The 115,343-nt window shown below is 58.5% G+C and carries 104 protein-coding genes and 1 pseudogene; 44 read left to right on the forward strand and 61 right to left on the reverse strand.

Annotated features, from left to right (window positions below):
- Nucleotides 1-13 precede the first annotated feature (13 nt).
- A complete protein-coding gene (locus tag UN63_RS02865; protein WP_104485277.1) occupies nucleotides 14-418 on the reverse strand; it encodes a hypothetical protein in 405 nt (134 codons plus the stop codon).
- A gap of 130 nt (nucleotides 419-548) precedes the next feature.
- On the opposite strand from UN63_RS02865, the gene tyrS reads away from it, so the two are divergent.
- Nucleotides 549-1,898, forward strand: a complete 1,350-nt coding sequence (gene tyrS, locus UN63_RS02870) for a tyrosine--tRNA ligase (RefSeq protein ID WP_104485278.1) — start codon at nucleotides 549-551, stop codon at nucleotides 1,896-1,898.
- A gap of 252 nt (nucleotides 1,899-2,150) precedes the next feature.
- On the opposite strand, the gene rluF is transcribed toward tyrS, so the two are convergent.
- From rluF to fabV, 5 genes and pseudogenes are all read right to left on the reverse strand, one after another.
- Nucleotides 2,151-3,080 (reverse strand): 23S rRNA pseudouridine(2604) synthase RluF, encoded by a 930-nt coding sequence (rluF, locus tag UN63_RS02875; protein ID WP_104485279.1) that lies wholly within the window; start codon nucleotides 3,078-3,080, stop codon nucleotides 2,151-2,153.
- 122 nt (nucleotides 3,081-3,202) lie between these two features.
- Entirely contained in the window at nucleotides 3,203-3,673 is a 471-nt protein-coding gene (locus tag UN63_RS02880) for a methyltransferase family protein (RefSeq protein WP_229793547.1), read from the reverse strand.
- 241 nt (nucleotides 3,674-3,914) lie between these two features.
- Nucleotides 3,915-5,589, reverse strand: a pseudogene (locus tag UN63_RS02885) (SulP family inorganic anion transporter); the annotation flags it as partial.
- A 180-nt stretch (nucleotides 5,590-5,769) separates the two neighbouring features.
- Nucleotides 5,770-6,297: an anti-virulence regulator CigR family protein gene (locus UN63_RS02890; protein WP_229793548.1), complete on the reverse strand. Its 528-nt coding sequence runs from the start codon at nucleotides 6,295-6,297 to the stop codon at nucleotides 5,770-5,772.
- 130 nt (nucleotides 6,298-6,427) lie between these two features.
- Nucleotides 6,428-7,627, reverse strand: coding sequence for an enoyl-ACP reductase FabV (gene fabV, locus UN63_RS02895; protein ID WP_104485280.1), 1,200 nt, complete (start codon nucleotides 7,625-7,627; stop codon nucleotides 6,428-6,430).
- 236 nt (nucleotides 7,628-7,863) lie between these two features.
- Here fabV and radD point away from each other — a divergent pair, with 236 nt between their 5' ends.
- The 4 genes from radD (at nucleotide 7,864) to UN63_RS02915 (ending at nucleotide 13,069) form a co-directional block, all read left to right on the forward strand.
- Nucleotides 7,864-9,609 (forward strand): DNA repair helicase RadD, encoded by a 1,746-nt coding sequence (gene radD, locus UN63_RS02900; protein ID WP_104485281.1) that lies wholly within the window; start codon nucleotides 7,864-7,866, stop codon nucleotides 9,607-9,609.
- 27 nt (nucleotides 9,610-9,636) lie between these two features.
- Entirely contained in the window at nucleotides 9,637-11,130 is a 1,494-nt protein-coding gene (gene dacB / locus UN63_RS02905; protein ID WP_104485282.1) for a D-alanyl-D-alanine carboxypeptidase/D-alanyl-D-alanine endopeptidase, read from the forward strand.
- 63 nt (nucleotides 11,131-11,193) lie between these two features.
- Complete coding sequence (locus UN63_RS02910; RefSeq protein WP_104485283.1) at nucleotides 11,194-11,457, forward strand: GrxA family glutaredoxin; 264 nt, start codon at nucleotides 11,194-11,196, stop codon at nucleotides 11,455-11,457.
- Between the two features lie 397 nt (nucleotides 11,458-11,854).
- Nucleotides 11,855-13,069, forward strand: coding sequence for a pyridoxal phosphate-dependent aminotransferase (locus UN63_RS02915; RefSeq protein ID WP_104485284.1), 1,215 nt, complete (start codon nucleotides 11,855-11,857; stop codon nucleotides 13,067-13,069).
- A gap of 73 nt (nucleotides 13,070-13,142) precedes the next feature.
- Here the strand turns inward: UN63_RS02915 and cls are convergent, their stop codons facing one another.
- Nucleotides 13,143-14,600 (reverse strand): cardiolipin synthase, encoded by a 1,458-nt coding sequence (gene cls, locus UN63_RS02920; RefSeq protein ID WP_104485285.1) that lies wholly within the window; start codon nucleotides 14,598-14,600, stop codon nucleotides 13,143-13,145.
- A 103-nt stretch (nucleotides 14,601-14,703) separates the two neighbouring features.
- Here cls and UN63_RS02925 point away from each other — a divergent pair, with 103 nt between their 5' ends.
- Nucleotides 14,704-15,249 carry a YceB family lipoprotein gene (locus UN63_RS02925; protein WP_104485286.1) on the forward strand — a complete coding sequence of 182 codons (546 nt, stop codon included), beginning with the start codon at nucleotides 14,704-14,706 and terminating at the stop codon, nucleotides 15,247-15,249.
- 16 nt (nucleotides 15,250-15,265) lie between these two features.
- Here UN63_RS02925 and UN63_RS02930 read toward each other — a convergent pair whose 3' ends face one another.
- Nucleotides 15,266-17,008, reverse strand: coding sequence for a putative bifunctional diguanylate cyclase/phosphodiesterase (locus UN63_RS02930; RefSeq protein ID WP_104485287.1), 1,743 nt, complete (start codon nucleotides 17,006-17,008; stop codon nucleotides 15,266-15,268).
- 171 nt (nucleotides 17,009-17,179) lie between these two features.
- Complete coding sequence (gene purL, locus UN63_RS02935) at nucleotides 17,180-21,070, reverse strand: phosphoribosylformylglycinamidine synthase (RefSeq protein ID WP_104485288.1); 3,891 nt, start codon at nucleotides 21,068-21,070, stop codon at nucleotides 17,180-17,182.
- 192 nt (nucleotides 21,071-21,262) lie between these two features.
- Between purL and mltF the strand changes: the two genes are divergently transcribed.
- Both mltF and UN63_RS17030 read left to right on the forward strand, forming a co-directional pair.
- Complete coding sequence (mltF, locus tag UN63_RS02940) at nucleotides 21,263-22,675, forward strand: membrane-bound lytic murein transglycosylase MltF (protein WP_229793549.1); 1,413 nt, start codon at nucleotides 21,263-21,265, stop codon at nucleotides 22,673-22,675.
- A gap of 120 nt (nucleotides 22,676-22,795) precedes the next feature.
- Nucleotides 22,796-22,948 (forward strand): hypothetical protein, encoded by a 153-nt coding sequence (locus UN63_RS17030; RefSeq protein WP_181068161.1) that lies wholly within the window; start codon nucleotides 22,796-22,798, stop codon nucleotides 22,946-22,948.
- A gap of 83 nt (nucleotides 22,949-23,031) precedes the next feature.
- Here UN63_RS17030 and UN63_RS02945 read toward each other — a convergent pair whose 3' ends face one another.
- From UN63_RS02945 to queA, 26 genes are all read right to left on the reverse strand, one after another.
- Nucleotides 23,032-23,472: a universal stress protein gene (locus UN63_RS02945; protein WP_104485289.1), complete on the reverse strand. Its 441-nt coding sequence runs from the start codon at nucleotides 23,470-23,472 to the stop codon at nucleotides 23,032-23,034.
- Between the two features lie 198 nt (nucleotides 23,473-23,670).
- A complete protein-coding gene (gene der, locus UN63_RS02950) occupies nucleotides 23,671-25,194 on the reverse strand; it encodes a ribosome biogenesis GTPase Der (RefSeq protein WP_104485290.1) in 1,524 nt (507 codons plus the stop codon).
- Between the two features lie 72 nt (nucleotides 25,195-25,266).
- A complete protein-coding gene (gene bamB, locus UN63_RS02955; protein WP_104485291.1) occupies nucleotides 25,267-26,439 on the reverse strand; it encodes an outer membrane protein assembly factor BamB in 1,173 nt (390 codons plus the stop codon).
- A 2-nt stretch (nucleotides 26,440-26,441) separates the two neighbouring features.
- Nucleotides 26,442-27,086 carry a YfgM family protein gene (locus UN63_RS02960; RefSeq protein WP_104485292.1) on the reverse strand — a complete coding sequence of 215 codons (645 nt, stop codon included), beginning with the start codon at nucleotides 27,084-27,086 and terminating at the stop codon, nucleotides 26,442-26,444.
- Nucleotides 27,087-28,361 carry a histidine--tRNA ligase gene (gene hisS / locus UN63_RS02965; RefSeq protein ID WP_104485293.1) on the reverse strand — a complete coding sequence of 425 codons (1,275 nt, stop codon included), beginning with the start codon at nucleotides 28,359-28,361 and terminating at the stop codon, nucleotides 27,087-27,089.
- Nucleotides 28,362-28,588: 227 nt separating this feature from the next.
- A complete protein-coding gene (ispG, locus tag UN63_RS02970; RefSeq protein WP_104485294.1) occupies nucleotides 28,589-29,707 on the reverse strand; it encodes a flavodoxin-dependent (E)-4-hydroxy-3-methylbut-2-enyl-diphosphate synthase in 1,119 nt (372 codons plus the stop codon).
- Nucleotides 29,708-29,725: 18 nt separating this feature from the next.
- Entirely contained in the window at nucleotides 29,726-30,664 is a 939-nt protein-coding gene (locus UN63_RS02975; RefSeq protein ID WP_104485295.1) for a RodZ domain-containing protein, read from the reverse strand.
- Entirely contained in the window at nucleotides 30,654-31,400 is a 747-nt protein-coding gene (gene pilW, locus UN63_RS02980; RefSeq protein WP_104485404.1) for a type IV pilus biogenesis/stability protein PilW, read from the reverse strand. Before pilW ends, UN63_RS02975 begins: the two co-directional genes overlap by 11 nt.
- 58 nt (nucleotides 31,401-31,458) lie before the next feature.
- Nucleotides 31,459-32,577 carry a dual-specificity RNA methyltransferase RlmN gene (gene rlmN / locus UN63_RS02985; RefSeq protein WP_104485296.1) on the reverse strand — a complete coding sequence of 373 codons (1,119 nt, stop codon included), beginning with the start codon at nucleotides 32,575-32,577 and terminating at the stop codon, nucleotides 31,459-31,461.
- A 180-nt stretch (nucleotides 32,578-32,757) separates the two neighbouring features.
- Complete coding sequence (gene ndk / locus UN63_RS02990; RefSeq protein WP_104485297.1) at nucleotides 32,758-33,189, reverse strand: nucleoside-diphosphate kinase; 432 nt, start codon at nucleotides 33,187-33,189, stop codon at nucleotides 32,758-32,760.
- Nucleotides 33,190-33,839: 650 nt separating this feature from the next.
- Entirely contained in the window at nucleotides 33,840-35,144 is a 1,305-nt protein-coding gene (gene pepB / locus UN63_RS02995; RefSeq protein WP_104485298.1) for an aminopeptidase PepB, read from the reverse strand.
- Between the two features lie 239 nt (nucleotides 35,145-35,383).
- Nucleotides 35,384-35,584: a Fe-S cluster assembly protein IscX gene (gene iscX / locus UN63_RS03000; protein ID WP_104485299.1), complete on the reverse strand. Its 201-nt coding sequence runs from the start codon at nucleotides 35,582-35,584 to the stop codon at nucleotides 35,384-35,386.
- A 12-nt stretch (nucleotides 35,585-35,596) separates the two neighbouring features.
- Entirely contained in the window at nucleotides 35,597-35,935 is a 339-nt protein-coding gene (fdx, locus tag UN63_RS03005) for an ISC system 2Fe-2S type ferredoxin (protein WP_104485300.1), read from the reverse strand.
- Nucleotides 35,936-35,937: 2 nt separating this feature from the next.
- Nucleotides 35,938-37,782 (reverse strand): Fe-S protein assembly chaperone HscA, encoded by a 1,845-nt coding sequence (gene hscA / locus UN63_RS03010; protein ID WP_104485301.1) that lies wholly within the window; start codon nucleotides 37,780-37,782, stop codon nucleotides 35,938-35,940.
- Between the two features lie 5 nt (nucleotides 37,783-37,787).
- A complete protein-coding gene (gene hscB, locus UN63_RS03015; protein WP_104485302.1) occupies nucleotides 37,788-38,306 on the reverse strand; it encodes a co-chaperone HscB in 519 nt (172 codons plus the stop codon).
- A 10-nt stretch (nucleotides 38,307-38,316) separates the two neighbouring features.
- Entirely contained in the window at nucleotides 38,317-38,640 is a 324-nt protein-coding gene (gene iscA, locus UN63_RS03020; RefSeq protein ID WP_104485303.1) for an iron-sulfur cluster assembly protein IscA, read from the reverse strand.
- A gap of 12 nt (nucleotides 38,641-38,652) precedes the next feature.
- On the reverse strand, nucleotides 38,653-39,039 hold the full coding sequence (gene iscU / locus UN63_RS03025; RefSeq protein ID WP_104485304.1) for a Fe-S cluster assembly scaffold IscU: 387 nt from the start codon (nucleotides 39,037-39,039) through the stop codon (nucleotides 38,653-38,655).
- 39 nt (nucleotides 39,040-39,078) lie between these two features.
- The gene (locus tag UN63_RS03030; protein WP_104485305.1) at nucleotides 39,079-40,293 is read right to left on the reverse strand and encodes an IscS subfamily cysteine desulfurase; all 1,215 of its coding nucleotides are present in this window, start codon (nucleotides 40,291-40,293) and stop codon (nucleotides 39,079-39,081) included.
- A gap of 89 nt (nucleotides 40,294-40,382) precedes the next feature.
- Nucleotides 40,383-40,841, reverse strand: a complete 459-nt coding sequence (gene iscR, locus UN63_RS03035) for a Fe-S cluster assembly transcriptional regulator IscR (RefSeq protein ID WP_104485306.1) — start codon at nucleotides 40,839-40,841, stop codon at nucleotides 40,383-40,385.
- Between the two features lie 97 nt (nucleotides 40,842-40,938).
- Nucleotides 40,939-41,664, reverse strand: a complete 726-nt coding sequence (trmJ, locus tag UN63_RS03040) for a tRNA (cytosine(32)/uridine(32)-2'-O)-methyltransferase TrmJ (RefSeq protein WP_104485307.1) — start codon at nucleotides 41,662-41,664, stop codon at nucleotides 40,939-40,941.
- Nucleotides 41,665-42,022: 358 nt separating this feature from the next.
- On the reverse strand, nucleotides 42,023-42,898 hold the full coding sequence (nlpI, locus tag UN63_RS03045; protein WP_308428096.1) for a lipoprotein NlpI: 876 nt from the start codon (nucleotides 42,896-42,898) through the stop codon (nucleotides 42,023-42,025).
- 118 nt (nucleotides 42,899-43,016) lie between these two features.
- On the reverse strand, nucleotides 43,017-43,961 hold the full coding sequence (gene secF, locus UN63_RS03050) for a protein translocase subunit SecF (protein ID WP_104485309.1): 945 nt from the start codon (nucleotides 43,959-43,961) through the stop codon (nucleotides 43,017-43,019).
- Nucleotides 43,962-43,972: 11 nt separating this feature from the next.
- A complete protein-coding gene (gene secD, locus UN63_RS03055) occupies nucleotides 43,973-45,826 on the reverse strand; it encodes a protein translocase subunit SecD (RefSeq protein WP_104485310.1) in 1,854 nt (617 codons plus the stop codon).
- Nucleotides 45,827-45,847: 21 nt separating this feature from the next.
- Nucleotides 45,848-46,174, reverse strand: coding sequence for a preprotein translocase subunit YajC (gene yajC, locus UN63_RS03060; RefSeq protein WP_104485311.1), 327 nt, complete (start codon nucleotides 46,172-46,174; stop codon nucleotides 45,848-45,850).
- 163 nt (nucleotides 46,175-46,337) lie between these two features.
- Nucleotides 46,338-47,483 (reverse strand): tRNA guanosine(34) transglycosylase Tgt, encoded by a 1,146-nt coding sequence (tgt, locus tag UN63_RS03065; protein ID WP_104485312.1) that lies wholly within the window; start codon nucleotides 47,481-47,483, stop codon nucleotides 46,338-46,340.
- Between the two features lie 173 nt (nucleotides 47,484-47,656).
- Nucleotides 47,657-48,718, reverse strand: a complete 1,062-nt coding sequence (gene queA, locus UN63_RS03070; RefSeq protein ID WP_104485313.1) for a tRNA preQ1(34) S-adenosylmethionine ribosyltransferase-isomerase QueA — start codon at nucleotides 48,716-48,718, stop codon at nucleotides 47,657-47,659.
- Between the two features lie 179 nt (nucleotides 48,719-48,897).
- Here queA and UN63_RS03075 point away from each other — a divergent pair, with 179 nt between their 5' ends.
- Together UN63_RS03075 and UN63_RS03080 are read left to right on the forward strand one after the other, a co-directional pair.
- A complete protein-coding gene (locus UN63_RS03075) occupies nucleotides 48,898-49,404 on the forward strand; it encodes a CBS domain-containing protein (RefSeq protein ID WP_104485314.1) in 507 nt (168 codons plus the stop codon).
- Complete coding sequence (locus tag UN63_RS03080; RefSeq protein ID WP_104485315.1) at nucleotides 49,401-49,994, forward strand: acyl carrier protein phosphodiesterase; 594 nt, start codon at nucleotides 49,401-49,403, stop codon at nucleotides 49,992-49,994. The genes UN63_RS03075 and UN63_RS03080 overlap by 4 nt, the downstream gene beginning before the upstream one ends.
- Here UN63_RS03080 and UN63_RS03085 read toward each other — a convergent pair.
- The 6 genes from UN63_RS03085 to yejK form a co-directional block, all read right to left on the reverse strand.
- Entirely contained in the window at nucleotides 49,964-51,787 is a 1,824-nt protein-coding gene (locus tag UN63_RS03085; protein WP_104485316.1) for a protein kinase domain-containing protein, read from the reverse strand. The genes UN63_RS03080 and UN63_RS03085 overlap by 31 nt on opposite strands.
- A gap of 36 nt (nucleotides 51,788-51,823) precedes the next feature.
- Nucleotides 51,824-53,173: a 2-oxo acid dehydrogenase subunit E2 gene (locus UN63_RS03090; protein WP_104485317.1), complete on the reverse strand. Its 1,350-nt coding sequence runs from the start codon at nucleotides 53,171-53,173 to the stop codon at nucleotides 51,824-51,826.
- A gap of 8 nt (nucleotides 53,174-53,181) precedes the next feature.
- On the reverse strand, nucleotides 53,182-54,159 hold the full coding sequence (locus UN63_RS03095; protein ID WP_104485318.1) for an alpha-ketoacid dehydrogenase subunit beta: 978 nt from the start codon (nucleotides 54,157-54,159) through the stop codon (nucleotides 53,182-53,184).
- Nucleotides 54,159-55,397 carry a thiamine pyrophosphate-dependent dehydrogenase E1 component subunit alpha gene (locus UN63_RS03100; protein WP_229793550.1) on the reverse strand — a complete coding sequence of 413 codons (1,239 nt, stop codon included), beginning with the start codon at nucleotides 55,395-55,397 and terminating at the stop codon, nucleotides 54,159-54,161. The genes UN63_RS03095 and UN63_RS03100 overlap by 1 nt, the downstream gene beginning before the upstream one ends.
- Nucleotides 55,398-55,588: 191 nt before the next feature.
- A complete protein-coding gene (locus tag UN63_RS03105; RefSeq protein ID WP_104485319.1) occupies nucleotides 55,589-57,187 on the reverse strand; it encodes an isocitrate lyase in 1,599 nt (532 codons plus the stop codon).
- Nucleotides 57,188-57,963: 776 nt separating this feature from the next.
- Complete coding sequence (gene yejK / locus UN63_RS03110; RefSeq protein WP_104485320.1) at nucleotides 57,964-58,959, reverse strand: nucleoid-associated protein YejK; 996 nt, start codon at nucleotides 58,957-58,959, stop codon at nucleotides 57,964-57,966.
- Nucleotides 58,960-59,036: 77 nt separating this feature from the next.
- On the opposite strand from yejK, the gene UN63_RS03115 reads away from it, so the two are divergent.
- Complete coding sequence (locus UN63_RS03115; protein ID WP_104485321.1) at nucleotides 59,037-59,264, forward strand: YejL family protein; 228 nt, start codon at nucleotides 59,037-59,039, stop codon at nucleotides 59,262-59,264.
- 31 nt (nucleotides 59,265-59,295) lie between these two features.
- Nucleotides 59,296-61,152: a DUF3413 domain-containing protein gene (locus tag UN63_RS03120; RefSeq protein ID WP_104485322.1), complete on the forward strand. Its 1,857-nt coding sequence runs from the start codon at nucleotides 59,296-59,298 to the stop codon at nucleotides 61,150-61,152.
- A gap of 55 nt (nucleotides 61,153-61,207) precedes the next feature.
- On the opposite strand, the gene UN63_RS03125 is transcribed toward UN63_RS03120, so the two are convergent.
- Complete coding sequence (locus tag UN63_RS03125; RefSeq protein WP_373294589.1) at nucleotides 61,208-61,600, reverse strand: NlpC/P60 family protein; 393 nt, start codon at nucleotides 61,598-61,600, stop codon at nucleotides 61,208-61,210.
- Between the two features lie 205 nt (nucleotides 61,601-61,805).
- Here UN63_RS03125 and UN63_RS03130 point away from each other — a divergent pair, with 205 nt between their 5' ends.
- Together UN63_RS03130 and UN63_RS03135 are read left to right on the forward strand one after the other, a co-directional pair.
- Nucleotides 61,806-62,561 (forward strand): 4'-phosphopantetheinyl transferase family protein, encoded by a 756-nt coding sequence (locus UN63_RS03130; RefSeq protein WP_104485324.1) that lies wholly within the window; start codon nucleotides 61,806-61,808, stop codon nucleotides 62,559-62,561.
- 14 nt (nucleotides 62,562-62,575) lie between these two features.
- A complete protein-coding gene (locus UN63_RS03135; RefSeq protein WP_104485325.1) occupies nucleotides 62,576-63,412 on the forward strand; it encodes a tetratricopeptide repeat protein in 837 nt (278 codons plus the stop codon).
- Nucleotides 63,413-63,572: 160 nt separating this feature from the next.
- Here the strand turns inward: UN63_RS03135 and UN63_RS03140 are convergent, their stop codons facing one another.
- The 3 genes from UN63_RS03140 to UN63_RS03150 are packed head-to-tail and all read right to left on the reverse strand — an operon-like array spanning nucleotide 63,573 to nucleotide 66,259.
- On the reverse strand, nucleotides 63,573-64,910 hold the full coding sequence (locus tag UN63_RS03140) for a sodium-dependent transporter (RefSeq protein ID WP_104485326.1): 1,338 nt from the start codon (nucleotides 64,908-64,910) through the stop codon (nucleotides 63,573-63,575).
- Between the two features lie 41 nt (nucleotides 64,911-64,951).
- Nucleotides 64,952-66,025 carry an AI-2E family transporter gene (locus tag UN63_RS03145; protein WP_104485327.1) on the reverse strand — a complete coding sequence of 358 codons (1,074 nt, stop codon included), beginning with the start codon at nucleotides 66,023-66,025 and terminating at the stop codon, nucleotides 64,952-64,954.
- A gap of 12 nt (nucleotides 66,026-66,037) precedes the next feature.
- Nucleotides 66,038-66,259, reverse strand: coding sequence for a sulfurtransferase TusA family protein (locus UN63_RS03150; protein ID WP_104485406.1), 222 nt, complete (start codon nucleotides 66,257-66,259; stop codon nucleotides 66,038-66,040).
- A 118-nt stretch (nucleotides 66,260-66,377) separates the two neighbouring features.
- Here UN63_RS03150 and bepA point away from each other — a divergent pair, with 118 nt between their 5' ends.
- Nucleotides 66,378-67,820 carry a beta-barrel assembly-enhancing protease gene (bepA, locus tag UN63_RS03155; RefSeq protein ID WP_104485328.1) on the forward strand — a complete coding sequence of 481 codons (1,443 nt, stop codon included), beginning with the start codon at nucleotides 66,378-66,380 and terminating at the stop codon, nucleotides 67,818-67,820.
- Nucleotides 67,821-67,985: 165 nt separating this feature from the next.
- Here the strand turns inward: bepA and UN63_RS03160 are convergent, their stop codons facing one another.
- On the reverse strand, nucleotides 67,986-68,453 hold the full coding sequence (locus UN63_RS03160) for a TlpA family protein disulfide reductase (RefSeq protein ID WP_104485329.1): 468 nt from the start codon (nucleotides 68,451-68,453) through the stop codon (nucleotides 67,986-67,988).
- A 96-nt stretch (nucleotides 68,454-68,549) separates the two neighbouring features.
- On the opposite strand from UN63_RS03160, the gene arsC reads away from it, so the two are divergent.
- Both arsC and UN63_RS03170 read left to right on the forward strand, forming a co-directional pair.
- Nucleotides 68,550-68,897, forward strand: coding sequence for an arsenate reductase (glutaredoxin) (gene arsC / locus UN63_RS03165; protein ID WP_104485330.1), 348 nt, complete (start codon nucleotides 68,550-68,552; stop codon nucleotides 68,895-68,897).
- Nucleotides 68,897-69,277 (forward strand): DUF2069 domain-containing protein, encoded by a 381-nt coding sequence (locus UN63_RS03170; protein WP_104485331.1) that lies wholly within the window; start codon nucleotides 68,897-68,899, stop codon nucleotides 69,275-69,277. The genes arsC and UN63_RS03170 overlap by 1 nt, the downstream gene beginning before the upstream one ends.
- Before the next feature lie 511 nt (nucleotides 69,278-69,788).
- Here UN63_RS03170 and UN63_RS03175 read toward each other — a convergent pair.
- Genes UN63_RS03175 through UN63_RS03190 form a run of 4 tightly spaced genes read right to left on the reverse strand, consistent with a single transcriptional unit; the run spans nucleotide 69,789 to nucleotide 72,873 of the window.
- Nucleotides 69,789-70,481 (reverse strand): ABC transporter permease, encoded by a 693-nt coding sequence (locus tag UN63_RS03175; RefSeq protein ID WP_104485332.1) that lies wholly within the window; start codon nucleotides 70,479-70,481, stop codon nucleotides 69,789-69,791.
- 3 nt (nucleotides 70,482-70,484) lie between these two features.
- Nucleotides 70,485-71,225, reverse strand: coding sequence for an ABC transporter permease (locus tag UN63_RS03180; protein WP_104485333.1), 741 nt, complete (start codon nucleotides 71,223-71,225; stop codon nucleotides 70,485-70,487).
- Between the two features lie 48 nt (nucleotides 71,226-71,273).
- On the reverse strand, nucleotides 71,274-72,050 hold the full coding sequence (locus UN63_RS03185) for an ABC transporter substrate-binding protein (RefSeq protein WP_104485334.1): 777 nt from the start codon (nucleotides 72,048-72,050) through the stop codon (nucleotides 71,274-71,276).
- Between the two features lie 55 nt (nucleotides 72,051-72,105).
- The gene (locus tag UN63_RS03190; RefSeq protein WP_104485335.1) at nucleotides 72,106-72,873 is read right to left on the reverse strand and encodes an ABC transporter ATP-binding protein; all 768 of its coding nucleotides are present in this window, start codon (nucleotides 72,871-72,873) and stop codon (nucleotides 72,106-72,108) included.
- A gap of 397 nt (nucleotides 72,874-73,270) precedes the next feature.
- Here UN63_RS03190 and UN63_RS03195 point away from each other — a divergent pair, with 397 nt between their 5' ends.
- The 3 genes from UN63_RS03195 (at nucleotide 73,271) to ycaO (ending at nucleotide 77,993) form a co-directional block, all read left to right on the forward strand.
- Nucleotides 73,271-74,179 (forward strand): LysO family transporter, encoded by a 909-nt coding sequence (locus tag UN63_RS03195; RefSeq protein ID WP_104485336.1) that lies wholly within the window; start codon nucleotides 73,271-73,273, stop codon nucleotides 74,177-74,179.
- A 370-nt stretch (nucleotides 74,180-74,549) separates the two neighbouring features.
- Entirely contained in the window at nucleotides 74,550-75,653 is a 1,104-nt protein-coding gene (asd, locus tag UN63_RS03200; RefSeq protein WP_104485407.1) for an aspartate-semialdehyde dehydrogenase, read from the forward strand.
- A gap of 582 nt (nucleotides 75,654-76,235) precedes the next feature.
- A complete protein-coding gene (gene ycaO / locus UN63_RS03205; protein ID WP_104485337.1) occupies nucleotides 76,236-77,993 on the forward strand; it encodes a 30S ribosomal protein S12 methylthiotransferase accessory factor YcaO in 1,758 nt (585 codons plus the stop codon).
- A gap of 80 nt (nucleotides 77,994-78,073) precedes the next feature.
- On the opposite strand, the gene UN63_RS03210 is transcribed toward ycaO, so the two are convergent.
- Both UN63_RS03210 and UN63_RS03215 read right to left on the reverse strand, forming a co-directional pair.
- The gene (locus UN63_RS03210; protein ID WP_104485338.1) at nucleotides 78,074-78,808 is read right to left on the reverse strand and encodes a DsbA family protein; all 735 of its coding nucleotides are present in this window, start codon (nucleotides 78,806-78,808) and stop codon (nucleotides 78,074-78,076) included.
- A gap of 67 nt (nucleotides 78,809-78,875) precedes the next feature.
- Nucleotides 78,876-79,499: an energy-coupling factor ABC transporter permease gene (locus tag UN63_RS03215; RefSeq protein WP_229793551.1), complete on the reverse strand. Its 624-nt coding sequence runs from the start codon at nucleotides 79,497-79,499 to the stop codon at nucleotides 78,876-78,878.
- A gap of 278 nt (nucleotides 79,500-79,777) precedes the next feature.
- Here UN63_RS03215 and UN63_RS03220 point away from each other — a divergent pair, with 278 nt between their 5' ends.
- The 6 genes from UN63_RS03220 (at nucleotide 79,778) to UN63_RS03245 (ending at nucleotide 88,011) form a co-directional block, all read left to right on the forward strand.
- Entirely contained in the window at nucleotides 79,778-80,725 is a 948-nt protein-coding gene (locus UN63_RS03220; protein WP_104485340.1) for a TAXI family TRAP transporter solute-binding subunit, read from the forward strand.
- Between the two features lie 140 nt (nucleotides 80,726-80,865).
- Entirely contained in the window at nucleotides 80,866-82,878 is a 2,013-nt protein-coding gene (locus tag UN63_RS03225) for a TRAP transporter permease (RefSeq protein WP_104485341.1), read from the forward strand.
- A 1-nt stretch (nucleotide 82,879) separates the two neighbouring features.
- Nucleotides 82,880-83,254, forward strand: a complete 375-nt coding sequence (locus tag UN63_RS03230) for a DUF1850 domain-containing protein (RefSeq protein WP_104485342.1) — start codon at nucleotides 82,880-82,882, stop codon at nucleotides 83,252-83,254.
- A gap of 8 nt (nucleotides 83,255-83,262) precedes the next feature.
- Complete coding sequence (locus tag UN63_RS03235; RefSeq protein ID WP_104485343.1) at nucleotides 83,263-85,011, forward strand: ATP-binding protein; 1,749 nt, start codon at nucleotides 83,263-83,265, stop codon at nucleotides 85,009-85,011.
- Nucleotides 85,004-86,326: a sigma-54-dependent transcriptional regulator gene (locus tag UN63_RS03240; RefSeq protein WP_104485344.1), complete on the forward strand. Its 1,323-nt coding sequence runs from the start codon at nucleotides 85,004-85,006 to the stop codon at nucleotides 86,324-86,326. The genes UN63_RS03235 and UN63_RS03240 overlap by 8 nt, the downstream gene beginning before the upstream one ends.
- Nucleotides 86,327-86,487: 161 nt before the next feature.
- Nucleotides 86,488-88,011 (forward strand): GGDEF domain-containing protein, encoded by a 1,524-nt coding sequence (locus UN63_RS03245; protein ID WP_104485345.1) that lies wholly within the window; start codon nucleotides 86,488-86,490, stop codon nucleotides 88,009-88,011.
- Between the two features lie 2 nt (nucleotides 88,012-88,013).
- Here UN63_RS03245 and UN63_RS03250 read toward each other — a convergent pair whose 3' ends face one another.
- A complete protein-coding gene (locus UN63_RS03250) occupies nucleotides 88,014-88,745 on the reverse strand; it encodes a DUF3108 domain-containing protein (RefSeq protein ID WP_104485346.1) in 732 nt (243 codons plus the stop codon).
- A gap of 272 nt (nucleotides 88,746-89,017) precedes the next feature.
- Here UN63_RS03250 and UN63_RS03255 point away from each other — a divergent pair, with 272 nt between their 5' ends.
- The gene (locus UN63_RS03255) at nucleotides 89,018-89,656 is read left to right on the forward strand and encodes a response regulator transcription factor (protein ID WP_104485347.1); all 639 of its coding nucleotides are present in this window, start codon (nucleotides 89,018-89,020) and stop codon (nucleotides 89,654-89,656) included.
- 50 nt (nucleotides 89,657-89,706) lie between these two features.
- Here UN63_RS03255 and UN63_RS03260 read toward each other — a convergent pair whose 3' ends face one another.
- Nucleotides 89,707-93,201, reverse strand: a complete 3,495-nt coding sequence (locus UN63_RS03260; RefSeq protein WP_104485408.1) for a hybrid sensor histidine kinase/response regulator — start codon at nucleotides 93,199-93,201, stop codon at nucleotides 89,707-89,709.
- On the reverse strand, nucleotides 93,198-94,343 hold the full coding sequence (locus UN63_RS03265) for a 3-phenylpropionate MFS transporter (RefSeq protein ID WP_104485348.1): 1,146 nt from the start codon (nucleotides 94,341-94,343) through the stop codon (nucleotides 93,198-93,200). Before UN63_RS03265 ends, UN63_RS03260 begins: the two co-directional genes overlap by 4 nt.
- A gap of 95 nt (nucleotides 94,344-94,438) precedes the next feature.
- On the opposite strand from UN63_RS03265, the gene UN63_RS03270 reads away from it, so the two are divergent.
- From UN63_RS03270 to UN63_RS03285, 4 genes are all read left to right on the forward strand, one after another.
- Nucleotides 94,439-95,338, forward strand: coding sequence for a ChaN family lipoprotein (locus tag UN63_RS03270; protein ID WP_104485349.1), 900 nt, complete (start codon nucleotides 94,439-94,441; stop codon nucleotides 95,336-95,338).
- Nucleotides 95,339-95,440: 102 nt separating this feature from the next.
- Nucleotides 95,441-95,773 (forward strand): SMR family transporter, encoded by a 333-nt coding sequence (locus tag UN63_RS03275; RefSeq protein ID WP_104485350.1) that lies wholly within the window; start codon nucleotides 95,441-95,443, stop codon nucleotides 95,771-95,773.
- 16 nt (nucleotides 95,774-95,789) lie between these two features.
- Nucleotides 95,790-96,521: a glycerophosphoryl diester phosphodiesterase gene (locus UN63_RS03280; RefSeq protein WP_104485351.1), complete on the forward strand. Its 732-nt coding sequence runs from the start codon at nucleotides 95,790-95,792 to the stop codon at nucleotides 96,519-96,521.
- Between the two features lie 141 nt (nucleotides 96,522-96,662).
- Nucleotides 96,663-97,982 carry a DEAD/DEAH box helicase gene (locus UN63_RS03285; protein ID WP_104485352.1) on the forward strand — a complete coding sequence of 440 codons (1,320 nt, stop codon included), beginning with the start codon at nucleotides 96,663-96,665 and terminating at the stop codon, nucleotides 97,980-97,982.
- Between the two features lie 33 nt (nucleotides 97,983-98,015).
- Here UN63_RS03285 and UN63_RS03290 read toward each other — a convergent pair whose 3' ends face one another.
- On the reverse strand, nucleotides 98,016-99,176 hold the full coding sequence (locus tag UN63_RS03290; RefSeq protein WP_104485353.1) for a benzoate/H(+) symporter BenE family transporter: 1,161 nt from the start codon (nucleotides 99,174-99,176) through the stop codon (nucleotides 98,016-98,018).
- A 125-nt stretch (nucleotides 99,177-99,301) separates the two neighbouring features.
- Between UN63_RS03290 and UN63_RS03295 the strand changes: the two genes are divergently transcribed.
- Complete coding sequence (locus UN63_RS03295; protein ID WP_104485354.1) at nucleotides 99,302-99,865, forward strand: helix-turn-helix domain-containing protein; 564 nt, start codon at nucleotides 99,302-99,304, stop codon at nucleotides 99,863-99,865.
- A 13-nt stretch (nucleotides 99,866-99,878) separates the two neighbouring features.
- Here UN63_RS03295 and UN63_RS03300 read toward each other — a convergent pair whose 3' ends face one another.
- Nucleotides 99,879-100,316 (reverse strand): CBS domain-containing protein, encoded by a 438-nt coding sequence (locus UN63_RS03300; RefSeq protein ID WP_104485355.1) that lies wholly within the window; start codon nucleotides 100,314-100,316, stop codon nucleotides 99,879-99,881.
- Between the two features lie 204 nt (nucleotides 100,317-100,520).
- On the opposite strand from UN63_RS03300, the gene UN63_RS17035 reads away from it, so the two are divergent.
- The 8 genes from UN63_RS17035 (at nucleotide 100,521) to UN63_RS03345 (ending at nucleotide 107,380) form a co-directional block, all read left to right on the forward strand.
- Nucleotides 100,521-101,192 carry an energy transducer TonB gene (locus UN63_RS17035; RefSeq protein WP_104485356.1) on the forward strand — a complete coding sequence of 224 codons (672 nt, stop codon included), beginning with the start codon at nucleotides 100,521-100,523 and terminating at the stop codon, nucleotides 101,190-101,192.
- A gap of 3 nt (nucleotides 101,193-101,195) precedes the next feature.
- Nucleotides 101,196-101,813, forward strand: a complete 618-nt coding sequence (locus UN63_RS03310) for a MotA/TolQ/ExbB proton channel family protein (protein WP_104485357.1) — start codon at nucleotides 101,196-101,198, stop codon at nucleotides 101,811-101,813.
- A complete protein-coding gene (locus tag UN63_RS03315; protein WP_104485358.1) occupies nucleotides 101,813-102,238 on the forward strand; it encodes an ExbD/TolR family protein in 426 nt (141 codons plus the stop codon). The genes UN63_RS03310 and UN63_RS03315 overlap by 1 nt, the downstream gene beginning before the upstream one ends.
- A gap of 207 nt (nucleotides 102,239-102,445) precedes the next feature.
- Nucleotides 102,446-102,652 carry a hypothetical protein gene (locus UN63_RS03320; protein WP_104485359.1) on the forward strand — a complete coding sequence of 69 codons (207 nt, stop codon included), beginning with the start codon at nucleotides 102,446-102,448 and terminating at the stop codon, nucleotides 102,650-102,652.
- Between the two features lie 252 nt (nucleotides 102,653-102,904).
- Nucleotides 102,905-103,960 (forward strand): BMP family protein, encoded by a 1,056-nt coding sequence (locus UN63_RS03325; protein ID WP_104485360.1) that lies wholly within the window; start codon nucleotides 102,905-102,907, stop codon nucleotides 103,958-103,960.
- 560 nt (nucleotides 103,961-104,520) lie between these two features.
- Entirely contained in the window at nucleotides 104,521-106,188 is a 1,668-nt protein-coding gene (gene ettA / locus UN63_RS03335; protein ID WP_104485362.1) for an energy-dependent translational throttle protein EttA, read from the forward strand.
- Between the two features lie 167 nt (nucleotides 106,189-106,355).
- Nucleotides 106,356-107,066: an AzlC family ABC transporter permease gene (locus tag UN63_RS03340; protein ID WP_104485409.1), complete on the forward strand. Its 711-nt coding sequence runs from the start codon at nucleotides 106,356-106,358 to the stop codon at nucleotides 107,064-107,066.
- Nucleotides 107,063-107,380: an AzlD family protein gene (locus UN63_RS03345; RefSeq protein ID WP_104485363.1), complete on the forward strand. Its 318-nt coding sequence runs from the start codon at nucleotides 107,063-107,065 to the stop codon at nucleotides 107,378-107,380. The genes UN63_RS03340 and UN63_RS03345 overlap by 4 nt, the downstream gene beginning before the upstream one ends.
- A 250-nt stretch (nucleotides 107,381-107,630) precedes the next feature.
- On the opposite strand, the gene UN63_RS03350 is transcribed toward UN63_RS03345, so the two are convergent.
- Complete coding sequence (locus tag UN63_RS03350) at nucleotides 107,631-108,461, reverse strand: phytanoyl-CoA dioxygenase family protein (protein WP_229793552.1); 831 nt, start codon at nucleotides 108,459-108,461, stop codon at nucleotides 107,631-107,633.
- Nucleotides 108,462-108,555: 94 nt separating this feature from the next.
- On the opposite strand from UN63_RS03350, the gene UN63_RS03355 reads away from it, so the two are divergent.
- Complete coding sequence (locus UN63_RS03355) at nucleotides 108,556-109,461, forward strand: LysR substrate-binding domain-containing protein (protein WP_104485364.1); 906 nt, start codon at nucleotides 108,556-108,558, stop codon at nucleotides 109,459-109,461.
- 499 nt (nucleotides 109,462-109,960) lie between these two features.
- On the opposite strand, the gene UN63_RS03360 is transcribed toward UN63_RS03355, so the two are convergent.
- On the reverse strand, nucleotides 109,961-111,319 hold the full coding sequence (locus UN63_RS03360) for a Na+/H+ antiporter family protein (protein ID WP_104485365.1): 1,359 nt from the start codon (nucleotides 111,317-111,319) through the stop codon (nucleotides 109,961-109,963).
- Between the two features lie 155 nt (nucleotides 111,320-111,474).
- Nucleotides 111,475-112,065 (reverse strand): DUF4202 domain-containing protein, encoded by a 591-nt coding sequence (locus tag UN63_RS03365; protein ID WP_104485366.1) that lies wholly within the window; start codon nucleotides 112,063-112,065, stop codon nucleotides 111,475-111,477.
- A 208-nt stretch (nucleotides 112,066-112,273) separates the two neighbouring features.
- Between UN63_RS03365 and hmpA the strand changes: the two genes are divergently transcribed.
- From hmpA to UN63_RS03380, 3 genes are all read left to right on the forward strand, one after another.
- Nucleotides 112,274-113,470, forward strand: coding sequence for an NO-inducible flavohemoprotein (hmpA, locus tag UN63_RS03370; RefSeq protein ID WP_104485367.1), 1,197 nt, complete (start codon nucleotides 112,274-112,276; stop codon nucleotides 113,468-113,470).
- Nucleotides 113,471-113,586: 116 nt separating this feature from the next.
- On the forward strand, nucleotides 113,587-114,429 hold the full coding sequence (locus tag UN63_RS03375; protein WP_104485368.1) for an HpcH/HpaI aldolase/citrate lyase family protein: 843 nt from the start codon (nucleotides 113,587-113,589) through the stop codon (nucleotides 114,427-114,429).
- A 93-nt stretch (nucleotides 114,430-114,522) separates the two neighbouring features.
- Nucleotides 114,523-114,888 carry a glutathione S-transferase N-terminal domain-containing protein gene (locus UN63_RS03380; RefSeq protein ID WP_104485369.1) on the forward strand — a complete coding sequence of 122 codons (366 nt, stop codon included), beginning with the start codon at nucleotides 114,523-114,525 and terminating at the stop codon, nucleotides 114,886-114,888.
- 87 nt (nucleotides 114,889-114,975) lie between these two features.
- Here UN63_RS03380 and UN63_RS03385 read toward each other — a convergent pair whose 3' ends face one another.
- Nucleotides 114,976-115,125, reverse strand: a complete 150-nt coding sequence (locus UN63_RS03385) for an entericidin A/B family lipoprotein (RefSeq protein ID WP_104485370.1) — start codon at nucleotides 115,123-115,125, stop codon at nucleotides 114,976-114,978.
- Nucleotides 115,126-115,343: the final 218 nt, after the last annotated feature.

Raw genomic sequence — 115,343 nt, forward strand, 5'->3', positions numbered from 1 at the left:
CCGAGAAACAGCGTCAGCCACTGCCTTCCCCCAGCGCCACCACCAGCCCCAACTCTTCCTGCCAGCCGGTGGCATCATAAAAACCGGCCATATAATGCGGGCCCATGCCCTGCTCCGCCACCAGGGAGCGCAGCGAATAGACGCCTTCATTCAGGCCACTGCTCAACGCCCGATAGAAGGGATCGTCGGCGTAGACTCCGCTCAAATACTGCTGAAACAGCAAGTCGCGTCGGTGGCGCAGGTTGTCGTAGAGATAAATGGCCGGCCCGCCGCGTCGATAGCCCAGCATCAGGGTGCAGTCGGCGGCCACCCGGGTGGCGACCAGTGCCGCCAGCCGGCGCGGAAAGGCAACCGTACCCAGGGCAGAAATCGCCTGCGCCAGCGCCTGTTCGTACTTTTGCTGATCCGATTCGGACATAAGTTCCAGCCTTTGTTCGACCTGATGGTTGCATGAACGGATTATTATCCCGAACTATCCCAAAAAGGACATAGGAAAGAATCCCCCGCCTGGGTCAGGATGAGGTTTTGTTTGCTAGCAAGAGCTCCCTATGCCTGATTTACACGAGTCCCCGTTACAAGAGCCCCATGCACACAACCCGCTGCTGCAAGAGCTGAAACAGCGCGGCCTGATCGCCCAGCAATCGGACGCCGGCACCCTCGCCGCTCACCTCAACGGCCAGCGCCGGGTGGTTTATTGCGGCTTCGACCCCACCGCCGGCAGTCTGCATATCGGTCATCTGGTACCGTTGCTGATGCTACGCCGGTTCAGAGATGCCGGGCATAAGGTGGTGGCGCTGATTGGCGGTGCCACCGGCATGATTGGCGATCCCAGTTTCAAGGCCAGCGAACGCAGCCTCAACGACGCCGATACCGTCCAGAAATGGGTGAGCGATCTGAAACAACAGATAAGCCGATTGCTTGATGCCGACCATGACCGCGAGCGAGTGCGTCTGCTCGACAACGCCGACTGGATGAGTCAGCTGGACCTGTTTGCCTTCTTGCGGGATATAGGCAAGCACTTTTCCGTGAACGCCATGATTGCCAAAGAGTCGGTCAAACAGCGTCTGGCCCGGCCCGACCAGGGTCTGTCGTTCACCGAGTTTGCCTATTCTCTGCTGCAGTCCTACGACTTTGCGGTGCTAAACCGGGAACAGGACTGTACCCTGCAAATCGGCGGCAACGATCAGTGGGGTAATATCACCAGCGGCATCGATCTCACTCGTCGGCTCAATCAGCAGCAAGTATTCGGGCTGACCCTGCCGCTAATCACCAAGGCCAATGGCACCAAGTTCGGCAAGACCGAAACCGGCACCGTCTGGCTGGATCCGGCCAGAACCTCGCCCTATGCCTTCTACCAGTTCTGGCTCAATACCAGCGATGCGGATGTGTACCGTTTCTTGCGCTACTACAGCCTGCGGTCGGTGGAGGAAATCGACGCCATCGAGCATATCGACCAGGCCACTGGTGGTCGTCCCGAGGCCCAGCGATGGCTTGCCCGCGAGTTGACGATGCTGGTGCATGGCGAAGAAGCTCTGGCGGCGGCGGAACACATCAGTCAGGCGCTGTTCTCGGGGGATTTCAGTCACTTGAGTCTGGTCGAGTTCGAACAGCTGGAGCAGGACGGCATCCCCCAGACCCGCATTGAAGGCACCGAGCAACTATCCACACTGAGTCAATTAGCAGCCCCGAGCCGGTTACCAGCCTTGAGCCGGTTATTAGTAGACTGCGCTCTGGCCGGCTCGCAGCGTCAGGCCCGGGAGCTGATAGCCAACGGCGCCATCGCGGTGAATGGCGATGCGGTCACCACCGACACGCCTGAATTGTCGCTGCTGCACCAGCGCTATCTGGTACTGCGCCGAGGCAAGAAACATTTTCACCTGATCCGGTTTGGCGATTAACGGGCGACGAACACGGCCCCGGTCTGCTAGATGACACCCCCACCCCGCCTCCCCCTGGGGAAAACCCGCAGTCATATCTGCAGCCCCGCTGCCAAGGGGGAGGAGCAGTTCGGCGCCAGCTGCAGGCTTGGCACTATGTCAGTTCCCTCCCCTTTAATTTCACACCATCAGAATGCCTGCGGGGTGCAACGCGAAGGGGAGGGTTAGGGAGGGGCTACTGCAGCATGTTCGGCGCCAGCTGCAGGCTACGTATTAACGCCCGGGCTTTTTGCCGCCGGTGCGGGCTGTGGGCCGGGAGCTTGAACGAGAGCCGGGCCGGGCAGTGCCGGCCGGGCCGGACCGTCGATCGCGTCCGCTACCGGCATTGGCCGGTTTGCCACGGCTGGCCGTCGCCGGTTTGTCCTTGATCCGCGGACCCTGGCGGGCAGCCCTGGGCTGCTCGAGCCTGGATGCTTCTTCGGTTTTGCTTGAGTCGCCGACCATACTGTTGATCAGCGCCAGCTCCTGGGCCGTGACTTCGCGCCACTGGCCGGACTTCAGCCCGCCCAGGTCGATATTCATGATCCGTACCCGCTTGAGGCTGGTTACACTGAAACCCAGATATTCGGCCATGCGGCGGATCTGCCGGTTCAGACCCTGGGTCAGTATGATGTTGATGGTCTTGGGCCCGACTTTTCTGACCTTGCAGGGTTTGGTCACGGTATCGAGAATCGGTACCCCTGCGCTCATGCGGGCGACAAAATCGTCGGTGATCGGCTTGTCCATCGAGACGATGTATTCTTTCTCGTGGGCGTTGCCGGCCCGCAGGATCTTGTTGACGATATCGCCGTCGTTGGTCAGCAGGATCAGGCCGCAGGAGGGTTTGTCGAGCCGTCCTATGGGAAAGATCCGCGCCTTGTAGTTGACCGCATCGACGATGTTTTCCGGAATGGCCCTGTCGGTGGTGCAGGTAATACCAATCGGCTTGTTATAGACCAGATACACGGCCTTCGGCTTGGCCCGCAGCGGCTTGCCGTTGACGGTCACATGATCGGCGTCGGTAACCTTGACGCCCATGCCGGCCACGTCGCCATTGACGGTGACTCGTCCCTGCTCGATCAGCCGGTCGGCTTCGCGCCGGGAGCAGATGCCGGTTTCGCTGATGAATTTATTGAGGCGGGTAGCGCCGTTGTCTTCACTCATGGCGTCGGAGCTCTCTTGCTGTGCCCTGCTCAGGCAGGATCTATGATGAAAAGCGGCCAGTGTAAAGTTGCCGGCTGAGGGTCGCAAGTCCGACCGCCTCTCAGCCAGTGTCGGACCCCGCCCTAAAGCCAGCGCCGAACCCGACTGCAGTAGTCGAGATACTCGGCACCAAATCTGGCCGTCAGCGCCCTTTCTTCAGCCCCTATCTGCACCCGATTCATGTAACCGATAAACAGCGGCAGCCACAGCAGGCTGAGGGCATTGCCCAACCAGACAGCCCAGGCCAGCAGCAACAAGAGATCGCCCAGATAAATGGGGTTGCGCGAATAACGAAAGATGCCGCCGGTCACCAGACGGCAGGTCTTGCCGGGGTTGAACGGCAGCACTGTGGTGTTGGCCCGGTACAATGCGCCGGCCGCCAGCACCATCAGGCCCAGCCCCACCAACAGCAATAATACCGATATCAGCTGTTGTCCGTAAAAATGAAGTGTCCAGACCGCCGCCTGCTGCGCGGTCAGCCACATCAACAACACTGCCAGCGCCACCACTGCCGGAGGGGGCAGCCACAATAGTCGACTCTGCCCTATGGCCATCGGGGCAGATCCCGCGGGTTGAAGATCGTCGTTGTTGATACCACCGGCTCCTCGCCCCGGACTTCGAGTATGGACATTACGGGCTCAGGCTCCGCCATCTGCATTTTCAAACCGGTACCGGTAGACTTCGGCTTTTCCGACTGCATCTTTAATCTGGTGCCGGCCTCTGCTTCAGGTGCTTCGGACCGGTTATCAGCCTCGTTATCTGCGCTGACATCATTGGGCTCCGGCGCCCAATGATGGCGGGTAATACGCAGGGCCTGATACAGGTCGGGATACACCAGAATGCCTTCGTCTCCCACCCGGATGCCCGCCTGTTTCAGCCAGTGAGTCATCTGACCCCGTCGGCCCGCCATCACCATGTGTACCCCGCGCCGTTTCAGTTCTTTATAGAGCTCGCCCACCATGCTCATCACGCTGATGTCCTGATGGGTAAAGCAGGAAACCGCGTCGATGATCAGGCACTTGGGCGGATGAGCCTCTCCACCCAACAGCAGCAAGACCCGACGCTTGAAATAGGCGGCGTTGAAGTAGGTCAGCGGTGAGTTGAAGCGGTAAATCAGCACCCCGGTAATGGCCTTTACCTCTTCGTTATGACCCAGGGTGTGCACCACCCCTTCGTCGTTCATGCCCATCAGTTGATCGGTCGGGCGCATGACATTGCGCAGAAACTGGAACAAGCCCAGCAGCACCGCCAGGGTAATTCCGGGGATCACCCCCATGAACAGCACGCTGGCGAAGGTAACCCAGGCCAGCCAGAAGGCCGAGCTGTCCGAATGGCGCAGTGCCCACAGGCCCCTGAAATCGGTCAGCGACAATGACGCCATGATCAGCACCACGCCGAGGGCGGCGGTAGGAATATACTGCAGCGGCGCGGTCAGGAAAAAGGTCACCACAGCAATCACCAGGGCCGCCACAATAGACACCAGCTGACTCTTGCCGCCGTTGGCGTCGTTCACCGCGGTGCGTGAGTCGGCGCCGCTGATGGCAAAGCCCTGAGATACCGCCGAGGCCAGGTTGGCAAAACCCAGGGCCCGGAACTCCTTGTCGGCATCGATATCGTAGCCGTTCTTGGCGGCAAAGCTGCGCGCGGTCAGCATCATGGATACAAAGCTCACCATGGCCAGGTTAAGGGCCGGCAACACCAGCTCCCGTATCAGTCCGGGGGGGAATTCGGGGATCTGCAGCTGGGGAAATCCGCCACTCAAGGAGCCGACCACCGCCACATCGAGTCGTGAGGGTTCCAGCCCCCACAGCAGAGTGGCGGCGACGGCCAGACCCAGTAAGGAGCTGGGCCAATGGCGCCGAAAACGCCGGCTCAGCAGCATGACCACCAGCGTCAGCAGGCTGATGCTCAGGGTCGCAGTATGGATCTGAGACACATAACCGGGGGCCGCTAGCAATCGCTCTATCAAACCGGTCTGGGCGAAGGTAAAGCCGAACACGCTGGAAAGCTGACCGACAATAATGGTAATGGCTACCCCGTTCAGCAGCCCCATCAAAATGGGCCTGGATAAAAAGTCGGCCAGCACTCCCAGCTTTAAGCGGCTGGCAATCAGACACCAGACGCCGGTCATGGCGGTCATGGTCATGACCAGTTGCCAGTGGCGAGCGGGGTCTCCCGCCGCCAGCGGCGTGACCACGGCGGCAATCACCGCGCAGGTGGCGGCATCGGGCCCGATGATCAGCTGGCGGGATGAGCCGAACAGGGCATAGGCAATCATCGGCAGAATACAGGAATAGAGCCCTACCACAGCCCCGACGCCGGTCAGCTCCGCGTAGGCTATGGCCACCGGCAGCGCCACCGCCGCCACGGATACCCCGGCCCGCACATCCGGCAACAACCAGGCCCGCTGGTATCCCAGCAGGGCAACCAAGCCCGGCATCCATCGCCCCAGAGAGAAAAATTCGTTCATTTTTCAACCAATTATGATTATTTGTCATTGTTCATTATAGGGTGACTATTAACCCAAATGCTTGGCCTCCGTCGCCGATATACTTCCAGTATGCTCAATCATGGCCACCCAGCTCACCGACGGAGCCGGCAAAAATCGGGTGGCGCATGCCTGACGTCTCCGCCGACAAAGAGGGCTGACTCAGTCGAAGATGCTTTCCAGAATAAAACGAACATTGTCGGTGGCCAAATCCACCAGTATCGCCTTGTCGCCGGCTCGCCGCCATTCGTATCCTTCATAGTAGGGCAGCCGTTCGCGCAGGCGGGGATCGAAGCGTTTGGCAATACCCGGTGGCAGCGGCTTGCCCCGCTGCAGGTTCATTCTGATACCCGGCGGCAGTGCATCATACCGGTCATCCTGATGTAACCAGTCACTATGCTCACGAAAGATGTGGCGCAGCGCGACTTCATCGACATCCGGATAACGTCTGTCTCCCCTCCGGTCACGTTCACGCTCGTGTTCATGCCGATACACCCGGTCGTGATCATCATCCTGGCGGCGTTCCAGCTTTTGATCCCGATGCTCGTCGTTACTCCATTTCAGCTCTTTCTGCTTGCCGGGAGCTTTGTCCGGCCCCTTGCCTTCCGGTGGTTGTGCCTGAGCCGTGAGCGGCGCCATCACCAGCAAGCCCGTAAACAGCAAAGTGCTCAATGTCATACTGGTCTTCATGAAACCTCCCGATACGGTTGACGTTCTTATCACTTTACTCACGCTCCCTCTTACCGGCAAACGGACACAATAAAAAAGCCCCTGCCGGGAAAGTCCGGCAGGGGCTTTTATCGGATAAAGAGTCTCAGACTCAGGCCAGTTCAATCACCTCGAAGCTGACTTCGGGACTCACGTCGGCATCGTAATCCACGCCGGTCAGACCGAAGCCGAACAGACGCAGAAACTCGTCCTTGTAGCCCTGGTAATCGGTCAACTGATAGATGTTGTCGTCCTGTACCTGAGCCCAGATTTCACGACAGGCGTTTTGTACTTCATCACGCAGCTCCCAGTCGTCCAGACGCAGGCGGTTCTGCTCGTCTACCGGCGCTTGCTCGCCGCTGTACAGACGGGTGGTAAAAAGACGCTGGATCTGCTCGATACAGCCTTCGTGAATGCCCTGCTCTTTCATGATCTTGAAGGCCATGGAGATATACAACGGCATCACAGGAATGGCGGCGGAAGCCTGGGTGACCACAGACTTCAGCACAGCCACATGGGCGTTGCCGCCTTTGGTCTTGAGTTTGGCATCGATGGCGTGCGCGGCGCGGTCCAGGTCTTCCTTGGCCTTGCCCAGGGTGCCGTGCCAGTAAATCGGCCAGGTCAGGTCGGTACCGATATAGGAATAGGCCACGGACTTGGCGCCATCGGACAGCACACCGGCATCACTCAGGGCGTTCATCCACAGTTCCCAGTCCTGACCGCCCATCACCTTGATGGTGTCGGCAATTTCCTGCTCGTTGGCCGGTTCGACCACGGCTTCTACCAGAACGTCTTTGTTGGTATCGAGGGCGGTGGACTTGTAGGATTCGCCGATAGGCTTGAGGGCGGAACGCACCAGTTCACCGGAGTCGGGCATTTTGCGTACCGGTGACGCCAGGGAGTAGACGACCAGATCGATCTGGCCCAGATCCTGTTTGATCAGTTCGATGACCTGATCACGGCACTCGTTGGAGAAGGCGTCGCCGTTGATGCTCTTGGCGTACAGACCTTCTTCCTTGGCGACCTTGTCGAAGGCGGCGGCATTGTACCAGCCGGCGGAGCCGGTCTTTTTCTCGGTGGCCGGCTTTTCAAAGAAAACGCCGATGGTGGCGGCACCGCTGCCGAAGGCGGCATTGATGCGGGAAGCCAGACCATAACCGGTGGACGCGCCGATCACCAGTACCTTTTTGGGACCCTGCTCAAGCTGGCCCTTGGCTTTGACGTAGGCGATCTGCTCGCGTACATTCGCCTCACAACCGACCGGATGGGTGGTGGTACAGATAAAGCCACGGACCTTGGGTTTGATGATCATAAAGATGTTTGCCTCGGTTATTCTCGGATAGACGCTAAAGATACCTTATTCCGGGACAAATGTGAGGCCTGACGTGTGCAAGATGCTGCAGATGCACGATGCTGGCAGGCACAATACGCCGACACGCAGCAAGTACATCCATGTATGCTCAACGGCGGCATCCCTGCCGCCGATGGTCGGCTTTATTGCATCCTGCCAGCATCTGCCCAGCATCTGCCCAGCATTGGAGAAAGTAGGTGTTTACCCTTCGCCCCTATCAGCAGGATGCGGTGAATCGCACCCTTGAGTATTTTCGTCGTCATAACGAGCCGGCGGTGCTGGTGCTGCCTACCGGTGCCGGCAAGAGTCTGGTGATCGCCGAGCTGGCACGCATCGCCCGCGGCCGGGTACTGGTGCTGGCGCACGTCAAGGAGCTGGTGGAGCAGAACCACGGCAAGTACCAGAGTTACGGTCAGCAGGCGGCGATTTTCTCCGCCGGTCTCGGCCAGAAACAGGCCCATACCCAGGTGGTGTTCGGCTCTGTGCAGTCGGTGGCGCGTAACCTGAACCATTTCTCGAACTTCAGCCTGGTGGTAATCGACGAATGTCACCGGGTGTCGGATGACGACGACAGTCAGTACCTGCGGGTGATCAAGCACCTGCGTCACTCCAACCCTCGGCTCAAGGTGCTGGGGCTGACCGCTACCCCTTATCGGCTGGGGCTCGGCTGGATTTATCAGACTCATTATCACGGCATGGTGCGCAGCCGCTCGAAACGCTTCTTCAAGCACTGCATCTTCGAACTGCCGCTGCGGCTGATGATCAAGCAGGGCTATCTTTGTCGGCCCGAACTGATTGACGCCCCCGTGGTGCACTACGACTTTTCCCGGCTCTATGAACAGGGGCTATTTACCGAGCAACAGCTGGAGAAGGAGCTGGCGCGCCAGCCCAGGGTGACGCCGCACATAGTGCAGCAGATTCAGGACTACGCCGTCGACCGGGTCGGGGTCATGGTGTTTGCCAGCACGGTGCGCCATGCCATCGAGGTAGCCGGCCTGCTGCCGAAAGAAGAAACCGCTATGATCACCGGCGAGACGCCGGGGCCGGAGCGGGACGCCATTATTCGCCGCTTCAAGGCGCGGGAGCTGAAGTTTCTGGTCAACGTCTCGGTACTGACCACCGGCTTCGATGCCCCTCATGTGGATGTGATTGCCCTGCTGCGGCCTACCCAGTCGGTGGCGCTCTATCAGCAGATCATCGGCCGGGGCCTGCGCCTCAGTCCGGATAAAACCAACTGCCTGGTACTGGATTACGCCGGCAACAACATGGATATCTTCGCACCGGACGTGGGCGAGCCCCGCCCCCACCCGGATACCACCCAGATACAGGTGCTGTGCCCCGCCTGCGGCTTCGCCAATATTTTCTGGGGCAAGACCGACAATGAAGGCCGGGTGCTGGAGCACTTCGGTCGGCGCTGCCAGGGCCTGTTCGAAGATGACGAGGGGGGGCTTGGCGAGCCCTGCGGTTATCGCTTTCGCTTCAAGTCCTGCCCCCAGTGCCTGGCGGAAAACGACATTGCCGCCCGGGAGTGCAACGACTGCAGTCACCTGCTGGTCGATCCGGACAAGAAGCTGAAAGAGGCGCTGGCGCTCAAGGATGCGCTGGTACTGCGCTGCGCGGGTCTGAGCCTGGCACAAGCCAGCGGAAAGTTCGGGCCGGCACTGAAGGTCACCTATCACGACGAGGATGGAACCGAGCTGCAGCAATGGTATGCTTTCGACAACAAGGGTAAACGCGGTCGTTTTTTTCTGGAATTTGTTCGCCCGCACTGGCCGGCCCCCGGACTGGAGCCGGAGTTTACCTCGCTGGCCGAGGTGGTGGCCTCTGCCTCCTGCTTTCGCCACCCGGACTTCGTGATTGCCAGAAGCCACAAGCGCGGCTGGCGAATAAAGGAAACCCTGTTCGATTATCAGGGCCGGTTCAGAACCGCCCACTCACTTTAAGAAGCCCATGACGTTAAAAAGAGAATCATGAATCGTTATTTAACCGGCCTTGCCGCCATCATCTTCAGCATCTCCGCTCAGGCGATTGCGCCGCAGGAAACCCACTCGGTTGCTCCGCAGGAAATAAACAAGGCGGCCATTCCGCCGGAACACGGTCAGGCGGCCTGGATACTGGCCGACGCCACCACCGGACACATAGAATCGACCCACAATGCACAGCTGCTGCTGAAACCGGCCTCGACCCAGAAGCTGGTCACCACCCTGGCCGGCGCCCTGGCGCTGGGGCCGGACTGGCGCTACAAGACCCAGGTCCGCTACCGGGGCAAGCTGCAAAACAGCAAGCTGGTCGGCGATCTCTTGATCGACTTCGTCGGCGATCCCTCGTTAACCAGAGAGCAGCTGCGGGATCTGCTGAAGCGCGCCGGTGTGCGTCAGGTCAGCGGTAATGTGCTACTGAATCAGATACGTTTCGGCGGCTACGATCGCGGCAACGGCTGGTCGTGGAACGACTTGAGCGTCTGCTACACCTCGCCGGTATCGGCACTGATCCTGGACCGCAACTGCGTGCAGGGCGCGCTTTACGCCCGCCCGGATCAACCGGCCCGCGCGACCGTGCCGGCTCATCAGCCGGTCAAGGTCAGTGCCAAGGTCGAGGTGCTGAGTCGTGCAGAGCAGAAGCGCCGCTTCTGTGAGCTGGAAGTGGAAATGAGCCCGCCCAACCAGTATCGCCTTACCGGCTGTATCGGCCCGCGCCAGGATCCCTGGCCCCTGCGCTTTGCCATTCAGGATGTGGACGCCTGGGGTGAGCAGCTGACACGCTGGGCTCTGGGCCAAGCCGGAGTTCGGGTGTCTGGCGGCATCCTGGACAGCCGTATCGAAGCCAACGATTGGCCTGCGCTGGCTCATCACAGCTCTCCCCCGCTGCGGGAGCTGAGCCGACAGATACTGGAACATTCCGATAACCTCTATGCGGACAGCCTGCTGCGCACCCTGGGCGCCGAGCATTTTCAGCAGCCCGGCAGCTTTCGCAACGGCACTCAGGCAGTGCGAGACATTCTAAAGGAAGAGGCCGGTATCGATCTCGGCCCGTCCTGGCTGGCTGATGGCTCCGGGCTGTCTTCCCACAATCTGCTGCGCGCCGAGGATCTGCTGGCTGTGCTTTTGGTGATGGCACAGGATCCCCGCGCCAACTGGTTGATGGACGTCTTGCCGGTCAGCGGTGAAAGCGGCACCCTGCGCTATCGTCGCAGCGTGCTCGGCCCCGCCCTCAAGGGCAAAGTCATGGCCAAAACCGGCACCATAGCCCATGTGCAGAATCTGGTCGGCTTTATCGATACCGACGACGGCCAACGCAAGGCCTTCGTGCTGCTGCAGAACGGCCTGTCGATCAGCCCACAACATGAAAAGAACATTGCCGCCGGTCAGGGAGAATGGCCCGCCCGACGTTTCGAACGCCGATGGCTGGAGTCGGTGGTCGCACAAGAACCCATTGTTAAAACCAATCAATCAGCAACAAACTAACGATTTATATAACGAGAGCACCGTCTTTATACTGTGCTCTATCAATCAGTCAGGAGAGAACCCATGTTTGCAGTGATTTTTGGTCGTCCCGGTTGCCCCTTTTGTGTTCGTGCCAAAGAGCTGGCAGAAAAGCTGACCGAAGAGCGTGATGACTTTAACTTCCGTTACGTCGACATTCATGCCGAAGGCATTTCCAAAGAAGACCTGGAAAAAACCGTCGGCAAGCCGGTAGAAACCGTACCGCAGATTTTTCTGGATCAGCAGCACATCGGTGGTTACACCGAATTTGAAGCCCACGCCAAGGCGCATCTGGGACTGTTTCAGTAAATTTAAAAACAGTGAGGGGTGGAAGAAAAACACCAAACCCTGAAACCGACAGAAACCCCACCCTCACCCTCCCCTTGCGTTGCACGCCGGCATTATTCTGCCGACACTGTGTTAAAGGGGAGGGAACAAGACAGCGCCATCCGCAGAAAATTCGGCCTGAACCTGGTGTTTGTTTTCTCACTCCTCACGATCCCTTGTTTTTTTCGTCACAAGTCGCTGATTACTCTTTTCATCCTGGCTACAAAGTCTCATCATGGAACATATCACTAGTCTTAACCGGCCGGTGGCTCCCGGATAGCTTTTTTGCCCACGGCGCATGAACCCCATGCTGCCCGAGCGGTACTTTGCTTGCCGGTCACAGCCCAGGCTGGTGCGTAATCCGAGGCCGTCAGTACCCATGTATTCCGTAGAAAAATCGCACAAGCTGGACAACGTCTGTTACGACATTCGCGGACCAGTTCACAAAGAAGCCCGCCGCCTGGAAGACGAAGGCCATCGGATCCTCAAGCTCAATATCGGCAACCCGGCGCCCTTCGGCTTCGATGCGCCGGAAGAGCTGCTGAAAGACATCATCGTCAATCTGCCGACCAGTCAGGGCTATTGCGATTCCAAGGGGCTGTTCTCGGCGCGCAAGGCGGTGATGCAGTATTACCAGCAGAAGGGATTGCGCACCACGGATCTGGACGATATCTATATCGGCAACGGGGTATCGGAGCTGATCGTAATGGCGATGCAGGCGCTGCTGAACAACGGCGACGAAATTCTGGTGCCCTCACCCGACTACCCGCTGTGGACCGCCGCCGTGACCCTGTCCGGCGGCAAGGCGGTGCACTACCTCTGTGACGAGCAGGCCGACTGGTATCCGGATCTGGACGACATCAAGTCCAGGATCACCCCGCGCACCAGGGGCATAGTGCTGATCAACCCCAATAACCCCACCGGCGCCGTCTACGGCAGCGAGTTTCTGCTGGAAGTGATAGAAATCGCCCGCCAGAACAAGCTCATCATCTTCGCCGATGAAATCTACGACAAAATCCTCTATGACGATGTGGCCCACCACTCGGTGTGCACCCTCTGTGACGATGTGCTGGTCGCCACCTTCAACGGTTTGTCCAAGAGCTATCGTGCCGCCGGCTTCCGCCAGGGCTGGATGATGCTGAGCGGTCCCAAGCACCAGGCAAAGGGCTATATAGAAGGGCTGGAGATGTTGTCGTCCATGCGGCTGTGCGCCAACGTCCCCATGCAGCATTCCATTCAGGCGGCGCTGGGCGGCTATCAGAGCATCAACGAGCTGGTGCTGCCCGGCGGCCGACTGCGCCAGCAGAGAGACAGAGCCTGGGAACTGCTTAACGAGATCCCGGGCGTGAGTTGCGTCAAACCCAAGGGCGCCATCTACATGTTCCCCCGGCTGGACCCGAAGATGTACAACATCAAGGACGATCAGAAGATGGTCTATGACTTGTTGCTGCAAGAAAAGATGCTGCTGGTACAGGGCACCGGCTTCAACTGGCCAACACCAGATCATTTCCGCCTGGTAACGCTGCCGCGGGTAGAAGAGCTGGAAGATGCCATCGGCCGCCTCGCCCGCTTCCTCAAGCATTACAGACAGTAAAGCGGTGACTCGGGATCAGGGACTGGGGACTTCAAATCCCTAGTCCCCATTCCCTAGTCCCCATTCCCTGCTTTTAAAGCAGCGGACTCAACAGGTAGAACAGGTTTTCCGCTATGCGCTGGCGCAGCGGTCGCTTGCGCCATTCCAGCCAGGACACCGGCTGGGCATCGCTCAGGTAACTGTCGGCCAGGTTCAACAACTCACCCATGGCCTGGCCATCGTCCACCAGTAATGTCATTTCAAAATTCAGCCACAGGCTGCGCTTGTCCAGGTTCACCGTGCCCACCAATCCAAACTGATGATCCACCAGCACGCATTTGGTGTGCAGCAGGCCGGCGCCGTACAGGTGAATTTCTACTCCCGCGTGCAGTAGCTCGTCGAAGAAGGCGTTGCAGGCATAGTTGACCATGCGCGAGTCGTTTTTGGCCGGCAACACCAATTGTACCTCTACGCCCCGGTCCGCCGCCGAGCACAAGGCCGCCACCAGAGGATCGTCGGGCACGAAGTAAGGGGTGATCAACACCAGCCGTCGCCGGGCCTGATAGATAGCGGTCAGCAGACTCTGCTGAATGGCATCGCCGCCCATGAAGGGGCCCGAGGGCAGCAGTTGCAGCTTGAGCTGGTTATCCAGACAGCTGATGGGGTGATATTCCAGCTGCTCCAGCAGTCGCTCGCCGGTTTCCATTTCCCAGTCCCACACGAACAGCGACCAGAAGATGGGCACTATGGGCCCCCGGATGCGCAGCATGATGTCGACCCACTGCCCCACGCCCGCATCCTGCTTGAAACAGGCCGGATCAACCAGGTTCATGGAGCCGGTATAGGCCACATCGTCGTCGATGACCACCAGCTTGCGGTGCATGCGCAAGTCCTGACGCTCAAACAACAGCCGGAAGGCCCCCACCGGCAGCACTTCCACCACCTTGACGCCCGCTTTGCGCAGCCGGCGCGGCCAGTGGCTGCGAAAGAAGTCGGCGCTGCCGACCGAGTCCAGCAACAACCGGCAGTCGACGCCCCGGCGGGCCGCATTCATCAACTCGAAGGCGATGGCGTCGGCCCGGCCACCGGGATACCAGATATAGTATTCCAGATAACAGGAGCTGCGCGCCGCCCGAATGTCGGCCTGCAGCGCCGCCAGTATCTCGCCCGGCTGCTGCAACAGCGTCATGCCGTTGCCGCTCAGCATCGGCATATTGAGCCGGGCCTTGACCAGCTCATAGATAGGCCGGGCCGGATCGCTGACCTCGAACTCCTGGCCGGGAAAGCGCGCCACCAGCACGTTGATCCAGTCCGCATAGGGCCGGTACATGGCCTTGGCCCGATCTGCGCGCTTGCGCCCGAGACGCACCTCGCCAAACAGGATATAGGTTGCTACTCCCAGAATGGGAATGGCATAAATCAATGCCAGCCAGGCCAGAGATACCCCCACTGGGCGGCGTTTCATGATGACCCTGAGCGTAACCCCGACCACCAGGCTGGTATGGGCTGCAAACAGCAACCAACCGAGCAGCGTATAGATATAATCACTCAAAAATGCCTTGCTCCTTTAAAGCGGGACGGTGCAGACTAGTTAGGGTCTGTTGACTTGGTCAACGGCCCTAAGGTACAGAAAACCGAGACAGGGATACAGACTGATGAAAATTATACTTTTTTTAATTGCCTTTGGGGTAAGCGGTCTGGCTTCGGCACAGAGCCTGACCCTGACCGAGCAACAACTCAACCAGGAGCTTAACCATCAGCTTGGCAAAGAGTTTCCCTTTTCTCTCGGGTCCTGGTTGTCGGCAGGGATCGAGCTGAAAAAGCTCAGTGTCGAGCTGGGCCGCCAGGAAGCAGACAAGGCTCGGGTGCTGGGACAGGGGATACTATCGATGCAACAGGGACAGCAACGCAGTCAGTGGGATATCGAGGGCGACTTCAGTGCCCGCCCCCGCTATGACAGTGAGCAGGGCGCCTTGTTTCTGGACGAGTTCAAACTGATCAGCTATCGGCTGAATCAACAGACCAGTTCGCCTCAGGCCAGCATGATGCTCCCCTTGCTGCTGCAGGGACTCGCAAGTTATTTATCCCAGTATCCGGTCTATACCCTGGATGACACAGATCCCTTTCAGCGCCAGCTGAAAGACAAGGTGCTGAGCCTGGAGATAGCCCCGGGGCAGCTGTTGCTGCGCGGTATCGAATAATGGACCGTGGCGATCGCTAATTCGTTCGCGACGAATAGATGGTATTCAGTTCATTCGGGCTCATGGGAGACGCAAGAAATCGGCCCTGGGCCGCACCGCAGCCATATTGGTGCAGAAAGCGCATCTGCTCGTCGGTCTCTACCCCGCAGGCGATCACCGCTATGTCCAGCGACTTGCCCAGCAGCAGCAGTGAGCGAATCACCGACTGATCCAGCACATCGAAATGTGCGGACAGCAGGCTGCGATCCAGCTTGATGCCATCTATCGGCAGCTGCCGGAGCTTGCCGAAGTTGAATCGCCCCTCTCCGACATTATCCAGGTATACCCCCATGCCGGCGGTCCTGAAACGGTTCAGTACGCCCTGCAGAGACTCGCTGCGGCGCATCATGAAGTCACTACGCACTTCCAGAATGATATGCTCGGGGCTCACCCCTTGTCGTGAAAGCTGCGCCAGCCACTGCTCGGCCCGCTGCTGCTCCAGCTCCAGGCCGCTCAGGTTGATGCTGACCCGCCCTTGCCACTGATGAGCCTGCTGCCAGCAGTGGATCTGTCGCACCACCTCGTCAAACACCCAGTCGGCCAGCCGATTCCACAGACCCGCCGCCCCGACGGCCGGTAAAAACTGCGCCGGGTAGAGCACACCCAGCTCGGGGTGTCGCCAGCGCAGCAAGGCCTCCAGGCTGTTCCATCGATGACTGCCCAGTACCAGAGAGGGCTGGTACTCCAGATACAACTGTTGGCCCTCTATGGCCCGGGGCAAGTCTCCGGCCAGCCATTGCTGCAGTTCCAGCCGGGCAAATTGGGCCCTGTCGAACAGGCAGACTCGGGTCTTGCTATAGGTCTTGGCCTCATACATGGCGGTATCCGCATAGCGCAGCAGGGTCTCGAGCTCGACTCCGTGGTCGGGATAAAGGCTGACGCCTATGCTGGCCCCCACGCTCAGCTTGTGGTCTTCAACCTGCACCGGCGCCTCGATCCGTTCCAGCAGCTTGCCGGCCTTGTCCATCAGTGCCTGTTCCGTCATGGCGCCGCGCCATATCATCACGAATTCGTCACCACCGATGCGCGCCACCAGTTCATTGGGGCCAACCTGCTCCTGCAGTCGGACGGCCAGCGCCTTGAGCAGCTGATCGCCCACCCCGTGGCCGAAGCTGTCGTTGATCGGCTTGAAGCGGTCGAGGTCGATAAACAGCAGGGCCAGCTGCTCTTTTTGCTGCAAGGCCGCTTTGATCTTGCCGAACCAACTCAGCAGAAGAGCACGGTTGGCGGTACCGGTCAGAATATCGTGATGTGCCAGATAGCTAAGCTGATCTTCCGAACGCCGGAGCCGGCTGATGTCGTCCAGGATACCGATAATATGATTGACTCGTCCGCTCTTGTCCCGGATCAGGTGCAACATCAGTCGGTGGGTGGCTAATCGCCCCTCACGGGTATGATGTTGTACCTCTCCCTGCCAGTTCCCCTGTTGTTGCAGCCGCTGCCAGATTTCCCGATAGTAGCGACGATCGTGCAATTCCTCGTTGATATCGGTGATATGACAACCCTCGATATCGGCGGCATTCAGCTCGCTGAGTCGACAGAAGGCGGGATTGACTCCCACTACCCGGCCGCGGCCGTCCATCACCACTATTCCCTCTCGGGTATGCTGCATGATCTCCCGGGCCAGGGTCAGCGAGCGGTCGGCCAGCTCCCGCAGCCGGTCCGGACCGATCTGGTGCCAGTCAGCCGACGTTGTCCATAACACATTGCTGTGATCCATATCTGTGTTCTGCTGCTTGAATAAATGATATTGGCAGGCGCCGAGGTCTGTACCGCGAAGCCGATTCTGGGGGCGGTTATTTTTAATACTGTGACATCATATAGACTCAAACGAGAAATAAAAAGCCCGCAATATTATGCGGGCTTTTTAATATCAAAGGTTATTTACGATTTAACCGAGGTTTTTACGGGCGTTGCGGAAGATGCGCATCCAGCCGCCGTCTTCGCCCCAGCCATCCGGATGCCAGGAGTTGGCCACGGTGCGGAATACCCGCTCCGGGTGCGGCATCATGATGGTGACCCGACCGTCCTGGTTGCTGAGACCGGTAATACCGTTGGCCGAGCCGTTGGGGTTGAAGGGATAACGCTCAGTGGCCTGGCCGTGGTGGTCCACGAAACGCAGAGCCACGGTACCGCTGGCCTCGATGGCGTTAATGTCGGCATTGAGGGTCTGCACCCGGCCTTCACCATGAGACACGGCGATGGGCAGACGAGAGCCGGCCATGCCGGACAGGAACAGGCTGGGTGACTCCTGCACTTCCACCAGGCTGAAACGGGCCTCGAAGCGCTCGGAGGTGTTGCGGACGAAGTCCGGCCAGTGAGCGGCACCGGGGATCAGATCCCGCAGGCGAGACAGCATCTGACAACCGTTACAGACGCCCAGGGCAAAGCTGTCTTCACGGGCGAAGAAGGCTTCAAACTGAGCCCGCAGCGCCTCATTGAACAGCACCGACTTGGCCCAGCCGCCGCCGGCGCCCAGTACGTCACCGTAAGAGAAGCCGCCACAGGCAACCATGCCGGCAAACTCGTCCAGCCGGTAGCGCCCGCTTTGCAGATCGCTCATGTGCACGTCGACGGCGGCAAAACCGGCGCGGTCGAAGGCGGCCGCCATCTCCACATGGGAGTTGACGCCCTGCTCGCGCAGTATGGCCATGCGTGGGTGCACGCCTTTGGCGATAAAGGGTGCGGCTATGTCTTCCTTGGGATCGAAGCTGAGCGAGACCGACAGGCCGGGGTTACCCGCTTCAAGCTTGGCGTCGAACTCACTTTGAGCGCAGTCCGGGTTGTCGCGCAGGGCCTGCATCCGGTAGCTGGTCTCGGACCAGAGACGACGCAGCTCGGTGCGGGACTCGGCATAGACTTCCTCACCGGCAAAGAAAAAGCGCAGCTGGTCGTCCTGGTTCAGCTGACCGATGACATGGCTGCAGGCAGCCAGGCCATGACCGGCCAGACAGGTCAGCACCGCTTCCTTGTCTTCGCGGCGAACCTGCACGACCGCACCCAGTTCTTCGTTGAACAACACCGCCAGGCGATCGGCACCCAACAGGTCCAGCTCGATATCCAGCCCCGTGTTACCGGCGAAGGCCATTTCCGCCAGGGTAGCGAACAGGCCGCCGTCGCCCTTGTCGTGGTAGGCCAGCAACTTGTTGTCGGCGATCAGGGCCTGAATCGCGTAGAAAAAGCCTTTCAGCGCTTCGGGGCTGTCCAGATCGGCCGGCTTGTCACCCAGCTGACGATATACCTGCGCCAGAGCCGAGGCGCCCAGACGGTTCTTGCCGTTACCCAGATCGATAAGGATAAGGTCGGTATCGCCCAAATCGCTGCGCAGCCAGGGCGTGACGGTGGCACGCACGTCGTTTACCTTGGCAAAGGCGGTGATCACCAGAGACATCGGGGAGGTAACCGCCTTGTCTTCGCCGTTTTGCTGCCAGCGGGTCTTCATCGACATGGAGTCTTTGCCCACGGGTATGGTCAGTTCCAGTTCGGGACACAGCTCTTCGCCCACGGCCTTGACCGCTTCATACAAGCCGGCGTCTTCACCGGGGTGACCGGCGGCAGACATCCAGTTCGCGGACAGTTTGATGTGCTTGAGCTCACCGATGTCGGTGGCGGCGATGTTGGTGATGGCTTCCGCCACCGCCAACCGGGCCGAGGCCGCATAGTCGAGCAGGGCCACAGGGGCCCGCTCGCCCATCGACATCGCCTCACCGGCATAGGTGTCGAAGGCGGCAGCGGTCACGGCGCAATCAGCCACCGGCACCTGCCAGGGACCAACCATCTGATCCCGTGCCACCAGACCGGTGACGGTACGGTCGCCGATGGTGATAAGGAAGCCTTTGTCGGCCACGGTCGGCAGTGTCATGACCCGCTCGGCCGCTTCCTTGAGATCGATACCGCTTAACTCCAGCGCCGGGCTCTGGTGTTGGGCCGTAGTGACATCACGCTGCATCTTGGGCGCTTTGCCCAGCAACACTTCCAGCGGCATGTCGATGGGCTGATTGTCGAAATGTTCGTCGTGCAGGCTCAGATGCGGCTCGGCGGTGGCTTCGCCGACCACGGCAAAAGGCGCGCGCTCGCGGCGACAGATGGCTTCAAATTCGGCCATGCGATCGTCCGCCACCGACATCACGTAACGTTCCTGGGACTCGTTACACCAGATTTGCAGCGGGCTCATGCCCGGCTCGTCGTTGGGAATATTACGCAGCTCGAAGCGACCGCCACGGCCACCGTCGTTGACCAGCTCGGGCATGGCATTGGACAAACCGCCCGCGCCCACATCGTGGATAAACTGGATAGGGTTGTTCTCACCCATGGCCCAGCAACGGTCGATCACTTCCTGACAGCGACGCTCCATTTCCGGGTTGTCCCGCTGTACCGAGGCAAAATCCAGGTCTTCGCTCGACTGACCGGAGGCCATGGAGGAAGCGGCACCACCGCCCAGACCGATGTTCATCGCCGGGCCACCCAGCACCACCAGTTTGGCACCGACGGTGATCTCGCCCTTCTGTACGTGTTCGCCACGAATGTTGCCCAGACCACCAGCCAGCATGATGGGCTTGTGATAGCCGCGCACTTCTTCGCCGTTGAAGCTGGAGACCTTCTCTTCAAAGGTACGGAAGTAACCAAGCAGGGCCGGACGACCGAATTCGTTGTTGAAAGCCGCACCGCCCAGGGGACCCTCGATCATGATGTCGAGAGGGCTCACGATACGCTCTGGCTTGCCGAAGTCCTGTTCCCAGGGGCGGGCATAGCCCGGTATCTTCAGGTTGGAGACGCTGAAGCCCACCAGACCGGCCTTGGGCTTGGAACCGCGACCGGTGGCACCTTCGTCACGGATTTCACCGCCGGAGCCGGTGGCCGCGCCCGCGTAAGGTGAAATGGCTGTGGGGTGGTTGTGGGTTTCCACCTTCATCAGGATGTGAATATCTTCCTGATGGTAGCGATATTCGCCAGACTCGGCGTTGGCAAAGAAACGACCGGCGGTTGAACCGGTCATTACGGCCGCGTTGTCTTTATAGGCAGACAGCACATGCTCGGGCGTCTGCTCGAAGGTGTTCTTGATCATCTTGAACAGCGACTTGGGCTGATCGACACCGTCGATGGTCCAGTCGGCATTGAAAATCTTGTGGCGACAATGCTCGGAGTTGGCCTGAGCGAACATGTAGAGTTCGATATCGTTGGGGTTACGGCCCAGGGCGGTAAAACCGTCAAACAGATAATCGATTTCGTCCTCGGCCAGTGCCAGCCCCATGCGCACGTTGGCCTCGGCCAGAGCGTCTCGGCCACCGGCCAGAATATCTACCGCAGTCACCGGCGCCGGCTCTGCTTCAGCAAAGAGGCAACTGGCATCTTCCAGCGTATCCAGGGTCACTTCGGTCATACGATCGTGCAGCATGGCCGTGACCGCATCCACTTCGGCGGCACTGGGAGTACGCTCGAAGCTCAGATAATAGGAGATGCCGCGCTCAATGCGCTTGACCTGAGTCAGACCACAGTTACGCGCGATATCGGTGGCTTTACTGGACCAGGGAGAAAGAGTGCCGGGACGGGGGGTAACGACCACCAGCAGACTGCCGGCGGCGGGCGTAATGCCCTGAGCGGGGCTGTCGAGCAGCTGGCTCAGGGTTTGTCGACTGTCGGCCTCGAGGTTGGCGTTCAGCGCAACAAAGTGCACATATTCGGTTTCGATGGCGGCCAGCGGCAGATTTAGCTGCTGGGCGCGGCGAACCAGGGCCCGGGTTCTGAAACCGGATAAGGCCGGTGAGCCTCTCAGTATTTCCATAGTGGCAATTCTCAAAGCGTGAGTGAATGGGGGGTTGAGAAATTGGCGGTATTATAGGTTTACACCCCAGCCCTGTCGACGCCCATTTCCGGGACCTTATCCCGCAGAACGCGCCGAAAAGCACAGGCATTGCCTGACGAAGTGGTCAACTTCTGCTATAAAATGCCGATTGTATTGAGTGAGGACTCGCTTTTGCGCCTGATACTGATGCTTTTCAGAGCCCCCCTGTTGCTGAGTTTACTGGCCCTGGGCGGCTGCGACGTTCACGAAAAAAACCAGACCCAGCAAGAACAGATCCAGGCCCGTGGTGCCTTGCGGGTCGGCACCCTCTATCATCCGCTCTATTACTTTTTGCGCGACGATCAGGAAGAAGGGCTGGATTACGAGCTGGCGCGACTCTTTGCCGACTCGCTGGACGTAGAGCTGACCATGGTCCCGGCCTATAGCCTGGACGAGCTCTTTGCCCTGCTCGACACGGGCAAGGTCGACATGCTGGCCGCCGGCATGACCATCACCCCACAGCGGCGCCAGCAGTACCGTTTTGGCCCCAGCTATTACGACATCGCTCAGACTCTGGTGTATCGAAAGGGAAGCTCCCGCCCCCGGGACCCCAGCCAGGTCGAGGGCGAAATTCGGGTGCTGGCAGGCTCAAGTCAGGCCGAATCGCTGCACAGCCTGCAGCTGGAATTGCCGGAGCTGCACTGGGAAACCCGCCGAGACACTGACGCGGAAGACCTGCTGCGCCAGGTTGCCGAAGGACGGGCCGACTATACGCTGGTGTCCGATATTCTGCTGGCCCGCACCCAGCGCTATTACCCTAATATAGAGGCCGCCTTTACTCTGGGAGAGCCACAACCTGTAGCCTGGGTACTGGACCAGCGCACCGACGACAGCCTGCTCGGCCAGATGCTGACCTTTTTCGACCAGCAACAGGCCGCCGGCACCCTGGCGCGACTGAATGAAAAATACTTTGGTCATGTGCAGAGCTTCGATTACGTCGATACCCGCACCTTCTTGCGCCGGACGGAAACCATACTGCCCAGCTATCAGCCGTTGTTTGAACGTTATGCGGGGGAGCTGGACTGGCGCCTGTTGGCGGCCATCAGCTATCAGGAGTCGCATTGGGATCCAGAAGCCCGCTCCTATACCGGCGTGCGCGGCATGATGATGCTGACCGAAGATACCGCCAGACAGGTGGGTGTTTCCGACCGGCTGGATCCGGAGCAAAGCATTCGTGGCGGCGCCAGTTATCTGTCGTCACTGATGGACCGGTTGCCGGACGCGATTCCCGAAGATGAACGGGTCTGGTTTGCACTGGCCGCCTACAACATCGGCCTGGGGCATCTGCTGGATGCCCGCCGGCTGACCAGACTGCGCGAACAGGATCCCGACTCCTGGGCCGCAGTAAAGGAAAACCTGCCGCTGTTGCATCAGCCCAAGTGGTACAGCAAAACCCGCTACGGTTATGCCCGGGGCCGGGAGACACGGCAGTTTGTTAATAATATCCGGCAGTATTATCAAAGCCTGCTGTGGAAAGATAACCCAGGCACAGACCCGGGCCTGACCGCCCAGCATGAAAACTTACCGGCAGAACCGGAAACTTAACAATAATGTCACTTTACCCGGGCGGCACAACCTGATATCTAGTGCAGTAACACCGCACTATGTCGTCGACAGCCTAATATGCCGCCGACGGTGCGGTATCGGTTTAAAGAGGAATTCACCATGTTGAAACGAAGACGTACCTTACTGAAGCAGCGCAAGCCGGCAAGCTGGTCACCCCGCCGCAAGATACTACTGCAAGATGTTCGCCGCAAAATACTGCGCCGTAACAATACCTATTTTCTGACCCCAATCGACGTCGAGTCGGCGGCCTGACGCCGCCGTCATCTCTCGTTGATACGCCATGACCTGCCTGGCCATGAACTATCAACGAATCATTAACTACCAGGCATTAACCATTAACGTACCGTAATCACCCCACACTTGGCGCTGTGACTCACCTTGTGTGACACACTGCCCATCATCAAGCCAGCCAAATCTCCCAGTCCACGACAGCCCATGACGATCACATCGACCCCGAGGGACTTGGACTCTTGTATGATGGCGCGCGCCGGCTCACCTCGTGCTACATGAGTCTGAACATTGGTTGCGCCGAGTTTTCGGGCCTCGGCTTCGGCACCGGCGATAACTTTCTTGCCGGCCGCACTCATCTCCTTGAGTTCATCTCCGATGGCAACGGCACCGATACCCCATATCAGGGTCGCTTCGTGCGGCAATACTTCGGGAACATGCAGAATATGTATCACAGCATCATCCTGACGAGCCAGGTGGCAGGCCAGTGTCAGCGCCTTTTTGCTATGCTCCGAGCCGTCCACGGCCACCAATAGTGATTTATACATGTTTTCCTCCATGGTCCATAAAATCCCCCTCCAGTACAGGGCAAGGGATAGTCCTTATATCCATACTAGACCAAGAACTTTACGTGAGGGGTGAAGCGGGAGGGGTGAAGGGTGAAGGGTGAAGGCTTGTTTTCCACCTCACACCTATCCCCTCACCTTTCTAATAACAAAACGCCGGCTGAGCCGGCGTTTGAATGGTTATTTTTTCTTGTTGAAGCGCATCATGCGTTTACGTTTACGCATCTGGGTTTCGGTCAGCTTGTTCTTGATGCCCTCAAAGGGGTTAGCACCTTCATTAAACTCTACCCGGATCGGGGTGCCCATCACCTGCAACGAACGACGGAAGTAGTTGATCAGGTAACGCTTGTAAGACTCCGGCAAATCCTTGACCTGGTTGCCGTGCACTATGATGCGCGGCGGATTATAACCACCCGCATGGGCGTACTTGAGCTTGACCCGGCGGCCCCGCACCAGCGGCGGCTGGTGATCGTCCTGCGCCATCATCATGATACGGGTCAGCATGGAGGTATTGACCCGCTTGGTGGCCGATTGATACGCCTCCACCACGGAGCCGAACAGATTGCCCACACCACTGCCGTGCAGCGCCGAGATAAAGTGCAGACGAGCAAAGTCGATAAAGCCGAGGCGACGATCCAGCTCACGCTTGATGTCTTCCTTCACGTCCTGATTCAGGCCATCCCACTTGTTGACTGCCAGCACTATACTGCGACCGGCGTTGAGCACGAAGCCCAGCAGGTTGAGATCCTGATCGGAAATTCCCTCGTGGGCATCCAGTACCAGTAGCACCACGTTGGCGTCTTCAATCGCCTTCAGGGTCTTGATCACCGAAAACTTTTCGACGGTTTCGTGCACCTTGCCCCGACGTCGTACCCCGGCGGTATCGATCAGTATGTAGTCCTGCTCGTCCCGCTTCATCGGAATATAAATCGAGTCGCGCGTGGTGCCCGGCATGTCGTACACAACCACCCGGTCTTCACCGAGAATGCGGTTGGTCAGGGTAGACTTACCCACGTTGGGGCGACCGACGATGGCCAGCTTGATCGGCAGATCTTCGAACGGCACCGCCTGTGCTTCATCAATCTTGTCCATCGCCGCGATAACGCTATCGATGTCGTCGCCGTCGAAGTCCACTTGATCGAAATCGAATTCATCGGCTTCGGCAGCTCCCTCTTCAGCTTGCGCTTCGGCTTCTGCCACAGCCGCCAGCTCTTCCAGCTGGGGAGCCAGTGCGGTTTCCAACAGGCTCAGCACGCCCCGGCCATGGGTGGCGGCGATGGGATACAGGTCGCCAAGGCCCAGCTGATAAAATTCGCTGACGGCAGAATCGGCATCGATACCGTCTGTTTTATTCACCACCAGCAGGGTGTATTTCTGGCAGCGACGCAGGTGTGCGGCGATGGCTTCATCGGCCGAGGTCAGGCCGGCGCGGGCATCGACCATAAACAGCACCACGTCCGCTTCATCGATGGCCGCCAGCGACTGCTCGGCCATTTTCAGCTCTATGCCTTCTTCGGTACCGTCGATACCGCCGGTGTCAACCACGATAAATTCCAGCTCGCCAATCTTGGCCTGGCCATATTTACGGTCCCGGGTCAGGCCGGGAAAGTTCGCCACCAGCGCGTCCCGGGTACGGGTCAATCGGTTAAACAGGGTGGATTTGCCCACATTGGGGCGGCCCACCAGAGCCACTACTGGCATCATAAAATCAGTCTCCAAAAAACAATAACGGCTCCTGATCCGAGATCAGGAGCCGGTGTGTCACTTCCGCCGGGATCAAGGCTGGCCGATGGCCACCAAGTCTCCGCCGCGGCTTTGCACATAAAGGGTATCGCCGGCTACGACAGGCGCCACATACAACCCATCACTGTCGATACGCTGCAACGATTTGAGCACGCCGCTTTGACGATCAAACCAGTACAGATAGCCCTCACCATCGCCTGCCACCAGATAATCACCGAACACCGCCGAGGCGGTCAGCTGGCGATTTTCCAACTCGGTATTCGACCATAACTCCATGCCACTACGCGCATCCACCGCAAACAGATGACTGCGGCTGTCGCTGATATAGAGCTGGCGACCATCGGTACTCAGATCCTGAGAGCCCTGATACTGGCGCTTCCACAATTCTTGCCCCGAAATCAGCTGATGGGCGGTCAATTGGCCATTATAAGCGATAGTGAACAGGATATCGCCCAGAATCACCGGTTTCGCGGCCACATCGACCATGCGTTCCAGCTCGGTGGCGCCGCGAGGGCTGGCGATACGGGTATCTCGCACCGGCTGACCATTGGCCAGTAGCGCCACGCCCAGACGGCCATCGGCCCGGCCGTAGAGCACGGCGCCGCCGACCGTAACCGGCGTGGCCATGCTGCGCAGAGTCAGGCTGGGCTGTTCGTTACGCAACTGCCACTGCTGCTCGCCACTAACAGCATCCAACGCCACCAGATTACCGGCGCTGGTATGTACCACCACCTTGCCTTCGTCTACCGCCGGGGCGGCCAGCACCTCGCCGGGCACCTCGCGGGTCCAGAGCACTTTGCCATCAGACTGTGATACCGCATAGACGACGCCGTTCTCTGAGCCGAAATAGAGATTGCCGTAGGCGGCGGTCAGGCCACCTGAGATACGCGGGCTGCGCTGGTTCTCGTTGATGTCCAGCTTGTCCAGTCGCAGCTTCCACTGTCGATCACCACTGTCGCGCGCATAGGCGGCCAGTACCCCGTCCCGGGAAGCGGCGAATACCCGATCACCGTCGACCACGGGGCTCAGTTGGGAATAGAAGTCACCGACGCCATTGCCGACCGAGGTCGACCAGCGTGCTTTGGTATCCAGGGTATTCTTGATTTCAGGCAAGGGACTTGCCGGTGCCACCGGAGAGGAGCTGGAACAGGCGCTCAGGCCCAGTCCCAACACCAGCGGTAACATCAGGATCAACTGTTTACGCATGCTCATTCCTCGTCGCTCAGCTCGGCAGACACCGCCAGGTTGTCGAGTTTCAGCTGCAGACCCGGATTATTGGTCAGCCCGCCTGCATCCCGCGCCGCGCGATAGGCGTCCCGCGCGTCATCGACGTTGCCTTCGGCCATAAAGACATCGCCCTGAATTTCGCTGCGCTGGGCACCGAAGGCGTCGGCCTCGATGGCGTCAATATAGGACTGGGCCCCGGCCAGCTCGTTCTGCGCCAGCATCACCCGGGCCAGGCGCAGGCGAATGGTATCGCTCAGGGCCGCATCCTTGGTGCCGGCCAGAGCCAGCTCCAGCTGTTGTTGAGCGAGATCCAGCTTGTTGGCCTTGACCGCCTCGGCCGCCAGCAGCAAAGCCGCCAGTTCACCGTAGCTGTTACCCTGGTTCTGCTCGACAAAGGCCGCGGTATCGTCGAAGGCTGCGGGGCCTTTACTCGCCAGTTGCTCGCTTATCTGAGCGAAGGCGTCGGCACCGGCGGCACGTGTCTCAATCTGATGACTCTGGTAGTAACGCCAGCCAAACAAACCACCCAGGCCAATGACGGCGCCCAGGATGATGGACTTGCCATACTCCATCCACCAGCGCTTGAGGGTCTCGAGTTGCTGCTCTTCCGTCGCGTTGATATCCACTTAGATCCCCTTCTTGAGCTGTTCAATCATGTCGTTAACCGCCAGCGTTTGTTGCTCGCCCTGGCCGCGCAGATACTTGACCGTCACTTCACCACGGGCAATTTCATCTTCGCCCAGGATCAGTGCGATGCCCGCCCCGCTCTTGTCGGCCCGCTTCAGCTGCTTCTTGAAGTTGCCGCCGCCACAGTGGCTCATCACCCGCAGGCCCGGCAGCTGATCACGCAGCTGCTCGGCCAGGGCAAAACCCGCCACCTGACTGTTGTCGCCCATCATCGCCAGATACACATCGGCCAGCGCCGGCTGTGCTTCTACCAAATTGAGGGTGTCCAGCAGCAGCACCAGACGCTCCATGCCCATGGCAAAACCAACGGCGGGCGTGGCCTGGCCACCCAACTGCTCGACCAGACCATCGTAGCGGCCGCCGCCACAAACTGTACCCTGGGAGCCCAGGCTCTCAGTGACCCATTCGAACACGGTCAGGTTGTAATAGTCCAGACCACGCACCAGACGCGGGTTGATTTCAAAGCCGATACCGGCTGACGTCAGCAGCGCCTTCAATCCCTCGAAGTGGGCTCGGGTCTGCTCACCGAAGTAGTCGCCGAGTACCGGCGCATCTTGCAACAGGGCCTGAACTTGTGGGTTCTTGCTGTCCAGCACCCGCAGGGGGTTGGTATACAGTCGGCGCTGGCAGTCTTCGTCCAGCTTGTCTTTATGCTGCTCCAAATACGTCACCAGTGCCTGACGGTATTCAGCACGCTCTTCGGGCTGGCCCAGGCTGTTCAGCTGCAGCGTGAGATGCTCGCTGACGCCAAGCTGTTTCCACAGCCGGGCGGTGAGCATGATCAGCTCGGCGTCGATATCCGGCCCCTGCAGACCGAAGACCTCTACCCCAAACTGATGGAACTGACGATAACGGCCCTTCTGGGGACGTTCGTAGCGGAACATGGGGCCCATGTACCACATGCGTCGTTCCTGGTTGTAAAGCAGACCGTGCTCGATACCGGCGCGCACACAGCCGGCGGTGCCTTCGGGTCTCAGGGTCATGCTGTCGCCGTTGCGATCGTCGAAGGTATACATTTCCTTTTCGACCACGTCGGTGACTTCACCGATGGCCCGCTTGAACAGACCGGTGACTTCCATGATGGGCATGCGTACTTCGGCGTAACCATAGGCACGCATAAGGTCACGCAGTACCGCTTCTGCCTGTTGCCAGGCCGGCGTCTGTTCCGGCTGGCAGTCGTTCATTCCACGAATTGCTTGAATCTGTTTGGCCACGAAAATATCTCTATGGTTGACGGCTTAAAATAAATTGAATGCTAATCGGTCTGGAATCAAAAGAGTGTTAGCTGTTTGAAGAGGCGGAGCACGCCAGCAGCAGGAGGCACACCGACACGCCGTAAACCCATCCCTGGGGGCTCGGACATGCCATCCCTGGCATGTCACGGTCGGCTTGGCCACCCTGCTGCCGGCGTTCGGCCCGGCACCCAGTCTGACGCCCCGCCTCAGTCTTTGGCCTGCACCGGAATACGGACGGCCGGATCCATCATCGCTACCTTGGCCCTGATGCGGCTTTCCAGCTCGTCCACCAGATTGGCGTTATCGAGCCGACCCACGCGCTCGCCGCCGTCGTAGAGGGCGCTCTTGCGCTGGGCGCCGGCCAGACCAATATCGGAAATCAGGGCTTCACCGGGGCCGTTGACCACACAGCCGATAATGGACACGTCCATCGGCACCACTATGTCTTCGAGCCGGCTTTCCAGCTCGTTGACGGTGCTGATCACATCAAACTCCTGACGGGAGCAGGACGGACAGGCGATAAAGTTGATGCCCCGGGCACGGATACGCAGGGATTTGAGAATATCGAAACCGACCTTGATCTCTTCTACCGGATCGGCGGCCAGCGAAATACGCAGGGTGTCACCGATGCCCTCGGCCAGCAGCATGCCCAGACCGATGGCGGACTTGACCGCGCCACTGCGAAAACCACCGGCTTCGGTAATCCCCAGGTGCAACGGCTGCTCTATCTGACGGGCCAGCTCCCGGTAGGCGCCAACGGCCAGAAACACATCCGAGGCCTTGACGCTGACCTTGAACTGATCGAAGTTGAGCCGGTCCAGAATTTCGACATGACGCAGGGCCGATTCCACCAGCGCCGCCGGGGTTGGCTCGCCATATTTTTCCTGCAGATCCTTTTCCAGCGAGCCGCCGTTAACACCGATACGAATGGGGATGCCCTTGTCCCGGGCACAGTCCACCACGGCCCGAATTCGGTCTTCACGACCGATGTTGCCCGGATTGATACGCAGACAATCGGCACCATATTCGGCCACCTGCAGGGCGATGCGATAATCGAAGTGAATATCGGCCACCAGCGGCATAGTAGTGCCGGCCCGGATCAGCTTGAAGGCCTCCGCCGCCTCCATGGTCGGCACCGATATCCGTACTATGTCTGCACCGGCCTTTTCCACCGCCCGGATCTGGGCCAGAGTGGCCGCCACATCCGTGGTCAGGGTATTGGTCATGGTCTGGACGCTGATGGGGGCATCTCCCCCCACCAGCACGGAGCCAACGCGAATTTGTTTGGACAGGCGACGAACGATGGGGGTTTCATGTAGGGACATCATTTACTCTTGCTTTAATCAGGATTTCGGTACGGTCAGCCGGGCTACCCGGCCGGCGCTAAAGGAGGACAGATCCACCGCCTTGTTCATATACTCGACGCTGGCGGCATGGGGCGCGCCCAGGATCAGACGAAAGGGCGGCTCACCTTTCAGGCTAAGGGCCTGCCGGGCTTTTTGCACCCCTTCGGCCAGTACACGACCACGGCCGTCGGTCACCTTGATCCAGCAATCGTCGGTGAAATTCATGGCCAGTAGCCGGGGGTCGGCCGCCGGCGTTTCGGTTTCGACAATGGTAGCAACGGCCGGTGCGGCCGTGGGCTCGGTCACTTCGGCCGTTTTCTCATCTATTGCGGCAACGGGCGCCAGGGTGTCCGGAGTCGCCTCCACCGTGGTATCGGCGTCATCCGTTATCGGGGCGGCCGGAAGCGTCAACTGGGGCGCAACCACGGGAATGTCCGCCTCTGGGGCCGGCTCCTCCTGTTGCTGGACGTTAGGATCCAGGCCAGGTTCCATGTAGTTGACGCCGCTGTCCTGCCACCACCAGTAAACCAGTGATCCCAGCAGGCCAAGCAGCACCAGCCAGCTGATCCGCTTGAGCCAGTTGTCGCTGGCCTGTTGCCGGGTCTTTCTGGAAAAGCTCTGCATGGGGGCGGCGGCCTTGATTTGCTCGATGCCACTCATGCCGTCGAAGGCGGCCAGCACCTCCTGCTCCTTGACGCCCACCACCTTGGCATAAGCTTTTACGTAGCCACGCAGAAAGGTGAGAGCAACCCCGGCCTTGTATTGATCGCCGTCGATGGACTCAATCACCGCCAGCCTTAAATTAAGACGACGGGCCACTTCGGCCTGGGTCCAGCCTTTGGCTTCCCGGGCCTCACGCAACAGGGCCCCGGGGCCGGCCGTTGTTACTGGTTCTGGTTCAGCCTGAGGCTGTGGGTCTGCTTCGTTAATAGTCATTTGATAGGAATCGCCTGGCCTGTTCTGAATCCGGAAATAACCGTACCAGCTCGGCACCAGCCAGCCGGGCTTGCGCCACACTGCCTTGTGCCTCTGCGGTACGCACTGTTAACCATAAACTCTGTGCATTGGGCTGATGCTCGTCCCGGTAGCGGGCAAGATATTCGAGCGCACCACCGTCATCCCCCTGCTCTGCCAGTAGCTCAGCCGCCCCCAGCAGGGCTTTCGATCTGTTCGGACTGTATTCCAGTGCTCGCCTGAAATAGTCGAGTGCGACCTCTGATTTTCCATGTCGTATGGCGCACATGGCCGCATTTTCGTAGCTGTCTGCCACCTGCACATAGCCAGATGACACTATCGCCCTTCTGAACATCGCATCTGCTTCATCGAAACGTTCCCGACCACACAGAAAAACGCCGTAATTGTTCAGTCCATCGCCATGGTTGGGATCCAGCCTCATCACCTGGCGGTAACTGTTCTCTGCCTGTTCAAAATCGGACACCGACTGATAAAACCAGGCCCGAGCAAGATGAACATCTGCACTGCGAGGATCCTGAGCCAGGGCTCGGTCAAGATTAAACTTGGCCTGCTCCGCATCCCCCCGCCGTAAATATGCCAAACCAAGATTCATTCGAGTTAAAGCCGCTTCCGACGGCTTGAACATCACTTCCCGGGACTGACGTCCATCAGATAAATAAGTGGTTTCATGAACACAACCACTCAGGATGGCTCCCATCAGTAACGCCGGCAACAGAGTAAGCGTTTGCATTCCCTTTACACCAATGGTTTTATTCTTAAACCATTGTGACGGATATACTTTGTTCCTGCATCCGTTTTTTCATGGTGCGCTTGGTCCGGTCGATAACATCCCCTACCAGCTGACCACAGGCGGCATCGATATCATCGCCGCGGGTCTTGCGAATGGTAACGGTATTGCCATATTGCATCAGCACCTTGTTGAAGCGATCGATACGGCTGTTGCTCGGTTTTTCGTAATCGTTACCCGGGAAGGGGTTGAACGGGATCAGGTTGATCTTGCAGGGCAGATCCTTGAGCAGCTCGGCCAGCTCATGGGCATGCTGCATGTCGTCGTTGACATGATCGAGCAGCACGTACTCGATGGTGACCTTGCCGTGGTTGGCATTGGACTTGGAAATGTAGCGACGCACGCTGTCGAGCAGGGTGGCAATATTGTACTTGTCGTTGATCGGCATGATTTCGGAACGCAGCTTGTCGTTCGGTGCATGCAGCGAAACCGCCAGTGCCACGTCAATCATGTCGCCCATCTTGTCCAGCGCCGGCACCACACCGGAGGTAGACAGGGTCACCCGGCGCTTGGACAGACCAAAGCCAAAGTCTTCCAGCATCAGGCGCATCGCCGGCACCACGTTGTTCAGGTTGAGCAGCGGCTCGCCCATGCCCATCATTACCACATTGGTGATCGGCTTGCGGCCCGAGTCACGCACAAAACCCACCCGGCTGGCGGCACGCCACACCTGGCCGATGATCTCGGACACCTTGAGGTTACGGTTGAAGCCCTGCTGGGCGGTAGAACAGAATTTGCAGTCCAGGGCACAGCCGACCTGAGAAGACACGCACAGGGTGGCTCTGTCACCATCGGGAATATAGACGGTTTCCACTTCCTGACCGCCGACCTGCATGGCCCACTTGATGGTGCCGTCGGCGGATTTTTTCTCGACGCTGATTTCCGGCGCACGGATCTCGGCCCGCTGTTGCAGCTTGCCGCGCAGCACCTTGTTGATATTGGTCATCTGCTCGAAGTCGTCACAACCGAAGTGATAGATCCATTTCATCACTTGATCGGCACGGAAGGGCTTCTCGCCCAGTTCACTGAAGAACGCACGCATGCCGTCACGATCCAGATCCAGCAGGTTTACTTTTGTTTCACTCATCGGTTGCCTCTCGCTTTCTGACCAGAGCCCACAGGGCGCGAAATTGTACAGAATTTAGCATGCGGTTGCCAGTAATGGCACTCTGACCGCTGCGAAAGCCACCTAAATAAAAAGGTGTCGACAGATGGCAGGCACAAAAAAAGGAGCCGAAGCTCCTTTTTATTCACCTGACGTTATCCCTTAGCGGGTACGCGGGCACACTTCTTCGTCGCTGAAGAAATAAGCGATTTCGCGCGCGGCAGAAGCGGCGGCATCGGAGCCGTGTACGGCGTTTTCGTCGATGCTGTCGGCGTAGTCTGCACGCAGGGTACCGGCCAGAGCGTCGGCCGGGTTGGTGGCGCCCATGATTTCACGGTGACGCAGTACGGCGTTCTCGCCTTCCAGAACCTGAACCATTACCGGGCCGGAAGTCATGAAGCTAACCAGAGCCTTGAAGAAAGGACGCTCGCTGTGCTCGGCGTAGAAACCTTCAGCCTGTTCCTGGCTCAGGTGTACCATTTTGGCGGCAACGATTTTCAGGCCGGCAGTTTCAAAACGGTGATAGATGGCACCGATCAGGTTCTTTGCTACGGCATCAGGCTTGATGATGGAAAAAGTACGTTCGATAGCCATGTGTGTTCCTTAAATAATCAATAGGATAGAATAAACGCGCGGAATTATACGTAAAGCCGGCTCAAGTTAACACCATTGCCGGGTAATTTAATTGCACCTATCGTTGGCCAAAGGTTGGTGCATAGACTATCGGACAAAGGGCCCGAGCTCAGAGGCAACACAGCCGCCTTCCACGACACGCCATGGGCTAAGGCCATCTGCGCTTGGCGATGGCTGCAAACATTCACAGGATGTTTGGTCCATCACCAAACTTGATGCAGGCAGCAAGCTGCCCCCTGAGGGCTCGGGAAATGCCATCTGACCGCCAGGGAGGGCGGGAATGCCGGAACGGCAGGAGCATTTTCCGGCCATGGCATTTCACGGTCGTGGTAGTCGATCTCTGTTGCCTCTTCTCGAGCACCGAGTTATCTGTAGATGACGTCAACAGGCAACGCCTTGGCATCTGGGAGGATAAAGGGACCTGCTCAGCCGACCATCACATGACAGGGCCAACAAAAGCTCCTGCAATGTTGGCACTCCCGCCGTCCTTGGCGGTCGGATGTCATGTGTTGAGCGTCACATGGAAGTGCTTGAAGCGAGTCGGTGGAGCGGGCCCTTTGTCCGACCTTTACAGAGCAACCGAATAGATCAGTTATTTAAGCTGCTTGGTATTAGTCGATGCCTGCGCATACCTGGGCCAGCATGGCGGCGATGGTGCGCACTCCGTGGCCCTTGCCACCGGCTGCCCACAGATCGTTGGCCGACTTCTGGTAAGAACCGGCCAAGTCCATGTGTACCCACTGGCAGCCGCTTTCCGGTACGAAGCGCGATAGGAAGGCCGCCGCAGTGGAGGCCCCGGCCATGCCTTCGCCGCCATGAATATTGGCCATGTCGGCAAACGAAGAGGTCAGCTGGCCCACGTGGAATGGCTCCAGCGGCAGATGCCAGGCTTTTTCATACTCGGCTCTGGCCGCCTGTACCGTGCTCTGGGCCAATGCTTCGTCCATGCTGAACACGGCGTTGTAATCCCGGCCCAGCGCCATCTTGGCGGCGCCGGTCAGGGTAGCCGCATCCAGGATAAAGGGCGCACCGGTGGCGCTGGCCGCCAGCAGACCGTCGGCCAGTACCAGGCGGCCTTCCGCATCGGTGTTGAGGATCTCGACCGTGATGCCGTTCTTGTAGGTGAGGATGTCACCCAGCTTGAAGGCATGGCCGGAGACCAGGTTTTCGGCACAGCACAGGAACAGCTTGACCCGCTGCTTCAGGCCGCGCTGAATGGCCAGCGCCAGGGCGCCGGTCACGGTGGCGGCGCCGCCCATGTCGGACTTCATCACCGACATGCCGTCGGACGACTTGAGGCTGTAACCGCCGGAGTCGAAGGTAATGCCCTTGCCCACCAGCGCCGCGGCGACCGGCGCATTGGCTTCGCCAGTCGGGTTGAAGTCCAGCTCCAGCAGGGTGGGCGGACGTTCGCTGCCCCGGCCGACTTCATAGATACCCACATAACCCAGATCCCTGAGCTGCTCGCCGCTATAGGTGCGGTAGGTGACCGCACTGGGGGCCAGCGATTGAATGAACTTGCCCGCTTCGGCTGCCAGGAAGGCAGGATAAACCTCTTCCGGGGTGCCGTTGATCATTTTCCGTACCCAGCGAGACGAGGTGTTGCGTGCCTCAAGCTCGGTCAGCTCATCCGCCGCCATCTCGCCCCATTCCAGCTGCTGTCCGCCACGAGCGTTGTAGAAGCCCTGGGCAAAGGCCCAGCGACTTTCCAATTGCCAGCCATCTCCGCTCAGCCGTACCGCCTTGATGCCCATTGCATCGAGCTTGCGCCCCGCCTGTTGCGCCTTGCGCTCCTGTTCGGCGGCGTTGGGCACATGCACCCGGGCTTCATCATCCTTAAAACTCAACAATGCCTTGTCTCCCCACTGGGCTGGGGCGTTTTCGGCACAGAGCACGACATTCATCATTGCTGGCATGGTCATTCCTTGTTCTGTTGACAGAAAAACGGAAAAAGCCACAGAAGAACTGTGGCCTCAAAACAGCGGTAAGCGTTGAGCTAGAAGCTGTAAGTCACACAATCGCGGCTGAATGAGCTGCGATGTGTTTGTCAATTCCGCGAAACTTGAAGGTTTGCGCCGAAAGAATCGCCGCCTGAAAAACCAACAACCATAAGCCCAAATCCACCAACCACTCGGGCAGCTTACGGCTTCAAGCTTTATTCATATTCATCCATCCAGACCATGATGATGGCCTCGAGGATGCGTTCGCTGGAATGGGCTGGATCGTCGTCAAAGTCTTCCAGCTCGCAGATCCACTGATGCAAGTCGGTAAAGCGCACCGTTTTGGGATCCGTCTCCGGATAAGCCTCCATCAGCTCTAGTGCGATGTCACGACTGTCAGTCCATTTAAGACTCATACACCCTCCTGATCAATGGCCTTCGGATACCATGTTCACGGTATATTTGGGGATTTCGACCACCAGATCCTCTTCACTGACCCGGGCCTGGCATCCCAGGCGCGACTCGGGCTCGAGTCCCCAGGCCTTGTCCAGCATATCGTCTTCCAGCTCGCAGCTTTCTTCCAGCGAGTCGAAGCCCTCCCGCACTATGACATGACAGGTAGTACAGGCACAGGATTTTTCACAGGCGTGCTCAATGTCGATACCATTGCGCAGGGCCACGTCCAGTACGGTTTCACCCAGCTTGGCCTCGAGCGCGGCCCCTTCGGGGCACAGCTCGGCATGGGGCAGAAAAACTATCTTCGGCATCGTTACACCTTATCCACACGTTGACCGGCCAGCGCCCGGCGAATGGAGGCATCCATGCGGCGGGCGGCAAAATCGGCCGTTTGCTTATCGGTTTCTTCTATCGCCACCTTGATGGCGGCCAGATCCTGCCCTTCGGCGCTGCGCTGCAGCGACTCGACACAAGCCAGGATATCGGCACGTTCCTGCTCGTTGAGCAATTCGTCACCGTCGGTGGCCAGGGCACTGATGATATTTTCAATCACCCGCGCCGCTTCCACTTTCTGTTCGGCCAGCATGCGGGCATCGATATCTTCTTTGGCATGTTCAAAAGACGCGGTCAGCATGGTGGCGATATCTGCTTCGTTCAGCCCGTAAGAGGGTTTCACCTCGATGGCGGCCTGTACCCCGGAGGACTTTTCCATGGCGCTGACCGACAAAAGACCGTCTGCATCCACCTGAAAGGTCACGCGAATATGGGCGGCACCGGCGGCCATAGGCGGAATATCGGTCAGGTTGAAGCGAGCCAGGGAGCGACAGTCGGCCACAAGCTCGCGTTCACCCTGCACCACATGAATGGCCATGGCGGTCTGACCGTCCTTGAAGGTGGTGAATTCCTGGGCCCGAGCCACCGGTATCGTGGTGTTGCGGGGAATGATCTTCTCCACCAGGCCGCCCATGGTTTCCAGACCCAGCGATAGCGGGATAACGTCCAGCAGCAGCATGTCACTGTCAGGCTTGTTGCCGATCAGCACATCGGCCTGAATAGAGGCGCCGATGGCGACCACCTTGTCCGGATCCAGGCTGGTCAGGGGCTCGCGGTCGAAAAACTCGCCGACCCGCTCGCGCACCAGCGGTACTCGGGTAGAGCCGCCGACCATGACCACTTCTTTGACTTCAGCCGCGGTCACGCCCGCATCCTTCAAGGCCCGACGACAAGCCATCAGGGTCTTGTTGACCCAAGGCAGAATCAGCGCATCAAAGTCGGCCCGAGTCAGGGTGCCTTGCCAGCCTTCCCAGCTGACCGACACCGTCTCGCTGTCGGTCAGGGCCTGCTTGGCGGCGCAGGCGGCGTCCAGCAGATTACGCTGCTGGGTCGGGTTCAGCTCGGTAATATTGGCCTGTTGCTGGATCCAGTCGGCCAGCACATGATCGAAGTCATCGCCGCCCAGGGCCGAGTCGCCGCCGGTGGCCAGCACTTCGAACACGCCACGATGCAGGCGCAGAATGGAGATGTCGAAGGTACCGCCACCCAGGTCATAGACCGCAATCACCCCTTCCTGACCGGAGTCCAGGCCGTAGGCGATGGCGGCGGCGGTGGGCTCGTTGAGCAGCCGCAGCACCTCGAGACCGGCCAGTCGGGCCGCGTCCTTGGTACCCTGGCGCTGGGCATCATCGAAATAGGCTGGCACCGTAATCACAGCACCCTGTATCGGGTTGCCCAGGCTGTGTTCGGCACGCGCAGCCAGGGTCTTCAGAATTTCGGCCGAGACCTGCACCGGATTGACCGCGCCCTGAGGCGTGTTAAGCTCGATCACGCCGTTGCCGGTTTCCTTGAAAGAATAAGGCAGCCGCTGGCGGGGAATATCCGCCAGGGCCTTGCCCATCATCCGTTTCACCGAGACGATGGTGTGTTGCGGGTCCAGTTCGGCTTCGTGCTTGGCATCGAAGCCAACCCGCAGTGCGTCCCGGGTGTAATGCACCACAGAGGGCAGCAAATCGCGCCCCTGCTCATCAGTCAGGGTCTCGGGCAGGCCGCTGCGAACCACAGCCACCAATGAGTTGGTGGTACCGAGATCGATACCGACCGCCCACTTGTGTTCGTGAGGAGCCGCGCTCTGGCCCGGCTCGGAAATTTGTAATAATGCCATGAGGTTCAGAATTCCTGCTGCGCATCTTCCAAACGTTCGAGTTCGGCATGCAGCTTGGTCATGAATTTAAGTTTGCGCACCGTATCGGCGGCCTCCGGCCACTGGGTCGAGCCGAGCAGTTGCTCGAGCTCGGCATAGTATTCGGCAGACACCTGTTGCAGTTCCCGATCGAAGGCCATGATGGCACCAAACACATCCTGAGCGGCCGGGATTTCTTCCAGCTGTTCACGCCATTCCATCTGTTGCATCAGAAACAGCGGATCTTTCAGGGTTTGTTGTTCGGCACGAATGTCGACGCCCTGCAAAGACAGCAGGTACTCGGCACGATTCAGGGGGTGCTTGAGGGTGGTGAACGCATCATTGATATGGGCGGCACGCTGTACCGCCTGAAGACGCTCCCGCTCTGGGCGGGAGGCAAACTTGTCGGGATGGAACTGCATCTGCAGCTGGCGATAGGTGTCGGCCAGTGTCTGGCTGTCGAGGGCAAACTCTGCCGGTAAGCCAAACAGCTCGAAGTAGTTCATGCCGGGGTCCTTAAACGTTAAAGCTTTCGCCGCAACCACATTCCCCGTCGATATTGGGGTTGTTGAATTTAAAGCCCTCGTTCAGGCCTTCCTTCGCGAAGTCGAGCTCGGTGCCGTCCAGATACACCAGACTCTTGCTGTCGACGATCACCTTGACCTCGCCATGCTCGAACACCTGGTCGCCTTCGGACAATTCGTCGACGAATTCCAGCACATAGGCCAGGCCGGAGCAGCCAGAGGTCTTGACCCCCAGCCGTAGTCCCAGGCCCTTGCCTCTGTTGTTCAGAAAAGTCTGCACCCGTTGTGCAGCCGCATCGGTAATGGTGATCGCCATGGTGTCTCCGTCTTACGCCAGGTTTTTCTTCTTCTTGTAATCGTCAATCGCAGCCTTGATGGCATCCTCTGCCAGAATGGAGCAGTGGATTTTCACCGGCGGCAGGGCCAACTCTTCCGCAATCTGGGTATTCTTGATGCTGGCCGCTTCTTCCAGGTTCTTGCCTTTTACCCACTCGGTGATGAGCGAGCTGGAGGCGATGGCAGAGCCACAGCCGTAGGTCTTGAACTTGGCGTCTTCGATGATGCCATCGTCGCTGATCTTCAACTGCAGCTTCATCACGTCGCCACAGGCCGGCGCACCGACCATACCGGTCGCTACGTTAGGATCGTTTTTGTCGAAACCACCGACGTTACGGGGGTTTTCATAGTGGTCTATTACTTTTTCGCTGTAAGCCATGATTTAATTCCTCACCCATGCTTCAATGATTTAGACACCTTAATGGTGTGCCCATTCAACCTGATCCAGATCTATTCCGTCCTTGAACATTTCCCACAGCGGAGACATGTCACGCAGACGACCGATGGCCTCGTTGACCAGGCCCACGGCGTAGTCAATCTGTTCTTCGGTAGTGAAACGACCGATGCTGAAGCGGATGGAGCTGTGTGCCAGCTCGTCGTTCAGTCCCAGGGCACGCAATACATAGGAAGGCTCCAGGCTGGCCGAGGTACAGGCCGAACCGGAAGAGACCGCCAGATCCTTCAGTGCCATGATCAGCGACTCACCTTCTACATAGGCGAAACTGATGTTGAATATGCCCGGTACCCGTTGTTCCAGGTCGCCGTTGACATAGACTTCTTCGATATTCTTGACACCGTCATACAGACGGTTGCGCAGCGCCAGAATACGCTCGCCTTCGGCGTGCATTTCTTCTTTGGCAATACGGAAGGCTTCACCCATGCCGGCGATTTGGTGCGTTGCCAGGGTACCGGAGCGCATGCCGCGCTCGTGGCCGCCACCGTGCATCTGGGCTTCCAGACGAACGCGGGGCTTACGGCAGACATAGAGGGCGCCGATGCCTTTGGGGCCATAAATCTTGTGGGCGGACAGAGACAGCAGATCGATGTTCATGTCTTGCACGTCGATGTCGGTCTTGCCGGCGCTCTGGGCGGCGTCCACATGAAACATGATTTTGCGACTGCGGCACAGTTCGCCGATGGCCTTGACGTCCTGAATCACGCCGGTTTCGTTGTTCACGTGCATGATGCTCACCAGAATGGTGTCATCGCGCATGGCATTTTCGATTTGTGCCAGGGTGAACAGGCCGTTGGGCTGGGGCTCGAGGTAGGTGACCTCGAAGCCTTCGCGTTCCAGCTGGCGACAGGGATCCAGTACTGCCTTGTGCTCGGTCTTGGAGGTAATAATGTGCTTACCTTTTTTACCGTAAAAATTGGCAATACCCTTGATGGCCAGGTTATCGGATTCGGTTGCACCGGAAGTGAACACGATTTCGCGAGGGTCGGCATTGATCAGGTCAGCAATCTGATTACGGGCAATATCGACCAGCTCTTCCGCCTGCCAGCCGAAGCGGTGCGAGCGGGAAGCCGGGTTACCGAAAATACCGTCTTGAGTCAGGCATTGCATCATTTTTTCGGCGACGCGAGGGTCTACCGGGCAGGTAGCCGCATAGTCGAGATAAATGGGCAGTTTCATCATATTCTCCGTTCAACGCTGCCCTGTTCGGCAGTCTTGTCATCGACATTTAAAATTGAATGTTTCAGGCTCACTTGCTGCTGCTCGGGCTACTCCAGAGTCAACAGGCTCAGATTACTGTCTTGCTGCCCGGAAATCCGCCGGACGTCTTGCTGGTTAACCAGCTCGGCCAGGCTGATACCGTCGAGAAAGTTACTGATCCGGTCACTGAGCGCACACCAGAGCGAGTGTGTCAGGCACTGGTTACCACTCTGGCAGTCCCCTTTACCCTGACACTTGGTGGCATCCACCGACTCGTCGACGGCGGCGATGACCGCCCCCACCGAAATAGCGTCCGGCTTCATACCCAGCAGATAACCGCCACCGGGGCCACGTACACTGCTGACCAGACCATGCTTGCGCAAGCGGGCGAACAGCTGCTCGAGGTAAGACAGGGAAATACCCTGACGCTCGGATATATGAGCCAAGGACACGGGGCCGGTATCACCGTGCAATGCCACATCCAGCATGGCAGTTACCGCGTAACGTCCTTTTGATGTCAGTCTCATGTGATTAAACCGTTTCCAGACATGGGCTCAGGGTGTCATACCCGAGTGTTTCAGTCAAGTATAAGTCCGACCAAAACACTCGGCTATTCAACTCCCGTTAGCGACCCTTTTTCTGTACCGACGTCAGGATACCGCGCAGTATGTTCAGCTCAAAATCTTCCGGTCTGGCCCGGTTGAACAAACGTCGCAGTTTGGTCATCACCTGTCCCGGATGGGGTTGAATGATAAAGCCGGTTTCCAGCAGGGTTTGCTCCAGATGCTGATAGAAGCGTTCCAGATCTTCGGACAATGGGTAGTCCTGTTCGGTCTCGGTTACGGCACCCTCTCCCTGCTCCCGCGCCAGCCAGGCCATGCGCACTTCGTAACTCAGGGTCTGCACCGCCATCGCCAGGTTGAGCGAGCTGTATTCCGGGTTGGCCGGAATGGCCACGTGAAAATGGCACTGCTGCAACTCGTCGTTGGTGAGGCCGGTACGTTCCCGGCCAAACACCAATGCCACCTTGTGACGGGGGGCTTCGGCCATGACTTTTTCGCCCGCTTCCCGGGCATCCAGCATGGGCCAGGACCAGGTACGCGAACGCGCGCTGGTACCGATCACCAGGCCACAATCGGCCACGGCTTCGGCCAGGGTCGGCACTATGCGGGCTCTACCCAGAAGATCACTGGCGCTCGCGGCCAGAGAGATGGCCTGGCTGTCTGGAGGGCTGACCGGATCGACCAGCCACAATTCGCCCAGGCCCATGGTTTTCATGGCGCGGGCGGCAGAGCCGATATTGCCGGTGTGTGAGGTATTGACCAACACGATACGAACCTGATCAAGCATATTCACGGAATCCAACGGTGCTTAAGGCGCAGGATTCTAGCACAGTCGAAGGCAGCTGTAAGCTTTCAGCCCTAGGTGCTCAGCAGCCCGGGTCGCATGCGGGTATGAGGTGACGGTTTTGACTTTTGCCGACTTTGATGGCAGCAGGAAATCGGAGCTACGTATACGTCTGACGGTACAACTCCGGCTTATGGAAGAGGTTGCAGGGGTTGCCTCAGCCGACCGTCACATGCCAGGGACGGCATGTGACGAGCGTTACAAGGATGTGCTCGAAGCGCGTCGGAAGAGGCAACCCTGTTGCCTCTTCGTGCTACGAACCGTCTGACTTATGACCAAGAGACTGGCTTACCACTGTCTGTTAACGCTTGAGTCTGGCCTGCTCACCGATGAGATCCAGCTCCAGCAGTGAATAGCGATGTTCGACAAAGTCGTAGATATTGGTCGCCAGCGCCAGCTTGAAATACACCATTGCCTGCTCTGGCTGAGCGTTGCGCTGGGCCTGCTTGGCCAGATAGAAATAGGCTTCGCACAGACGTTCGGCCAGCTCCTGGTTATCCTCACTTTCTTCCGAGATGCGGTTGAGCAACTGTTCATCGCTCATTGTACCCAGATAGACATTGACGATATCCCAGGCCCACTCGTCGGAACCATGAGCCTGCTGATGGCTGCGTAACGCATCAAGCGCCGCTTCTTGATCCATCTGCTCCAACGCCAGATACCACCACAGCAGCCGATAAGGATCGGCAGGGTCTTCGTCCAGGAAGGTTTTCAGATCCCGTGCCGCCAGTGTGGGCCTGCCGCCGTAATACAGCGCAATGCCCCGGTTCAGGTTGGCGTAGGCGTAGTCCGGGGCCAGCTCCAGGGCCGAGTCGAAGGCTTCATAGGCTTCGTCGAACTCCTGATTCTGGGTCAGGTAGACGCCATTGAGGTTATAGGCATCGGCAAAATCGGGTCTATCCCGCAGGGCACGGTTAAAGTCCAGCCGGGCCATGGCCCGCAGGCCCACCCTATCGAATACCACGCCGCGCTGAAAAAACAGCTCGGCACGTTGCTCCGGCGTCAGCCCCGGTGAATTCAGCATTTGCCCCAGGCGGGCAATTCCCAGCTCACTTTCATAGGAAACCTGCATGGGTAGCGGCAGCACCAGAGTGGGAGTGACCACCCGAGGTGCGCTGCAACCGACTAGCATGAAACCAAGAAGAGCTAAAGGAGCGAGCAATAATCTGTCGTTCAAGACGGCTCCGAACTTGTCTTATTATGACCACATGTTATGCAGCTCCACGACATTTGTCATGTTGCAAATGCATTTCACAACAAAAAGGGGCCCGCCGGGCCCCTTTGGTATCATGCTGTCAGGGTAACGGCTCTTGGTCCGCCCCTTCCTTCTCTATCTGCGGTGGCAGCATATGCTCCCGCTGTACGCCGAGCAGCATGGCCCAGGCACTGGCGATATAGATGGACGAGTAGGTACCGAAGCCGATGCCCAGCAGCAGCGCGGTGGCAAAACCGTGGATCAGTGCACCGCCCTTGAGGAACAGCGCCACGACCACCACCAGCGTAGTGGCCGAGGTGATCAGGGTTCGGCTCAGGGTTTCGGTAATGGCCTCGTCAAACACCTCGGCGGTGCTGGTGTTGCGTACCCGGCGGAAGTTTTCCCGCACCCGGTCGAACACCACTATGGTGTCGTTGAGCGAATAGCCCACTACCGTCAACAGCGCCGCTACTATGGTCAGGTCTACCTCGATTTGCATCCAGGAGAACACACCCAGCGTAATAATCACATCGTGGGCCAGTGACAGAACGGCACCGGATGCCAGACGCCATTCGAAGCGCATGCCGACGTATAACAGGATACAGAGCAGCGCCACCAGAATGGCCAGTCCACCCTGCTCTGCCAGCTCGGCACCGATGGCAGGGCCGACAAACTCCAGCCGTTTCATCTCGACGGACGCAGACACCTCTGCCAAGGCAGCCATGACTGACTCGCCCTGCTGCTGCACATCCACGCCTTCCTGAGGCGCCAGGCGGATCAGCACATCCCGGCTGGTACCGAAGTTCTGTACGGTTGCACCGGACAGGCCGACCTGTTCGAGGTTATTACGCACCTCGTCCAGCTCGACCGCCTGTTCGAAGGCGGCTTCGACCACGGTACCACCGGTGAAGTCCAGGCCCCAATTCAGCCCCTTGGTAAAGAGGCTGAAAAAGCACAGCGCTATCAAGGCCAGCGACACGACCGTCGCCGCCTTCGAATAGTGCATGAAGCGAATGGGCGCCCGGGTTTTGAGGATCTCAAACATCGGTTATTTCCTCATATCGACAGTTTGCTGAGACGCTTTCCGCCCCAGAGCAGGTTAACCAGGGCCCGGGTACCGACGATGGCGGTAAACATGGAGGCGAGAATACCGATCATCAGGGTCACTGCGAAGCCCTTGATGGGGCCGGTACCGACCGCGAACAGTATGATGGCGGTGATCAGCGTAGTAATGTTGGCATCGGCAATGGTGCCGAGCGCCTTGTCGTAGCCGATATGAATCGCCTGCTGTACCCCGCGTCCGTCGCGTAGTTCCTCACGGATGCGCTCGAAAATCAGCACGTTGGCATCCACCGACATACCGATGGTCAGCACTATGCCGGCAATGCCCGGCAAGGTCATGGTTGCCCCCGGCACCATCGACATGACGCCGATGATGATCACCAGGTTGGCCAGCAGCGCCGCGTTGGCCACCAGGCCGAACTTGCGGTAATAGATAACCATGAACAACACCACCGCCAGCATGCCGTAGACCATGGCCATCAGGCCATTTTCCACGTTCTGCTTGCCGAGGCTCGGGCCTATGGTGCGCTCTTCCACTATCTGGATGGGCGCAATCAGGGCTCCGGCCCGCAGCAACAACGCCAGATTCTGGGCTTCTGCCATTGAATCGATGCCGGTGATGCGGAAACTGCGTCCCAGCCGGGACTGAATGGTGGCGACGTTGATCACTTCCTGCTGTTTGCGGAACTGGCGAGTGCCATCTTCATTCAGTTCATCGCCGGTTTTATACTCGGTAAACACCGTCGCCATGGGGCGGCCGACGTTATCCTTGGTAAAATCGGCCATGCGGCTGCCACCGGGGGCATCCAGGCTGATATTCACCTGAGGACGGCTGAACTCGTCCATGCCGGATGATGCATCGACGATATGCTCACCGGTCAGGATGACGCGCTTTTGCAACACCACTGGGCGACCGTCTCTGTCCCGCATCAGCTCGCTGTTGGGCGGTACCCGGCCCGAGTTGGCGGCGGCCACATCGGCATTTTCATCGACCAGACGGAATTCCAGAGTCGCGGTCGCGCCGAGGATTTCCTTGGCGCGGGCGGTGTCCTGAATACCCGGCAGCTGCACCACGATGCGCTCGGCACCCTGACGCTGTACCAGCGGCTCGGCCACGCCCAGCTCGTTAACCCGGTTGCGGATGATGGTGATATTCTGCTGCAGGGCGTACTCTTTCACTTCCTTCAGTCGCTGCTCGCTCATGACAGCGAACAGGCCGAAGGTCTCGCCGTTGTCACGTTCTGAGAACAACAGGCCCGGATAACGGCCACGCAGGTGGCTTATCGCCTTGTTACGGGTATCGGCGTCGCGGAAAACCACCAGGGTGCCACCGTCTTTCGCCAGTACACCGGAATAACGCAGACGCTCTTCACGCAGGTCGGTACGGAAGTCCTGCACCGTCTGCTCCTGCACCCGGCTCAGGGCTTCGTCCATGTCCACTTCCATCAGAAAGTGCACACCACCACGCAAGTCGAGACCCAGTTTGAGCGGGCCGGCGCCGATGGCTTCGAGCCAGGAGGGAGTTGAAGGAGCCAGGTTGAGGGCGGTGATGTAACCATCACCCAGAGTGTCCGCCACCAGATCCTTGCCCTTGAGCTGATCGTCGGTATTGCGGAAACGGATAAGTAACTGATCATCGGCCAGGGCGGCGCTTTTCACCGCTATGCCGGCTTTGCTTAGGGTCTGCTGAGCCTGAGACAGGACGGCAGGGGTAACCTGAGTGCCACGGGAGCCCGACACCTGCAACGCAGGGTCTTCACCAAATAGATTAGGTGCTGCATACAGAAAACTGATGGTGATCACGGCGATCACCATCAAGTATTTCCACAGCGGATATCGATTTAACACGCTGTGCTCCTCGACAGAGAATTAAAGGGACTGAATAGAACCCTTGGGAAGGACGGCAGAGATAAAGTCCTTTTTGATGGTGACCTGGCTCTGCTCGCTCAGGCTCAGCAATACATAGTCATTTTCTGCGGAGATTTTGGCAATCTTGCCTACCAGGCCGCCGTTGGTCAGCACTTCGTCGCCCTTGCTCAGGGAAGACATCAGGCTCTTGTGCTCTTTGACCCGCTTGGACTGGGGACGGAAAATCATGAAATAGAAGATCAGGCCGAACACAACCAGCATGATGATCATTTCCATACCGCCACCGGCGGCTCCGTCCTGGGCGTAAGCGTTGGAGATAATATCCATTCTTTTCAGTTCCTCGTTGATGGTTAAAAGTGTTAATGCATGGGGGCACCGGTGAGGGAAGGTACAGCACGTCGACACGCCATAAACCCATCCCTGGGGGCTCGGACATGCCATCCCTGGCATGTCACGGTCGACTTAGCTGACATCTTCCCTCACCCGTTCGTCATTCGCCGTCTTCACCTGCAGTCTGACCCAGTGGCGGCACGGGTTTATCCTGCCGCGCATAGAACTCAGCTACAAAGTCGTCTAATTTACCCTGCTCTATGGCTCCACGTAAACCTTCCATCACCCGTTGGTAGTAACGCAGGTTGTGAATGGTGTTTAAACGCGCACCCAGTATCTCGTTACACTTGTCCAGATGGTGCAGATAAGAACGCGAATAATTCTTGCAGGTGTAGCAATCGCAGTCTGCATCCAGCGGGCCGGTATCAATCTTGTGCTTGGCGTTACGGATCTTCACCACCCCTTCGGTGGTAAACAGATGGCCGTTACGGGCGTTGCGGGTCGGCATCACACAGTCGAACATGTCGATGCCGCGGCGCACCCCTTCCACCAGATCTTCCGGCTTGCCCACGCCCATCAGGTAACGAGGCTTGTCGGCCGGAATTTTTGGGCAGGTATGCTCCAGCACCTTATGCATTTCGTGCTTGGGCTCGCCTACCGCCAGGCCGCCTACGGCGTAACCGTCGAAGCCGATCTCGAGCAGACCGGTCAGCGACTCGTCACGCAGATCTTCGTAAACGCCGCCCTGAATGATGCCGAACAGGGCGTTTTTGTTGCCCTGCTTGTCGAAATGATCCCGCGAGCGCTTGGCCCAGCGCAGAGACATTTCCATCGACTTCTTGGCATCGATCCAGGTCGCAGGATAGGGGGTGCATTCGTCCATGATCATCACGACGTCGGAGCCCAGATCGTACTGGATTTCCATCGAGACTTCGGGTGACAGGAAAATCTTGTCGCCGTTGACCGGGTTACGGAAATAGACACCCTCTTCGGTGATCTTGCGGATGTCACCGAGGCTGAATACCTGGAAGCCGCCGGAGTCGGTGAGAATGGGCCCCTGCCAGTTCATGAAATCGTGCAGATCGCCGTGCAGCTTCATCACTTCCTGACCCGGGCGAACCCACAGGTGGAAGGTGTTGCCGAGCAGGATCTGGGCGCCGGTGTCGGCGACTTCTTCCGGGGTCATACCCTTGACGGTGCCATAAGTGCCCACTGGCATGAAGGCCGGGGTTTCTACCACGCCACGGTCGAAGATCAGGCGGCCACGGCGAGCGCGGCCATCGGTGGTTTGCAGTTCAAACTTCATCAGTTACCTCTTAGGTCAGAGAAACAGTCCGACCTTGTTTTTATGGGACTGGGGATTAGGGAATAGGGATTAGTTGTGGACGTCTGTAGGCCCGAATTTATTCGGGCAATACTGTCGGCGGCTGCCATTTTCGCCCCACTAAAGTGAGGCCTACAAACATCTCTAACCAGTCCCTAATCCCTATTCCCCAGTCCCTGTTGTCGAGTAATAAACATGGCGTCACCGTAGCTGAAGAAACGGTAACGTTCCGCCACCGCCTGCCGGTAGGCTTCCATGATGTGGTCATAGCCGGCGAAGGCACTGACCAGCATGATAAGGGTCGACTCGGGCAGGTGGAAATTGGTGACCATGGCGTCCACCAGCTGAAAACGGTAGCCGGGGTAGATAAATATATCGGTGTCGCCGTAAAAGGGCGCCAGCGGTTCGCCGTTTGCCATGGTGGCCCGGGCGGCGCTTTCCAGGGAACGTACCGAGGTGGTGCCCACGGCAATCACCCGGCCACCACGGGCACGGGTCGCTTCTATCTGCGCTACCACTTGTGGTGATACTTCGATGTATTCCGCATGCATCTTGTGCTCGAGCACCTGCTCGACCCGTACCGGCTGAAAGGTACCGGCGCCCACGTGCAGGGTAACGAACGCCAGTTCGGCGCCTTTGGCAGTCAGGGCATCCAGCAACGGCTGATCGAAGTGCAGGCCGGCAGTGGGCGCCGCCACGGCACCGGGCTTTTCGTTGTAAACGGTCTGGTAACGCTCTTTGTCGGCGTCGGTATCGGGCCGGTCGATATAGGGCGGCAGGGGCATGTGGCCCACCGCGTCGAGAATTTCGAGTACCGGTCTTTCGTCGTGGAATTCGATTTCAAAGAGGGCGTCGTGGCGAGCCAGCATGGTCGCCTGCACGTCCGGATCCAGGATCAGAGCGGTGCCCGGCTTGGGAGCCTTGGAGGCGCGTACATGCGCCAGCACCCGCTTGTCGTCCAGTACCCGCTCGATCAGCACTTCCAGCTTGCCGCCGCTGGCCTTGCGACCAAAGAGGCGGGCCGGGATCACCCGGGTATTGTTGAATACCAGCAAATCACCGGGGTTGACCAAATCCAGGATCTGACTGAATTGACCATGGGTGATGTCACCACCGTTACCGTTCAGCTGCAACAGCCGGCTGGCGGAACGTTCCGGCATTGGATGGCGGGCTATCAGTTCGTCGGGGAGCTCAAAGGAAAAATCGCGGACCAGCATACACAACCTCTTGTCATAACGGGCGCTAGTCTAGTGAGGCCGCCCCACGGGATCAAGGCAATTCGGCCGGGGTTAGGGCATAATGAGTATTCCTGACCGGTCATACCGGTGCCGTACGAGGTTACTCTTACCCCGCTTCCCGGTTAGGCTATCTTGATATAAAAGAAAGGAGAAAGATTATGCCCGCGATCGTCTCTGAAATTATGTCACGCAACGTCATCGGCCTTCCCCCCTCGGCCACCCTGGCCGAAGCCCGCACCCTGATGCAGCGCCATCATATCCGCCATCTGACGGTTCAGATGGAAGGTCGTCTGGTCGGGCTGGTCAGCCAGCGGGACATTCTGGCGGCGCAGGAGTCTAGCCTGGAACAGGGCACCAATGGCCACTTTCTGCAACAGCATCAGATTGCCGAGGTGATGGTGCACGATGTGACCACCGTCAGCCCCAGAGCCGGCATCCGCGAAGCCGCCCTCCATCTGCAAAAGTACAAATACGGCTGCCTGCCGGTGGTGGACAAGGGCAAACTGGTGGGCATAGTGACCGACAGCGATTTTGTTACCGTCGCCATTCACCTGCTGGAGGTTCTGGACGCCCAGCTAGCCGAACAATCGTTCGACGACTTCGATAAAGACGATCTGGACCTGTCGATGAGTCAGGAAGGCGCAGACGAACAGGAAACGCGTTGAATTATCTGGCCCACCTGCATCTGGCTCACTACAGCAATACCAGCCTGCCCGGCGCCCTGCTCGGTGAGTATGCCCGGGGCAGCATAGACACCCGTCTGCCTCCCTCCTTGCAGCTGGGCATTCAACTGCACCGACGCATCGACAGCTTTACCGATGCTCATCCTCTGCACGCCGGGGCGGTTCGCGCCCTGCCCAGCCCCTTTCGCCGCTATGGCGGCATCATCATGGACATGATGTTCGACCATTTTCTTGCCCGGCACTGGTCTCGCTATCACGCCTGGCGGCTTGACGACTTTATCGGCTACAGCCATCGGCAGTTGCAGCCGGATGAACATTGGCCGGAGGCCATGGTCACCCTGGTGGAGCGCCTCAAGCAATATCGGTTGCTGGCCAGCTACCAGAGCCTGGAGGGCATCACACTCGCCATCGCTCGCATCGATGGTCGTTTTCGCCGACCCACGCCCCTCCCCCTGTGTGCGCCATTGCTGGAGCAACAATATTCCGCCATGGAGCAGGCCTTTCTCGGCTTTTATCCCGAACTGCAGTCCTTTGTACTGGATCAGTCTCGGGCTCTGGGGTTGGCCGGATAGAATAGCGTCGGCTGCACCGGCTGGTGACTGAACAGCCGGGTGTTCTTGTGGGGCAGTTTCATGAAACCGCCCACCCCCTGATCGTCTATCTGTGGTATCAACTCCACTATTTGTCGCAACAGGCTGGCAAACTCCGCCTCGGCGGCGGCATCCAGCAGCCGGTAGTAGCTGTGCAACTTCATATACAGTGGCGTCACCTCGAAGATGATGCAGCCGGTGTGGTGAATGTCGTTCAACCGGCTGATCACCGCCATGATGGCGGCGGGTAGCACCAGCTGCTCGTCCGGATCCCGACCATCCTCGAAATAGGAATGCTGGCGGCTGGCATCAAGGGTGCTGGGGATGGCCGCCAACCGATAAGGAATGCGGGTGTCCGTGGTCGGCACAAAAGGCCGCTCCGGCGCCTCCCGGCTCAGATGGATTGTATTGCGGGCGTTGAACAGGCAGGCCTTGAACAAACCGACTTTATCGATGGCCCGGGCCAGCATCACCACGTTGCTGACCGCCAGCACAAAGGCGGGCTGCATCTCCTCGTCGTAGAGGTTGAGGCTGGAGTCGATATAGAGGCCGTCCGGCTGCCAGTGCACCGCCAGCCCACCCACCACCGGATAACGCCCCAATCGGCTGACCGCGGCCACGAAGGCTTTTTCGGTATCGCCCATACCCACCAGATAGTTTTTGTAATAACGCTCCAGCTGGGCATCGTCCACATAATGGATGCCCGCCTCCTCGCTGTGCTCGCGCAGAAAAGACTTGCGGGAGGAATAGACCACGGTATCCATCTCGTGGCGCTCGGGGCTGGTCCATACCGGCAGCATCGGGCTGTCATCAAACAGTTGCAATTCGGGCAACACCAGTCGTTTCAGCCGCGGCATCACGGCAATGAAATGATCCCCGGCCCGCCGCCGGAGCTCGACATCCTCCCCCAGTAACCCATCCAGCATCAGCGCAAACTCTTTCGGCAGCCCCAGGCTCACCGCCGGTATGGCTTGGCTACCAAAACGGCAAGACTGACCCGAGGCCAGCGCATAAAGGGTGGCGGCGACTCCCTGCTCGTCGAAGCGCGGGCAGCTCAAGGCTCCTTCCCGCTGCTCGGGCCCGATAAAATAGACATCCCCCAGCCGGGCATTGCTGTGCTGCAGGTCTGCCGACATCAGCTGCATCACATTGGTGGACACAAACTGTCCTTCCCTGTCGGTCTGAGCAAACACAGACGAGCCCCAGTCGACCAGGCAGATATGACCGCCGTCGGCATCAAACACTATATTGGAAGGCTTGATATCGCCGTGCACTATCGGAGCGGACTGCCCCTCTTTGCGGTGCTGGCGCAGGGCCTGCAGAATATCGGCCAGCTGGGCGGCAATATCGATCAACTGGCGGGGGGCCAGCCGCCCCCGGCGCAGGCTGTATTGCTCCAGATCCACACCTCTGGCCCGGCTCATCATCAGGATGCCCTGCTTCTTGAGCCGCTGATAGGTGATATAGGCAGGCACCCGGGGGTGCCGGACCCGCGATAACATATAGGCCTCGTCGGCCAGCCGCTCCCGGATATGTTCGGGCAGGGTGATACGGGAAAATTTGAAGGCGTACTCTTCCCCAGGCTCGGCGATGCCGGCAAAGGTGAAGCCGTAGGCGCCGTGGCCGACCAGGCTGATATGCCGGTAGCCCAGCTTTTCCAGCTGGCTCACGCACAAGGCAATCCAGTCTTTCAGTTTTCTGGCATCATTGGCATTGAGCAGGTAGATGGACTGCTCTTCGGGAATATAGAAGTTGCGCAGCCGATGGAGGCTCATGGTCAACGCTGCCATTCGCTTGATGGGGCCCGCATACTAGCTCAATTGCGCCAGCATGCGCTCCGGTTGCTCCAGATACCGGAACCAGCGCCGGTTGAATCTGGCCAGGGTGGCTCCATCGATCAGGCGATGATCCGCCGACCAGCACACCATCATCAGATCCCGTCCCTCCACCTCACCGGCTTCGTTGAAGCGCGGCAGTCGCTGCAATCGGCCCAGCGCCGCGATGGCCACCTGCGGCGGCATCACCAGGGGGCTCGACACCACACCGCCGAGGGCACCGATATTGGACAGGGTAATGGTGGCCCCCTGCAGTTCGACAGGCGTCAGCCGACCGGCCCGCGCCGCCGTGGTGAGTCGTTCCAGCTCGACGGCAAGATCCAGCAAGGATCGTCGCTGGCAGTGGCGCAGCACCGGCACCAGCAAACCGGCGTCGGTATCCACCGCCACCCCGATATGATGATCCGGCAGATAACTGACCTCGGTCGCCTCGGCGTTGAGTCGGCTATTCAGCAGCGGGAAGTCGTTCAGCGCCAGTGACAGCGCCTTGATAAAAAACGGCAGCAGGGTGAGCTTGATGTTCTGCTCGGCAAATATCGGCTTCAGCCGGTGTTTCAGCCGCAGCAGCTCGCCCAAATCCAGCTCGTCACAGAAGGTAAACTGCGGAATGGCCAGCGACGCCGTCATCTGCCGGGCCATGGCGGCGGCGATACCGGTGAGCGGTTCAGTGTGCTTGGTACTATCGACACTTTTCTCCGACTCGACCGGCCGGGGGCTGGTGGTCTGATCTTTTTTCCGCTCCGTCAGATAAGCCTCGATGTCTTCCTTGTAGACCCGGCCCTTGTCGCCGGTGCCGGGGATCCGGCTCAAGTCCAGTTCCTGCTCGCGCGCCAGCCTGCGCACCGCCGGACTGGCCAGCACCTTTTCGTTATTGCCTGAATTGTTGCCTGCGTTATTGTCTACGGCATTCTTCGCTGAATTGTTTACTGCATCCGTGGCCGGTGGCCTGGCAGGCGCAGGCGCTCTCTCCGTACTCGCACTCATGGCCTGTTCGGGCGTGTCGGGGGCCGAAGCCCTGTTGTGTGCCAACGTCGTTTCAGAGGGCTGCGCCTGTACGGGCTCGACAGACGGCTCTGCGTCAACTGTATCCGTTACCTCCATCTCAAACAGCGGTGCATGCACCCGGGCCATCTTGCCTTTTGCCACATAAAGCCGACTGATGATGCCACTGTGCATCGCCGGTATCTGCACCAGCGCCTTATCGGTCATCACATCGCAGATCGCCTGATCCTCGATGACTCTTTCTCCCTCCTCCACCAGCCACTCCACCAGCTCGCACTCCACTATGCCTTCACCGATATCCGGCAGATAAAAATCCTGTTTCATTCGGCCCCCTAGAAGTTGAACGTGCGCACTATGGCGGCATGGATCTTCAGATGATCCGCCATGTATTCCTTTTCCAGCGCCAGCGGATAAGGGGTATCCAGGCCGCATACTCGGGCGATGGGGCTTTCCAGGTACAGAAAACAGCGCTCCTGAATGGTGGCGGCAATCTCACCGGCAAAACCGCCGGTGAGCGGTGCCTCGTGTGTGATCACCAGGCGGCCGGTTTTGACTACCGACGCCGCCACCCGGTTAGCATCCCAGGGCAGTATGCTGCGCAGGTCGACAAGCTCACAGGAAATGCCATCCTGCTCGGCCAGCGCCACCGCCTTGGCCGCCACCTCCATCTGGGCGCCCCAGGCCAGCACAGTGACATCCGATCCTTCCTGTACCACCTCGGCCTCGCCCAGAGGCAGTTCATAGTAGCCTTCATCCACCTCGCCCACGGCGGCGCGGTACAACCGCTTGGGCTCCATGAACAGCACAGGGTCCGGGCTGGCGATGGCGGCCAACAGCAGCCCCTTGGCCTGAGCCGGATCTCGCGGTATCACCACCCTCAGGCCCGCCGTATGGGCGAAATAGGCTTCCGGTGACTGACTGTGATAGTGACCACCGGCAATGCCACCACCGTAAGGGGTGCGGATCACCAACCCGCCCACATCAAACTGGTTGCCGGAGCGGTAGCGGTACTTGGCGGTTTCGTTGATGATTTGATCGAAGGCCGGATAGATGTAGTCGGCAAACTGGATTTCGGCCACCGGCTTCAGTCCCCGGGCCGCCATGCCATTGGCAAAACCGATGATGCCCTGCTCGGTCAGGGGGGTATTGAAGCAACGTCGTTTACCGTATTTGTCTTGCAGCTTACTGGTAGCCCGAAAAACACCGCCGAAATGGCCGACATCTTCACCGAAACAGACCACGGCTTCGTCTTTTTCCATCGCCAGATCCAGGGCATGGTTAATTGCCTGCAACAGATTCATTTCTGCCATTATTCAAGCCTCCCCGCCGTCAACGGATAGGCATCCGGATATTGCCGAATATGGGCTTTAAGCTGCTCAAGCTGTTCCCTCAGCGCCGGTGTCGGCTCGGCATAGACGTCGCCAATCAGAGTGTCGATATGGGGCTTGGGGAACTGTTCGGCCTCTTTCAGTGCCTCCAGTACCTCCTGGCGCAGGGCGTCGGTGGCAATCTGATCGGCCGCCTCGTCCAGCCAATCCTTGTGCTGCAACCACAGGCGATAACGGGCGATGGGATCCTGCTTGCGCCAGCGTTCTTCTTCTTCCCGTGAGCGATAACCGCTGGGGTCGTCGGAAGACGAATGGGCGCCCAGCCGATAGGCGATGGCTTCCACCAGTACCGGCTCCTGCTGTTCCAGCACCAGCTTGCGTGCCAGTCGCGTCGCTTCATACACCGCCAGCACATCGGCGCCGTCTACCCGAATCGCCTGCATGCCGTACCCCACGGCCCGACAGGCGATGCCATCACCGATAAACTGCTCGTTGGCCGGGGTAGAGATGGCATAGCCGTTGTTGCGGCAGAAAAAAATCACCGGCGCCTGCAGCACGGCCGCCATGTTCAGGCCGGCATGAAAGTCCCCTTCCGACGCCGCTCCCTCACCGAAGTAACAGAGGGTGATGTTGCTTTCTCCCCGCAGTTTCTGGCCGTAGGCATAGCCGCTGGCCTGGGGGATCTGGGTACCGAGCGGAGAGGAAATGGTCATGAAGTGGAGATCGCGACTGCCGTAGTGCACCGGCATCTGCCGCCCCTTGCCCAGATCCAGCTCGTTGGACAGCAGCTGGTTCATGAACTGGGTCAGGCTGAAGCCCCGGTAACGCAGCGCGCCCTGCTCCCGGTACTGGGCCATGATCATGTCTTTCCTGTCCAGTGCGGCGGCGCTGGCCACGGTACTGGCTTCTTCTCCCAGACACTGCATATAGAAGCTGATTCTGCCCTGACGCTGGGCCGCCAGCATGCGCTCGTCCAGGATACGGATAAACACCATGCTCTCGTATATTTTCAGGGCTGTGTCCCTGTCCAGCACCGGCGACGAGGCGCCGGCAAAGAGGGTGCCGTCTTCCTGCAAAATGCTGAGGGTAGGAATACTGAGTGCCTGAGCAGCGGTAAACTGAGCCTGGTGAACCGTTAAGGCGGTGGTATTGCTCGGATTGGTCATGGCGTCACTCCCATCATTGGCCGGGCGATGCTGGAAACGGAGCCAGGCTGACATCTTCACGGTCGCTCGATATGCCGCCAATTATAACACCTGGTTAACAGTCTGCCGGACAGGCGCAACCCAGATGCGGTGCCACGACCATGGCCATCAATCGTTACCGGCCAAAACAAAAAAAGCAGCCCGGTGGGCTGCTTGAACGAGGTGGAGCTTGTTAGTATTTTTTATTGGTTAATTAATGCACTCTATCAAACGTTTTCGAACTGACCCATGGTGTTGTCTTTACCGCCTGCCTTCAGCGCCGCTTCACCGGCGAAGAATTCCTTGTGGTCATCGCCGATGTTGGAGCCGGCCATGTCCTGGTGCTTGACGGTGGCGATACCCTGACGGATTTCCTTGCGCTGAACCCCGGCCACATAGGCCAGCATGCCTTCTTCACCGAAGTAGCCCTTGGCCAGGTTGTCGGTAGACAGGGCCGCCGTGTGGTAAGTCGGCAGCGTGATCAGGTGGTGGAAGATACCGGCTTCGCGGGCGGAATCGCGCTGGAAGTTGGCGGTCCACTGATCGGCCAGTTTGGCCAGGTCTGTGGTGTCATAGTCGGCACTCATCAGTCGGGCACGGTCGTAGCCAGAAACATCCTTGCCTTCGGCGGCCCAGGCATCGAACACCTGCTGACGGAAGTTCAGGGTCCAGTTGAAGGACGGGCTGTTGTTGTAAACCAGCTTGGCATTGGGCACCACTTCACGGATGCGATTAACCATGCTGGCAATCTGGCCTACGTGCGGCTTCTCGGTTTCAATCCACAGCAGGTCGGCGCCGTTCTGCAGGCTGGCGATACAGTCCATCACCACCCGGTCTTCACCGGAGCCTTCCTTGAACTGAAACAGGCCGGAGGCCAGGCGCTTGGGTTTGACCAGCTTGTCGTTCTGCTTGATCACCACGTCGCCGTTGTTGATGTCGTCGGCACTGTTGATCACATCGCCGTCGATGAAGCTGTTGTACTGGTCGCCCAGGTCGCCCGGCTCGTTGGTCACCGCAATCTGCTTGGTCAAACCGGCGCCGAGAGAGTCGGTACGAGCCACGATGACGCCATCGTCTACACCCAGCTCCAGGAACGCCAACCGCACGGCGTTGATCTTGGCGAGGAAGTCGGCGTGAGGCACAGTCACCTTGCCGTCCTGGTGACCGCATTGCTTCTCGTCTGATACCTGGTTTTCAATCTGAATACAGCAGGCGCCCGCTTCAATCATCTGCTTGGCCAGCAGATAGGTCGCCTCGGCGTTACCGAAGCCGGCGTCGATATCAGCCACAATCGGCACTATGTGGGTTTCGTGATTATCGATGTTTGCCTGAATTTCTTTTGCCTTGGTGTGATCACCGGCTTTCTGGGCGTCTTCCAGATCACGGAATAGGTGGTTCAATTCCCAGGAGTCGGCCTGGCGCAAAAAGGTATACAGCTCTTCAATCAGCCCGGACACCGCCGTTTTCTCGTGCATGGACTGATCCGGCAGCGGGCCGAACTCGGAACGCAGGGCCGCCACCATCCAGCCAGACAGGTAGAGGTAACGGCGCTTGGTGCTGCCGAAATGCTTCTTGATGGAAATCATCTTCTGTTGGCCGATAAAACCATGCCAGCAACCGAGTGACTGGGTGTACTGGGAGCTGTCTTTATCGTAGTTCGCCATGTCTTCACGCATGATTTTTGCGGTGTACTTGGCAATATCGAGACCGGTCTTGAATTTGTTCTGGGCGCGCATACGGGCGGCATGTTCCGGCTTAATGGCGCTCCAGGTCGGGTTTTGCTTGATCAAAGAGGTGAGTGCATCAACTTCGCTTGCGTATGGCATAGTCTCGGTCCTGTTCTATCAGATTGAGGTTCTCTTTTCAGAGCCTGTTCACTTCCCTGTCACACCTGCAAATCAGACAACAGCTATGCTGATTGCCGGTGTTGAGTCGTGGTCTTGTCGTTTTGCTCCGCAACTAACGTTTGTTTCTTTATCGATGCAGGCCGAGCCTGTGCCGCCTGCCCTGTTTTCGTTTCCGTTTATTCTGCGCTGCGGTACGGCTATTAAGTTGCGTAAAAAACCGAAAAAGGTCAAGACCAAAGTTAACAAAAACACAACATCAGTCACATAACAGCCAAAACAAAAAATCAACGAACTACCGCTACAAAGCCTGTTATTACTGGACTTAAAGGGTGAGAACCATTGGACCAAGACAAATATAAAGTAATTAAATTACGAAATTAAAATTCATAATAAATAAATTTCCCAGATATTAGTCCAAGGTTTTAATTTCAATTTTTCTTCTTATCGAATAGCGCAGGAACAGTCGCAAGCCAAGACATCACGCCAAACAAGGGCATCCGCTTCCTTTATTTTTGCGACTGCAAAAAAAAACGAGCATGACCGAGTCCAATACACAAGAAGGTGCAGACTTGTCGTTGTTTTATCATTTTCATCAGTGGGGTTATCCACTGAAAACAGGACAACTCATCCCTTCAGATGGATGTGAGGAGTGGTGGAATGAGGGGGAGGGTCAGGCAGGAAGAGTGAGGGGAAAGACAAAGCAGCGGCGTCTGTGTGACACATCACTCCTTACACTTCCCCCTTACGACAGTTTTTCAGCCTTGCTGCAGCTGAGACTTCAGGTTGGGCGGTACGCCTTTGATGACCAGAGTATCGGTGGCGGCGTCGTACTGTATACGCTCGCCCAGCAGCTTCTGATCGAAGCTAATGGTCAGGCCTCCGCCGGAGCCGACGTATTTGGTCAGCCCCTTGAGGGCAGATCTATCCACCGGAAACTTGTCTTCCAGCTGGTATTCCTCGCTGACAAACTGATAAAAATCCAGATCGTCATCGGTGCCCAACTCCGCCGACAGCTCGCGCAGTTCCAGCTCTTCGCCTTCTTTCAGTTGCTCGCGGCAGTATTTGCTGACCAGCGCCTTGCTCTCCTGCTTTTCTTCCTTGCTGAGCTGGCGGGATTCGCAGAACTCGTCCACCGCCTTCAGCAGACCCTGACTCTGGGCCTTGGGATCCATGCCTTCGACACAGGACAGGAAATTCAGGAAAAAGTCCGACACCTTGCGTCCGGCCCGGCCCTTGATAAAGGAAAAATAACGGTGGGAGTCGGGTCGGCTCTGCAGCTCGGTCAGATCCAGGCGGGCGGCCAGCTGCATCTTGCCCAGATCCAGGTAGCTTGCCTGACTGACTTCCAGCTTTTCGGTCACGGTGACGCTGTCCTTGTTGTCCAGCAGGGCGATCAACAAGTAATGCGCGCCCAGCCACTGATAGCGCACAAACAGCAAGACGCCCTGCTCGCTCATGTCCAGCCGGGTCAGCTCGGCCAGCAGCCGCTCGGCCGCCTGATGGGTAAAAGCGGCAAAGCTCAGGCTCTGATCTTCGGCTCGTCGCACCAGGTCGCGAAAGCCGGAATCTTCTTCATTAAAGTAACCGAATACCTTGCCGGCCTTGGTGTTGTAGATATGGTGCAGCTCGCCCATCAGGTGGCTAACCGCCGGGCCCGTGGCCAGCTCCTGCTCCCGGGTGGCCAGTTGGGTCTGGCCCTGCTCATCCAGAAACAGGGAGTGTACTATGATGTGTTCGATGTCCAGGCTCATAACAGATTGCCGTAGAGTTGCCAGAAGGGGTGGGGTATTATAGTCGTCCTGTTACCAAGTTACATGATTGAACGCCCATGCCTGTTATTTCCAAGTACGATAAACAATTTGATCAACTACTGAGCGAGCTGGAAGCCGTGATGGACAAACATCTGGCACCGGCCGATCTGCGGTTGATGGTGCTGGGTAACCTGGCCACCCATATCATCAATCATCAAATCTCCCCGGGGCAGCGCAAAGCCATTGCCGACAAGTTCGCCAAGGTATTGACATCCTCGGTCGACACCCAGAAAGGAGCTCACTAAGAGCCTTTTTGCTAATAGAAACCACTGAATTATGCTCGAAACCGGTAATATCTATCGCGACAATGTCTCTCGCCTGATCGGCTGGGGGCACTGGCTGGTATTTTTCAATATCCTGCTCGCGCTGCTGGTTTCGAGCCGTTACCTGCTGATCGCCGGCTGGCCCGATACCCTGTTGGGTGGTGGCTACATGCTGACAAGCTGGGTCGGGCATTTCGCCTTTCTGAGCTTCTTCACCTATCTGCTGACCCTGTTCCCGCTGACCTTTCTGTTTCCCAAAATTCGGGCGGTACAGTTCCTGGGCGCCGCCATCGCCACCGGCGCCCTGACCCTGCTGCTGGTGGACACCCAGGTATTCAGCCTGTTCAAGTTTCACCTCAACCCGACCGTCTGGCGATTACTGCTGGAACAGGCCCAGGCCGAAGAAGCCTCCGGCTGGGGCTGGCTGTTCGTGTGGGTACCTGTGCTGTTTCTGTTTGAACTCTGGCTGGCCAACTGGCTCTGGCGCTGGAGCCAGCGTCGCCGGCGTTCACTGACATTACCGCTGGCGCTGCCGCTGCTGGCGAGCTTTTTTCTGACTCACAGCGTCCATATCTGGGCCGATGCCCTGGTGTATACTCCCATCACCGATCAGAAGGCCAACTTTCCGCTGTCTTATCCGATGACCGCTAAAAGCTTTCTGATCAAACAGGGCTGGCTGGACGAAGATCAATATCGCCAGCTATCTCGGCAGGTAGCGGAGCAGCCACAACGGCGGCTGAATTACCCGCTACGCCCGTTGTCGGTACAGGCGCCCGACACCTCGCCCAATATTCTGCTGGTGGTAGCCGACGGCCTGCGCGCCGATCAGCTTGATGCCATTACCATGCCCAATCTGAATCGTTTTGCCAGTCGTCATCTGCGTTTCGATAATCACCTGAGTGCCGGTAACCAGCCCCGTTCCGCCCTGTTCAGCCTGTTTTACAGCCTGCCGTCCCATTACCAGCGCGATGCCGAGCAGGAAGGCATCGCCCCGGTATTCATCGACGAACTGCAACGCCAGGACTATCGCTTTGGCCTCTTTGCCAGCGGTGGGCTGGATAAACCACTGTACCGGAATGCCATTTTTTCGACCTTGCGCAATCAGCCGTTCGACACCGCCGTCAATGGGGCAGAAGGTGATCGGAAAGCGGCGGCCGACTTCAGCCATTGGCTGGAACAGCAGGATAATGAACGCCCCTGGTTTTCTTTCGTCTATCTGGATGCGCTCAATGAACTGGATCTGCCCGCCGATACAAAGGGGCCTTTTCAGCCCTCGCTGCAGCAGCTGAATCCGACCCAGGCCTACCAGAACGAGCAGCGCGACGCCCTGTTCAACCGTTATCGCAACGCGGCATTCTATACCGATCGTTTGCTGGGGCAGTTACTGTCCAGGGTCAGGCAGGTCGAGGGACGCGACACCCTGATTATCGTCACCTCCGGTCACGGCATGGAATTCAACGATAACGACAATAATACCTGGGGCTTCGGCAGCGCCTACTCGCCTTATCAGCTGCAGGTGCCACTGGTCATCGGCTGGCCCGCTCAGCGTCAGCCAGCCCGCTTCAGCCACCCGACCAGTCAACTGGATCTGATGCCGACCCTGATGCGCCAGGCGCTGGGTGTACAAAGCCCGTTGCGTAGTTACAGCACCGGTCAATCCTTGTTCAAGGCAGACGCCAATCGTTGGCGACTGGCGTCTGATGAAGATGAATATGTTATCTACCAACAGGATGACATTACTCTGTTCAATCGTCGGGGCGACGTTCAGTTGTTGCGGGCAAGGGACTATAAAACCGAACCGGACGCCAGCCCGGAGCTGTCGCTGCTGCTGCAGGTAATGAACGATCTGAATCGTTTTCAGGGTGAGTGATTAAAGCCGGGATTAGGGATTAGGGATTAGGGACTCGAATCCCTAATCCCGGTTTTTATCGTTCGTCGAGCAAACGACGGGCCTGCCAGTAGCGACTACGCCAGTACACATTATCCAACCGGGAAATGGTCACGCCCACGCTGGAAGAGGCATGCGCAAATTTGCCGTCGCCAACATAAACCCCGTTATGCTGGGTGCTTCCGGTACGGAAAAACACCAAATCGCCCGGCTGCAATTCCTGTTTGGCAATAGCCCGGCCCAATGTCACCTGTTCGTAGGTACTTCTGGGCAACTCCATTCCGTATACTTCCTGATACAGGGTACGGGTAAAGGCCGAGCAATCGATACCCTCGGTATCGACGCCACCAAAGCGATAAGGCACACCTCGCCAGCGTTGATAAACCTGGTCCAGGCTCCGGACAGATCCCTGTGCGTACCTGGGCTTCATCGGACCGGTGCTGATACTGTAAGTCAGGGAAGAAGACGGTTTTTTTCCAGCTGTCTTTTTTCCTGACTCATATTTCGGCATGCCGCTGCAACCGGAAAGCAGCAGCAAACTGCTAAGAAGAATTACCTTTTTCATATGAATAATGGCAACCAGCTATCAATTTCAAAGATACTAGTGCAGATCCCGGGGACTTGGCAAAAAAAATATGAGCAAAAACAAAGATATTTTCACCGAATTATTGATTTGTAACAGTGGCGGCGTCAGCCTGCCCGATAATGCTCGAAAATCGCTCTCTCAAGCAGAGCTCGCCCGCCTCGACAGCATCAGTCACCCGCGCCAGGCCAGGCTGTTTTTACTGGGCCGTTATCTGCTTCGCCAGCTGCTTGCCGACCGGCTGATGCTGGCGCCGAGCCGTATTCCGTTTCATATCGATGCCAAAGGCAAACCCCTGCTGGAACAGGCTGGCTGGCATTTCAATATCAGCCACAGTGGCGATACCCTGGCGCTGGCCATCGGCAATCAGGGCAGTCTGGGTATCGATATCGAAGGCCGACAGCTCTCCGCAGCACAAATAACCCGCCTGGCCCGTCGCTACTTTAACGAGCAAGAGCAGCAATGGCTGAGCCGAAGCCAAACCTCATCGGCCGACTTTATCCGTCTGTGGACGGTCAAGGAAGCGGTGCTCAAGGCCCACGGCGGGGGCATCGCCAATAATCTGCAACGAGTGCTCTGGCAACCAGATCAGGCTTGCGCCATCCTGGATAACCTCCCCTATCGACTTTATCAGTACCCGCTGGCACACAGCTGGCTTACGCTCGCCATCGACGACCAGACCGGAATTATCGACGGTCAGACAGGGCAGGAGCCAACTCTACTCAGGTTGGCGGATTTGCCCTTCGAGCTTGAAATCACCGGGCCGCAACCCAATTTATGCATAACCCCTCAAATTCATAACTCCTGAGTGAGACCCTGTTTATGATCGTTGACATCAATGTGCAGAATTTTCAGCAAGCGCTTATCGAAGCATCCACGAACAAAACGGTGGTGATTTATTTTCACGCCCAGGCGGTGCCCGAATGCCAGCCGATGACGCCGCTGCTGGAACGACTCATCGGGGCCGATAACAGTCATATCGATCTGGCAAAGGTCGATGTGGAAGATCCGCAGTTGCAGAGTCTGGCATCACAGCTGGGCCTGCGGGGGCTGCCGGCCATGGTCGCCTTCAAGGACGGCCAGCCGGTCGATGTGCTGGAAGGTCCCCAGGACGAGAATGGCATCAAGCAGTTTCTGCAACCCTATCAGCCCAACGAAGCCGAGCTGTTGCTGGATCAGGCCAAGCAGATGCTGGGCATGGACCCACAAGCGGCCTACGGCCTGCTGCAGCAGGCCCGTGCGCTGGAAGACACGGCGACCATACGTCTCTGTCTGGCAGAAGCGGCGCTGGCACTCAACAAGCTGGAAGAAACCAAGCAGCTGCTGGCCACCATCGGCATGGCGGATCAGGATGGTCAGTATCAGCATATTCTGGCCCGGCTAGAGCTGGCGGAAGAAGCCGCCGACAGTCCCGAGCTGCGCGAACTGGAACAGAAGCTCGTCGCCGAACCGGACTCTCTGCAACTGAAAGAAGAGCTGGCGGTACTGTATTTTCAGTCTGGCCGTCAGGAAGAAGCCCTGCAGCTGCTGACCGAGGTACTGCAAAAAGATCTGGCGTTTGGTGAAGCCAGAAAGCACTTTCTGGACATGCTCACCACCATGGGCGCCGATCCGGTCGCCTCCCGCTACCGCCGCAAGCTGTACAGCATGCTGTACTGATTTCAGGGAATAGGGAATAGGGATATTGTAGATTGGTGATGAGCGAAGCGAATCCCAACCTACTCCCTGCAAGCCATACCATAGCCGGGGATCTGTCCCCGGCCTTGCATACAACTCCACTTACAGCTGACCGCTTATGGCTTACAGCTTCCCGAAGGGGTCACCAGCTGGAGCCGATCACCAAGAGCACCAGCAGCGGGCACACAATGCGTACATACCAGGGCCAGATGCGCCAGAATACGCTGCCGGCCAGTTCGGGCGAACCCTGTACCAGCTCTTCAAACAGCTTGGCCCGTCCCCACATCCAGCCGCCCAGCACACAGAAGCCCAGACCGACCAGCGGCTGAATGTTCTGGGTCGAGAGCCGGATCACGAAGCCGAACAGGGCACCGAAGTTCAGGCAGATAGCCACGCTGAACAACGCCAGAGCGCCGCCCAGCAGCCAGGTCATCAGCGGCCGAGAGGCCTTGAAGCGCTCCGTAGTGTAAGACACCGGCACTTCCAGCATGGAAATGGACGAGGTCAACGCCGCTATGCCCATCAACACGAAGAACACCAGAGCCATCACCAGCCCTATCGGGCCCATGGTATCGAACAGCGCCGGCAGCACCACAAACACCAGGGTATCGGAGCTGAGCAGACTGCCGTCTTCCGCGAAGATGGTGACGCCGTTTTTCATGGCAACGAACATCGCCGGCAGTATCACCAGCCCCGCCAGAAATGCCACGCCGGTATCGAGCAGCGTTACCTGAAAAGCGGTGCGAGGTATGTTCTCGTTCTTGTTCAGATAAGAGCCGTACATCAGCATGGAGCAGCCGCCGATGGTCAGCGAGAAAAAGGCCTGACCCATGGCGCTGATCAGCAGGCCCGGCTCCAGCACCTTGCTGAAGTCCGGCACCAGATAGTGCTTCAGGCCGGTCATGGCGCCGTCTTGCGTCAGTATGTAGAAGAACAGTAACAGGAACAGCACAAACAGCGCCGGCATCAACCGCGCCGACCAGCGTTCTATGCCTCGGCGTACCCCGGCCTGAACCACCAGTATGGTGAGCAGGTAGAACACCAGTGTCCAGACGATGTTGCGGCCCAGACCGAAGGCTTCCAGCCATTCGGTGGCTGCATCCCAGCCCAGGATACGGGTCACCGCCGCCGCCAGAAAGGCCAGCAGCCAACCGGCGACGATGGCGTAAAACGACAGCACCAGGCTCGGTACCAGCATGCCCGCATAGCCGACCAGCGAGGCAATGGTCTTTTGCAGCGGCGTGCGCCCCAGCTTGCGTACCGAGTCCACCGGGTTGGCCTGGCCGTAACGGCCGATAGCCACTTCCATCACCAGCATCGGAAAGGCCAGCATCATCACCAGCACCAGATAGGCGATCAGAAAGGCGCCACCACCGTTGCTGGCCGCCTGTGTCGGAAAGCCCCAGATGTTGCCTAGCCCCACCGCCGCCCCGGCGGCGGCCATGATAAAGCCGAAGCGCGAGCCAAAATGTTCTCTCACTATATAGTCCTTATTTCTTTTGTATTAATTATGCTTTTTCATTAAATATCGGTGCTTGCCGGCAGATCATCCTGCCTGGGCCAGGCGTTGACCACCGCCTTGACCAGGGTGGCCAGGGGAATGGCAAAAAATACCCCCCAGAACCCCCAGAGACCGCCGAACATCAGTACCGCCACGATAATGGCGATGGGATGCAGGTTGACCGCCTCCGAAAACAGGATGGGCACCAGCACGTTGCCATCCAGCGCCTGAATGATGCCGTAGGCGACGATCAGGTAGAAGAAAGGCGGCGTAAAGCCCCACTGAAACAGCCCCACCATGGCCACCGGCACCGTGGCTGCCGCCGCCCCGATATAGGGGATCAGCACCGAGAAGCCGACCAGCACTGCCAGCAACAGCGGATAACGCAAGTCCAGCAGGATGAAGGTCAGGTAGCTGACGCTGCCCACGATCAGGATTTCGATCACCTTGCCGCGTACATAGTTGGCTATCTGCACGTTCATTTCATGCCACACCCGCGACACCAGCTCTCGATTACGTGGCAGAAAATGACTCGCACTGTGCAAGAGAGCCCGTTTGTCCTTGAGCATGAAAAACACCAGCACCGACACCAGGATCAGATACACCATCAGGACGGCGGCATTGGTCAGCGAACTCAGCGACACGCTGAGAATGGCATCTGCCGAGCCCAGCAAGCGGCCCCGAAGATCGTCCAGCACACTTTGCACCAGGGTCACGTCCACCAGTTCGGGATATTGCTCCGGCAGTGTCAGTAACAGCTCCTGAGTGCGACCGATCATGGTCGGTATTTCACGTGCCAGGTTGGCGGTTTGCGACAAAAAAGTCGGTACTATGCTGATAAGCGACAGCACGACTATGATGGCAAATAACAGCTGCACCACAGAAGCCGCCAGCCAACGCGTCAGCCCCAGCCGCTCCATCCGGCTGACCGGCCAGTCCAGCAGATAGGCAATCACCACGGCGGCGAAAAAAGGTGCCAGTATGTGGCCCAGAAAATACATCACCACAAAACCAAACAGCAGACTCAGGAACAGCGCAACGGCACCGGGATCGGAAAACCGCTGTCGATACCAATGCTTGAGAACATCCAGCATGTAATAACTTCCTTATGGTGCCTTGGTAATCGTCAATATCAGCATTTCGCCATCGTCGGCCACCACCTCAATCGGGTGGCCCATGCGCGAAACATAGGCGGGTATATCCTGACGAGAGCCCGTGTCTCTCAGTAAAAGCCGTAACTGCTGCCCGGCCTCGGCCGCTTTCAGCCAGAGCTTGACCCGGATCAGCGGCAGAGGACATCGCCAGGCACTCGCATCCAGTATCTCCACCGCACCTCCGGCCAAAAAGAAAGACATTATCCCTTTGTTATGGCTACCAAACAATGCTTGTTCCCCCTTATTGGGGCGAGTATTCTGCTGGCAGTGCACTATCTACAAGGTAACAAGAATGGGTTTTCATGCCACCAGGATGGCGTTGGTTTTTTCTCTGCTGACTCTAACGCCGCTACAGGCCGCCAACAGCCTGCCCGATATCGGCACCGCCGGGGTCAGCGCCATGTCGGTGGAGCGGGAAGCCCTCTTTGGTCAGGCCTTTACCCGTTTTGCCCGGGCCAACCAGCCGGTGAGCGACGACCCTGTGCTCAACGAATACGTCACCGATCTGGGGCTCAGGCTCTTGTCCCAGGCCGACTCGGTACGGTTTCCGTTTCAGTTCCTGCTGATCCGTGACGACAGCATCAACGCCAGCGCCTTTCTCGGTGGCGTGGTGCAGCTGCATACCGGATTGTTCCTGTACGCAGAAAACGAAAGCGAGCTGGCCTCGGTCATCGCCCACGAAATTACCCACGTTACCCAGCGTCATATCGCCCGCTATCTGGAGTCCCAGTCGCGTAGTACTCCGCTGACCATAGCGGGGTTGGTGGGCTCGGTGGCGCTGGCGGTAGTCAACCCGCAGGCGGGCATGGCGGCCCTGCAGACCACGCTGGGCCTGAAGATGCAGTCGGCCATCAACTATACCCGGGATAATGAATTCGAGGCGGATCGCATCGGCCTTCGTCTGCTCTATAACGCCGGCTTCGACCCCAATGCCATGGCCAGTTTTTTTCAGAAGTTGGCCGACAAGTATCAGTTTGCCAGCACGCCGCCGCCCATGCTGCTGACCCACCCGCTGCCCACCAGTCGTATTGCCGAAGCCCGCAGCCGGGCCCAGGATTACCCGGCCAAAATCTACCCGGCCAGCCTGGAGTTCCAACTGGCCAAGGCCAGGATCATGGTCCGTTTTCAGCAATCCGGCTCCGGTGACTTGCACCTTTTCTTTGAACAGGCCGCCCTTGAGGGCGGTAACTGGCAAGCCGATGCCGCGCGTTATGGTCAGGCCATGGCATTGCTGCAGAACAATGAATACGACAAGGCACGTCCCCTGCTGGAAGCCCTGGCCAGCCGTCACGTCAACAACATCTTTATTCTCGATGCCCTGACCGACCTGGATAATGCCCAAGACCGCTTCGATAGCGCCATCGCCCGTTTGCAACGCGCCCGGCAACAACTACCAGATAATCAGGTGGTGATGATCAACCTGGCCGACAGCCTGCTGCAGGCGGGCCGTCATCAGGACGCCGCTACCTTGCTCGACAACTATCTGCGCCGTCATCCCGAAAATCTTTTGGCCTGGGAGCTAATCGCTCAGGCCTACCGGCCGTTGAGTGACGAGTCCTCCTTCCGTCAGGCTCAAGCCGAAGTGGCGGCGCTGAAAGGTCGTTACGATCTGGCGGTGGATCAGATGGAAATTGCCGCCAACCTGTCGAAGGACGCAATGCAACGCGCTCGCCTCGGCGCCCGTCTGGAGCAACTGCGCCAGCAGCAGAAAGACTGGGATGCGTTGAGAAACTGATCCAGGAGCGGGACTAGGGACTAGGGACTAGGGATTGGGGACTGCACACACCTTTGTAACCGCCACTTCAGCAGGTCTGCTCAAAGCTTAAAAGGCCTGCTTCGCAGGCCCTGCCGACTAAAGTGGCAGCTACGAGCCGAATTCCCAGTCCCTGATCACCAGTCCCTAATCCCCCCAGTATTGGGCCTGCCAGCGGGCCAGATCTTCCGCCTTCAGTTCACCCTGGTGGCTGTCTACCAGATTGCCGCGCGGGTTGATCACCATGGTGGTCGGTAGTGCTCGTGGCGTTTCAAACGGCCAGGATCCTTCCAGGCTGGCAGCCACCGGCATCGTCATCTGATAACTCGTCTTCAGGCTTTGCAGCTCAGGGCCCGACAAGGCATCGAAGCTCACCGCCAATACCACCGGCCCCTCGGCTTCGCTCAGTTCGTTCAGCTCATTCAATAGGGGCATTTCCCGCAGGCAGGGGGCGCACCACTCGGCGAAGTAGTTCACCACCAGCCACTGGCCCCGATAATCACTCAACTCTCGACGTTCACCGTCCGACAAGGTCAGGGTCGCCGCATCGCCACACCCCGCCAACGAGGTGGCCAAAAACGACACGGCCAAAAACAAAGACTGATGCCTGCCCATATGCTGTACCCTCCGCACTAGCTTTTATACAATCACCCGAACTATTACCCGAATATCACTCGCACCATGCCGGCTGCATCGCCACTGGAGTTTAGAATGAGTCTACGTATCTATCATAACCCCCGCTGCTCCAAGAGCCGGGAAACCCTCGCCCTGCTGGAGCAGAAAGGTCTGAACCCCGAGATTATCAAATATATCGACACGCCACCCGACGCAGATCAACTCAAGACCCTGCTGGCACAGCTGGGCATGAGCTCGGCCCGGGAATTGATGCGTACCAAGGAAGAAGAATACAAAAGTCTCGGTCTGGCCGATGTGCACGACGAAGATGCCCTGGTCGCCGCTATGGTAGCGCACCCCAGGCTGATCGAACGCCCCATCGTCGTCAACAACAACCAAGCTGCCCTGGGCCGTCCGCCCGAGCAGGTGCTGGAAATTCTGTAATGAGCATTAAACTGGCGCGTAGGCTGGCACTGACCGGCTACTTTGGCCTGATCATCTGGGTCGCCCTCTGGCACGGACTGATCTCTCCTCACCCCGATCTGAGCGTCAGCTTCATGCTGGTAATGTGGCTGCCCTGGCTGTTTATTCCCATGAAGGGCATGCTCAAGGGCAATCCCTATACCCATGCCTGGGCTGTTTACTTGCTGATGCCGTATTTTTTGCATGCCGCCACACTGCTGTGGGTGGATGAAGGCGAACGCTGGCTGGCGCTGGTCGAGCTGGTGCTGGCCAGCACCATGTTCATCGGCAATACCTACTACGCCAAGTTTCGCGGTCGCGAGCTGGGGCTGAGTATTCGCAAGAAGAAAAAAGAAGCTTAACAGACAGCGATCAGCTTTAAGCTGTCAGCCGTAAGAAAAGAAAAAACCGAGCCTACACAGACTCGGTTTTTTTCTTTAGCTTGGCACTGCTTTTATCTTTGGCTGATCGCTTACAGCTTAAGGCCTGTCTCTTAGTCACAAGTTTTTGTCGCTTGCCGTATCGTGCACTTTCGTCGGCCAAAGCGCACTGCTTCTCCGGCACGTCGTGAGCTCATCCCTGAGGGCTCCGCTGTGCCATCCATGGCGCAGAGGGCCGGCGAAGCAGATACCCTTTGCCCTCCTTGGCTGAGCACGGAGTTGACGGTCAGTATCTGACAGGCATCGCAGCAGCTTCACGAAGTGGCAGCGGGGATTGCCGGAGCCGACCGTCACATGCCAAGGATGGCATTTGCCGAGCGCCCCATGGATGGGCTTGAAGCGTGTCGGCGGAGCGCAACCGCGCTGCTGCTTCGCATGACGGTCATTATCAATAACTTGTGACTAAAAAGGATAACAGCTGCTCTTAACGCCTTTAGTTCGTTCTGGGCTGAAGATGCCGGGACCAGCAGTTTTCCAGCCGGCGAAAGCCCCAGACCAGCAGGAAGGTCAGACACATATACACCAGGCCCGCCGCCAGAAAGGCCTCGAAGGGCGAGTAGTAGCGCGAGTTGACGATACGCGCCGCGCCGGTCAGATCCACTATAGTGATCACCCCGGCCACCGCCGAGCCGTGCAGCATGAAGATCACCTCGTTACTGTAGGCCGGCAAGGCCCGGCGAAACGAGTTAGGCAGGATGACTCGCCGTAGTGTCGTCATCTTGCTCATGCCATAGGCGTAGGCCGCTTCAATCTGCCCCTTGGGCATGGCATTGATCGAGCCACGAATAATCTCGGCGGTATAGGCACTGGTATTGAGGGTGAAGGCCAGAATGGCGCAGAACCATGCCTGACTGAACAGCTCCCAAGCGACCGACTCCCGCAACCAGACCCATTGCCCGGCTCCGTAATAGATCAGAAACAGCTGTATCAACAGCGGTGTACCGCGAAAGAAGTAGATATAGGCCCAGGCCGGCCCCTTGAGCAGCCAGTTGGTGCTGTTGCGCAATATGCCCAACGGCACCGCAATCAGCAGCCCGAGCAGCAGCGAGATGGCCACCAGAAACAGGGTGGTATAGAGCCCCTGCCAGTAGACGGTCCATTCATTGATGATGATTGAAAAGTCCATTTATTACCTCGTCTGAATGGCGTAGTGACGCTCTGCCCATTTGAGCATGGAGGTCGACAGGGTAGTAAACAGCAGGAAGATTACCGCCACCGCCATGTAAAAGGTAAAGGGAAGCTGGGTGGCGCCCGCCGCCAGCGAGGCCTTGCGCACCATGTCGTCCAGACCGATGATCGACACCAGCGCCGTGGTCTTGAGCAGTACCAGCCAGTTGTTGCCGAGCCCCGGCAGGGCGTGGCGCATCATCTGCGGAAACAGAATACGACGAAACACCAGGGACGAATTCATGCCATAGGCGCGGGCCGCCTCCAGCTCACCCTTGTCCACGGCCAGAATGGCGCCGCGAAAGGTTTCGGTCATGTAGGCGCCGAAGATAAAACCGATGGTGATGATGCCGGCCACGAAGGGGCTGATTTCCACATAGTCGGGTAAATAGCCGACCCACTCGTGGGCGGGATCGCCGCCGCCTATCCAGTCGTTCAGCTTCTCGTTGAGCGAATAGAGTGAATTATTAAGCAATACCTGACCACCGAAGAAGATCAGCATCATCAGCACCAAATCGGGAATACCCCGTATCACAGTGGTGTAGCCGGTTGCGAGCCAGCGGGCAGGTTTGAATGAGGAGAGTTTGGCCAGTGCCCCCAGCAATCCCAGGGTAACCGCCAGCAGTAATGATAACAGGGCCACCTGTATGGTGACTCCCGCCCCTTCCATCAGGGCGCCTTCGTATCCTTTCAGATCCAGCATAACGATTTCCTATCATATCGGCCCCGAAACGGGGCCGATAAACGCTGATTAACCGCCGTAAACGTCGTATTCAAAGTACTTGTTGTTCACTTCTTCGTACTTTCCGTTCTCACGCAGATCCAGGATGGCCTTGTTCAGCATGTTTTTCAGGTCTTTATCCTGCTTGCGTACCGCAATACCGAAACCTTCGCCGAACCATTGCTCATCGGTGACCGAGGGGCCGACAAACTCGAACTGATCACCGCCGTCCTTGTTCAGCAGCCCTTCTTCAATGGCGGTGGCGTCCAGAAACACATAGTCGATACGGCCGGACTTCAGATCAAGGTAGGCTTCATCGGCGTTACCGTAGCGCACCAGAGAGACGTCACTGCCGAAGTTGTCGGTCAGATACTTATCGTGGGTGGTGGCGATTTGTACCCCAACTTTCTTGCCTTTGAGGCCTTCCTTGCTCAAATCGAGCTCGGTGCCTTTTTTGGTCACGAACTTGTTGGGTACCAGCGCGTATTTACCGGTGAAGTCCACGGTGCGCTTGCGCTCTTCGGTGATCGACATGGCAGCGATAATGGCGTCGTATTTACGAGCCAGCAGCGCCGGAATAATGCCGTCCCAGTCTTGCGCCACCAGATCGCATTTCACCTGCATCTGCTCGCACAGGGCATTCGCCATGTCTACGTCAAAGCCCTGCAGCTCGCCGTTTTCATCGGTCCAGGAAAACGGAGGATAAGCGCCTTCGATACCAAAACGTACGGTTTTCCATTCCTTTGCCTGAACCGCGCCTGCCGCCAGGGTGGCCATGATAGCGCCCGCAACCCACAGTTTTTTCATAAGTATTACTCCTTGTATTACGCCTTGTGTATCAGTTATTTATTACTCGCCGACTTCAATAGGACGACGATATAAACTGCTTGAATCGCTCCGAGCTGGGGTGGGCAAACACCTGCTTGGGATCGCCCTGCTCCTCCACCAGACCCTGATGCAAAAATATCAGCTTGTTGGAGACTTCCCGGGCAAAACTCATTTCGTGGGTCACCACCAACATGGTCCGGCCTTCTTCCGCCAGGCCACGCATCACCCCCAGCACCTCGCCGACCAGCTCGGGGTCCAGTGCCGAGGTAGGTTCATCGAACAACATCACCTCGGGGTCCACCGCCAGAGCCCGGGCGATGGCCGCCCGCTGCTGCTGACCACCGGACAAATGGCTGGGATAATATGCCCGCCGCTCATAGAGCCCGACCTTGTGCAGCAGCGCCTCGGCCTTTTCGATAGCCTCTTTCTTCGGCACCTTGAGCACATGCACCGGCACCTCGATGATGTTCTCCAATATAGTCATATGGGACCATAAATTGAAACTCTGGAACACCATGGCCAGCCGGGAGCGAATGCGTTCTACCTGGCGCATGCTGACCGGCTCACGCTCGCCGGCCTTATTGGTGCGCATTTCGATCAGCTCGCCATGCAGCCGTACTTCACCGGCCGACGGGGTTTCCAGCAGATTGATACAGCGCAAAAAAGTAGACTTACCGGATCCGGAAGAACCGATAATGGAGATAACGTCGCCGTTGTCGGCCTTTAAATCGATGCCTTTCAGCACTTCCAGGGAGCCGTAGTGTTTGTGCAGTCCCGACACTTCCAGGGCAGCTTTACTCATCCGTTAGACCCTTGTTCCCGATGCCGACAAGACGGCATAGTTGCATTAATGGTTAACAGCTTGTTAACCGTCGTAAGGAAAATTACCATCTGTTTGCGTCAATAACAACAGAATCTACTTTCAAAAACCGCATTAGTTGGTTTTTTATACAAGATAATACTCTATCAACAGTATAATATTATGCAAAAATATCGAATAAATTATCAAGTGTGAATATTTCCACTGCTTCGGCTTTCGCGGGACCCCTTATGCCTCTCACGCAAGATCCCGACTCTGCGCCTAAAGTCACACCGCACATATTTCGGCTTTTTTTTCCATTTCGGCTCACGTATCCTGTCACCAATGGAATATAGCGGTAAAAAAACCAGCTACATCAATAAATTGGAAGATAAACTCTATGTACTCAGGCTTACTTATCGTGTTGTTGCCCCTGGCGCTGGGCTATTGCATCCCCTGCCGCTCCCAGTCGATCCTGCATGTCATCAATGTATCGGTGGCACGCATGGTCTACCTGATCCTGTTTTTGATGGGCATCAGCCTGGCCTTCGTCGATAACCTGACCTCCCACCTGGGTACCATTTTTACCGTCTGTCTGGTGTTTCTCGCCTGCATTACCCTGGCCAATCTGGCCGGACTCTGGCTGCTGGATGTGCGCCGCGGCCGGGTCAGCGGCGAGCGGGGCGCGCCCGTCATCAGCAAGTGGACGCTGCTGCTGGACTCGGTCAAGCTCTGTCTGGTGATACTGGCGGGGGTGCTGCTGGGGCAGTTTCTCGACCCCGACTGGTTTGCGGTCGATACCCTGAGCGAGTGGGCGCTGATGCTGCTGTTGCTGCTGATCGGCATACAACTGCGCAATTCCGGCATGAAGCTCCGGCAGATATTGCTCAATCCCTGGGGCCTGACCATCGCCCTGGTGGTCATGGTCACTTCCTGGGGCGGCGGCCTGGCCGGTGCCTGGCTGCTGAACATGCCGTTGAGCCACGGCCTGGCTTTTTCGTCCGGCTATGGCTGGTATTCGTTGTCGGGCATCCTGATCAGCGACCAGCTTGGGCCGGTGATGGGCAGCGCCGCCTTTCTCAGCGATCTGGCCCGGGAGCTGGTCGCCATCATGATGATCCCGGCCCTGATGCGCCGCCACCCGTCCTGCGCCATTGGCTATGGCGGCGCTACCGCCATGGACTTTACCCTGCCGGTTTTGCAGCGTTCCGGCGGTGTGGCTATAGTGCCGGTCGCCATCGTCTCCGGCTTTATCCTGAGCCTGGCCGCGCCGGTCTTCATCCTCGCCTTTCTGTCTCTCGGCGGCTAAGTTGTGACCATCGTCTTTCCTTTATTTCTTGCACCTTTTTGCTCAATCAGTATGGTGATTAGGGTCTGTTGACCTTTCGAGATGATTTTTGCAGCAGTTTGTGGGGGCTTGATACAAGGCAGCGCTTATGCCGTGTAGTCACTCTACATAAATAAGCGATAACGCAGTAGCAAGCCCCCACAAGCGCTGCCCTGCGGGTTCGGCTAAACGCGCTTTTCTCTTTGTTGAGAGGGCTTTGCTTAGGGTTACTAGGCTACACCCCTCTCGTCGCGATAAAAACGCGTTTAACTCGAACCAGATTTCACCGCGAAAGGTCAACAGACCCTTAGGGCAATTTATTTATTCACTTCCAAGGGAAGGACATTTGATGATGAAAACTGTAGGTCTGGTCGGTTGGCGCGGTATGGTGGGCTCGGTATTAATGAGCCGCATGGTGGAAGAAGGTGACTTTTCCCGCATTAAGCCGGTCTTTTTCACCACATCCCAGGCGGGTCAGCCAGCTCCCGACTTCGGCACCGATGCCGGTACCCTGCAGAACGCCTACGACATCGATGCCCTCAAGGCGCTGGATGTAGTACTGACCTGTCAGGGCGGCGACTACACCAAGGAAGTGTATCCCAAGCTGCGTGCCGCCGGCTGGAACGGCTACTGGATCGACGCCGCTTCTGCCCTGCGCATGGATGACGAAGCGCTGATCGTGCTGGACCCGGTCAACGGCACGCAGATCCAGCAGGCCCTGGACAATGGCGCCAAGACCTTCGTCGGCGGCAACTGTACCGTCAGCCTGATGCTGATGGCACTGGGCGGCCTGTTCGAAAAGGATCTGGTCGAGTGGGTGGCCGTGTCCACCTATCAGGCGGCCTCCGGCGGCGGTGCCCGTCACATGCGTGAATTGATCACCCAGATGGGCATGCTGCGTGACGAAGTGGCCGACGAGCTGGCCGATCCGGCTTCCGCCATTCTCGAGCTGGAACGCAAGGTCACCGAAAAAACCCGCAGCGGCGATCTTCCGGTCGACAACTTCGGCGTACCCCTGGCCGGCAGCCTGATTCCCTGGATCGACTCCCAGCTGGAAAACGGCCAGAGCCGTGAAGAATGGAAAGGCCAGGCCGAGACCAACAAGATCCTCGGCATCGAGCAGGCCATTCCGGTTGACGGTCTCTGCGTGCGCGTCGGCGCCCTGCGCTGCCACAGCCAGTCCTTCACCATCAAGCTGAAGCAAGACATCTCCATCCCCGAGGTCGAGAAGCTGCTGGCCAGCCACAACGACTGGGTAAAAGTGATCCCCAACGACCGTCAGCTGTCGATGGAAGAGCTGACCCCGGCCGCCGTGACCGGCACCCTGACCGTACCGGTTGGCCGTCTGCGCAAGCTGAACATGGGCCCGCAATACCTGTCCGCCTTCTCGGTTGGCGACCAGCTGCTGTGGGGTGCCGCCGAGCCCCTGCGCCGCATGCTGCACCTGCTGCCGTAAGCGATGTCTTGGTTTTAATGTTCAAAAGCCCGCCACCCGGCGGGCTTTTTCGTGCTGAACAGGTTAAACGGCTGCTGCTGATTTAGCTGAGATCGGGCAAAGGGCCCGCTCCGCCGACCCGCTCAAGCACCTCCCTGTGACGCTCAGCACATGACATCCATGTCATGTGATGGTCGGTGGAGCAGATCCCTTTGCCCTCCTTGATGCTCCGGCATTGCCTGTTGGCGCCGTCTGCGGGCACTTGGAGTTAAAGAAGAGGAAACAGGGATTGCCTCCACCGACCGTGAAATGCCAGGGCCGAAAAATGCTCCTGCCGTTCCGGCATTCCCGCCCTCCCTGGCGGTCAGACGGCATTTCCGAGCCTCCATGGGGCAGTCTTCTGCCCTATATCTTTGTTGGGTAATGGACCGAATATCCAGTGAATATTCGCAGCCGTTGCCCAGCAAAGATGGCTAGCCCAGTGGCGTGTCGGTGGAGGCAACCCTGTTTTCTCAATCACCCTTTTCATGATGCCGCTTGTTCAATTTCTGTGCTCGGGTTAGGATCTGCCCCCTTTTTGCCGATCACACCCAAGGACTCCCCATGAAAACCTTTATCCCCAGCAAAGACGCCGCGCTAGAGGATTCCATCAGCTATTTTCAGCAGCAGCTGAGCACCCTGGGCTTTGATATCGAGGAAGCCTCCTGGCTGAACCCGGTACCCAATGTGTGGTCGGTACATATCCGCGACAAAGACTGCCCGCTGTGCTTCACCAACGGCAAGGGCGCCAGCAAAAAAGCCGCCCTGGCCTCGGCCCTGGGTGAATATTTCGAGCGTCTGGCCACCAACTATTTCTTCGCCGACTTCTATCTGGGCCAGGACATCGCCAACGGCGACTTCGTGCACTATCCCAACGAAAAATGGTTTGCGCTGCCCGCCGACAACGGCCTGCCCGCCAGCGTGCTCGACGACTATACTCGCGGCTTTTACGATCCGGACGGCGAGCTGACCGCCGACATGCTGATCGATCTGCAGTCCGGCAACGAAGAACGCGGCATCTGCGCCCTGCCCTTCGAGCGTCAGGGTGACAACCAGACCGTTTATATTCCGATGAACATCGTCGGCAACCTCTATGTGTCCAACGGCATGAGCGCCGGCAACACCCGCACCGAAGCCCGCACTCAGGGCCTGTCCGAGGTGTTCGAGCGCCATATCAAGAACCGTATCATTGCCGAGCGCATCAGCCTGCCGACCATTCCGGCCGAGGTGATGGCCCGCTACCCGCACATTCAGGAGCCCATCGCGGCGCTGGAAGCGGAAGGTTTCCCCATTCACGCCTTCGACGCCTCTCTGGGCGGTGAATACCCGGTGATCTGCGTGGTGCTGTTCAACCCGACCAACAGCACCTGCTTCGCCTCCTTCGGCGCCCACCCGCGCTTCGAAGTGGCGCTGGAGCGTACCGTCACCGAGCTGCTGCAGGGCCGCAGCCTGAAGGATCTGGACGTGTTTGTACCGCCTTCCTTCGAAGATGACGAAATAGCCGACCACCACAATCTGGAAACCCACTTCATCGACTCCTCGGGCCTGATTAGCTGGGACATGTTCAAGGACCAGGCCGATTATGAATTTGCCGACTGGGACTTCAGCGGCAGCTCGGAGCAGGAATTCAATCACCTGATGGCTATCTTCAACCAACTGGAGCAGCCAGTGTACATCGCCGATTACGAGCACCTGGGCGTGTATGCCTGTCGTATTCTGGTGCCCGGCATGTCCGATATCTACCCGGTCGAGGATCTGCAACTGGCCAACAACAGCATGGGTGCCGGCCTTCGCGCCACTCTGCTCAGCCTGCCGGCCAGCGATTCGGACGCGGAGCAGCTGATGGGCCTGTACGAACTGCTGGAAGAAGAAGGACTGGACGACTTTACCCGGGTACGCGAACTGATCGGCATAGCCCCGAACAAGGGCACCGCCTGGCATACCCTGCGCGTAGGCGAGCTCAAGTGCATGCTGGCACTGGCCGCCGGTGAGCGGGAAACCGCCCTGGAATACGCCGACTGGACCCTGAGCTTCAACGCCTCCGTGTTCAGCGACGAGCGTCACCGTTACTATCGCTGCCTGAAAGCCGCGCTGGAACTGCACCTGTCGGACGAGCGGAAGCCCGCACAATACCGCTCGGCCTTCGAAAGCATGTTCGGTGCCGACACCGTTGCGCAGGTGTGGCAGCAAATCGACGGTAGCGCCCGTTTCCACGGTCTGACTCTGGCCGACGAAAGCCTCAAGGACTTTGCCGCCCACCAGGCGCTGCTGGCCACCTACGAGAAGCTGCAAAACGCCAAGCGCGCCGCCAGCTGGAAGTAACGGGATTGGGGAATGGGGAATGGGGAATGGGGAATGGTATTCCTATTCCCTGCTCCCTCATCACTATTCCCTGTGTTTAATCAGGACTGCTTGTCTTTCAGTATGTCTTTCAGCGCGGCGGCGTCGATGGCGCCCGGGATCAGGGTGCCATCGGGGAACACCAGTGCCGGCGTGCCGTTCAGGCCCAGACTGCGGAACAGGCTCAGGTTCTGGCTCAGCTTGTCGGCAATTTCCTTGCTGTCGGCTTTCTTCTGCAGTGCCTTGGCATCCAGCCCGGCCTTGTCGGCAATGGTGGCCAGGGCGGCGGTCTGCACTCGCTGCTGGCTCATCAGTGCCTGATGCAGCTCTTCATACTGACGGGGCGCCTCCTGGGCTGCGGCCAGCGCCAGACGCGCCGCCTGCACCGAATCGGGACCCAGAATACCCACATCCTTGACGATCACCTTCAGCTCGGGCTCGCTCTTGATAAGCTCTTTCAGGGTCTCGTTCATACGGCGGCAATAAGGGCAGTTGTAATCGGTGAAATACACCATTTCAATCTTGCCCTTGGGGTTGCCCATGATGCCGTCGGTGCGGTTGGCAAACAGCTGAGCCGATTGCTGCTTCAACTGCTTGGCAAACTCTTCCTGCTGAGCCATCTGGTCTTTTTCTTCCAGCTTGATTATCGCCTCACGCAGGATCTCCGGCTGCTCCAGCAGGGTTTCGCGCACCAGTTTCTGGAATTCATCCCGGCTCATGTCCGCCTGTGCCGGTGTGGCGGACAACAAACCCAGCGCCAGTATGGAGGCCAGGGGTTTCAATACTCGAGGGGTCATCAGCTTCTCACTTCAGATTGAGTTATCGGGGCAGACTACCAGACAGTCACGACCATCAGAAGAGCCCCTACTTGTTAATAAGATAGTCACGGTCGAAAAAAGTATTCATCCACTGGGGTTTGAACACCACCAGCAGGGTGATAGCCATGCCGTTGAGCATGGCTTCGGGAAACAGCAGCAAGGGCAGGGTGCCGACGTAGTTGTCCATCACCACTTGCCAGCTGTATTGCCCGGACCACACCATATAACCGGAAAAAAGCAGGGTCTTGACGGTGATGGTCAGTGCCGCATTGAAGAAGCCTGCGACGAAAATATAAACGAACAGATGCCGATACAGATAGCTGTAAGTCAGCAGAAACACGAAATAGCTGAACGACAGTGGCACTATCACGCCCAGCAGCAGATTGGTGCCGAAATCAGGCCAGGGATCGAAACCGAACAGGGTGATCAGCAGCAGACTCAGGGTGCCCATCAATACTCCCATCCGCCAGCCCAGCATCAGCGCCAGGGTGGTCAGGCCGAGAAAATGTACCTCCAGCCCGTCCTTGACCCCGGCCTGCAGCATCCACAACGGCACCAGAACGATGGCCGCGCCAAAACTCAGGTGCTGACGGGTCTTGTCCGCCAGCCAGGGTCGCCAGTCAAATTTCCAGGCGGCGACTAACAGCACCAGCATGCTCGGTAAAATCAACGACAAACTCCTTTCCGGATCCGGGTACCACAGCGGCAGAACACCACCCGATAATACTACATGCCTGCACCAAACTGCATGGCTGTGCCTACCCCCCACTAACGGGCATCGCTTTCCGAAAAAACAGAACGCATTTAGCCATAATTCTGAAAACCCAGAATTAACATTTAATCATCCCATAAAAATCAACAACTTAAAAATAAAAACAGCCTATTAACTTTGGCACCAAAACTGCAACCTTATTGCTGCACAATCATAACCAACAAGGAAGCCAACCAATGAAGGTCATCAAACACTGCCTGCTCGGCGCCACCCTGGCGTTGTCGGTTACCGCCACCCAGGCCACCGAATTCATCAATGTGCTCACCGGGGGCACCAGCGGTGTCTATTACCCGCTGGGCGTGGCTATCTCCCAGTTGTACGGCAAGCAGATTCCCGATGCCAAGGTACAGGTGCAGGCCACTCGCGCCTCGGTGGAAAACCTGACCCTGCTGCAACGTGGTCGCGGTGAAATCGGCTTTGCCCTGGCCGACAGCGTGGGGGATGCCTGGAACGGCGTAGAAGAAGCCGGCTTCAAGGCACCACTGAAAAAACTGCGTGCCGTGGGTTCCACCTATTCCAACTACATCCAGATTGTGGCCCGGGCCGACAGCGGTATTACCAGTCTGGAAGATCTGAAGGGCAAGCGCATTTCGGTCGGCGCGCCACGCTCCGGCACAGAGCTGAATGCCCGCGCCATCTTCAAGGCCGCCGGCATGAACTACGACGACTTTTCCCGCACCGAATACCTGCCCTTCGGTGAGTCGGTCGAGCTGATGAAAAACCGCCAGCTGGATGCCACCCTGCAATCTGCCGGTCTCGGCATGGCCGCTTTCCGCGATCTGGCTTCCCATGCTCCCGTGATATTCGTGCCCATTACCGCCGAGCTGGTCGCCAACATCGACAATGACGCCTATCGTCCCAGCATGATCCCCGCCGGCACCTATACCGGTCAAAACAGCGATGTACCTACCGTAGCTATCAGCAACCTGCTGATCACTCATGAAAAGGTATCCGACGAAACCGCCTATCAAATGGCCAAACAGGTATATGAGAACCTGCCCGCCCTGCGCAATGCCCACAGCGCCGCCGAGGGCATCACCGCAGAAGGTGCCGTTCAGGGCCTCCCCCTGCCGTTGCACCCCGGTGCCGAACGCTATTACAAGGAAAAAGGCCTGTTGAACTGACAGTCCTGAGCCATCGGTTGTCTTCAGCCGATGGCTCAATAGCGAGTAACCAGAACCCAAACAATATCGAGTCCGTTACCGACGGCAATCGTATAAACTGCAGCCTGGCCGAATATCGGCGGACGGGCTGAGGAGTGATGATGAGCGATACCCAAACCCGACCTCAGGCGCTTGTGTTTTATGGCGCCCTGGCCTTTTCAATCTTCCAGATTGTCACCGCCGCCTTCAGCCCCTTGTCCACCACTGTGGTCAGGGCCGTTCATGTCGGCTTTCTGCTGTTTCTGGTTTACCAGATTTACGGTGCTCGCGGCCAGCGTCTGTCCCGCCCCTCGGTCTGGAGCCTGCTGCTGGGGGCTACCGCCCTGCTGTTCGCCTTCTACCACTGGTGGTTCGAAGCGGACCTCGTTTATCGTGCCGGTGACATGAACCAGACCGACTGGATTATCGGCAGCGTCACCCTGCTGATGGTGTTCGACGCCGCCCGCCGACTGATGGGCTGGGCGTTGCCCATGATTTGCCTGAGCTTCGTCGCCTATGCCCTGCTCGGCCAGCACTTGCCCGACGTCCTGATGCACAGAGGCTACGGTCTGGATCAGGTGGTGTCGCAACTGGCTTTCAGTACCGAAGGCATCTACGGCACCCCGACTTATGTTTCCTCCAGCTACATCTTCCTGTTTATCCTGTTCGGTGCCTTTCTCGAACAGGCCGGCATGCTCAAACTGTTCAACGACGTGGCCATCGGCTCCGTCGGTCATACCCGTGGTGGCCCGGCCAAGGTGTCGGTGCTCTCTTCCGGCATGATGGGCACCATCAACGGCTCCGGCGTGGCCAACGTGGTCAGCACCGGACAGTTCACCATTCCGCTGATGAAAAAATTCGGCTACAAGTCCGACTTCGCCGGTGCAGTAGAAGCGACCAGCTCCATGGGCGGACAGATCATGCCGCCGGTAATGGGTGCCGTGGCCTTCATCATGGCCGAAACCATCAACGTACCTTATGTAGACATCACCAAGGCCGCTTTGATCCCCGCCGTGCTCTATTTCTTTACCGTATTTCTGATGGTACATCTGGAAGCGGGCCGCGCCGGCCTCAACGGCCTGCCCAAGGCCGAATGTCCCAATCCGCTGACCGCCCTCAAGCAACGCTGGTATCTACTGCTGCCGCTGGTGGCACTGGTTGTCATGCTGTTCTCCGGTTTCACCCCCTTGTTCGCCGGCATGATGGGACTGGCCCTGACGGTAGTGTTGATCATGGGTAACGGCATCGCCAAGCACCTGGGTGCAAAGGGCCTGCGCTACGCCTTTTGGGTCGGCCTGGGTCTGGCCTGTGCCAGCTTCAATCATTTTGGCATCACCGCCATTTTCGTCATCGTCGCCATCCTGACCGTGCTGCTGCTGGTCAAGCGTGAACAGAACATTCTCAGCACCGTGGTCAACGCCCTCTATCAGGGTGCTCTGCATGCACTGCCAGTCGGTGTGGCCTGTGCCCTGGTCGGGATGATTATCGGGGTTATTTCTCTTACCGGTGCCGCCACCATAGTCGCGGGTTACATCATTCAGTTGGGCGAGCACAGCTTGCTGTTATCGCTGATACTGACCATGTTCACCTGTTTGGTACTGGGCATGGGCATCCCCACCATTCCCAACTACATCATCACCAGCTCCATTGCCGCTCCAGCCTTGTTGGAGCTGGGAGTGCCGCTGATCGTTTCGCACATGTTCGTGTTCTATTTCGGCATAATGGCTGATCTGACGCCGCCGGTGGCGCTGGCAGCCTTCGCCGCCTCGCCCATCGCCAAGGCCTCTGGCCTGCGGATCGGCATGCGTTCGCTGCAAATCGCCATTGCCGGCTTCGTGGTACCCTACATGGCGGTCTATGCCCCCGAGCTGATGCTGCAGGGCGATGCGGGCCTCGCGGCCACCATCTTCGTGGTGTTCAAGGCTCTGCTGGCGGTGTCGCTATGGGGCATGGGTGTGATCGGCTACTGGCTACGCCCCTTTGGCTGGCTGGAGCGCCTGATTGCCATCGCCGCCGCCGCCCTGTTGGTGTTCTCTCTGCCTTTCACCGATGAAATCGGTCTGGCCCTCGCCGCCGTGCTGCTCGGCCGTCACTGGCTACAGGCCCGACGCCAACGCCAACTGGCACCGGTCTGATATGCTGTGTCTGGCTACCGCCGTCACTACCGTGATGCTGCTGACCAGCAGCATCACCCTGAGCTGGGACCACTCGGTGGAAAAAACACACTGGCAGGAACACTACCAGATAACTGACAACCAGTTGCACCTGGTGGAAGCCAGCGTGCAAGGCTCGGGGGCCGGCATGGAGCCTCCCCCCGGCGCTCGACTGGAACAGGGCGCCTGGCACTGGCAACCGGATATCTGGCTGGAACAGCTAACCCTTGCCAGTTCAGAGTTTACCGGAGATTATACCCTGTGCCTGGACTCGGGCCTGTGCCGACCGCTCGGTCACTGGCTGCTGTCCGGGCACAAGGTTACCCTGATTCCCTGTGATGCTCCGGAGGTCAACTGAAGCCACCTTTGCTCAAAAAACGTATATTGTGGCTGTTCGGTCTTCTGCTGTTCAGCCTTTTGCTGCTCTGGATCTGGCTTGGCAGCTGGCAACGTCAAATAGCCGAGCAAGAACTCTGGGCCCAGCAGCAACTGCAGATATACCGGGCCACGCTCGTGTCGGAAATAGCCCGCTTCGAAAATATTCCCCGCGCCCTGCAGTCTCATCCTGTGCTGACCAGAACCTTGGCCAGTCCCAATAATATCGACGTAGTCACCCGTGCCAATCAGTTACTGGAACAACTGGCAGCTGATACCGGGGTAGAGACGCTTTATCTAATGAACGCTCAGGGCACGGTTCTGGCAGCGAGTAACTGGCAACAGTCCTATTCTCTTGTTGGGCAGAACTATGGCTTTCGGCCCTATTTTCACGATGCCTTGCAGGGGAGCTTCGGCGAATTTTACGGGGTCGGTGCCACCACAGGTATTCCCGGTTATTTCTTCGGTCTGCAAATGGACCATGAAGGTACCAACAGCGGGGTACTGGCTGCCAAGATTACCCTGCTGGAACTGGAAAAAAGCTGGCAACCGACGAGGGACTTGGTGATGGTGGTGGATCCGGATCAGGTGATCGCCCTCGCCTCCCGCACCGAACTCAAGTTCAAAACCCTGACGCCACTCAGCCCGAAAGCCCGGCAACGCCTGGACCGCACTCGTCAGTATGCGCCCCTGCCACTGACGACACTGGAGCTTGGCAGTCGTAATGGTCAGCCGGTCTGGCAAAGTAAGCAGTATCGGGTAAGCCAGCTTGACCTGCCCCGGCGGCAATGGCGACTGCAGCTGTGGTGGCCAAGCCGGCCGCTGATGGTGAATGCCACTCTGGTAACGGCCGTGGCCGGGTTCAGCATTATCGCCATGACTCTGCTGTTGCTTTACTGGCGTCAGCGGCGCCGCTACATACAGGTTCAGCTCAAGGCTAAAAACGAGCTTGAGCACAAGGTAATGGAACGCACCTCAGCCCTGGCCACCAGTAACGTCCAGTTGGCACGGCAGGTACGAGAGCGCACTCAGGCCGAGGCCCGGCTCAGAGCTATACAACATGAATTGATCCAGAGCAACCGACTGGCGGCCCTTGGCCAGATGGCTGCCAGCGTTGCCCATGAAGTCAATCAGCCGCTGACGGCGTTGAAAAATCAGTCGACCAATACCCTGCTACTGGCGCGGCGCGGCATGTATCCACAAGTGGAGGAAAGTCTGCAAACCATGGGCCGTCTGGTGGATCGCATGGCCAGGCTGACCTCACAACTCAAGTTGTTTGCCGCCACCCGACGAAAAACCCGTGGGCTCTGTCGGCTCGACGAGGCGCTGGACAATGTACTGAGCTGGCTGTCACCGCGACTGGACGAACAACAGATCCGCCTGGAAAATACTCAGACGAAAGGCCTGACGCTGCCAATAGAACTGCACGCCCTGGAACAGGTATTGGCCAATTTGATCTGCAACAGCCTGGATGCTCTGGTCGGCCGGGAAGAGGCCTGCATCACTCTGGAAGCAGGCGATGACTTTCTTTGTCTGTGGGATAATGGCCCCGGTATTGCCCCACCACTGCTGGACAAGGTGACGGAGCCGTTTTTCTCTACCAAGGAGGCTGGCCAGGGACTAGGTCTCGGGCTCGCCATCGTCCGGGATCTGGTGGAAGCCAGCGACGGACGGCTGGAGATAACCAGCTCACCCTCAGGCGGTGCCCGTTTCACCCTTAACTGGAGCCAAGATGAATAACACTGCCATTGAAGTCTGGCTGGTCGAAGACGATGACGATGTCCGGCAGACCCTGCTGCAAACCCTGCAACTGTCGGACCTTCCCGCCCGAGGTTTTTCCCGCGCCGAACAGGCACTGCAGTCCCTGACGCCGGAAGCCCCGGTGGTAGTGCTGTCCGATGTGCGCATGCCGGGCATGGACGGGCTGGCCCTGCTGAAACAGCTGCAGGCACGTGATGCCGAGCTGCCAGTGCTGCTGCTCACCGGTCATGGCGACATCCCCATGGCGGTGGCCGCCATTCATCAGGGGGCCCAGGATTTTTTTGAAAAGCCCTTCGAGCCGGAGCAATTGTTGCGCAGCCTGCGCCGGGCCATCGACAAACGGGCTTTGGTACTGGAAAACCGCCGACTGCGCCGCCAGCTGGCAGACAGCAGAGGGCAGACCTTGCTGCTAGGGCAGACCCCACAAATAGAACAGCTTCGCCGTCAGATAGACAACATCGCCGATACCTCGGCCTCGGTGCTGATCCTTGGGGAAACCGGCACCGGTAAAGAAATGGTGGCCCGCAGCCTGCATCAAGGCAGCGGGCGCAAAGGCAATCTGGTTGCGGTCAACTGTACCGCCCTGCCCGAGTCTATTTTTGAAAGCGAGATGTTCGGGGCCGAACCCGGCGCCTATACCGGGGTGAACAAACGCCGCATCGGCAAGATCGAGCACGCCGATGGCGGCACCCTGTTCCTGGACGAAATCGAAGGCATGCCGCTGAACCTGCAGGCCAAGATGCTGCGGGTGTTGCAGGAATCGGCACTGGAGCGGCTCGGCGGCAACAAGCTTGTCAAGGTCGATGCCCGTATCGTCGCCGCCACCAAAGTCGATTTACAGCGCGCCAGCGCCGCGGGACTGTTTCGCGCCGATCTGTATTTTCGGCTTAATGTGGTCACCCTGGCCCTGCCGCCCCTGCGTGAACGGCGGGCCGATATCCCACTGCTGTTCCTGCATTTTATCGAGCAAGCCAAAGAACGTTACCATAGGGATGTGCCGCCGCCGGACGCCGCCCTGATACAGCAATTGCTCAACCGGGACTGGCCCGGCAATGTGCGTGAGTTGCGCCATCATGCAGAACAATATGTGCTGGGGGTACTGCCGTCCGCCCCCTCAGCGCCGGATCTGACCCTGCCACAGCACCTGTTCCGGCTGGAGCAGCAACTGATCCTGGCCGCCATGAAGCAAGCCGAAGACAATGTCGCACTGGCTGCCGAACGTCTGGGTATTCCCCGCAAAACGCTGTACGACAAGCTGGCCAGATACAAGCACACAAACGGCGCAGAACTGTAGATTCAATTAACTCTCTTTCATCTTGCTACCGATGATGCGTTACGGTTAACTTAGACCTGATAACAATTCAGAGAAAACCGCCGTCTCCCGGCTTTTCTTGACTAGAATAAAAGCGCGCCCAGGAAATCATCATCAAGCCCAGAGACAATGCAGGAACATGGATGAAACTGCCCAAAATATCTCGTTGGCTACCACAGGATCATTATTCGTTTGTCGCTACCTCATTACTGCTGGTGGCGCTGGCGCTGTCGAGCTGGTTTATCAGTCGGCACTGGATAGACCTGCGTATTCAAGGACAGTTACAGGAACTGAAGCTGCAGAGCACTCAGGTCACCTCTTCTGCCGTCGAAAATCTGCAACGGGACAGTCAGCACACCAAGGAAATTGCCCGGTCTCTGTCATCGTTATCCAGCCTGCAGCTTTCCCTGAGGAACGGCCGTTATGGTAGCGCCCTGAAGACGGATCTGAACCAGTTTGGCAAGGCTTTCGAGCTCGGTGGTATCTGGCTGCTCGACCGACAGGGCAAGGTGCTGGCACAAAGCACCGACAGCCCCCCCCCACCGGAGTTTGGCCTTTATACCGACGGCAGGCGTCCCTTGACTCGTCTGGTCTTCGATTCCGAGCATCAGCAGGCCAGGATTTATCACGCCAATCCGGTCACGGCAAATGGTTCCGTGACCCTGTTGGTCTGCGCCACCGTGACTCCCATCAGTCTTCGGGCATACCGTATCGAATTGCTGGTGACCGATGCCAACCGCATCATTTCCCTGGCGGATAATCCAGACTGGTTGAGCTATTCGCTCGGCGAGCCTTCCACCCGGCTGTCGCCGGACGCGGCAGAGCCCCCCCCGCCGTTACCGGTCAGTATCAGCCCTTTGCTTCCCGAAGTGCTGCTGCTCGGCCCGGGGAATGAGCCAATACTGCTGGTCAGTCACTCCACCGACAGCAAAGACTACCAGGTACACGCGCTCGCGGATGCCGGCCCCATTTATCGTCAGGCCAGAGAGAAAGACAACCTGGCGGCCATCATCACGCTGGCAAGCACCGGCTCCTTGTGGGGCGGCTTTCTGACCATTCTGACCCTGAAGCGAAACCGGCGACACAGCCTGGCCATGAGCCGAGTCAATGATGAACTGTTGCGTCTGAACCAGCAGCTCAAGCAACAAGCCACCACCGACGCGCTGACCCAGTGCCCTAACCGACGGGCCGCCGAAGCACGGATGCGATATGAGCTGGCCAATCTGCAGCGTTATCATCATCCCTTCTGCATCGTGATGATCGATATCGATCATTTCAAGCGCATCAACGACCAGCATGGTCATGACATCGGCGACAAGGTGTTGCGCCACTTTGCCGTCACCGGCCGAAAAGCCATACGTGACACCGACGTGCTGGCCCGTATCGGCGGCGAGGAATTTTTACTGATACTGCCACAAACCCATCATCAACAGGGTCTGCAGCTGGCTCAGCGACTGCTGGATAATATTGCGGAAACACCACTTTATCTTTCCGACAGAACCGTCAGCTTTACCTTCAGCGGCGGCCTGACCGAAGCCGCCGTCGAAGACGGCATCAGCCAGCTGCTCATCCGCGCCGATCAGTTCCTGTATCAGGCCAAGGAAGAAGGTCGCTGCCGGATCTGCTGCGACACTCCGCTGTCAGTCAAGTCGGCAGCCGTCGGCTGAACCTACTGTTTGGCCTGATGCCCGACAAGCGTTGCCGGCTTGTCCACCAGCCTGTAACTGAGCTTGTCCAGGGTGACTGTGACCGCCAGCTGGCGGTTTTCTTCGTGGCTGATCTGCACCAGCTGGTAATCCAGCTCGGGCGCCACCCAGAAGCGGGTTCTGCGCTTGCTGTTGCCTCTGTCCCGCTCGACGATCAGGCTGTCGAAGGAACCGATACCGGTTTTAACCACTTCCTTGCCCACCACCTTGAAGGTGGTCTGCTTGATTTCACCGTCGCGTACAACCGGGTAGGTAAGAGTGGTCTTGCCGGCCATCAGATCACAACGCGCCTCGAAGAAGAAGCTGACTGAGTCGAAGGCGCCGCCTTCGGTCGACAACAGCTTGTCGCCGCCTTTGCCCTGATAAAGCACCATATTGGTCTGGGAATCAAACACCAGCCGCTCTTCCGGCCGCTTCCCCAAGTACTTGGCCTTGTAGCTAAAGGTATCCGGCCGGGCGGTGCAATCATTCCACTTGAAACTGGCTTTCTGCTCCACATCCAGCAACCAGTGAGCCAGGGAAAAATTGACATGGTAGCGGTCTTTGTTGCGATCTATGGTCAGGGTATTCACCCCTCGGGTCGGATCACCATTCAGCAACACGGAAAATTCGGCCCGCAGGTGATCGATGTCCCTGGCGGACGCGCTCCCGGCAGCCAGCAGGCCGCAGAGTGTCAGTAGGCATTTTTTAAACATTCGGCTTTCCTCATTCAGTGTTCTGCCTGAACATCCGGCAACGTCTGCACCAACCATACACCAATCAATCCCAGTAAAGAAAACACCAGAATCACCGCCAGGCTGGATAACAATACCAGCTGCGAGCTCGACTCCTCGCTTCGTTCACTCCCTGTATCACGAAAATTACCACACGCAGTTCTCAGACCGAAGCCGAAGCCCTATCATAACAGGGCAAAAACGATGGGATCAGTTTCCATTGCCTACTCACAGACACAGAATTCGGATACGACATGGAAACGGGCTACCGCATTATTATTGCCGACGACCACCCCTTGTTTCGCAACGCCCTGCACCAGGCGGTTGAACTGGCCATTACCGGAGCCGAGCTGCAGGAAGTCGACAGTATCGATAATCTGATGCGGCTCCTGAGTGAGGTCGATGAGGTCGACTTGCTGCTGCTGGATCTCAAGATGCCCGGCGCCAGCGGTTTTTCCGGCTTGGCGCTGCTGCGCAACCAGTATCCGGATCTGCCGGTGGTGATCGTCTCGGCCAGCGAAGAGCCGGCGGTGGTACAGCAGGCCATGCGTTTCGGTGCCCTGGGTTTTATTCCCAAGTCCGCCCCCATGCGAACCCTGGTCAGCGCCCTCAACACCATTCTCGAGGGCGACCCCTGGTTTCCCGAGGGGATCAGCCTGGACCACGCTCCCGAGGATAATATTGCCGAACGGCTGGCCAGCCTGACGCCGCAGCAATTTAAGGTGCTGACCATGTTGTCCGAAGGCCTTCTCAACAAGCAAATCGCCTACGAACTGGCCGTATCGGAGGCAACCGTCAAGGCCCATGTCACCGCCATCTTCCGCAAGCTGAACGTCAAGAACCGCACCCAGGCGGTTATAGCCCTGTCCCAGCTGGAAGGCGGCGAGCTTTAATCACAGCCGGGAATGGGGAATGGGGAATGGGGAACCCTAATCCCTAATCCCTAATCCCTGCTTTTCACCAGATGCTGCAGCAGCGCACGCAGTTTCAGCGGCTTCACCGGTTTACTGAGATAACTCAGGCCCAGTTGCCGACACTGGGCCTGCAACTCCGGCTGTCGGTCGGCACTGATCACCACGGTAGGCACAGGTTCGAACTCACGTCGCAGCGCCTCCACCAACGCCACCCCGGTTTCCCCCTCATCCAGATGATAATCCGACAATATTACCTGCGGTTCGAAGCCGTTGAGGCAATGTCGGTGCGCCTCGTCGCCGTTCAATGCCAGTTGCACCTGACAGCCCCAACGGGTCAGCAGGCCCGACATAGCGGTGAGAATATCGGTGTCGTTGTCGATGCACAGCACTCGTAACCCCGCCAGCTGGCTGTTGCTGGTAGCCGGTAACGTTGGTAACAGCGAGTCTTCCTGTTCGCCCCCCGGTTCCGCCCTAGGCACGGTCACACTGAACACCGAGCCCTTGCTTTCCGTTGAGTGTACCCCCAACCGATGGCCCAGCATCACCGCCAGCCCCTGGGCGATGGCCAACCCCAGGCCCAGCCCCTGCTGATGATGGCGCTGGCCATGCTCCAGCCGCATGAATTCGTCAAAAATCACTTCCTGTTTATCCGAGGCGATACCGGGGCCGTTGTCCCACACTTCGATACGCAACTCGTCGCCTCGCTCTGCATCACGACAGCGACGCAAGCCCAGCAAAATGCGACCGCCCGGGTTATAGCGCAGGGCATTGGTGAGAAAATTCTGCAGGATACGGCGCAATAGTCGCGCGTCGCTGTGCACGCCTAGCCCGGTGGCCACCACATCGAAACGGCCGCCGTCCTGTTCGGCCAGCACCCCGAACTCGGCCTTGAGGGTATCGAACAGGTTATTGAGCGCGAAGTCACCGGGTCTGGCCGTCAGCTTGCCCGACTCCAGCCGCGACATGTCTAGCAGGTCGCCGATCAGGTCTTCGGCCGCCGCCAGAGAGCGGTCTATGTGTCCCGCCAGCCGACGGCTTTCGTCATCGCCCGAAGTTTCCAGCCAGGACGATGCAAACAGCTTGGCCGCATTGAGCGGTTGCATCAGATCATGGCTCACCGCCGCCAGAAATCGGCTTTTGGAGGCACTGAGCCTTTCGGCCTCATGGGTCGCCGCCAGCAACTGCTGGTTGACCGCCGACAACTCCCGGGTGCGTTCGGCCACCCGGGCCTCCAGCACCACATTGGCGTCTTTGAGCAACTGCTCCGCCTGGCGGAAGGTGGTGATGTCGTTGAAGGTCATGACAAAACCGCCACCGGGCATGGGATTGCCCTGCACCTCAATCACCCGACCATCGGGCCGGGTACGGGCAGACACATGAGCGCTGCCGACTTTCATGTGATTCACCCGCCGGGCCACATGTTCGCCTACGGTGCCGGGGCCGCAGAGGCCCCGTTCTGCGTTATAGCGAATGATGTCGGCGATGGGTCGTCCCACCTGGATAAGCCCCGACGGATAGGCAAACAGTTCGATATAACGCCGGTTCCAGGCCACCAGGTTCAGCTCTTTGTCCACCACCGAAACGCCCTGACCGATGTGCTCGATGGCACCCTGTAACAGGCCCCGGTTAAAGCGGAACACATCGCCAGCCTCATCGACGATGGCGGCCAGCTCATCCAGCTCCATAGAGCGGCCCTGCAGCACCGACGACAACACCAGGCGCGCCGACGAGGCGCCGAATACCCCGGCCAGCACCCGCTCGGTATGACGGATCAGACTGGCCGGCGCCTGCATGCTGCCCTCCAGCGTGCCCTGTTCGCCGGCATACCGGGAAAAGGCCCGGCTGACTCTCGCCTCGCCCACAAAGCGGGAAGCCAGCTGTTCCAGCTCCTGTACCGACACCTTGGCCCGGTAGACATCGCCGTCATCCCTGCTCTGCCGGCCGACAAAGGCCGCAGCCTGAAAGCGCTCGCTGACCGAGGGAACAGACAGCCAGGAACCCAGAAGATAGGCAGCCAGATTGAACACCAGGCTCAGCAAGATGCCCCAGGTGACCGGGCTCATCTCGCCCACAGCGCCCCAGGCGGGTGGCGTCAGCAACCAGAGCAGAAAGTTGGTGTCTGCGTCGCCGGCAAAGAGCCCGGTTTCGGCCATCAGGTTCAGCAGCCACATCAGCATGCCCAGGCTCAGGCCCCAGTAGGCCCCGCGCCGGTTACCACCGCGCCACAGCAGCCCCAGCACCAGGGCCGGAATAAACTGGGCGATGGCCGCGAAACTCAGGTAGCCAATCCGGGACAGGCTGTCTATGTCTTCCAGCCACAGAAATACCAGCCAGGCGGTGGCCATGATCACGATAATGGCGGTACGGCGCACCTTGAGCAGAAGCTGGGAAAAATCGTTGAAATCGGCGCCTTGCAGCTGGCGGCGACGCAGTATCATCGGCAGCACCAGATCGTTGCTGACCATGATAGCCAGCGCTATGGTGGAGATAATCATCATGCCGGTGGCGGCCGACGCCCCGCCGATGAAGGCCAGCACCGCCAGCCCCGGCTGGTCCAGTGCCAGCGGCAGGCTGATGACATAGGTATCGGGCGAGGTATCGACGCCCAGCCACTGCTGGCCGGCCAGCGCCAGCGGCAGCACGAACAGCCCCATCAGCAACAAATAGACCGGAAAGATGCGCCGGGCCCAGCGCAGATCCGCCGGATCATGGTGCTCTACCACAGTGACATGGAACTGGCGCGGCAGACAGATAATGGCGCTCATCGACAGCAGGGTATAGACCCCCATGTCGAGCAGGTTGGCACCGGTCACCTGGGTGAAGTTGCCAATAAAATCTTCGGTAATCATCACTCGCTGCTGGTTCGGGTAAGCCAGGATCAGCCAGAGTGCGAAGCCACCGACCACGATAAAGGCCACCAGCTTGACCAGCGATTCCACCGCAATCGCCACCATGACGCCACGCTGGTGCTCGGTGGCATCGATATGGCGGGTGCCGAACAGTAGAATAAAAACGGTAAACAACAGGGTAACCATGAAAGCCACCTCGCCCGCTTCCCGGCCAACCCCGCCGACCACATCCGGTGCTATCAGGTTCAACCCCATGACGATGGCCTTGAGCTGCAGGGCGATATAGGGCAGCACCCCGACGATGGCGATCAGGGTGACATAGACCGCCAGCCGCTGAGACTTGCCGTAACGGGCGGAAATGAAATCGGCGATGGAGGTAATGTGCTCGCGTTTGGCCACCTCGATAAGCCTCGCCACAAAGGGACCGGCCAGGGTGAAGACGATGATGGGGCCGAGATAAATCGAGAAATAAGTCCAGGTGTCGGTGCTGGCCTGCCCCACAGTGCCGAAGAAGCTCCAGGAGGAGCAATACACCGCCAGCGAAAAACTGTACAGCAGGGGTCGCAAACGCCGGGCGCCCGCTCCCATCCGTACCTTGTCACCCAGCCAGGCACAGATAAAGAGCACCGCCAGATAAGCCAGCGCAATATTAATGACGGTCCAGCCCTGCATCAGGCCTCCTGTGGTGATGTGTGCAGAGGGGTCCTCAGCAACCAGAACGCCGGCAGCACTATTACCGCCATCAGCCAGTAAACCTGGCCGCCGAGCGAGGGGTACAGCTGGCCGCACAGCACCAGCAGCAAGGCCACCGTCAGTCCCATCGCCAAAGCGGCATACAGAGCCTGGGCACCGAACACCGCCGTCCCGCCCAGATCCCGACTGATATAACGTATGGCGCCCAGATGACTCAGGCAAAAACTGCCCGCGTGCAGCAACTGGGCCAGCATCAGCCAGACCAACTCGGTCGTCGCGCCCAGCATGCCCCAGCGCAGCAGGGAGCAAGCGGCCCCTGCCAGCAACAGCTGACGAGCACCGAAACGTTCAAACCATCGTTTGTTCATGGCCAGCACCACTATCTCGGCCAGTACCCCCACCCCCCACAGATAGCCGATAGCCGTGGTGCTGTAACCCTGCTGCTGCCAGTGCAGCGCACTGAAACCATAGTAAAAGGCATGACAGCCTTGCAACAGCGCCACTATCATCAGGAAACGCCGCATACCGGGTCGACGCCACACCTGAAGGATCGAATCTCCCTTCCCGCCCAGCTGACTGTCGACCGGAGCCGGGCTCATGGGCAGCCAGCTCAGCAATAACAGCAACCCCAGCGACAACACCATGGCATGCAAGACCCACTGAGGCCCCAGGTTGTTGCTCAGGCTGCCCACCACCAGGTTGGCAGCAATGAAGGCCACCGCGCCCCAGAGCCGGGACTTGCCGTAATCCAGGTGCACCTGCACGATTAACCGGCTAGCGATGGCCTCGCCCACCGGCATCAGGGTCGGGTAAATCAGGCTCACCAGCACCATCAACACCACCAGTGCCAGGCTCGACTGGCCGCCGTAAAAACAGGCAAAGCCCAGCATGCTCAACAGACTCAGCCAGCGCACCGCCGGCAGCAAATGGCTGGCAGCCCGAACCCGACTCATGATGCCGAGATTGCCGATGCAACGCGCCGCCATGCCCAGCCCGAGCAGGATCCCGATAAAACCGGCATCGGCGCCGACATGACTGAGCCACAAGGACCAGAAAGGCAGGAAGGTGCCATAACCAAAATAATAAATGGCAAAAAACAAGGAAAGCCAGAATGCAGGTGCCACGTCCGGTACTCCGGTACAGAGTTATGGAATAATGCGACCTATGATAATAACTTTATGACTTAATTGCTGTGCCCTGATCACGCCAAGGTGGTTTCATGCGTATCTTCCTGTTGTTGACTCTCTTTCTGCTCGGCGGTTGCCAGGCCGACGTTCGCCCCCCGGCCACCCTGTTCGATTACCAGTTGCACAGCCCGACAGGACAACCGTTGTCTCTTTCCCGGGCCGCTCGCCAACTGGACTCCGCCGATGTGATCATGGTCGGCGAGCTGCACGGCCACCCGGGCATTCACCGTTTTCAGGCCGAATTGCTGGCCCGGTTGTTGAGCCAGCCCCGCCCTCTGGCGCTAGCCATGGAGCAGTTCAGCCGGGACCATCAAGCCACGCTGAACGCCTATCTGGCAGGAAAACTGGGTGAAGATGCCTTTATCGAGCAGAGCAACGCCTGGCCCGGCTATCGCAGCGACTACCGACCACTGGTCGAACTGGCGCGTCAGGCCCAGATTCCGGTATTGGCGGCCAATGCCCCACGCCACCTGGTGCGCTGCATCGCCAGAAAAGGTCCCACTTACCTCGACCAGCTACCCGCGGATCAGCGCGCCTGGGTGGCCGAGCAGCTGACCCTGAGCGACGACGCCTACAAGGCGCGCTTCATGGCGAACCGCCATCACGGCCAGGCCCCCACCGAGTTTCAGTTTGCCGCCCAGACCAGCTGGGATGACACCATGGCCGAAAGCATAGACCGCTATCTGCAGTCTCATCCCCGGCACAGGGTGCTACTGACGGTAGGCCGCTTTCATATCGGTGACGGCCTGGGCACCGCCCGGCGCCTGCAACAACGAGCCCCCGGGCTCAAGGTCGCGCTCATTTATCCGGTAACCACGGATGAAGCGACTCCCGCAGCGCCCCTGTGGTCGCTGAAGGTCGGCGCCCTGCCCGCCGCCCGGCTGGATCAGGAGCCCTTGCCGTCCTTCAGTCTCGGCGAGCCCGACTGCTGAATGGCCGATGCTGTCGCCACAGAAAAGAACCCTGGTGATCTTGCTTTGATCTCCCGGCTTTAATCGGGCACATTGCCTGCCGTATCTGCAAGGGAGTCACCATTGAACGCCTATCTGTTACTGACCATGGCCATCGTTGCCGAAGTCATCGCCACCACGGCACTCAAGGCATCACACGGGTTCAGCCGTCTCGGGCCCAGCCTGCTGGTGGTCACCGGTTATAGCACCGCCTTCTGGCTGCTGGGGCTGGTCATGAACACTGTGCCCGTGGGCATTGCCTACGCCATCTGGTCCGGTGCCGGTATCGTGCTGGTGACCCTGCTGGCGGTACTATTCTACCGGCAAATTCCGGACCTGCCGGCGCTGCTCGGCATGGGGCTTATCATCGCCGGGGTGGCGGTGATCCAGCTGTGGTCCAGAAGCGGCGGTCACTGACGAGAGGGGGAACGATATGATCTTGTGCGGACACAGAGGCGTAGCCAGCCTGGCCCCGGAAAATACCCTGGCCGGGCTGCGCGAGGCCCATCGGCTGGGTCTTGAATGGGTAGAAATCGACGTTCAGCTGACCCGAGACGAGCAGGTGGTGGTAATTCACGACGAAAAGGTCAACCGCTGCACCAACGGCAAGGGGTGGCTGCGCCAATACGACCGGGATGAACTCGGCCGACTCGATGCGGGCAGCTGGTTCGACCCTGCCTTTTCCCAAGAGCGCATCCCCCTGCTCACGGATTATCTCACCCTCGCCGCCACCCTCGGCATTCGCGTCAATATCGAACTCAAACTCTACCCTCAGGATGATGCGGCGCGGCTGTGCCGCCGGGTCAGTGAGGTCATTGAGCAACACGGATTCGACAAAGACACACTGCTGTTTTCCAGCTTCGAGCCCGACTGTCTGCGTCAACTACAAATGCTGCAACCGGACATTGCCCGCGCCCTGCTGGTGGAGCGCATCCCCTACGACTGGCAGACACAACTGCAACAGCTGAACTGCACCGGCCTGAACTGCCACCACCGCCATCTGACCCGCGTACTGGCCGAGGCTGTGAAGGCCGCAGGTTACCGGCTGAACTGCTATACCGTCAACCATACGGGCAAGGCCGCCACCCTTGCCGCCTGGGGCGTGGACATGATCTTCACCGACACCCCACAGGATTACCTGAACGCAGGCTGGCGCCCGAGCTGAGTGACAGGCCGATTGATCCAGCCCTCTGACCAGAGTACGCCTTTGTTATAGCCTGCTGCGCTTTTCTGTTATCATGGTGACAGTTTGCCCACCGGCAATGCCTCTCAATCGTCCGCCAGGACCTTATTTGTTCGGAGTCTCATGTCTTTTGCTTCCCTCGGCCTGAACGCCCAGCTCGTTCAAGCTATTAATGAATGTGGTTACACAGAGCCGACCCCCATCCAGACCCAGGCTATTCCGCTGGTGCTTAAAGGTGGTGATCTGCTCGCCGGCGCTCAGACCGGTACCGGCAAGACCGCCGGCTTTGGCCTGCCCATGCTGCAGCGCCTGAGCGAAACCAAGGCCAAGCCACTGGCCAATGGCCGTCCCCCGGTTCGCGCCCTGGTGCTGACCCCCACCCGCGAGCTGGCCGCTCAGGTGGAAGAAAACCTGCGCGCCTACGCCAAGCATTCAGATTTGACCACTCTGGCCATGTTCGGTGGTGTGAGCATCAACCCGCAGATGAAGGCACTGGGCCGCAAGGTCGACATCGTCGTCGCCACCCCGGGTCGCCTGCTGGACCACGTTTCCCAGCGTTCCATCGACCTGTCTCGGGTCGAAATGCTGGTACTGGACGAAGCGGACCGCATGCTCGACATGGGCTTTATCCGCGATATTCGCCGCATTATTGCCAAGATGCCGGTAAAACGGCAGAACCTGCTGTTTTCCGCCACCTTCTCCAACGAGATCAAGCAACTGGCCGAAGACCTGCTGCACGAGCCGGAACACATAGAAGTAGCCACCCGCAACGCCACCGCCGATACCATTGCCCAACGCTTTTACGGCGTGGACAAAAATAAAAAGCGCGCCCTGCTCAGCTACCTGATTGGCCACAACAACTGGCAACAGGTACTGGTGTTCACCCGCACCAAGCACGGCGCCAACCGCCTGGCGATGCAGCTCGACAAAGACGGCCTGCCGGCCATGGCCATTCATGGTGACAAGAGCCAGGGCGCCCGTACCCGGGCCCTAAGCCAGTTCAAGGAAGGCAAGCTGCGCGTGCTGGTGGCCACCGACATCGCCGCCCGTGGTATCGACATCAGCGAGCTGCCCCACGTAGTCAACTACGAGCTGCCCCATGTGGCAGAAGACTATGTGCACCGCATCGGCCGTACCGGTCGTGCCGGCAGCCAGGGCGAAGCCCTGTCGCTGGTGTGCTTTGAAGAAAAGCCGCTGCTCAAGGCCATCGAAAAGCTGATCAAGCAAAGCGCCCAGCTGGAAATTCTGCCCGGCTACGAGCCGCTGCCAGACAGCCAGCAGCCGCCCATAGAAAAGCCCGGCGCCAACAACCGTGGCCGTGGTGGTAATGGCGGCAGAGGCAACGGCGGTGGTCGCGGCCAGAACCCGCGCAACGCCAACAACAAGGCGCCCCGCAGCAACAGGCCGAACCAGCCTCAGCGCCACGGCCGTCACGACGACTAAAACCAAAACCCCGGCATTCGCCGGGGTTTTTCTTTAATGCTGGTTGCGCCGGTTCAGCCAGTGCACGCCGCCACCGATCACCAGCCCCCAGAAGGCACTTCCGATACCGAACAGCGCCACGCCCGATGCGGTGATCATGAAGGTCAGCAGCGCCGCGTCCCGCTCCTGCTCATTCGCCATGGCCACCGTCAGGCTGTTGCCTATGGTGCCAAGCAGAGCCAGGCCGGCGATCGCCATCACCAGCTCCGTCGGCAAGGCGCTGAACAGCCCGACCACTGTAGCGCCAAACAACCCCATCAACAGATAAAAGACTCCGGCCCACACCGCCGCCTTGTAGCGCTGGTCAGAATTGGCGTCCACTTCCTTACCCATGCAAATCGCCGCACTGATCGCCGCCAGGTTAAGAGCGAAACCACCGAATGGCGCCAGCAAGAAGCCAGTGATGCCGGTCCAGCTGATCAGCGGCGATGCCGGTGTGTGATAACCGTGGGCGCGCAGCACGGCGATGCCCGGCACGTTCTGCGAGGCCATGGTCACCATGAACAGCGGAAGTCCGATACCCAGCAGGCTGGTGAGGGAAAAACTCGGCGTCATCAGCACCGGCCGGGCCAGCTGCCACTCAAAATCGTCAAACTGCAATAAACCCGCCCCCCCGGCTACCGCCAGCCCTGCCAACAGGCTGAGCGGTATCACATAGCGAGGCCACCGCCGGCGCAGGGCCAGATAGGTAACCAGCATGGCCGCGACCAACCAGGGCTGGGTCTGGGCCGAAGCAAAGAGCCCCAGACCGAAATTAAGCAAGACGCCGCCCAACATGGCCGCCGCCAGTCCCGCCGGCATCAGCCGCATGATCTTGTCAAACCAGCCGGTCACCCCGCACAGCAGGATCAGGCCTGAGCTGAACAGAAAGACACCGATGGCCTCGCTCATCGGTACTCCGGCCAGGGCGGTCACCAGCAGCGCCGCCCCCGGCGTCGACCAGGCGGTAAGTATCGGCTCCCGGTAACGCAGAGAAAACCAGATACTGGTAACCCCCGCTCCCAGGCCCAGGGCCCACATCCAGGAACTGATCTCGGCCTGGCTGGCGCCCGCCGCCGCGGCAGCCTGAAAGATAATGGCCGCCGAACTGGTATAGCCAACCAGCACGGCGATAAAACCGGCAGAAAGATGGGAAAGACTGATGACAACGCGCATATCACGTATCCTTGATTGACAGAATTGTGCGCTATAGCGCACAGCCCGAAGAGCGCCATGCTAGCAAAGGTATGCTATAACGCACAACAACATCAGTAAGGAAAAAATCAGTCAGGAGAGATCCCATGCAGGAGCCAAATCAATACCTTGCCACCCGTCTGCGAGCGTTGCGCAAGGAACGGGGCTGGAGCCTGGACAGGTGCGCCAGTGAAACCGGCGTCAGCAAGGCCATGCTGGGGCAGATAGAGCGCGGTGAATCCAGCCCCACCGTCGCGACCTTGTGGAAAATCGCCGGCGGCTTCAAGACCTCGCTGTCGAGCTTTCTGGAGCCGACACCCGAGCCCCATCCCGGCCCGCTCTACCGACAGGCAGATACCCTGCGCCAGCAACCGGCTGGCGATGGCATGCTGGTGGCGCCCTTGTTTCCCTTTGAAAACAGATTTGGCTTCGAGATGCTGGAGCTGACCCTGCTGCCCGGCTATGAACGCCGGTCCGAACCTCACGAAAGCGGCGTTATCGAGCACGTTATCGTACAAAAAGGCGAAATGGAGCTGTTACTGGAAGGCCAATGGCAGCCGCTGGCGCCGGGCGCGGCAGTACGCTTTCACGCCGACCAGCCCCACGGTTATCGCAACCCGGGTCCTGTGCCTGCCGTGTTTTACAACCTGATCCACTATCCAAAGCCATGAGCCCGTCTTGTCGCTATGCGTTACGTTCCTTGAGCAGCTCGGCACACAGCCGCACGAAGTCAGAAGAAGTGACGATGCCCGTCAGGCACTGCTCGCTATCGACCACGGTCAGGCAGCCGTGCCTGTTCTTCAGAAAAAAGGGCACCACCTCGGTGAGGGGTGCCTTGACGTCCACACTCTCGACATCGGGATCGATAATCTCCACCACCCGACACTGACGCTCGCGCCGCTCCAGCGCACTGACGCCATAGTCCGACAGCAAACTCATCACGGTGGCAATCATGCGTTTCTGGGTCAGTACCCCCAGCAGCTTGCCGGTAAGCTTGTCCACCACCGGAATATGACGGATGCTTTTTTCCCGCATCAGATCATGCGCATCTTTCAGAGTTGAGCTCGCATCCAGAGTGAGTAAATCGCGAGCCATGATATCGCCAACAGTGGTTGCAGCCATAAATCGTCCTTCCTTGTTTGTCCGGTTAGATCACTTAACAGTATGCATTATGTTGTGGCAGGGGGCCGTTCAGGTAGAAAACTAACGCCACATAAAATTAAACACAACTAGTTATCATTAAGGATAGCAATAGACATCGCATTAGAAATACGTATTCTATAGCCCCACAACCTGACGACTCTCTTTATCATCCGGGGTTTTATCTTGAGTTTTCGACGCTACTCCCTGTTTGCACTGGCCTCGCTTTTACTGCACGGACTGCTGGTTCAGGCCATGGAGCGAGAGGACATGGTCATTGCCCTGGCACCGACCACCAATCCCGGGTCAATCAGCGTGCAGATGCTGCCGACGGTGACAAAACCCGAGCCGGTAATAGAGCCGAGGCCCGAGCCAAAGGTCGAACCGAAGGCCGAGCCCAAACCGGTTCCGAAGCCCAAGCCAGCACCAACGCCAAAGCCGGTGCCCAGACCCGAGCCACGGCCAGCACCAGCCCCGCAACCACCGGTCAGGGTAGAGCCGCAGCCAGCACCAGCCCCGCCGCCACAGGAAAGGCTGGAATCTAAGCCGCAATCCGTTGCGGCCAAAGACAGCGCACCCCGGCACATCGACACGCCCAGCTTCAAAACCCGGCCGTCGCCCATTCCCTATCCTTCCCAGGCGCGACGCCGGGGGCTGGAAGGCACAGTACTGGTCGAGGTGTGGCTGGATGAAAACGGCAAGCAGACCAAACGGGTGCTGGCCCGTTCGTCCGGCGTCAGTCTGCTCGACAAAACTGCATTAAAAGCCATCGCCAAATGGCGCTTTTCCGCCTACGTGGAAAACGGTCGGGGCATTGCCCACCGCGTTCATATTCCCATTCGTTTCAAACTGGACTAAATCATGTCGTTTCTGAATCAACTGCATCAACAACTGGGCCTGATGAGCTGGCCACTGCTCCTCTGTTCTGTCATCACTCTGGCACTGTGGCTGGAGAGGACGCTGTCGTTGCTGTGGGCCAGCCTCTGCGGCGAGCAGGAAAAGCGTCACCTGCGGCTCCACGGCAGCACCTATCCGGAGGAAGATATTGACGTCCCCAAGTCGCTGATCCTGCAAGGTTGCAGCCTGCTGGTACAGCACAAGGGCTGTGACAAGACCACCCGGGAAGACCTGGCCTCGGTCTGGTTGCAGCAGCAGCGCCGCCGGCTGTATGCCGGCCTGCGGGTACTGACCCTGGTGGGGGTAATAAGCCCTTTGCTGGGTCTGCTCGGCACCGTGTTGGGGCTGATAGAGATGTTCAAAAGCGTCGGCGAAAGCGGCGATCCGGTGACGCCGGCGCTGCTGGCCGACGGCCTGGGCCTGGCCATGAGCACCACCGCCGCCGGCCTGCTGATTGCCCTGCCCGCCATTGCCGGCGCCCAGCTGTTCGGGCTCTGGGCCGATCGTCTGCTCGACAAGCTGACCGACGAGCTGAACCGGTGCAACCTGCACCTGGAAGGTATCCGGCTGGAAGCCCGCTAATGATAGGCCGTCCCGAACCCGCCCACTCCGGCTGGAGCTCCCTGACCCCGGATATCACGCCGCTGCTCGACATTATCTTTATCGTGCTGGTGTTTCTGATGCTCACCGCCAATATTCCGCTGCAGTCGCTGGAAGTGGACCTACCCAAGACCGACAGCGAGGCATTGAGCCACATTCAAGACAACGAGTCGGTCACCATCAATTTGCTGGCCGGCAGTCCTGCCTGGGCCCTGCAGGGTGAAAAATATGAAGACTGGGAACAGTTCAAACCGGTACTGCTAAGTCAGGTGGGCACCCTGAAAGACACCGAGCTGGTGCTGGCCTCCGATAAGGAGGTCACCGTCGACAAGATGCTGAAGCTGCTGGCTTTCTTGCAGGAATACCAAATCCAGGCCACCCAGATCCTGATGGAAGACGGAGAATAACCGCTCGCTGGCCACCACCCTGGCAGCTGCTCGCCACCGGAGCGACATCGGAGCGGCATCGGCCGATGTACTCCGACAGCTCAGTATCGACAGCGGCAGGCTCTGTTGTTAACAGCCATGACAGCTCTTTTCCGGCCCCGTTAATTTGACTTCTGGGGCCGCAGACTCCGTGCTATAACTGAGCTCCCTTGATTCGGGAGTGTCCTTATGAAACAACAAAAACAAAAAATAAAGGTAAGAAAAGGCGTGGTGACCTGCACTTTGCTGGCGGCCCTGTGGCTACCACTGCTGGCAAGCGCCGCCAGTATCGACAAGCATGCCGACAAACCCTCCTGGATGGACTGGGGATTCTTCGGCAATACCATTATCTCGGCCAGCCTCACCCGTTGGAGCAGCAAGAGAGACGACGAATAAACCAGTCGCAAGGACGCAGCCTTTACTCTCTTTACACCCTCTACTTTATCTTCTCTGTCCTCTTTTCATTTGCATCTCCTTTTCCCCCCTTCATTTTGTTTCAACCTCGTATTATTTCTGTGAGCACACTCCCAATTAAATGCCATACTGCTTAACAGTAATTTAACCATGGCGTAATCTCGTGGCCTGCAACCAATGCACACAAAAACAAAACAAAACGCACACATTATTAGGTAGATAAAGGACAACATCATGTACAAATTTGGAAGTACTCTGCTGATCGCCGCCGGTCTGACCCTGGCTCCCCTGGCCCAGGCCATGGCCGCAGACAAAGCCGACATCGCCGTGCTGATCCCCGGCAAACACAACGACAACGGCTTTATGCAGGCCGCCTACCGGGGTTACGAGAAGATCAAGGCCGAGCTGGATGTGAACGCCAGTTATGTATCCAATATCTCCGCCACTTCGGATCCGGTATTGCTGACCGACGCCATGCGCAAGCTGGCGGCCGAAGGCCCGGACATGATCATCGCCCACGGTGGCCAGTGCAACGGCCCGGCCCAGATCGTGAGTCAGGAATTCCCCGATATCAAATTTGTAGTCATTCAGGGCCATGTACAGGGCCCCAACCTGTCCAGCTATGTGGTGCGCCAGGAAGACTCCGCCTGGCTGGCGGGCGCCCTCGCCGGCCTGACCACCGAGTCTGATGTAGTCGGCCATATCTCCGGTGCCTGGCCCAAGCCCGGCCTGATGGGCCGCGCCGCCTTCTATGACGGCCTCAAGCACGTCAACCCCGACGCCAAGTTCCTGACCTGGTTCACCGGCGATCTGGATAACACCGGCATCAACGGCGAGGCAGCCGCCGCCGAAATCGCCAATGGCGCCGATGTGATCTACACCATGCTTAACGCCGGTCGTCAGGGCGTGATCGACGAGATCAAGTCTCACGACGGCAAGGTACGCCATATCGGCAACGTGTCCGACTGGACCCAGGTTGACTCAACCTTCGTCGGCTCGGCCGTGGCCGATGCCAGCGTCGCCATCCTCAACGCCGCCCGCGACTACACCACCGGTGAATGGCAACCCAACCAGATCCAGGAAATCGGTCTGGGCAAGGGTGACGTGGTCAAGCTGACCCTGGCCGAAGATGTATCGCCGGAAGTGAAGCAGAAGCTGGACGAACTGGCCGCCAAGATCGTCAGCGGCGAGATCACCATCTCCACCAGTTACGACGGTCAGGAATTCAACCCGGCCAGCGGCGAATTCGTGGATCAGTCGTTCAAGGAAACCCTGAAAACCAAGTCCTGATAGCTAGCCCTGCCCCAGAGGCTACAGGGCCGCCTCCCTCGATACGCCACTTGGCTAGCCATCTTTGCTGGGTAACGGCTGCGAATATTCACTGGATATTCGGTCCATTATCCAACAAAGATATACGGCAGCAAGCTGCCCCATGGGGGCTCAGAAATGCCATCTGACCGCCAGGGACGGCGGGAATGCCGGCACGGCAGGAGCATTTTCCGGCCCTGGTATTTCACGGTCGCGGGAGACGCTCCCCGCAGCCTCTCTTCCGGCATCGGCGTTCATGGCTGATAACACAGACAAGCAACGCCGGCGCCCCAAGGAGGGCAAAGCGATCTGCTCTGCCGACCTTCTATTACGGCGAGTCGGCGTAGCTGGCCCTTTGCCCGACTTGCATGAACATCCAAAGTACCGCACCTTCGTGAAATTCCCGTTTCTCCGCCTTCGGGCTCTGGCTTTCCCCGCTCAGCCAAGTACCATATACCCCATCGCTGTTCGGTTGACTGCAGGCCTGTTTCAGCGCCCGTCAGGCAATCAGTTAATCTTCTGAATTATCAGGATAAAGTGAAATGGCTCAATTTGTTTACAGCATGAATCGCGTGGGCAAGGTAGTTCCGCCCAAGCGTCATATTCTGAAGAATATCTCACTGTCGTTTTTCCCCGGCGCCAAGATCGGCGTGCTGGGTCTGAACGGCGCCGGTAAATCCACCCTGCTGCGCATCATGGCCGGCCTGGATACCGAAATCGAGGGCGAAGCCCGTCCCCAGCCCGGAATCAACATTGGCTACCTGCCTCAGGAGCCCAGGCTGAAGCCGGAGCAGACGGTACGCGAAGCCATCGAAGAAGCCGTGTCCGAAGTGGCCGGCGCCCTGAAAGAGCTGGACGAAGTCTATACCGCCTATGCGGATCCGGACGCCGACTTCGACAAGCTGGCCAAGCGTCAGGGCCAGCTGGAAGCCATCATCCAGGCCCACGACGGCCACAACCTGGACAACCAGCTGGAGCGGGCCGCCGACGCCCTGCGCCTGCCGCCCTGGGAAGCCACCATCGACAAGCTGTCCGGGGGTGAACGCCGCCGGGTCGCCATGTGTCAGCTGCTGCTCGAAAAACCGGACATGCTGCTGCTCGACGAACCCACCAACCACCTGGACGCCGAGTCCGTGGCCTGGCTGGAGCGCTTCCTGCACGACTACGAAGGCACCGTCGTGGCCATTACCCACGACCGTTATTTCCTCGATAACGTGGCCGGCTGGATTCTGGAGCTGGACCGGGGCGAAGGTATTCCCTGGGAAGGCAACTATTCTTCCTGGCTGGAGCAGAAAGATGCCCGTCTGTCTCAGGAACAGTCTTCCGAGGCCGCCCGCCAGAAGTCGATCCAGAAAGAACTGGAATGGGTTCGCCAGAACCCGAAAGGTCGTCAGGCCAAGTCCAAGGCCCGTATGGCCCGCTTTGAAGAACTGCAGAACCAGGACTTCCAGAAGCGTAACGAGACCAACGAACTGTTCATTCCGCCCGGCCCGCGCCTGGGTGACAATGTTATCGACGTTGAAAACCTGACCAAGTCTTACGGCGACCGGGTACTGATCGACGATCTCTCGTTCAGTATTCCCAAGGGCGCCATCGTCGGCATTATCGGCCCCAACGGCGCCGGTAAGTCCACTCTGTTCCGCATGATGACCGGTGCAGAACAGCCGGACTCAGGCAGCATCACCCTGGGTGACACGGTACAGCTGGCCTCGGTCGAGCAGTTCCGCGACAGCATGGACGACAAGAAAACCGTATGGGAAGAAGTGTCCGGTGGCCTGGACATGATGCGCATCGGCAACCTGGAGATCCCCAGCCGCGCCTATCTGGGCCGGTTCAACTTCAAGGGTATCGATCAGCAGAAGCGGGTCGGCGAGCTGTCTGGTGGTGAACGTGGCCGCCTGCACATGGCCAAGCTGCTGCAGACCGGCGGCAACGTGCTGCTGCTGGATGAGCCGACCAACGACCTGGATATTGAAACCCTGCGCGCGCTGGAAAACGCCCTGCTGGAATTCCCCGGTTGCGCCATGGTGATTTCCCACGATCGCTGGTTCCTCGACCGTATCGCCACCCATATCCTGGATTACAAGGACGAGGGTAAGGTGGAATTCTTCGAAGGCAACTTCACCGAATACGAAGACTGGAAGAAGAAAACCTACGGCGCCGAATCCGTTCAGCCCAAGCGCATCAAATACAAGAAAGTCACCAAGTAAGATTTTTACCTGATGAACAATACCAAAGCCCGCATGATGCGGGCTTTTTGTTAGCCTGGCTTTAATAGAGCGACCTCTGCAGTAACCTTAGGGTCTGCCCCGCCTCGCCCCTCTCCGTTCATGATGGTATCCTGTCGGCTTTGTAAAGCATGAACCCCGAGACCGTTATGCACATCTATGCCGAACAGGCACGACTGGATCCGGCCGATACCTGGTTTGGCTTCAAGCAGCTGTTACCGCTCTCCTTTTTTGTGGCCGCTTTCGGTCTGGCCTTTGGCCTGGCCGCCGCTCAGGAAGGCCTGAGCGAAGGTAACATAGTGCTGATGAGCGCGCTGGTATTTGCCGGTACTTCCCAGTTTGCCGCGCTGGAGCTGTGGGGCACTCAGGTGCCGCTGGTGCCCCTGATCATCACCACCTTCGCCATCAATGCCCGTCATCTGCTGATGGGCGCTAGCCTCTATCCCTGGCTGCAGCATCTGCCTCCGCTCAAGCGTTACGGCATCATGCTGTTTGCCTCCGATGCCAACTGGGCCATGGCGATGCAGAGCTTTCACAAGGGCGAACGGGCGCTGGGTATCCTGTTTGGCGGCGGCCTGGCCATCTGGTCGTTCTGGATGCTCGGCACCTGGCTCGGCCTCTATTTCGGCAGCGCCATCGAAGACCCCTTCAGCATCGGGCTGGACATGGTGCTGGGCTGCTTCCTGCTGGCCATGACCCTGGGTGGGCGTAAAGATTTTCGCACCCTGATTATCTGGGCCGTGGCGGGCGTTTCGGCGATGATGGCCTACTGGTGGCTGCCCGCCAACAGCCATGTGGTGATCGGCGCCCTGTCGGGCGGTCTGGTGGGCGCACTGTGGATGGAGAAAGACCAAAAATGAATCTGGAAACCGCAGGCACAGGCACCCTGCTGATTATCGGCGTCATGGCCATAGTGACCCTGGCCACCCGCTGGGGCGGCGTCTTCGTGATGTCATTGATCCCCATCAACCACAGGGTGCAGCAGTTTATCAGCGCCATGTCCGGCTCTGTGCTGGTGGCCATTCTGACCCCTATGGCGGTCAACGGCGATATAGGCGCCAGAACGGCGCTGCTGGCCACGGCGCTGACCATGCTGGTGCTGAAAAAGCCGCTGCCGGCCATTACCGCCGGCATTATCGCCGCGGCGCTCAGCCGACAGTTCTTCGGCGGTTAATGCCAACAGTCGACTCCGCAGCATAAAGGAGGACAAAGGGATCTGCTCCACCGACCATCACATGACAAGGATGTCATGTGCTGAGCATCACAGGGAGGTGCTTGAGCGAGTCGGTGGAGCGGGCCCTTTGTTCGACGTTTACACTGAAATGAAATAGACCATTTTTTAATGGGATTGATATTAACCGCCAATCGCTGCCGTTCACGCAAAAGCCCGCCGGATGGCGGGCTTTTATAGTTTACAGCCAGGCTTAACGCTGCCACACCACAGGGAACCAGTCTTCCCGCATCTTGTCGCCGGTGTTCAGGTTAATGCCGTCAAAGGGCGGTGAAGTAGCGCCGCCACGGTTGATATAACGTACATCGTCGCCCATGAAGCGGGTAGAGAAGGCCCGACGACGGTTCATTGTCTGGTTGCCCGGAGCGCCGTGTACCGTCTTGAAGTTGAACAGCAGCGCATCACCCAGCTCCATCTCGGGGATCATGATCTCGAAGTCGCCGCCGTCGATGTCCGGCATTTCCATGAAATGGCTGTCTTCCTTGTACCAGGAGGCGTTGGTCGACCATTTGCTCGGGCGTATCAGCTTGGGCCAGCGATGCGAGCCCAGCACCACCTGCAGGGCGTTTTCCGGGGTGATGGGATCCAGCGGTATCCAGTAGCTGCCGGTCTGATCGCCTTCGACACAGTAATAGGGCAAGTCCTGGTGCCAGGGGGTGGCCTTGGAAGTACCGGGCTCTTTCACCAGAATATGCTCGTGGAATACCTGTACCCGCTCGGAGCCGGTGGCTTCACCGACGATGGCGGCACCCGGCGACTGCTCAATCCACTGTTTGAACTCGGGAATTCGCTGCCAATTGCAGTAATCTTCAAAGAAACGGCCGGAATCGGTACCGGTGACGTTTTCTCTGCCATGCTCGCTGGGGTCGTTCAGCACCTTGTCGAAACCGGCACGCAGGGTTTCAATCCAGTCCTTGAACACGCCCTTGATCACGATGGCGCCATCGCGCTCATAGGCCGTCTTCTGCTCTTCCGTCAGCCATAGTTTCTCGGTTGAGTGCTGTGCGGTTACCGGCATATTCATGCTGTATTCCTTCCCCTCTGTGAGTAATGAATCGACTTTATCATTCTCATTACATAGTATAGAAATACATTTTACATATGAAGTACATAGATAAATGGCTATCCCCTTTACCTTCCGTCAGCTGAGCTATTTTGTGTCCGTGGCCCAGCACGGCAGCATCAGCAAGGCCGCCGAGGCATTGCATGTGTCTCAGCCTTCGGTATCCATCGCCATTCATCAGCTGGAAAGCCTGCTCAACCAGCCATTGTTTCAGCGCCATCGCGGCCAGGGGGTCAGCCTGACACCCAGAGGGGAAGAGTTACTCAAGGAAGCCCGCCAGATCCTCACCCTGTCTCATAACCTGCTGGCCCGACTGCAGCAGGACGACACCGAGGTGGAAGGGCAACTGGTGCTGTGCTGTTTTCGGGATATTGCGCCTTATTATCTGCCCCGACTGGTCAGCGAATTCGAACGTCGTTACCCCAAAATAAGAGTGGTGATGCAAGAGCAGGACCTGGCCGGGGTCAACCTTGCCCTGACCCAGGGCAAGGCCGAGCTGGCCCTGAGCTATGCACTGGGGTTGCCGCAGGAAGTGGACATCCAGGTGCTGGACGAACTGAAGCCCTATGCCCTGCTGCCTGCCGGACATAAACTGGCCGAAAAACCGACCCTGAGCCTGGCGGAAATAGCGAAAGAGACCCTGATACTGCAAGACATGCCGCTGACCCGGGAATATTTCATGTCGCTGTTCTGGCATCAGGATCTGCAACCTAGCCATATCCATACCACCGCCTCGTTCGAGATGCAGCGGGGTCTGGTGGCCCACGGGCATGGAGTGGCGTTGTCCTGCACCCGGCCCGCCGGCGATCAAAGCTACGATGGCGCCCCCCTCGCCTGTCGGCCACTGAAAGACGAGTTTCCTCCCCAACGGGTGGTGCTGGCCCATTCCCGCCAGTTTTCGCTCTCTATCCCCGCCCAGCTGTTTCTCGACCAGGTGGCCAACCAGAATAACAAACCATAAAAAAGCCGGGAGCAATGAACCCAACTCTCTGAGCACAACGTCGCCCGGCTTATGACCTGTCTCTTAATCACGAGTATGCCAGTTTGTTGTGGTGTAGAAAGAGGCAGCAGAGTTGCCTCCTCCGACACGCTTCAAGCACATCCCTGTAACGCTCTGCACATGCCATCCCTGGCATGTGACGGTCGGCTGAGGCAATCCCTGCCGTCTCTTCCATGACCCGAAGCTGTCTGTCGGAAGAGCTATCAGGCGACTCCGATACATCAGGGAGGACAAAGGGATCTGCTCAGCCGACCTTCTGTTTCAGGGATGAAACAGCGAGCCTACAGGGAAGTATTCATGGCGAGTCGGCGGAGCGGGCCCTTTGGCCGATGTATAAGCGTTTGCCAAGCATCCGCTTGTGTGACTTATGACTGAGAATCGAGCCCTCGCTGGAATAAAAAATGGCAGGAGCATCGCTGCTCCTGACATGTTACGGCCGGTTTAACCTGCCGTTCTGCGGTTACAACACCTGGGCTGCTATCCAGCCGAAGATCACCAACGGAATGTTGTAATGAATGAAGGTGGGGATCACCGAGTCACGAATGTGATCGTGCTGACCGTCTGCATTCAGGCCGGCGGTCGGCCCCAGAGTGGAGTCGGACGCCGGGGAACCTGCGTCACCCAGAGCCCCGGCGGTGCCCACCAGTGCCAGAGTGGCCAGTGGTGAGAAGCCGAAGCTTATCGCCAGGGGTACATAGATGGCGGCAATAATGGGAATGGTAGAGAACGACGAGCCAATGCCCATGGTAATGAACAAACCCACCAGCAGCATGACCAGCGCCGCCATCGGTGGGCTGTTGCCAATCAGCGCACCCGAGCCGGCTACCAGCTCGGGAATCGCACCCGAAGCCTTCATCACCCCGGCAAAACCGGAGGCGGCAATCATGATGAAACCCACCAGCGCCATCAGTCGCATGCCCTGGGTAAAGACATCGTCCTGATCTTTCCACTTGAACAGGCCGTTCATCGACAGCAGGGCAAAGCCCAGCAAGCCGCCCAGCACCATGGATCCGGTCATCAGCTGCACTATCAAGGCACCAACGATGGCCGCCCCTATCATGATCAGCTGCTTGCGGCTGAGTCGGGTCTGTTTCTTGCTACTGTCGACGTTATTGCTGCTGCCGACAGTCGCGACCGTCTGTTCCTGATACTCCCGTGGCCGACGATAACTGAACAGCACCGCCACCCCCAGCCCCAACAGCATGCCCAGTGCAGGCAGTAGCATCGCCTTGGGTGCCATGGACGCCGTAACATGCATGCCCAGCTCTTCACCTGCCTGATTGACACTGTTGGTCAGAATATCGTTGAGGAAGATGGTGCCAAAGCCCACCGGCGTGGTCATGTACATGATGGTGATACTGAAGGTAATCACACACGCCACGGCGCGTCTGTCCAGCTTCAGCATGCTCATCAGCCCCAGAAGAGGCGGAACCAGAATGGGAATAAAAGCGATATGTACCGGTATCACGGTACCGGAGGCGGCACCTATGATGATCAAGGCACCGAACATCAGCCACTTTACGCCACTCAACTGGGTTGGCTCACGCCGAGAGCCAACCCAGCCCAGGGCCTTGCTGGCCACCAGATCGGTAATACCGGTGCGCGACAGCGCCACGGCAAAGGCCCCCAGGGTGGCATAGGCCAGCGCCACGGTCGCGCCACTACCCAATCCTTCGTTAAAGGCGCCGATCACCTGTTCTACCGACATTCCGGCCCAAAGCCCCCCCACCAGGGCGGCAACCACCAGCGAAAATACAACCGATACCCGAGCCAAACACAGCGCTACCATCACCAGGATGGCCAGAACAATGGCATTCATAGGTTCCTCTCCCTCATGTTATTGCGTCCCTTTCTTGTTTTTCGTTGATTTACCGTGCCGAGCCCACACCTGACACTCACAAAAATTTAACATTGAAAGCACATTTACTATCCATATAGTTTCTATATAAAGTACATATCTTTTAAGCTATATGGTTAACCCTGCAGCGCCTTGCCCACCAGGGCCTGTATCTCGCTACTCAGCGGAATCTGCAGGGCGGCGGCATGCCCGTCCGGCGACATTTTCCCCCAGGTCTTGCGGATAATGTCGACCAGCTTCTCTTCACTATGGCGGGTGGCAAAGTCTTCCAGGTAATAGCGGATAAACACCAGACAAATCACGTCTTCCAGCGCCTGCACCTGCGGGTCCCGCTTGAGCTGCTTTTTCAGCAACAGATCCCTGATCCGTTGCTGCTCGCCTTCGTCGTAACCGACCCTTGCCATCAGGTTCGCGGTCAGCTCCCCATGAAACTCCGCCAGTTCGCTGCGCCACCGCTTGTAACCGGCGCGGTCCATAGGGTAACCGGCCCGGGGAATGCTCCAGCGTTTGATATGTTGTGCCCGGCAGGCAATTTGCAGCAGTTCGGGGGCGTCAGCCGCAAAGTCGGTCAGTGTTTCGCTCATTCGCCGACTATAGAGATATTCCTTGGGCCAGCTCTGGCCCTCGGCCTGCACCTGATTGGGATCTTCACGGTTTTCGGCATCGATCAATGCCAACACTTGCTGTAAACGGGAATTCTGGGTCATCACCTGACGTCCTGTGGGGTAACAGAAAAACATTGTTACCTCTGGGCCTGCAAATGCAAGCGACAATCAAGGAGTTAGCCGTTTTTAACCGACAGTAAGCGGTGCTCACCCGCCAATAAAGGCATATTTCATATTGATGCATATTAAATATAACTATAGAATCCATCAATAAGTTGCATTCTGAATATCACTTAAAGAGAGCCTTGCCATGCTGGATAGCCGCACCATCGAGATAGTCAAAAGCACAGTCCCCCTGCTGGAGTCTGCCAACACCGCCCTGACCGAGCACTTCTACAAGCGCATGTTCCGTGACAACCCGGAACTGAAAGACGTGTTCAACCTCAGTCACCAGAAAACCGGCCGCCAGCCCGCCGCCCTGTTTGCTGCGGTACTGGCCTATGCCAAAAACATCGATAACCCGGCGGTACTGAGTGCGGCGGTCGAGCGCATCGCCCACAAGCACACCGGCTTTTCCATTCAACCGGCCCAGTACGACATCGTCGGCCATCACCTGCTGGAAACCATCAAGGAGCTAGCCCCCGACGCGGCCACGCCCGAGGTAATCGACGCCTGGGCCCAGGCCTACGGCGCCCTGGCCGGTATCTTTATCGGTCGTGAAGAACAGCTGTATCAGCAAAGCGAGCAGAAAGACGGTGGCTGGCGCGGTCATCGCACCTTCGTGGTGAAAGAAAAGCGGGTTGAAAGCGAGCAGATCGTAAGCTTCCTGCTGGTGCCCGAAGATGGCGGCGCCGTGGCCGACTACCTGCCCGGCCAGTACCTCAACCTGCACCTGGACAGCCCCGAACTCGAACACAAGGAGTATCGTCAGTACTCCCTGTGTCAGGCCGCCAACGGTCGGGAATATCGCATCGCCGTCAAGCGCGAGCCGGGTGGCGTGGCCTCCAACTTCATGCACGACAAGGTACAGGTCGGCGACCAGCTGCAGGTGCTGCCGCCGGCGGGCGACTTCTTCATGGAAGTGAGTACAGAGACCCCCGTGGTGCTGATCTCCGGCGGTGTGGGCCTGACCCCGATGCGCGCCATGCTCGATCAACTGCTCACCCTGGGCCATCAGGCGGACATTCACTGGCTGCATGCCTGTGACAACGGCGCCCAGCATGCCTTCAAGAACGACATTCAGCAGCGTCGTCAGGCCCACGTCAACCTGAATACCCATATCTGGTACCGCACGCCAGCCGAAACCGACCAACCGGCAGAGGACTATCACGCCGAAGGCCTGATGAACCTGGCCAAGGTAAAAGACGCCATCGCTCTGGACGGCGCCCATTATTACTTCTGCGGCCCCCTGCCCTTCATGGCCATGGTCAAGGAGCAACTGTCGGCCTGGGGCATCGAAGACTCACGCCTGCATTACGAGGTATTCGGCCCGCATCAGGCCCTCTAACGGCGACCGGATCCCACAATCCGAACCCCGCTGTTTACAGCCTTGACGAACTGCTCTAAACAGAAGACTCCGTTGCACACCTCCGGGCGCTCTGCCCGGATTGACAGGGGTTTTTTATGGATATCAATGCGCTGCAAACTCTGCTGTTTGTTCCGGCCAACCGGCCGGAACGTTTCGACAAGGCACTGGCCAGCGGGGCCGATGCCATCATCATCGATTTGGAAGACGCGGTGCCGGCGGCAGAAAAAGACGCTGCCTGCACTAACCTGAGCGGATGGCTCGACAAACAGCCCCCCAACTCGGTGCTGGTGCGTATCAACGGCACCGGCAGCCCCTGGTTTACCCAGGACTGCTCCCTTTGCCGCTCACCTGCGGTGGCCGCCATCGTCGTGCCCAAGGCCGAAGATCCCGAGGCGCTGAAAGAGCTGGCTCATATCACCGAAAAACCCCTGTTGCCCTTTGTTGAATCTGCGCTGGCCTTTACCCGGCTGAACGAGATTGCCGCCGCTTCCGGCGTGGCCCGCTTGCTGTTCGGCAAGCTGGATCTGGCGCTGGATCTGGGCATGGACTATCCGCCTCCCGCCGGCGAGCCCCTCGACGAATCCGCCTTTCTGTTTGCCCGCAGCCAGCTGGTAATGTGCTCCCGCGTTCATGGTCTGGCAGCACCGCTGGACGCCATTTATACCGCCATTCACGACCCCAAGGGGCTGACCGCCTATGCCCGCCAGGGCATGCGGCTGGGATTCGGTGGCTTTTTGCTGATCCATCCGGCACAGGTAGCGCCGGCCCAGCAGGCACTGGCGCCCACCAGCGCCCAGATTTCCTGGGCCAGACATATCCTGGAAGCAGAGCAAAGGGTCAAGGGCGCCGTGGTCGCGGTCAGTGGCAACATGGTGGATACCCCAGTGATGGCTCGGGCCCGCCGCATCATGGAGTCCGCCAGCGGCATGCTGAAATAGCGAAAATACCGGCGGTTTTCAGATACAATCCCCCGCTGATCACCACGACTCGATCACAACTATCTGATTAATCGCAAAACAGGGGGAGCCGTCATGTTGGTAAAAATATTACGTAATGGGATTGGGGGCATTCTGCAGGTGGGCGACATACTGACTCGTCCCACCAGAATGCGGCGGACGCCAGAGGCACAGCAGCAAGTGGACGAAGCCTGTAAACAGCTGGCGCTGTATCAGCTGCCGCGCTGTCCCTTCTGCATCAAGGTGCGTCGGGCCATGCACAAACTGAACCTGTCCATAGAACTGCGTAATGTTCAGCCTGGCTCCCCGCACCGGGATGCACTGCAGGTGGGTGGCGGACGCGTCAAATCCCCCTGTCTGCGCATAGAAGAAAACGGCGAAAGCCGCTGGATGTACGAGTCCAACGACATTATCGCCTACCTGCAGCAACGCTTCGGCTGAGCCGGAACATAAAGACACAAAAACGCCGCCAGCGAGTATGACCCGCTGGCGGCGTTTTGCTGTTCAATTTAGCAGTTCAGTTTCCGGTCAATAGCTGCGCTGCACGTCACGAGCGGCACCTTCTACCGCCTCGCCCCCCTTCTGAATATCCTTGCCGGCACCGGCAAAGGTATTGCAACCATAGAGCCCAACCGCCAGCCCCACGACCATCAGCACCGTCATCAGTTTCTTGAACATTGTCTTCTTCCTTCTGCGGGAAATGAACATTCAACAGTATAGATCCCATAACAACAGTTAAACGTTGGGAGCAGTTCCTTATGATGAATCCGCCCGGTACGACGCAACCCCGACAACAACAACGGCGCGAGCGGCGTCCGATTAGGCAACAGACAGAGTTATCGGTTTTTTCTCATTTCGATCATGAGATGTTCATCGCTGGCGGCTATGATAGGCCC

Source organism: Oceanisphaera arctica, assembly GCF_002936955.1.
Classification (GTDB): Bacteria; Pseudomonadota; Gammaproteobacteria; order Enterobacterales; family Aeromonadaceae; genus Oceanimonas; species Oceanimonas arctica.

Bases quoted from the DNA above. Each gene is read 5' to 3' on its own strand.
- UN63_RS03130 (WP_104485324.1), top strand. From the start codon at position 61,806: ATGAGCAAAAACAAAGATATTTTCACCGAATTATTGATTTGTAACAGT.
- UN63_RS03105 (WP_104485319.1), bottom strand. From the start codon at position 57,187: ATGCCATACGCAAGCGAAGTTGATGCACTCACCTCTTTGATCAAGCAA.
- iscU (WP_104485304.1), bottom strand. From the start codon at position 39,039: ATGGCTTACAGCGAAAAAGTAATAGACCACTATGAAAACCCCCGTAAC.
- UN63_RS03195 (WP_104485336.1), top strand. From the start codon at position 73,271: ATGTACTCAGGCTTACTTATCGTGTTGTTGCCCCTGGCGCTGGGCTAT.
- UN63_RS03075 (WP_104485314.1), top strand. From the start codon at position 48,898: ATGCCCGCGATCGTCTCTGAAATTATGTCACGCAACGTCATCGGCCTT.
- purL (WP_104485288.1), bottom strand. From the start codon at position 21,070: ATGGAAATACTGAGAGGCTCACCGGCCTTATCCGGTTTCAGAACCCGG.
- UN63_RS03210 (WP_104485338.1), bottom strand. From the start codon at position 78,808: ATGACCCCTCGAGTATTGAAACCCCTGGCCTCCATACTGGCGCTGGGT.
- ispG (WP_104485294.1), bottom strand. From the start codon at position 29,707: ATGTCCCTACATGAAACCCCCATCGTTCGTCGCCTGTCCAAACAAATT.
- secF (WP_104485309.1), bottom strand. From the start codon at position 43,961: ATGTTTGAGATCCTCAAAACCCGGGCGCCCATTCGCTTCATGCACTAT.
- hmpA (WP_104485367.1), top strand. From the start codon at position 112,274: ATGCTGGATAGCCGCACCATCGAGATAGTCAAAAGCACAGTCCCCCTG.
- UN63_RS03030 (WP_104485305.1), bottom strand. From the start codon at position 40,293: ATGAAACTGCCCATTTATCTCGACTATGCGGCTACCTGCCCGGTAGAC.
- UN63_RS03125 (WP_373294589.1), bottom strand. From the start codon at position 61,600: ATGAAGCCCAGGTACGCACAGGGATCTGTCCGGAGCCTGGACCAGGTT.
- UN63_RS03345 (WP_104485363.1), top strand. From the start codon at position 107,063: ATGAATCTGGAAACCGCAGGCACAGGCACCCTGCTGATTATCGGCGTC.
- fabV (WP_104485280.1), bottom strand. From the start codon at position 7,627: ATGATCATCAAACCCAAGGTCCGTGGCTTTATCTGTACCACCACCCAT.
- UN63_RS02975 (WP_104485295.1), bottom strand. From the start codon at position 30,664: ATGACTATTAACGAAGCAGACCCACAGCCTCAGGCTGAACCAGAACCA.
- UN63_RS03180 (WP_104485333.1), bottom strand. From the start codon at position 71,225: ATGCTGGATCTGAAAGGATACGAAGGCGCCCTGATGGAAGGGGCGGGA.
- UN63_RS03280 (WP_104485351.1), top strand. From the start codon at position 95,790: ATGATCTTGTGCGGACACAGAGGCGTAGCCAGCCTGGCCCCGGAAAAT.
- UN63_RS03380 (WP_104485369.1), top strand. From the start codon at position 114,523: ATGTTGGTAAAAATATTACGTAATGGGATTGGGGGCATTCTGCAGGTG.
- UN63_RS03325 (WP_104485360.1), top strand. From the start codon at position 102,905: ATGTACAAATTTGGAAGTACTCTGCTGATCGCCGCCGGTCTGACCCTG.
- UN63_RS03385 (WP_104485370.1), bottom strand. From the start codon at position 115,125: ATGTTCAAGAAACTGATGACGGTGCTGATGGTCGTGGGGCTGGCGGTT.
- UN63_RS03315 (WP_104485358.1), top strand. From the start codon at position 101,813: ATGATAGGCCGTCCCGAACCCGCCCACTCCGGCTGGAGCTCCCTGACC.
- UN63_RS03290 (WP_104485353.1), bottom strand. From the start codon at position 99,176: ATGCGCGTTGTCATCAGTCTTTCCCATCTTTCTGCCGGTTTTATCGCC.
- asd (WP_104485407.1), top strand. From the start codon at position 74,550: ATGAAAACTGTAGGTCTGGTCGGTTGGCGCGGTATGGTGGGCTCGGTA.
- UN63_RS03355 (WP_104485364.1), top strand. From the start codon at position 108,556: ATGGCTATCCCCTTTACCTTCCGTCAGCTGAGCTATTTTGTGTCCGTG.
- UN63_RS03295 (WP_104485354.1), top strand. From the start codon at position 99,302: ATGCAGGAGCCAAATCAATACCTTGCCACCCGTCTGCGAGCGTTGCGC.
- UN63_RS17030 (WP_181068161.1), top strand. From the start codon at position 22,796: ATGTTGAAACGAAGACGTACCTTACTGAAGCAGCGCAAGCCGGCAAGC.
- UN63_RS02910 (WP_104485283.1), top strand. From the start codon at position 11,194: ATGTTTGCAGTGATTTTTGGTCGTCCCGGTTGCCCCTTTTGTGTTCGT.
- der (WP_104485290.1), bottom strand. From the start codon at position 25,194: ATGATGCCAGTAGTGGCTCTGGTGGGCCGCCCCAATGTGGGCAAATCC.
- tgt (WP_104485312.1), bottom strand. From the start codon at position 47,483: ATGAAGTTTGAACTGCAAACCACCGATGGCCGCGCTCGCCGTGGCCGC.
- UN63_RS02915 (WP_104485284.1), top strand. From the start codon at position 11,855: ATGTATTCCGTAGAAAAATCGCACAAGCTGGACAACGTCTGTTACGAC.
- UN63_RS03145 (WP_104485327.1), bottom strand. From the start codon at position 66,025: ATGCTGGATGTTCTCAAGCATTGGTATCGACAGCGGTTTTCCGATCCC.
- UN63_RS03245 (WP_104485345.1), top strand. From the start codon at position 86,488: ATGAAACTGCCCAAAATATCTCGTTGGCTACCACAGGATCATTATTCG.
- tyrS (WP_104485278.1), top strand. From the start codon at position 549: ATGCCTGATTTACACGAGTCCCCGTTACAAGAGCCCCATGCACACAAC.
- UN63_RS02890 (WP_229793548.1), bottom strand. From the start codon at position 6,297: ATGAAGACCAGTATGACATTGAGCACTTTGCTGTTTACGGGCTTGCTG.
- iscR (WP_104485306.1), bottom strand. From the start codon at position 40,841: ATGAGACTGACATCAAAAGGACGTTACGCGGTAACTGCCATGCTGGAT.
- UN63_RS03240 (WP_104485344.1), top strand. From the start codon at position 85,004: ATGAATAACACTGCCATTGAAGTCTGGCTGGTCGAAGACGATGACGAT.
- UN63_RS03340 (WP_104485409.1), top strand. From the start codon at position 106,356: ATGCACATCTATGCCGAACAGGCACGACTGGATCCGGCCGATACCTGG.
- UN63_RS02865 (WP_104485277.1), bottom strand. From the start codon at position 418: ATGTCCGAATCGGATCAGCAAAAGTACGAACAGGCGCTGGCGCAGGCG.
- UN63_RS03175 (WP_104485332.1), bottom strand. From the start codon at position 70,481: ATGGACTTTTCAATCATCATCAATGAATGGACCGTCTACTGGCAGGGG.
- UN63_RS03360 (WP_104485365.1), bottom strand. From the start codon at position 111,319: ATGAATGCCATTGTTCTGGCCATCCTGGTGATGGTAGCGCTGTGTTTG.
- UN63_RS03185 (WP_104485334.1), bottom strand. From the start codon at position 72,050: ATGAAAAAACTGTGGGTTGCGGGCGCTATCATGGCCACCCTGGCGGCA.
- UN63_RS03170 (WP_104485331.1), top strand. From the start codon at position 68,897: ATGAGCATTAAACTGGCGCGTAGGCTGGCACTGACCGGCTACTTTGGC.
- UN63_RS03135 (WP_104485325.1), top strand. From the start codon at position 62,576: ATGATCGTTGACATCAATGTGCAGAATTTTCAGCAAGCGCTTATCGAA.
- UN63_RS03310 (WP_104485357.1), top strand. From the start codon at position 101,196: ATGTCGTTTCTGAATCAACTGCATCAACAACTGGGCCTGATGAGCTGG.
- UN63_RS03255 (WP_104485347.1), top strand. From the start codon at position 89,018: ATGGAAACGGGCTACCGCATTATTATTGCCGACGACCACCCCTTGTTT.
- rluF (WP_104485279.1), bottom strand. From the start codon at position 3,080: ATGAGTGAAGACAACGGCGCTACCCGCCTCAATAAATTCATCAGCGAA.
- ndk (WP_104485297.1), bottom strand. From the start codon at position 33,189: ATGGCTATCGAACGTACTTTTTCCATCATCAAGCCTGATGCCGTAGCA.
- UN63_RS03100 (WP_229793550.1), bottom strand. From the start codon at position 55,397: ATGTCAGCCTGGCTCCGTTTCCAGCATCGCCCGGCCAATGATGGGAGT.
- UN63_RS03365 (WP_104485366.1), bottom strand. From the start codon at position 112,065: ATGACCCAGAATTCCCGTTTACAGCAAGTGTTGGCATTGATCGATGCC.
- iscA (WP_104485303.1), bottom strand. From the start codon at position 38,640: ATGGCGATCACCATTACCGATGCGGCTGCACAACGGGTGCAGACTTTT.
- bepA (WP_104485328.1), top strand. From the start codon at position 66,378: ATGGGTTTTCATGCCACCAGGATGGCGTTGGTTTTTTCTCTGCTGACT.
- UN63_RS03285 (WP_104485352.1), top strand. From the start codon at position 96,663: ATGTCTTTTGCTTCCCTCGGCCTGAACGCCCAGCTCGTTCAAGCTATT.
- arsC (WP_104485330.1), top strand. From the start codon at position 68,550: ATGAGTCTACGTATCTATCATAACCCCCGCTGCTCCAAGAGCCGGGAA.
- UN63_RS02925 (WP_104485286.1), top strand. From the start codon at position 14,704: ATGAAAATTATACTTTTTTTAATTGCCTTTGGGGTAAGCGGTCTGGCT.
- rlmN (WP_104485296.1), bottom strand. From the start codon at position 32,577: ATGAGTGAAACAAAAGTAAACCTGCTGGATCTGGATCGTGACGGCATG.
- UN63_RS02945 (WP_104485289.1), bottom strand. From the start codon at position 23,472: ATGTATAAATCACTATTGGTGGCCGTGGACGGCTCGGAGCATAGCAAA.
- UN63_RS03095 (WP_104485318.1), bottom strand. From the start codon at position 54,159: ATGGCAGAAATGAATCTGTTGCAGGCAATTAACCATGCCCTGGATCTG.
- ettA (WP_104485362.1), top strand. From the start codon at position 104,521: ATGGCTCAATTTGTTTACAGCATGAATCGCGTGGGCAAGGTAGTTCCG.
- UN63_RS03230 (WP_104485342.1), top strand. From the start codon at position 82,880: ATGCTGTGTCTGGCTACCGCCGTCACTACCGTGATGCTGCTGACCAGC.
- queA (WP_104485313.1), bottom strand. From the start codon at position 48,718: ATGCTGGTCCGCGATTTTTCCTTTGAGCTCCCCGACGAACTGATAGCC.
- yejK (WP_104485320.1), bottom strand. From the start codon at position 58,959: ATGAGCCTGGACATCGAACACATCATAGTACACTCCCTGTTTCTGGAT.
- UN63_RS03270 (WP_104485349.1), top strand. From the start codon at position 94,439: ATGCGTATCTTCCTGTTGTTGACTCTCTTTCTGCTCGGCGGTTGCCAG.
- bamB (WP_104485291.1), bottom strand. From the start codon at position 26,439: ATGCGTAAACAGTTGATCCTGATGTTACCGCTGGTGTTGGGACTGGGC.
- pepB (WP_104485298.1), bottom strand. From the start codon at position 35,144: ATGCCAGCAATGATGAATGTCGTGCTCTGTGCCGAAAACGCCCCAGCC.
- iscX (WP_104485299.1), bottom strand. From the start codon at position 35,584: ATGAGTCTTAAATGGACTGACAGTCGTGACATCGCACTAGAGCTGATG.
- UN63_RS03115 (WP_104485321.1), top strand. From the start codon at position 59,037: ATGCCTGTTATTTCCAAGTACGATAAACAATTTGATCAACTACTGAGC.
- UN63_RS03220 (WP_104485340.1), top strand. From the start codon at position 79,778: ATGAAGGTCATCAAACACTGCCTGCTCGGCGCCACCCTGGCGTTGTCG.
- UN63_RS02930 (WP_104485287.1), bottom strand. From the start codon at position 17,008: ATGGATCACAGCAATGTGTTATGGACAACGTCGGCTGACTGGCACCAG.
- UN63_RS03160 (WP_104485329.1), bottom strand. From the start codon at position 68,453: ATGGGCAGGCATCAGTCTTTGTTTTTGGCCGTGTCGTTTTTGGCCACC.
- UN63_RS03090 (WP_104485317.1), bottom strand. From the start codon at position 53,173: ATGAAACAGGATTTTTATCTGCCGGATATCGGTGAAGGCATAGTGGAG.
- UN63_RS03225 (WP_104485341.1), top strand. From the start codon at position 80,866: ATGAGCGATACCCAAACCCGACCTCAGGCGCTTGTGTTTTATGGCGCC.
- hscB (WP_104485302.1), bottom strand. From the start codon at position 38,306: ATGAACTACTTCGAGCTGTTTGGCTTACCGGCAGAGTTTGCCCTCGAC.
- yajC (WP_104485311.1), bottom strand. From the start codon at position 46,174: ATGGATATTATCTCCAACGCTTACGCCCAGGACGGAGCCGCCGGTGGC.
- pilW (WP_104485404.1), bottom strand. From the start codon at position 31,400: ATGGGAGCCATCCTGAGTGGTTGTGTTCATGAAACCACTTATTTATCT.
- UN63_RS03350 (WP_229793552.1), bottom strand. From the start codon at position 108,461: ATGAATATGCCGGTAACCGCACAGCACTCAACCGAGAAACTATGGCTG.
- dacB (WP_104485282.1), top strand. From the start codon at position 9,637: ATGAATCGTTATTTAACCGGCCTTGCCGCCATCATCTTCAGCATCTCC.
- UN63_RS03250 (WP_104485346.1), bottom strand. From the start codon at position 88,745: ATGTTTAAAAAATGCCTACTGACACTCTGCGGCCTGCTGGCTGCCGGG.
- hscA (WP_104485301.1), bottom strand. From the start codon at position 37,782: ATGGCATTATTACAAATTTCCGAGCCGGGCCAGAGCGCGGCTCCTCAC.
- UN63_RS03320 (WP_104485359.1), top strand. From the start codon at position 102,446: ATGAAACAACAAAAACAAAAAATAAAGGTAAGAAAAGGCGTGGTGACC.
- UN63_RS02880 (WP_229793547.1), bottom strand. From the start codon at position 3,673: ATGGCCATAGGGCAGAGTCGACTATTGTGGCTGCCCCCTCCGGCAGTG.
- UN63_RS03375 (WP_104485368.1), top strand. From the start codon at position 113,587: ATGGATATCAATGCGCTGCAAACTCTGCTGTTTGTTCCGGCCAACCGG.
- UN63_RS03190 (WP_104485335.1), bottom strand. From the start codon at position 72,873: ATGAGTAAAGCTGCCCTGGAAGTGTCGGGACTGCACAAACACTACGGC.
- UN63_RS03300 (WP_104485355.1), bottom strand. From the start codon at position 100,316: ATGGCTGCAACCACTGTTGGCGATATCATGGCTCGCGATTTACTCACT.
- trmJ (WP_104485307.1), bottom strand. From the start codon at position 41,664: ATGCTTGATCAGGTTCGTATCGTGTTGGTCAATACCTCACACACCGGC.
- UN63_RS03120 (WP_104485322.1), top strand. From the start codon at position 59,296: ATGCTCGAAACCGGTAATATCTATCGCGACAATGTCTCTCGCCTGATC.
- fdx (WP_104485300.1), bottom strand. From the start codon at position 35,935: ATGCCGAAGATAGTTTTTCTGCCCCATGCCGAGCTGTGCCCCGAAGGG.
- UN63_RS03085 (WP_104485316.1), bottom strand. From the start codon at position 51,787: ATGAGCCTCCATCGGCTGCGCAACTTCTATATTCCCGAAGAGCAGTCC.
- ycaO (WP_104485337.1), top strand. From the start codon at position 76,236: ATGAAAACCTTTATCCCCAGCAAAGACGCCGCGCTAGAGGATTCCATC.